The organism is Desulfomonile tiedjei (assembly GCA_016212925.1).
GTDB lineage: Bacteria > Desulfobacterota > Desulfomonilia > Desulfomonilales > Desulfomonilaceae > JACRDF01.
In genome coordinates, this window is record JACRDF010000014.1 from 1 (window position 1) to 115,343 (window position 115,343).

At 54.1% G+C, this 115,343-nt stretch carries 93 protein-coding genes and 1 pseudogene (1 of these 94 running past the window's edge); 58 read left to right on the forward strand and 36 right to left on the reverse strand.

From position 1 onward, the window contains the following. Window positions 1-509: 509 nt before the first annotated feature. From HY913_06880 to HY913_06895, 4 genes are all read right to left on the reverse strand, one after another. Window positions 510-2,396 (reverse strand): succinylglutamate desuccinylase/aspartoacylase family protein, encoded by a 1,887-nt coding sequence (locus HY913_06880; GenBank protein MBI4962980.1) that lies wholly within the window; start codon window positions 2,394-2,396, stop codon window positions 510-512. Window positions 2,397-2,616: 220 nt separating this feature from the next. After that, window positions 2,617-3,750 carry a hypothetical protein gene (locus HY913_06885; protein ID MBI4962981.1) on the reverse strand — a complete coding sequence of 378 codons (1,134 nt, stop codon included), beginning with the start codon at window positions 3,748-3,750 and terminating at the stop codon, window positions 2,617-2,619. Continuing rightward, window positions 3,665-5,500 carry a L,D-transpeptidase family protein gene (locus HY913_06890; GenBank protein MBI4962982.1) on the reverse strand — a complete coding sequence of 612 codons (1,836 nt, stop codon included), beginning with the start codon at window positions 5,498-5,500 and terminating at the stop codon, window positions 3,665-3,667. Before HY913_06890 ends, HY913_06885 begins: the two co-directional genes overlap by 86 nt. A 77-nt stretch (window positions 5,501-5,577) precedes the next feature. Then, a complete protein-coding gene (locus tag HY913_06895) occupies window positions 5,578-6,870 on the reverse strand; it encodes an adenylosuccinate lyase (protein ID MBI4962983.1) in 1,293 nt (430 codons plus the stop codon). A 529-nt stretch (window positions 6,871-7,399) separates the two neighbouring features. Here HY913_06895 and HY913_06900 point away from each other — a divergent pair. After that, on the forward strand, window positions 7,400-7,633 hold the full coding sequence (locus HY913_06900) for a hypothetical protein (GenBank protein MBI4962984.1): 234 nt from the start codon (window positions 7,400-7,402) through the stop codon (window positions 7,631-7,633). 201 nt (window positions 7,634-7,834) lie between these two features. On the opposite strand, the gene qmoC is transcribed toward HY913_06900, so the two are convergent. The 5 genes from qmoC to aprB form a co-directional block, all read right to left on the reverse strand. Further along, window positions 7,835-9,085, reverse strand: coding sequence for a quinone-interacting membrane-bound oxidoreductase complex subunit QmoC (qmoC, locus tag HY913_06905; GenBank protein ID MBI4962985.1), 1,251 nt, complete (start codon window positions 9,083-9,085; stop codon window positions 7,835-7,837). A gap of 12 nt (window positions 9,086-9,097) precedes the next feature. After that, window positions 9,098-11,389, reverse strand: coding sequence for an FAD-dependent oxidoreductase (locus HY913_06910; protein MBI4962986.1), 2,292 nt, complete (start codon window positions 11,387-11,389; stop codon window positions 9,098-9,100). A gap of 4 nt (window positions 11,390-11,393) precedes the next feature. Next, window positions 11,394-12,659, reverse strand: coding sequence for a CoB--CoM heterodisulfide reductase iron-sulfur subunit A family protein (locus tag HY913_06915; GenBank protein ID MBI4962987.1), 1,266 nt, complete (start codon window positions 12,657-12,659; stop codon window positions 11,394-11,396). A gap of 119 nt (window positions 12,660-12,778) precedes the next feature. Continuing rightward, window positions 12,779-14,656 carry an adenylyl-sulfate reductase subunit alpha gene (gene aprA / locus HY913_06920; GenBank protein MBI4962988.1) on the reverse strand — a complete coding sequence of 626 codons (1,878 nt, stop codon included), beginning with the start codon at window positions 14,654-14,656 and terminating at the stop codon, window positions 12,779-12,781. A gap of 20 nt (window positions 14,657-14,676) precedes the next feature. After that, window positions 14,677-15,120 carry an adenylyl-sulfate reductase subunit beta gene (gene aprB / locus HY913_06925; GenBank protein ID MBI4962989.1) on the reverse strand — a complete coding sequence of 148 codons (444 nt, stop codon included), beginning with the start codon at window positions 15,118-15,120 and terminating at the stop codon, window positions 14,677-14,679. Window positions 15,121-15,712: 592 nt separating this feature from the next. Between aprB and HY913_06930 the strand changes: the two genes are divergently transcribed. The 5 genes and pseudogenes from HY913_06930 (at window position 15,713) to HY913_06950 (ending at window position 18,837) form a co-directional block, all read left to right on the forward strand. Then, window positions 15,713-16,681 (forward strand): tetratricopeptide repeat protein, encoded by a 969-nt coding sequence (locus tag HY913_06930; protein MBI4962990.1) that lies wholly within the window; start codon window positions 15,713-15,715, stop codon window positions 16,679-16,681. 30 nt (window positions 16,682-16,711) lie between these two features. After that, window positions 16,712-17,509, forward strand: coding sequence for a YkgJ family cysteine cluster protein (locus tag HY913_06935; GenBank protein MBI4962991.1), 798 nt, complete (start codon window positions 16,712-16,714; stop codon window positions 17,507-17,509). Then, a complete protein-coding gene (locus tag HY913_06940; GenBank protein ID MBI4962992.1) occupies window positions 17,506-17,664 on the forward strand; it encodes a hypothetical protein in 159 nt (52 codons plus the stop codon). Before HY913_06935 ends, HY913_06940 begins: the two co-directional genes overlap by 4 nt. A 30-nt stretch (window positions 17,665-17,694) precedes the next feature. After that, window positions 17,695-17,868, forward strand: a pseudogene (locus HY913_06945) (HEAT repeat domain-containing protein). Further along, entirely contained in the window at window positions 17,848-18,837 is a 990-nt protein-coding gene (locus HY913_06950) for a HEAT repeat domain-containing protein (GenBank protein MBI4962993.1), read from the forward strand. The pseudogene HY913_06945 and the gene HY913_06950 overlap by 21 nt, the downstream one beginning before the upstream one ends. 245 nt (window positions 18,838-19,082) lie before the next feature. Here HY913_06950 and HY913_06955 read toward each other — a convergent pair whose 3' ends face one another. Together HY913_06955 and HY913_06960 are read right to left on the reverse strand one after the other, a co-directional pair. Continuing rightward, a complete protein-coding gene (locus HY913_06955) occupies window positions 19,083-20,987 on the reverse strand; it encodes a DNA gyrase subunit B (protein MBI4962994.1) in 1,905 nt (634 codons plus the stop codon). Continuing rightward, window positions 20,984-23,389 (reverse strand): DNA topoisomerase IV subunit A, encoded by a 2,406-nt coding sequence (locus HY913_06960; protein MBI4962995.1) that lies wholly within the window; start codon window positions 23,387-23,389, stop codon window positions 20,984-20,986. The genes HY913_06955 and HY913_06960 overlap by 4 nt, the downstream gene beginning before the upstream one ends. A 504-nt stretch (window positions 23,390-23,893) precedes the next feature. Between HY913_06960 and HY913_06965 the strand changes: the two genes are divergently transcribed. The 3 genes from HY913_06965 (at window position 23,894) to HY913_06975 (ending at window position 28,664) form a co-directional block, all read left to right on the forward strand. Next, entirely contained in the window at window positions 23,894-25,957 is a 2,064-nt protein-coding gene (locus tag HY913_06965) for a response regulator (GenBank protein MBI4962996.1), read from the forward strand. Window positions 25,958-26,258: 301 nt separating this feature from the next. Beyond that, window positions 26,259-27,659: a PQQ-binding-like beta-propeller repeat protein gene (locus HY913_06970; GenBank protein MBI4962997.1), complete on the forward strand. Its 1,401-nt coding sequence runs from the start codon at window positions 26,259-26,261 to the stop codon at window positions 27,657-27,659. A gap of 282 nt (window positions 27,660-27,941) precedes the next feature. After that, window positions 27,942-28,664, forward strand: a complete 723-nt coding sequence (locus tag HY913_06975) for a hypothetical protein (GenBank protein ID MBI4962998.1) — start codon at window positions 27,942-27,944, stop codon at window positions 28,662-28,664. Between the two features lie 367 nt (window positions 28,665-29,031). Here the strand turns inward: HY913_06975 and mltG are convergent, their stop codons facing one another. The 3 genes from mltG to HY913_06990 form a co-directional block, all read right to left on the reverse strand. Next, window positions 29,032-30,093 carry an endolytic transglycosylase MltG gene (gene mltG, locus HY913_06980; protein ID MBI4962999.1) on the reverse strand — a complete coding sequence of 354 codons (1,062 nt, stop codon included), beginning with the start codon at window positions 30,091-30,093 and terminating at the stop codon, window positions 29,032-29,034. Further along, entirely contained in the window at window positions 30,090-30,521 is a 432-nt protein-coding gene (gene ruvX / locus HY913_06985; protein MBI4963000.1) for a Holliday junction resolvase RuvX, read from the reverse strand. The genes mltG and ruvX overlap by 4 nt, the downstream gene beginning before the upstream one ends. A gap of 268 nt (window positions 30,522-30,789) precedes the next feature. Further along, window positions 30,790-31,437, reverse strand: a complete 648-nt coding sequence (locus tag HY913_06990) for a hypothetical protein (protein MBI4963001.1) — start codon at window positions 31,435-31,437, stop codon at window positions 30,790-30,792. Window positions 31,438-32,113: 676 nt separating this feature from the next. Here HY913_06990 and HY913_06995 point away from each other — a divergent pair. The 18 genes from HY913_06995 to HY913_07080 all read left to right on the forward strand — a co-directional run bounded on the left by HY913_06995 (window position 32,114) and on the right by HY913_07080 (window position 54,069). Next, window positions 32,114-33,919: a PAS domain-containing protein gene (locus HY913_06995; GenBank protein MBI4963002.1), complete on the forward strand. Its 1,806-nt coding sequence runs from the start codon at window positions 32,114-32,116 to the stop codon at window positions 33,917-33,919. 52 nt (window positions 33,920-33,971) lie between these two features. Next, entirely contained in the window at window positions 33,972-35,372 is a 1,401-nt protein-coding gene (locus HY913_07000; protein MBI4963003.1) for a sigma-54-dependent Fis family transcriptional regulator, read from the forward strand. Between the two features lie 126 nt (window positions 35,373-35,498). Next, a complete protein-coding gene (locus HY913_07005) occupies window positions 35,499-35,729 on the forward strand; it encodes a DUF3135 domain-containing protein (GenBank protein ID MBI4963004.1) in 231 nt (76 codons plus the stop codon). Between the two features lie 132 nt (window positions 35,730-35,861). Continuing rightward, window positions 35,862-36,437: a DUF1211 domain-containing protein gene (locus HY913_07010; protein MBI4963005.1), complete on the forward strand. Its 576-nt coding sequence runs from the start codon at window positions 35,862-35,864 to the stop codon at window positions 36,435-36,437. A 127-nt stretch (window positions 36,438-36,564) separates the two neighbouring features. Beyond that, window positions 36,565-37,122, forward strand: a complete 558-nt coding sequence (locus HY913_07015; GenBank protein ID MBI4963006.1) for an NAD(P)H-dependent oxidoreductase — start codon at window positions 36,565-36,567, stop codon at window positions 37,120-37,122. Between the two features lie 619 nt (window positions 37,123-37,741). Further along, the gene (locus tag HY913_07020) at window positions 37,742-38,359 is read left to right on the forward strand and encodes a TetR/AcrR family transcriptional regulator (protein MBI4963007.1); all 618 of its coding nucleotides are present in this window, start codon (window positions 37,742-37,744) and stop codon (window positions 38,357-38,359) included. Between the two features lie 45 nt (window positions 38,360-38,404). Continuing rightward, window positions 38,405-39,271: a branched-chain amino acid ABC transporter permease gene (locus HY913_07025; protein MBI4963008.1), complete on the forward strand. Its 867-nt coding sequence runs from the start codon at window positions 38,405-38,407 to the stop codon at window positions 39,269-39,271. Further along, window positions 39,268-40,245, forward strand: a complete 978-nt coding sequence (locus HY913_07030; GenBank protein ID MBI4963009.1) for a branched-chain amino acid ABC transporter permease — start codon at window positions 39,268-39,270, stop codon at window positions 40,243-40,245. The genes HY913_07025 and HY913_07030 overlap by 4 nt, the downstream gene beginning before the upstream one ends. 12 nt (window positions 40,246-40,257) lie before the next feature. Continuing rightward, complete coding sequence (locus HY913_07035) at window positions 40,258-41,004, forward strand: ABC transporter ATP-binding protein (protein ID MBI4963010.1); 747 nt, start codon at window positions 40,258-40,260, stop codon at window positions 41,002-41,004. A 3-nt stretch (window positions 41,005-41,007) separates the two neighbouring features. After that, complete coding sequence (locus HY913_07040; protein MBI4963011.1) at window positions 41,008-41,715, forward strand: ABC transporter ATP-binding protein; 708 nt, start codon at window positions 41,008-41,010, stop codon at window positions 41,713-41,715. 233 nt (window positions 41,716-41,948) lie between these two features. Further along, complete coding sequence (locus HY913_07045; protein MBI4963012.1) at window positions 41,949-43,190, forward strand: ABC transporter substrate-binding protein; 1,242 nt, start codon at window positions 41,949-41,951, stop codon at window positions 43,188-43,190. A 475-nt stretch (window positions 43,191-43,665) separates the two neighbouring features. After that, window positions 43,666-45,543, forward strand: coding sequence for an acyl-CoA synthetase (locus tag HY913_07050; protein ID MBI4963013.1), 1,878 nt, complete (start codon window positions 43,666-43,668; stop codon window positions 45,541-45,543). Window positions 45,544-45,604: 61 nt separating this feature from the next. Beyond that, entirely contained in the window at window positions 45,605-46,507 is a 903-nt protein-coding gene (locus HY913_07055; protein MBI4963014.1) for a hypothetical protein, read from the forward strand. Between the two features lie 35 nt (window positions 46,508-46,542). After that, window positions 46,543-47,463, forward strand: coding sequence for a 3-keto-5-aminohexanoate cleavage protein (locus HY913_07060; protein MBI4963015.1), 921 nt, complete (start codon window positions 46,543-46,545; stop codon window positions 47,461-47,463). Between the two features lie 89 nt (window positions 47,464-47,552). After that, window positions 47,553-48,509, forward strand: a complete 957-nt coding sequence (locus tag HY913_07065) for a 3-hydroxyacyl-CoA dehydrogenase family protein (protein MBI4963016.1) — start codon at window positions 47,553-47,555, stop codon at window positions 48,507-48,509. Window positions 48,510-48,982: 473 nt separating this feature from the next. Then, a complete protein-coding gene (locus HY913_07070; GenBank protein MBI4963017.1) occupies window positions 48,983-49,651 on the forward strand; it encodes a TetR/AcrR family transcriptional regulator in 669 nt (222 codons plus the stop codon). A gap of 111 nt (window positions 49,652-49,762) precedes the next feature. Further along, the gene (locus tag HY913_07075; GenBank protein ID MBI4963018.1) at window positions 49,763-50,908 is read left to right on the forward strand and encodes an efflux RND transporter periplasmic adaptor subunit; all 1,146 of its coding nucleotides are present in this window, start codon (window positions 49,763-49,765) and stop codon (window positions 50,906-50,908) included. Continuing rightward, entirely contained in the window at window positions 50,905-54,069 is a 3,165-nt protein-coding gene (locus tag HY913_07080) for an efflux RND transporter permease subunit (GenBank protein MBI4963019.1), read from the forward strand. The genes HY913_07075 and HY913_07080 overlap by 4 nt, the downstream gene beginning before the upstream one ends. 188 nt (window positions 54,070-54,257) lie before the next feature. Here HY913_07080 and eno read toward each other — a convergent pair whose 3' ends face one another. Continuing rightward, window positions 54,258-55,523 (reverse strand): phosphopyruvate hydratase, encoded by a 1,266-nt coding sequence (eno, locus tag HY913_07085; protein MBI4963020.1) that lies wholly within the window; start codon window positions 55,521-55,523, stop codon window positions 54,258-54,260. A 267-nt stretch (window positions 55,524-55,790) separates the two neighbouring features. On the opposite strand from eno, the gene galE reads away from it, so the two are divergent. Beyond that, window positions 55,791-56,804, forward strand: a complete 1,014-nt coding sequence (gene galE, locus HY913_07090; protein ID MBI4963021.1) for a UDP-glucose 4-epimerase GalE — start codon at window positions 55,791-55,793, stop codon at window positions 56,802-56,804. A 44-nt stretch (window positions 56,805-56,848) separates the two neighbouring features. Further along, window positions 56,849-57,844: an NAD-dependent epimerase/dehydratase family protein gene (locus HY913_07095; protein ID MBI4963022.1), complete on the forward strand. Its 996-nt coding sequence runs from the start codon at window positions 56,849-56,851 to the stop codon at window positions 57,842-57,844. Between the two features lie 98 nt (window positions 57,845-57,942). Here HY913_07095 and HY913_07100 read toward each other — a convergent pair whose 3' ends face one another. From HY913_07100 to HY913_07120, 5 genes are all read right to left on the reverse strand, one after another. After that, a complete protein-coding gene (locus tag HY913_07100; protein ID MBI4963023.1) occupies window positions 57,943-58,389 on the reverse strand; it encodes a hypothetical protein in 447 nt (148 codons plus the stop codon). A gap of 214 nt (window positions 58,390-58,603) precedes the next feature. After that, the gene (locus tag HY913_07105; protein ID MBI4963024.1) at window positions 58,604-59,227 is read right to left on the reverse strand and encodes a hypothetical protein; all 624 of its coding nucleotides are present in this window, start codon (window positions 59,225-59,227) and stop codon (window positions 58,604-58,606) included. Between the two features lie 636 nt (window positions 59,228-59,863). After that, on the reverse strand, window positions 59,864-60,922 hold the full coding sequence (locus HY913_07110; protein ID MBI4963025.1) for a phosphotransferase: 1,059 nt from the start codon (window positions 60,920-60,922) through the stop codon (window positions 59,864-59,866). Beyond that, window positions 60,909-61,880 carry an NDP-sugar synthase gene (locus HY913_07115; GenBank protein MBI4963026.1) on the reverse strand — a complete coding sequence of 324 codons (972 nt, stop codon included), beginning with the start codon at window positions 61,878-61,880 and terminating at the stop codon, window positions 60,909-60,911. Before HY913_07115 ends, HY913_07110 begins: the two co-directional genes overlap by 14 nt. Continuing rightward, window positions 61,877-62,980 (reverse strand): D-alanine--D-alanine ligase, encoded by a 1,104-nt coding sequence (locus HY913_07120; protein MBI4963027.1) that lies wholly within the window; start codon window positions 62,978-62,980, stop codon window positions 61,877-61,879. The genes HY913_07115 and HY913_07120 overlap by 4 nt, the downstream gene beginning before the upstream one ends. A 568-nt stretch (window positions 62,981-63,548) precedes the next feature. On the opposite strand from HY913_07120, the gene HY913_07125 reads away from it, so the two are divergent. Together HY913_07125 and fdhD are read left to right on the forward strand one after the other, a co-directional pair. Beyond that, window positions 63,549-63,932 carry a LysR family transcriptional regulator gene (locus tag HY913_07125; protein MBI4963028.1) on the forward strand — a complete coding sequence of 128 codons (384 nt, stop codon included), beginning with the start codon at window positions 63,549-63,551 and terminating at the stop codon, window positions 63,930-63,932. 111 nt (window positions 63,933-64,043) lie between these two features. Then, window positions 64,044-64,862, forward strand: a complete 819-nt coding sequence (gene fdhD, locus HY913_07130; GenBank protein ID MBI4963029.1) for a formate dehydrogenase accessory sulfurtransferase FdhD — start codon at window positions 64,044-64,046, stop codon at window positions 64,860-64,862. Between the two features lie 283 nt (window positions 64,863-65,145). Here fdhD and glk read toward each other — a convergent pair whose 3' ends face one another. The 4 genes from glk to queD form a co-directional block, all read right to left on the reverse strand. After that, on the reverse strand, window positions 65,146-66,156 hold the full coding sequence (gene glk / locus HY913_07135) for a glucokinase (GenBank protein ID MBI4963030.1): 1,011 nt from the start codon (window positions 66,154-66,156) through the stop codon (window positions 65,146-65,148). 360 nt (window positions 66,157-66,516) lie between these two features. Continuing rightward, the gene (locus HY913_07140) at window positions 66,517-67,761 is read right to left on the reverse strand and encodes a serine hydrolase (protein ID MBI4963031.1); all 1,245 of its coding nucleotides are present in this window, start codon (window positions 67,759-67,761) and stop codon (window positions 66,517-66,519) included. Between the two features lie 366 nt (window positions 67,762-68,127). Further along, window positions 68,128-68,952, reverse strand: a complete 825-nt coding sequence (locus tag HY913_07145; GenBank protein ID MBI4963032.1) for a GTP cyclohydrolase I FolE2 — start codon at window positions 68,950-68,952, stop codon at window positions 68,128-68,130. A gap of 326 nt (window positions 68,953-69,278) precedes the next feature. Continuing rightward, window positions 69,279-69,650 (reverse strand): 6-carboxytetrahydropterin synthase QueD, encoded by a 372-nt coding sequence (gene queD / locus HY913_07150; protein ID MBI4963033.1) that lies wholly within the window; start codon window positions 69,648-69,650, stop codon window positions 69,279-69,281. A gap of 197 nt (window positions 69,651-69,847) precedes the next feature. Between queD and HY913_07155 the strand changes: the two genes are divergently transcribed. The 6 genes from HY913_07155 to HY913_07180 all read left to right on the forward strand — a co-directional run bounded on the left by HY913_07155 (window position 69,848) and on the right by HY913_07180 (window position 76,964). Beyond that, window positions 69,848-70,861, forward strand: coding sequence for a trypsin-like peptidase domain-containing protein (locus HY913_07155; protein ID MBI4963034.1), 1,014 nt, complete (start codon window positions 69,848-69,850; stop codon window positions 70,859-70,861). A 30-nt stretch (window positions 70,862-70,891) separates the two neighbouring features. Next, window positions 70,892-72,310: an aminopeptidase gene (locus tag HY913_07160; protein ID MBI4963035.1), complete on the forward strand. Its 1,419-nt coding sequence runs from the start codon at window positions 70,892-70,894 to the stop codon at window positions 72,308-72,310. 684 nt (window positions 72,311-72,994) lie between these two features. After that, the gene (locus HY913_07165; GenBank protein MBI4963036.1) at window positions 72,995-74,170 is read left to right on the forward strand and encodes a thiolase family protein; all 1,176 of its coding nucleotides are present in this window, start codon (window positions 72,995-72,997) and stop codon (window positions 74,168-74,170) included. Continuing rightward, window positions 74,167-74,655, forward strand: coding sequence for a hypothetical protein (locus tag HY913_07170; protein MBI4963037.1), 489 nt, complete (start codon window positions 74,167-74,169; stop codon window positions 74,653-74,655). Before HY913_07165 ends, HY913_07170 begins: the two co-directional genes overlap by 4 nt. 164 nt (window positions 74,656-74,819) lie before the next feature. Continuing rightward, window positions 74,820-75,950, forward strand: a complete 1,131-nt coding sequence (oah, locus tag HY913_07175; protein ID MBI4963038.1) for a 6-oxocyclohex-1-ene-1-carbonyl-CoA hydratase — start codon at window positions 74,820-74,822, stop codon at window positions 75,948-75,950. 234 nt (window positions 75,951-76,184) lie between these two features. After that, a complete protein-coding gene (locus HY913_07180) occupies window positions 76,185-76,964 on the forward strand; it encodes an enoyl-CoA hydratase/isomerase family protein (GenBank protein MBI4963039.1) in 780 nt (259 codons plus the stop codon). 1,122 nt (window positions 76,965-78,086) lie between these two features. On the opposite strand, the gene fdhF is transcribed toward HY913_07180, so the two are convergent. After that, window positions 78,087-80,150, reverse strand: coding sequence for a formate dehydrogenase subunit alpha (gene fdhF, locus HY913_07185; protein ID MBI4963040.1), 2,064 nt, complete (start codon window positions 80,148-80,150; stop codon window positions 78,087-78,089). 407 nt (window positions 80,151-80,557) lie between these two features. Here fdhF and HY913_07190 point away from each other — a divergent pair, with 407 nt between their 5' ends. From HY913_07190 to HY913_07205, 4 genes are all read left to right on the forward strand, one after another. Further along, the gene (locus HY913_07190; GenBank protein MBI4963041.1) at window positions 80,558-81,499 is read left to right on the forward strand and encodes an IS1595 family transposase; all 942 of its coding nucleotides are present in this window, start codon (window positions 80,558-80,560) and stop codon (window positions 81,497-81,499) included. 92 nt (window positions 81,500-81,591) lie between these two features. Beyond that, window positions 81,592-82,353: a hypothetical protein gene (locus HY913_07195; protein ID MBI4963042.1), complete on the forward strand. Its 762-nt coding sequence runs from the start codon at window positions 81,592-81,594 to the stop codon at window positions 82,351-82,353. Further along, on the forward strand, window positions 82,350-82,928 hold the full coding sequence (locus tag HY913_07200; GenBank protein MBI4963043.1) for a PIN domain-containing protein: 579 nt from the start codon (window positions 82,350-82,352) through the stop codon (window positions 82,926-82,928). The genes HY913_07195 and HY913_07200 overlap by 4 nt, the downstream gene beginning before the upstream one ends. A gap of 17 nt (window positions 82,929-82,945) precedes the next feature. Then, window positions 82,946-83,137, forward strand: coding sequence for a hypothetical protein (locus tag HY913_07205; GenBank protein ID MBI4963044.1), 192 nt, complete (start codon window positions 82,946-82,948; stop codon window positions 83,135-83,137). Window positions 83,138-84,032: 895 nt separating this feature from the next. On the opposite strand, the gene carA is transcribed toward HY913_07205, so the two are convergent. Then, complete coding sequence (gene carA, locus HY913_07210; protein MBI4963045.1) at window positions 84,033-85,142, reverse strand: glutamine-hydrolyzing carbamoyl-phosphate synthase small subunit; 1,110 nt, start codon at window positions 85,140-85,142, stop codon at window positions 84,033-84,035. Then, window positions 85,139-86,320 carry an LL-diaminopimelate aminotransferase gene (locus HY913_07215; protein ID MBI4963046.1) on the reverse strand — a complete coding sequence of 394 codons (1,182 nt, stop codon included), beginning with the start codon at window positions 86,318-86,320 and terminating at the stop codon, window positions 85,139-85,141. Before HY913_07215 ends, carA begins: the two co-directional genes overlap by 4 nt. A gap of 517 nt (window positions 86,321-86,837) precedes the next feature. On the opposite strand from HY913_07215, the gene HY913_07220 reads away from it, so the two are divergent. The 6 genes from HY913_07220 to HY913_07245 all read left to right on the forward strand — a co-directional run bounded on the left by HY913_07220 (window position 86,838) and on the right by HY913_07245 (window position 90,972). Further along, window positions 86,838-87,443: a sigma-70 family RNA polymerase sigma factor gene (locus HY913_07220; protein ID MBI4963047.1), complete on the forward strand. Its 606-nt coding sequence runs from the start codon at window positions 86,838-86,840 to the stop codon at window positions 87,441-87,443. Then, a complete protein-coding gene (locus HY913_07225) occupies window positions 87,440-88,351 on the forward strand; it encodes a zf-HC2 domain-containing protein (GenBank protein ID MBI4963048.1) in 912 nt (303 codons plus the stop codon). Before HY913_07220 ends, HY913_07225 begins: the two co-directional genes overlap by 4 nt. A gap of 282 nt (window positions 88,352-88,633) precedes the next feature. Continuing rightward, window positions 88,634-89,710: a redox-regulated ATPase YchF gene (gene ychF, locus HY913_07230; protein MBI4963049.1), complete on the forward strand. Its 1,077-nt coding sequence runs from the start codon at window positions 88,634-88,636 to the stop codon at window positions 89,708-89,710. A 108-nt stretch (window positions 89,711-89,818) separates the two neighbouring features. Continuing rightward, window positions 89,819-90,157, forward strand: coding sequence for a hypothetical protein (locus HY913_07235; GenBank protein MBI4963050.1), 339 nt, complete (start codon window positions 89,819-89,821; stop codon window positions 90,155-90,157). A gap of 91 nt (window positions 90,158-90,248) precedes the next feature. Then, window positions 90,249-90,629, forward strand: coding sequence for a type II toxin-antitoxin system RelE/ParE family toxin (locus HY913_07240; GenBank protein ID MBI4963051.1), 381 nt, complete (start codon window positions 90,249-90,251; stop codon window positions 90,627-90,629). Continuing rightward, window positions 90,622-90,972 carry a hypothetical protein gene (locus HY913_07245; GenBank protein ID MBI4963052.1) on the forward strand — a complete coding sequence of 117 codons (351 nt, stop codon included), beginning with the start codon at window positions 90,622-90,624 and terminating at the stop codon, window positions 90,970-90,972. The genes HY913_07240 and HY913_07245 overlap by 8 nt, the downstream gene beginning before the upstream one ends. A gap of 355 nt (window positions 90,973-91,327) precedes the next feature. On the opposite strand, the gene HY913_07250 is transcribed toward HY913_07245, so the two are convergent. From HY913_07250 to HY913_07270, 5 genes are all read right to left on the reverse strand, one after another. Beyond that, the gene (locus HY913_07250; protein ID MBI4963053.1) at window positions 91,328-91,690 is read right to left on the reverse strand and encodes a hypothetical protein; all 363 of its coding nucleotides are present in this window, start codon (window positions 91,688-91,690) and stop codon (window positions 91,328-91,330) included. A gap of 565 nt (window positions 91,691-92,255) precedes the next feature. Further along, window positions 92,256-93,353 carry a hypothetical protein gene (locus HY913_07255; protein MBI4963054.1) on the reverse strand — a complete coding sequence of 366 codons (1,098 nt, stop codon included), beginning with the start codon at window positions 93,351-93,353 and terminating at the stop codon, window positions 92,256-92,258. A 347-nt stretch (window positions 93,354-93,700) separates the two neighbouring features. Further along, the gene (locus HY913_07260) at window positions 93,701-94,708 is read right to left on the reverse strand and encodes a hypothetical protein (GenBank protein ID MBI4963055.1); all 1,008 of its coding nucleotides are present in this window, start codon (window positions 94,706-94,708) and stop codon (window positions 93,701-93,703) included. 1 nt (window position 94,709) lies between these two features. Beyond that, window positions 94,710-95,117: a TerB family tellurite resistance protein gene (locus HY913_07265; GenBank protein MBI4963056.1), complete on the reverse strand. Its 408-nt coding sequence runs from the start codon at window positions 95,115-95,117 to the stop codon at window positions 94,710-94,712. A 63-nt stretch (window positions 95,118-95,180) separates the two neighbouring features. Beyond that, entirely contained in the window at window positions 95,181-95,468 is a 288-nt protein-coding gene (locus HY913_07270) for a helix-turn-helix domain-containing protein (GenBank protein ID MBI4963057.1), read from the reverse strand. A 272-nt stretch (window positions 95,469-95,740) separates the two neighbouring features. Here HY913_07270 and HY913_07275 point away from each other — a divergent pair, with 272 nt between their 5' ends. From HY913_07275 to HY913_07290, 4 genes are all read left to right on the forward strand, one after another. Continuing rightward, on the forward strand, window positions 95,741-97,030 hold the full coding sequence (locus HY913_07275) for an ATP-dependent 6-phosphofructokinase (GenBank protein ID MBI4963058.1): 1,290 nt from the start codon (window positions 95,741-95,743) through the stop codon (window positions 97,028-97,030). Between the two features lie 153 nt (window positions 97,031-97,183). Continuing rightward, on the forward strand, window positions 97,184-97,510 hold the full coding sequence (locus tag HY913_07280) for a hypothetical protein (GenBank protein ID MBI4963059.1): 327 nt from the start codon (window positions 97,184-97,186) through the stop codon (window positions 97,508-97,510). Between the two features lie 159 nt (window positions 97,511-97,669). Beyond that, window positions 97,670-99,085, forward strand: coding sequence for an ABC transporter substrate-binding protein (locus HY913_07285; protein MBI4963060.1), 1,416 nt, complete (start codon window positions 97,670-97,672; stop codon window positions 99,083-99,085). 154 nt (window positions 99,086-99,239) lie between these two features. Further along, window positions 99,240-99,824, forward strand: coding sequence for a hypothetical protein (locus HY913_07290; GenBank protein ID MBI4963061.1), 585 nt, complete (start codon window positions 99,240-99,242; stop codon window positions 99,822-99,824). Window positions 99,825-99,982: 158 nt separating this feature from the next. Here HY913_07290 and HY913_07295 read toward each other — a convergent pair whose 3' ends face one another. The 4 genes from HY913_07295 to HY913_07310 all read right to left on the reverse strand — a co-directional run bounded on the left by HY913_07295 (window position 99,983) and on the right by HY913_07310 (window position 104,961). Beyond that, a complete protein-coding gene (locus HY913_07295; protein MBI4963062.1) occupies window positions 99,983-100,774 on the reverse strand; it encodes a DnaJ domain-containing protein in 792 nt (263 codons plus the stop codon). A 307-nt stretch (window positions 100,775-101,081) separates the two neighbouring features. Next, entirely contained in the window at window positions 101,082-102,125 is a 1,044-nt protein-coding gene (locus HY913_07300) for a TonB-dependent receptor (GenBank protein MBI4963063.1), read from the reverse strand. A gap of 498 nt (window positions 102,126-102,623) precedes the next feature. Further along, entirely contained in the window at window positions 102,624-103,556 is a 933-nt protein-coding gene (locus tag HY913_07305) for a glycosyltransferase family 9 protein (GenBank protein MBI4963064.1), read from the reverse strand. A gap of 37 nt (window positions 103,557-103,593) precedes the next feature. Then, entirely contained in the window at window positions 103,594-104,961 is a 1,368-nt protein-coding gene (locus HY913_07310) for an MFS transporter (GenBank protein ID MBI4963065.1), read from the reverse strand. 229 nt (window positions 104,962-105,190) lie between these two features. Here HY913_07310 and HY913_07315 point away from each other — a divergent pair, with 229 nt between their 5' ends. The 7 genes from HY913_07315 to HY913_07345 form a co-directional block, all read left to right on the forward strand. Further along, window positions 105,191-106,540 (forward strand): molybdopterin molybdotransferase MoeA, encoded by a 1,350-nt coding sequence (locus HY913_07315; GenBank protein ID MBI4963066.1) that lies wholly within the window; start codon window positions 105,191-105,193, stop codon window positions 106,538-106,540. Continuing rightward, complete coding sequence (locus HY913_07320) at window positions 106,446-108,368, forward strand: molybdopterin biosynthesis protein (protein MBI4963067.1); 1,923 nt, start codon at window positions 106,446-106,448, stop codon at window positions 108,366-108,368. Before HY913_07315 ends, HY913_07320 begins: the two co-directional genes overlap by 95 nt. Window positions 108,369-108,757: 389 nt before the next feature. Continuing rightward, window positions 108,758-109,234 carry a transcription elongation factor GreA gene (gene greA, locus HY913_07325; GenBank protein ID MBI4963068.1) on the forward strand — a complete coding sequence of 159 codons (477 nt, stop codon included), beginning with the start codon at window positions 108,758-108,760 and terminating at the stop codon, window positions 109,232-109,234. Window positions 109,235-109,305: 71 nt separating this feature from the next. Next, entirely contained in the window at window positions 109,306-110,607 is a 1,302-nt protein-coding gene (locus HY913_07330; GenBank protein MBI4963069.1) for an HAD family hydrolase, read from the forward strand. 527 nt (window positions 110,608-111,134) lie between these two features. Then, on the forward strand, window positions 111,135-112,466 hold the full coding sequence (locus HY913_07335; GenBank protein ID MBI4963070.1) for a sigma 54-interacting transcriptional regulator: 1,332 nt from the start codon (window positions 111,135-111,137) through the stop codon (window positions 112,464-112,466). Between the two features lie 355 nt (window positions 112,467-112,821). After that, the gene (locus HY913_07340) at window positions 112,822-113,217 is read left to right on the forward strand and encodes a response regulator (GenBank protein MBI4963071.1); all 396 of its coding nucleotides are present in this window, start codon (window positions 112,822-112,824) and stop codon (window positions 113,215-113,217) included. Between the two features lie 58 nt (window positions 113,218-113,275). Further along, on the forward strand, window positions 113,276-115,343 hold the 5' portion of the coding sequence (locus tag HY913_07345; GenBank protein MBI4963072.1) for a PAS domain S-box protein. The gene runs 317 nt beyond the window's last position; the window shows 2,068 of its 2,385 coding nt (coding positions 1-2,068); its start codon is at window positions 113,276-113,278; its stop codon lies off the right edge, out of view.

Here is a 115,343-nt window from a genome sequence, read left to right on the forward strand (position 1 = left end):
ACGCTTCGGATACTTCGTTCGTTTGCCCTAAATTGCATCCTCCTAGTATCCGCAACACTCGATACGGGTGGCTGGTTGGGCCTTACCCGACAGGGACTCGCACCCTGCAAGAGATGCCAAGCTGCGCCTGGCGCACTACCAGTCCGCGTTCAACGAAGTGACATTAGGAATGGCCGGCAGGGACGCCGGCCGCTACCATAATGCGGTGGCGGTCCCGCGGGACGCGGGATGCCCGCCATCTTCACTTGGACGAAAGCGCATTGGTATAAGTCAATCCGTGATTACTTTCGAGCACTGCTATGGCGTCATTGCTTGCGCCATAGGCGCAAGCAATGACCAGCACAGGAGTTTTTGGGGAGGGGTCTGGGGAGGGGTCTGGGGAGGGCGTTTTTGCAAAAACGTCCTCCCCGGAATTTCTTCTCTCTTCTCTCTTCTCTCTTCTCTCTTCTCTCTTCTCTCTTCTCTCTTCTACCTTCTACCTTCTACCTTCCTACCTACCCTGCCCTTTCCTAATAACGCACTGGTAGGAGTGGGGTATGGGATCGGCGACCTCGGGAGGAGAGTCGGAATTCTTTTCCTTGTTTGAGCCAGATTCGGCCCAGGCTTTTTCCTGCACGGGTGATGTCCAGCGGCATTTCGTTGAGTTCCAGTTTTGAAGCATCAATACCCGCGGAGCCTGGCTGCCATCTCAGGGTTCGGCCTGCCATGGTAAGGGATAGGCGAGTGCTTTCCGGTATGTTAGTCTTCATGTCCACGATCTTGAGCAGCATATTGGCGGGCAATTCGAGCTTGTCGCCGGGGTAGGCCACAAAGTTCCCACCGCCTGACTCACCGAGCACAAGGTATTCCAAACGGGGTTCAGCGACTGCGATGTAGCTTTCGGCAAAGACCTTCTTATTCAGTTTCGCTTGCAAAGAGAAAATGCTCCGTGAGCCCCTGGTGCCGGCGTATTTTTGCTGAAGGTCCGTGGCGGTGTTAATCTGGTGGCCGCGATCTTCCTGAGGATAAGGCGATGAATCGGCCTGGAATCCTCGTAAATCTATGCGCACGCTTTTCAAGTCGTCTTCCGGCAGGTTTGTCACAGGGTCCAGGAGGACAATGGAGTCGCCTCGGAATACGGTCAGCTCTTCCCCGGGTTCGATCATAAAAGTCTTGTCGTTGACCCTGACGCAAAAATGGCGAACCTTTGGCTCAAAGTGCACCCCCGCGGCGGAGTGGTTTTTTGCCGCTATGATCTCTACGGGGAGCGTCCCCATCAGAAAACGGTCTTTGCGCACTTCAATAACGGTATTGTCGGTGATGTTGACCTCTTCGTTCAGGTCATTGAAGCTTGTGCCCACTCCTTTCACACGAGCAGTCAGCCCACGTGAATAGTTGGACTCGATGTGAACCAGCTTGAGGTTGTCACCGCGCTGAACTTTGAGCACGTCCTGGCCGTTCACCACGATGGGAGTGCGGCCGTTAACTGACACTATGAGGTACTTCAAGGTAGGGTTTTCAAGGTACATTCTAGGGTTATCGGGAATGATTCCGACCTCATCCAAGAAGGCGTTGATGACCATACTCTGATAGCGGACCCTGAGACGGTAGTCCGAGATGGTCTTTGAAGTCTCGCTCGCGAACGCGGGTATCCCCACCTTGGTCAATGCGTGAAAAGTCGCGGAGAGGCGCTGCTCCTTATGTAACGAATCGTTCTTCAAAGTTCGGTGATTGTTGAATTTAAACAGATGGTCCCTCACGGACATCTGAGAATTGACCTTTTCAATGACGTGGCGAGCTATCTGACCCAGTCGGAGCACTTTGCCGTCCGGCCTGGTGTATTCCTCCTCGTCAGCTATGATGGATTGGCCGAACTTCATCGGGTTGCGAAGCGGTGATTCCCATTTGGGCGAATAAAAGCCGGAACCGTCGTGCAGATTCAGGAAGAAATCACTCTTCTTCATCAGTTCTTTTACGATCTCGACCACGCGAATGTCCCGGTCGGCCTCCTTGAGCGGTCCCGCGAACTTCCGGTTCATGTCGCCTTCGACACCTCTGTTGTTTTCCACGATGGAAAGGAAATTGGCCCTGGGAACTACAATCAGGTTACCCTTTTTCAGGGTAAGGTCCGCGTACAGGTCCGCGGCGAGGTATCCTCCCGGTTCGTCGCCCTGAATGCCGCCGAGCAGCAAGAGCGTGGGACCGGGCGAGTTGCCGGTTATGGTATAGACGTGAAGTTCGGCCTCAGTGCCTTGGAAATGGATCCTGTGCGTTGTCTCTGAGTTAGCCGGATCGGCTGGAATCGCGAGACCCCATAACAGCACCCACAACAGTGCCAGCAACGGTCTTCTGGTACCAACCGGAATAAAACGACTCCTGCGCATTTCACCAACCGCATCGTAGAACTGCGAAATCAACGGGAGCCCCTTTTAATGACAAAGGTCTCCCGTCAGGTTCCTGTTAAGAAACACCAGTCACAATTTGTTTTCCAAGAGATTAACGGAGCCGGTGGTCGTTTTCCGCCCGGACCCGTTAACTCCCTGGAACGGCACAGCCGGCCTTCAGACCTAGGCGCCTCGTGCCCGCGGAATCAGTCCCTGTCGCGTTCACACAGTGTTTTCCGCGCAGAAAATCTTTCTACAGCGCGCGCCGCTTGTCGCCCGCTCGAGTTCGGGCCCCGTCCATCGCAGACCCTTTTGCGCCCGTTATCTTTACTTCCCCGCGATCAAAGCCTCTCTGAAAGACTATCTTGCCGTTTTCACCATAGAGGAGGATCGACACTCTTTCCAGATGTGCGCCCGGCCTTCCGCCGTAAGTCAGTTCCACCCTGGAATTGAATTTGAAGCTCAGGCTGTCCCCGTCCTTATAGTTTGTCGGCAAGTCGCCGTCTCCCATGCGAGTACGCTCAGGGTAAACCGTGATCTTGTTTTCCCCGCGCGGGCCGGTCATTTCCAAAATGACGAACAGGTACCCTGAAAACGGTATCTCCGGCTGATCTTTGACCAACTTAAAGCTCAGCGTTCCGTTGCTGTCACCCAGTGTCGTCGCTGTAACAGCCTGCGCGTTGAAGTTGATGGGAGGGAATTTGGCACTGTCAGCCGCAGGCGCTGTGAGAGTCGGCTCAGCAGATGAAAGAGCCTTGGATTGACCGGACTTGGGCTCCGCGGGCGCCGGGCTCTGCAAATCCTCAAACACCTCGTCGCCGGCCGAAGTCCCTGTGGACGCGTGAGCTTCCGTGTCATCCGACTCTTGGAGGGCCGTCAGAGGCCCCTGACCGGACGGCAATGCATCCTTTCCGGTTGCCGATCGTCTGGTTGAGGGAGCTTCTGTCGAGAGCCTGGAAGGTATGGTCGCCAGCGTAGGGGTTTCCTGCGCTTCTTTGAGGCGCTTCTCTTGAACCGCCAGTGCGAGTTCTTTTTTGTTCAGTTCTTCTTGGAGGCTCCTCACTTTTTCAACCAGAGCGTTGTCCTGCTTGATCTCGGCCTGATTGCCGGAGACAAGCCCTCGGGCTCCCAGGCCGGCTAAAACCGCTCCCACGCCCAGCGCTCCCACCAAGGCAACAACGCCTATTCTAAGTCGAAGAGGGGTCAGTTCGATCTGACGGGAGGTGCCTGCCTCGTTTATGATGACAATGGAATAGCGGGCTTTGGAACGGACTTTGGGTACCGGTATAGGAGGGATTTCCCTATAAGGGGGACCAGTCTTCAGAGAGGATTCGGAACCCTTTATCTTTGCTGCCAGCCAAGACCATGCGTTTCCAACCTTTGTCACTGTATTCATCTCCCCGGAAGGTCTGGACAAACCGTATGACTAGTTGGTCTTGAACCTTCCTGATTTCCACCCGGTCCATCTCAACTCGGATCTGGCGGTACTTTCGGAAGAAGCTCTTCTTCGTTTGCAGGAAAGTTTTATAGGTTGCCTTATCCTGCCCGAAATCCGCATGATACATTTTTACGTACCTGTCAAGATCCTTTTGCTCCCAGGCCAGCTTCCACTTGTTGAGAAAGCCGAAAACCGCTTCTTTTTCCGATACCTTGAGAGTTTGTGGATCCCCAGCCGAGGCTTCCATCCCAAAGGGCCGCGACGCAGCTTCTCCACTCTCCTTCGGGGCTGACGCCACCAGCGGGGTGGGCTCTGCGGTCGCTGGTTTGCCGTCCAACATCTGGCCGGGCTTAACCGTTAACGGGCCAGAGGCCTCCGGCTTTGGTTTCACCGGCTCCGCTGCCACAACCACCTGCCGGACATGCCTGCGGCGCTCAGGTACCGCCTCGGGAACAGGGCTGTACGCGGGCACCATGCTGGCGACTATTAGCCTTTCGGGAAATGAGCCATCCGCGGATTTCTCGTTTACTTCCAGAGGCGGAACTGACTCACCATTTGTGGTCGCCCCTGCCAACCTGTGCAATACTACCCCTTTTGACGGAGCAGACGGCCTCGGCGTCTCGTTCTCCTCGTAACTCCCGTTCTCCGGCTCATCGGTGGAAACCAAGCGGATGCGGAAATCTTGTCCCTCATCCGTTCCCAAGCCCGGCTGTCCGCCGGCTCTGGCGATAAGAGGCCCTGCCGGGAAAGGATCATCCACCGGCTGATGGTAATCCTCCACGTAGATCTCGTATTTCCCTTTGTGGGTCAAGTACAGCACTTTTATGCCCGAACTCGTGAAGCCGTCGGAACTGTAATTCTGAGTAAAGATCGCGGTTATCAGCCCGTTTTGCCTGTAAAGATACACCGCGCCGAGCCGAACACGAATCTTCGAGTAACGCTTGTTCAGCTTGCGTTTCTTTTCCTTCCATCCGTTGTAGTCCAACCAACAGCTTTGGAAATTAGTGGAATAGCGTGACATGTACCCGTCGAGATCTCGCGTCTCCCAGCTTTGTCGCCACCGTTCGACGAAATCCCTCACTTCCCGCTCCTGTTCGACGATGCGGGATCTGGGCGCCATCAGCATTTTTTCCACGACAATCAACGGGGTGCTCTGTAGCCTTACGAACCGCGAGATCTTGACCAGGTCCTGATTCTCGACCGCTATGCAACCATTGGAATCGGGCTTGGGGCCCAGGGGCTTATCGCGGCCGTGCAGCCAAATTCCATCACCGTTCTTGCCTCGACGACGGTCAACGAAATTCGGATAATCAGTGGTGAAAGCCCATAGACCGTACTTGGTAGGCAGCGTGCGCCCGTCAATGACAGAGCAAAAGAAATAGACCCCCTCCGGGGTTCTCATATCCCCCCTTACCCATTTGTCGCCATCGTTTTCGCCTGTTGAACATTTGTAGGATTCGACCATGGTGGGCTCACCGTCTTTAACCTTCCAGACGGTCAGCTTCTGCTGGGATTTGTCGACTATCAGAGCATGAAAAGACCCTTCCACCATCCAGTTCATCAGAGCGACAGGATAAAGAGGTTCTCCGCATTCGGCTGCGGGAGAGCCGAAAAGTGTCAGGCATACAGTCAGTGGCAGGAGTATTTTTGCCAGCAGCCCAGCCTGAGGGAGCGATTTTTGGGAATTGAGCAACAACATACGCTTTTCTTTACAAGTACTTGACCCAAAAGTCAAGAGATTTTACATTAACTTTTGAATTCAACATCTTGAAAGATTTAGTTAAAAACCCTATTAAAAATGGAGTCCACCCACCTCAACGCATGGTCAATGTCAAAAGCCGCTTCTATCTCCTTGATTGGCAGATGCTTCAGAATCTCCGCATCCTCCAGGAGGAGCCCCTTGAAATCCCGGTTCTCTTCCCACGCTTTCATTGCATTGCGCTGCACCAGGGCGTAAGCCTCTTCTCGCGTAAGGCCTCTGTCCACCAACCCGATCAGGATAGACTCGGAAAAGATTAGTCCTCGGCTTGAATGGAGGTTTTCCATCATCTTTTCCTTGTATATCAGCATGTTGCGTATCACCGACGTAAGCCGATGAAGCATGAAATCAGCCAAGATGGTGGCGTCCGGCGCGATGACCCTTTCCACGGAGGAATGCGAGATGTCCCGTTCGTGCCATAGCGGGACATTCTCCATGGCAGTCATCGCGTAGCCTCTAATGAGCCTGGCCAACCCGCTCAGGTTCTCCGTGAGCACGGGGTTCCGCTTGTGAGGCATGGCGGATGACCCCTTTTGCCCTTTGTGGAAGAACTCTTCCACCTCCGCGACCTCTGTTCGTTGGAGATGCCGTATTTCCACAGCGATCTTTTCCAGGCTCGAGGCCATCAGGGCCAGGGCCGTAAAGTACTGCGCATGGCGGTCCCGCTGAATGATCTGGCTCGATACGGAAGCAGGCTTAAGGCCCAGTTTGGCCAATACGGCTTCTTCCATCTGAGGGTCCAGATGAGCATAGGTTCCCACGGCCCCCGAGATCTTCCCCACAGAGATTGTCTCAAGGGCTTCATCCCATCGAATCAGATGCCGACCCATCTCACTGTAGAACAGGGCCAATTTCAGGCCGAAGGTGATCGGCTCCGCGTGGATACCGTGCGAGCGGCCTACCATCGGAGTGTGGCGATGCTCCAGGGCCCGCTCCTTGAGCGCATCCATGAGCGAAACAAGGCCTTCACGGATCAGCCGGCCGGCCTCTTGGAGAAGCAGGCACAGAGCCGTATCTACTACGTCATAGGATGTGAGGCCTCTGTGAATGAATCGAGAGTCCTCGCCCACGAATTCCGCCACAGACGTGGTAAAAGCAATCACGTCATGGCGAGTGGTTACTTCGATTTCGTCTATTCTCTTCGGATCGAAATCGGCTTTGGCCCTGATGCGTTCCATGCTCTCTCGAGGTATAACCCCTCGGTCGGCCCAAGCTTCACAGACGGCGAGTTCTATATCCAGCCACTTGCGGTAACGGTTGCTGGGTTCCCAGATTTTTCCCATTTCCGCACGAGTGTATCGTGGGACCAAGTGTAAATCCTTTCTCAGAGCCCCTACCGCGGAGCACGAGCGCCGACTCGGTGGCCAAAGTAATGCAAAGCCGTCCGACCGGCTCGATTTGCCGCTCTGCGGATTCACCGGCAGTGTTAGCGAACGGCAGCACGCACTTGCATTGCACAAGGCTCCCCGGATTCGCATTCTACTGTAATTTCTTGCACCTTATTGTATAAAACCAAATGTTCAGCCCACACAGATAACCACAGTCCACCATATCATGTCAGAACACGTCTTGCAAATCTAAAAGTTAGAGGCATATGAGCGTTCAGTTAAGCGAACAAATCGAGAGTGAAGGCCATAGAGCATCGTAAGACCCGTCTTCGAGGCAATTTGATGCTTCACCCTTCCCCGCGGAAGTGACAAGGTCTCAAAGGCACCACTTATTCCGGGGTCCTGCTTTTTTTGAAACCTTGTTCTTCATGAGAGCATCTAAATAGTTGACCAAGTTAGGTTGCCTGATAATTCTCAAAGGCTCTCCCGACAAGAAAAGGAGGGTGAACTAATGGCGAGAACTGAGAAAGCTGAAAACGTTGTAAGAGAGATGGAGCGAGTCACGCCATATATGTACGAAGGGTTGTACGGTAACTTCCTGCGCAATTTCATGGAATCCGACAAATCCAAATGGACCCACGACCTGTCTCGCTACTTGAGCAACGCGAACCAGGACTGGGCTGAGATCGGCGATGATATCGCAGAGGTACTCTGGGAAAGATTTGAGAGAAGGATTTCGTGCTAATGAATGGTGCGGAGGCAATGCCTATTTTGAGAGGTCGAGGGCTGTCGCGGCTCTATTACAGTAAGTGTTTCGCAAGATGGGCTGGAGCAAGGGCAGTGTAACAACGTTTTGTCGGAAACACATAGGTCCGGCGGAAAAGGAAAGGCCGCGATAACCATCAGTTTCGCGGCCTCATTGCTTCCTATGGACTACCTGTAGCCTTTACGCAGCGCCCTCGCTTTTGGATTCCGATGCCTCGGCCGGCGCTGGAGGAACATAATTCGGTGCCACAGGAATTGTCATGTTCCTGCCTGCTGATTTGCCCCAGGCAATAGCAACGGTTCTATAACCCAGATGGGCGAACTTCGAGAAAGGAAGATACAGCAGAAGGCCCAACACAAACATCAGGTGTACCGTGTACAGGCCGTAGGCCCCACCTATTGACCCTCCCCACCGGAACAGCTCGGTCAGCAGGCCAGTGACTCCGGTGCCGAAAATCGTAAAGAGGAAAAACCAGTCGAAGTACGAACTGTTTCCCGTCTGCTCAGGGGCCGTCAGCCTTCTAACCAGCATGATCCCCAGTCCGAGCACGAACGCTACAGCGCTCACATTGCCGAGAATCTTGATCGGAATGGCGTTGGGACCGTTCATAGACGGCGGTTTCATCAGTTCCTTCATTCCGAAGATTTCTCCCAGAATGTCCACCTGGAGAAACACCAAGCCGGTAGTGATAAACAGCCCTATCATCCCCCAGAAAACGAGAAGATGCGATGCATATCGAATGTTGTTGGCTTCGCAGTCTTTGAAGGTTGTGTGCGGCAGGATCTCTTTCAACGCGTCAATGAGACTGGGCACAAAAGGCTTGCGAGCGCCGCCTGCCTCGGACGAGGCGCTTTTCTCGAGAGCATTCCAATAACTCTTGAGGCTAAACACCAGCGACACTACGGCAAACAGCATAGCGAGGGAAAAGACCACCTGAATCGCCCGCACCCAAATGAAGCCGTCGCGGGGATCAAGATGATGCGCTGAATATTTTACAGGGCCTGCGGGAAACGTCCACCCGCTGATATAAACCAGGAACAAAACCACCACGACAGGAATGCCTACGGCAAGAACAAACAGCGACGGCTCGCCCACAAGCTTGCCCAGGAACGAGGGCCAGGAATTGTTCTGTATGTTCATCTTGCGCACGGCTTTAAGAACATCAGCGGGATATGCACCACGGGGACATTGGGTGGAGCAGTCATTGCACTGGTGACACAACCACACGTCGGGATCGTTGAGAAGCCGGTCTTTTAGCCCCCACTGGGCCCAAATCATCTCTTTTCGAGGGTAAGGGCGATTGTCCGGGGCTATACGGCAAGCAACCGAGCATGTGGCGCATTGATAGCACTTTTTCAGGTCGCCGGCTCCGGCTGCTATTAGATCCTTGGTGAACTGAAGATCAGGTTCGGCAACTATACCGTTTGCCATCGGTGAACCTCCTTAAAAGCCTTTGTACGGGTTGGGATCGAATCCGGAGAGCAATTCCATGAAGTCATCAATCATGGCCGGCAGCTGATTGAACTCGTCTATAGCCAATTGGAGCACACGGATGCGTTCCGGTTCCAGGACGAGACGTTGCAGAGTCTCGGCAATCTTTCCCATTCGATACTCGGCAAGCTCGCTCCCTTTCACGAAGTGGCACTGATAATCGTCGCCGTACTTGCATCCGATCAGCATGATGCCGTCGATGCCTTTGGAAAGCGCGTCCGCTATCCAGACCATGTTGATGTTTCCCAGGCACCTCAACGGAATGAACCTGACATGGGGACTGTATTGAATCCGGTTCATCCCCGCCATGTCGACGGCCGGAAAAGCATCGTTCTCGCAAATGAATATTACCACCCGCGGTTTCTCGGAATACTCGTCGGGAACGTCGATGGACTTGACCATGGAACCTATCATGTCCACCGAATGGTCCTTGAAGGAAATGATGCGCTCCGGGCAGGAACCCATACAAATGGCACAACGTCTACACCTGGTCGGATTCGGCAGAGGCGTCCCGTCCGGTTTCTCGTCGTATGCCCCGAATGGGCATTCCTCGGTGCAGCGCTTGCACTGAGTGCACCGCGTGGTAAAGATCTCGGGGAACGATTGGTCCCCTGCCCGCGGGTGAACGGCCTTGCCCTGGGCCACAAGCTCCGCGCACTGAATGGCTTTGAGAGCCGCTCCTGTCGCGTCCATTTCGCAACTCTGCAAGTCCATGGGATGCTTGACACACCCTGCGGTGTAGATTCCGGTTCTCTGAGTCTCATAGGGAAAACAGATGAAGTGAGAGTCATTGAATCCGAATGGATTCTCCGGGAGGAACGGCCCCTGGCGGTACTTCAGGTTCACCACGGCCGAATCCTGAGTCACGGGGACCATGCCGGCGTTCAGTACCACGAGGTCCACATTGACCCGCAGGTCTTCTCCCAAAAGCGTGTTCTTGAGTTCAACCGTGAGTCCCGAAGACCCGTTGGACACGCTGACAGGCGTTCCTTTTGAAAGGAACACGCCTGGTTCGTCTTGCATTGTCTGGTAGAATTTTTCGTACTGTCCGGGCGTCCTCATGTTTTCGTAGAAAATGTAAGCCTTGCTGTCCGGATTGGCTCTCCTCACGTACTGTGCCTGCTTGAGGGCAACCAGAGAGGCCACGGATGAGCAGTAAAGCAGCGGATGCTCGGATTCTTGATTGGGGCAATCTATGAACGCCACGCTGTTGACCTGTTTGCCATCGGAGGGCCTCGTGATCTTACCTTTAGCGGCAAGCTCCTCCATCTGAATGCTGGTTACGACGTCCGGGTACTGGCCATAGCCCATCTTTGCAAAGCCTTCGGCATCCTCCGGGCGCCATCCTGCGGCCATAACTACCGCTCCGACACGGACCACCTCATGAGGGAATTCCGCGGATTCAGGCACCGCTGCTTCTTCAGCCGCGGGCGCTTCTTCCTTGGCGGCTTGTGGTTTCTCAGGCTCTTTGTCTCCGACAGCCTCTTTGGCTTTCTTGGCAGCCAGCCATTCGTTCTGTTCTTTCACCAAGCTGTCTATCCACGGTCCGTCCGGTCTGATCATCACATCGAACATGCCGGGAGCGCCGGAGATATTAAACACCCTGTGTCCTGTAAAGACCTTGATTTTGTCGCTGGCGTTGACCGCTGTGATCTTCTCTTGGACAGGAGAGTCCACCAGTTCGTCGTACGGGGGCTTGCCGTTGAAGACCTTGTGGAACTTGTTGGCCCATCCGCCTAGTTGGGGTTCTTTCTCCACGAGGTAAACCTGGTACCCCGCGGCGGCGGACTCCAAGGCCGCGGTCAGTCCGGTGATCCCTCCGCCGATGACGAGGATGCCTTTGTCCACGGCCTCCATGAAAGGCGGTCGATCCTCGTACTTGCTCGTCTTGGTGATGCCCATGCGCATGTAGTCTTCGGCAAGCATCTGCGTATCTTCGTCGTTGGCAGGATGACACCAGACCACTTGTTCACGAAGGCTTATCCTCTCGGTTATCACGCCCGGAAAAGTGAACTCTTCCTGGAAGACTCTAGCAGACGGCCCGGCGATAATTACTGCGGTAAGTCCTTCGGTCGTTATATCGTTCCTTATGATAGCGAGCTTATCCGGATCGCTCCAATAAGGTTCGGCCTTGCAAACAGCCGCTTTGAACTCGCTTGTGGCTACTTTGGAAAGGGCCTCGATGTCGAGGGCTTCACCTATACCGTAACCAGTATCAATATAGACTCCGATCTTGTGATCCATGAACTTACCTCCGCACCGTATCCTGAAGGGCTTTCAAAGCAACTCCGGTTGCATCCTGCATACAGGTGCCCACATCCATAGGTCGCCTGGCCACACCGGTTGCGTGAATACCTTCGTCCGAGATCAGGAAACCGAACTCGTCATAGACCGCTCCCGGAGCCGGGACCTTCTCCACCATTGTGTTCGGCTGCATGCCAGTGGCGAGGACCGCCATATCGAATGTACGGCGAATTCTGTTTCCGGAGAGGATGTCTTCCCCTTCCAATATTACGTCTTTAGTTGAGGGATCCTCGGTTATATTGACTATCTTTCCTTTGGTCAGGAGGATCTTCTCGTCTTTTCTTACTCTGTCGTAGAAAAACTCGAAGCGCCCGTACGCCCGCAGATCGATATAGAATATGTGGGCCTGCGCATCGGGATTATAGTCTCTCAAATAGGTGGCCTGCTTCAGAGAGGCCAGGCAGCATATTGAAGAGCAGTAGGGCAAGTGATTTCTGTCGCGTGAACCCGCGCATTGAACGAACGCGACATTGTTCACTTTCTTACCGTCTGAGGGACGGACTATGGCCCCTTTTGTCGGTCCGTTTACAGAAGCCAGCCTTTCCATCATCACGTTGGTGATGACATTGGAGCATTTGCCGAAACCCAGCTTGTCCAGCTTCGTGGCGTCGTATGGCTGCCAGCCGGTAGCCCAGACTACCGAGTTGACTTGCACCTCGAAGGTTTCGGGCTTGGCATCCAGATCGATGCGAATTCCTTTGGCGTTGCACGATTCGACGAATGCCTTGTATTCCGCGGTTCCCGCAGCTTTCTTCAGGGCCTCGCCGTCAGCCACCAGGCTCATGGGGTAGGCCATTTCGTACGGCAGGCAAACTGCCTTAACCTTGTCCATGCCGTAATTGAATTGATTGGTAATTTCTACAGGGCAGTCATCGACGCATTTGCTTGTAGCGGTGTGGTCTTCCACGTAACGCGGGGAGACCTTGATGGTCGCTGTATAGGACCCCGGACCGCCGCTGATCTGCTCGACGTTCGCAAGGGTATAGACTCTAATGTCGGGGTTCTTTCGAATGCGTTTGAAGTTTATTTCCAGGCCGCAAGTGGGAGGACACAGCTTCGGGAAGTATTTATTCAATTGGGCTACTCGACCGCCAAGATACGGCAGCCTCTCCACCAGAACTACCTTGCAGCCGGCTTCCGCTGCCTCCACCGCAGCCGTGATTCCGCTAATGCCGCCTCCGACGACCAATACGGTCTTTTCTCCAGCCATGCTTCCTCCCTAAAAGGGATATGAGGGGACAAACTGTCCCCTCAACCCGTTTCCTCATCCTTTGAAGAAAACTCCGGGCCCCTACCAGAGCGCCCGGAGTTCAGTTGTCGGATAATTGATTAGTCGATTATGGAAAGGACAGGCCTCTTCATGAACTGCCATTCACCGTTCTTGTAGGTGCAGTTCGCGAAGACCTTCCAGTTGGCGTCGTCCAGCTTCGGGAAGTCATTGCGGAAATAGTAGCCGGGCCAACGGGTCTCTTCACGGAAGAGTATGGTCCGGGCGTGAACTTCCGCCTGGTACATTCTCTGGATGTTCTCATGGCATCTCATGAGTTCGTGCAGGTTCTCGGCAGCCAGCTTCTCCGAGTCTTCCTTCAGCCAAACCAACAGTTCCAGACACCTTTCCAGCTTCGCCTTGTTGGTCTTGAACCCTGCGGTCACACCCGCCGCGTACTCGTCCATGATCTTCTGCAGGCGGAACATGAACATCTTCGGCTTCATGAACTCGGGGTTGATGTCAGGATCGCTGGACTTGGCGGCAAACTCGGTGAAGATATCGAGCGGTAGCAAAATCTTCTTCTTGAGTTCTTCAACCTTGGCTGCATCCACATTGGGCTGGGTGTTGTTATCGAGCACGAAACGGACCATCGACTTGCCGGCAGCACGACCCTCGGCGTGGGAACCCGAGGAGAACTTGTGGCTGGAAGCGCCGGACGCGTCACCTGCGCAGAACAAGCCCTTAACAGTGGACATGTACTCGTAGCCCCAGAAGTACTCGGGCGGAGCAAGGTCTTTCGGGCCGCTGACCCAGGCGCCGGACGCGCCGGAGTGCGAGCCGATGAAGTAAGGCTCGGCAGCCGCGATTTCAGAAGACTTCTCTTCGGGCTGGACATTGGTGCCGGCCCAGAGAATGGCCTGGGAGATGGTCATATCGAGGAAGTCTTCCCAAGCTTCGGTCTCGAGTTCCTTCATCTTCTTCTTGAACTCTTTCGGGTCGTCCTTGTACTTCTCGGCGATTTTTTGGATGGCCTCTTCCGTTCTCATGTAGATCGGGCCTTTGCCTTCGAACTCGTCGAGCATGCCGAGGTAGTTACGCAGGTTGGCAGGGATCGGCTTCGCCAGGCCGTAAGGCGCCCAGTTCTTCAACTCGTCCGCGCGCTCCACCATGTACTCGCCGCCGAATGCGTTAGTCGCACGGGACTTGAACAGGAGGAACCATGCGCCGACCGGGCCGTATCCGTCCTTAAAACGAACCGGGATGAAACGCACTTCCTGGCAGGTCTGCTCCGCGCCTGCAATCAGCGTGAAGTAAAGGCTGGAGCCGGAGTTCCAGGGCGGATACCATGCACGGCCTAGACCTTCACCGGTGCTTCTGGGCTTGAACACGTGAACCGCGCCGCCCATTGACGCCAATACGGCTTTGGCTTTGAACACATAGAATTTATCTTCGCGGGTGCTGAATCCAACCGCGCCGGCAATCCGATCACCATCCATAATGGGGGTGGTGATGAAAACACGCTCGAAATACTCTCCACCCTGTTTGGTAAGAGCGTTCTTCGCGGCTTCGGCCACGATGACCTTGTAGGATTCGCCGTTGATCATGAGCTGCCAGCGGCCCTCATGGACGTAATTTCCGGCCTCGTCCTTCCAGATGGGGAGGCCCCACTTTTCGAACAGGTGAACGGAAGAATCCACGTGACGAGCGATGTCATACACCAGGTCTTCACGGGCGATGCCCATGAGGTCGGTGCGGACGTACTTGACGTAGTCTTCGCAGGTGTTGTTTCCGCTGTTGATATCTACGTACTGGTTGATGGCCGAAAGGCCCATAGCAACGGCGCCTGAACGATCCATGGCGGCCTTGTCAACCAGGGTCACCTTCAGACCGTTTTTGTTGGCCCAATAAGAAGCCTCAACAGCAGCGCCGCATGCAGACATACCGCCGCCACATAACAGAATGTCGGTGGTTACTTCGACAGTCTCGAAATTCGCCATATCTATTTCCTCCTAAAGGATTACTTCTTGACCGTGGGCAGCTCTTTGAGCCTCAAAGCTGCGGGCTCATTATACAGGCACTGGCTTGCAAGGTCGGTGGTCACTTCGCCGAAGCCGCCATCGGGAACCGCGGAACCTTCAGCCGTGGTCCGGATGGGGAACTTAAACCTTTTGACCATGCCGCTGCGGAACTTGACGGTCCACATGATGTCTTCGGAACCTCTCAGCGGCACAACCGAGGCGCCCATTGGGACGAAGTCCGCGTAGCCCCGGACATCTATCGCCTGCTGCGGGCAAATTTTCACGCAGTTATAGCACTCCCAGCACATTTCGGGAGCCCTATTCCAGGCTTTCATTTTCTCCTTGTCCAGAACCATCAGGTCGTTGGGGCAGATGTACATGCAAGCGGTCTTGTCTTGACCCTTGCATCCATCGCATTTCTCCATGATTACATAACTTGGCATGAACGAACCTCCTAGTTAGTTTGAGCTTTTTGTTGAGTTATTAAACTCTGTCGTCACGCTGCGTCTTCGGACGATAGTGTTTTGGGCTCCTCCTTTCTAAGTATATGCTAGCTTCAGCCCCAAAGCCGTTTGAGGCCGGCATGAAATAGAAACAGCATTACACGCGACGGCTCCTTGCACAAATTCCGTTCCCCGATGTCGAAACGATTCCCGGATCTTAACGGGTCCCGGACAAAGGCCGCGATCGTATACGCCTTCCAACAGATCCTTGACCATCCCTAACCCATGATGGCGGTTTTTCTTATGAATTCTGAAATTATAAAGCGGATTACCGGCTCGGCCTCCAGGTGGCCAAGGCAACAATAAGAATACCAGATTCAATCAAATGTTTCAGGCATTGTCAAGTTTTTTTTTGGTGATACTTCAGCAAAGTTTCCTACGAAATGAGTGACCAATGCACTTGTGCTCCACATAGCTGTGTGGTAGTTTAGATTTTTCGGCAGGGTGAAGCCGGCGGTCGCTTCTCTCGACTAGAATGGCCGACATTGAACATCACCACCCGTCAATCGTTACGGAAGGAGTTTTTCGCATAATGCCTATGGGACGAAACGATCCCTGCCCATGCGGCAGCGGTATCAAATATAAGAAATGTTGTCTTGCCAAGGACCTGAATTCTCGTAAAGAACCCGACGAGATACAGAGTGTCCGCGTAAAGGCTTTCAAGGCCATGTCCGGGGAGAATTGGGAGGAAGCCATAGGCCTGTTCAAGCAAATCGTGGACGCAACCCCTGACAGGGACGCAATTCTGGAAACCCTTGGAGCGTGCTACGACGGTTTGGAAGATTACTTGATGGCCGCAGAGTACTACGAGAAGGCCCTGGCTCTGTGCCCGGAAGCTCGTAAATTTGATATCAACTATCGCCTTGGAGTTTCCAGAGGCTGCGCCGGCCGCACAGAAAAGGCCACGACTGCCTTCGAGGCCTGTCTGGAGTTGGCGGACGACGAGGCCAAGCGTAAGCCGATTATGGCAATATTGGAAATGCTCAAAGAGATAAGCCAGGGTAAGCAACGCCCCGAGTTCTTCCGCATACAGGTCCAGCTTCAGAGGGCCTTTACAGACATGGACGAGGAGCGCTATGAATCCGCCGCAGCCCGCCTTGGGGCTCTAGTGTCGGTAGATCCCGAAAACCCGGCAATATCGTATAATTTGGGAGTCGCGCTTACTTTCTTGAAGAAAGAAGACGAAGCCATTGAACTCTTTCAAAGATGCGTTGAACTCGAACCCGCGTACGCACAAGCTTGGTACAATATGGGACAAATCTCCATGATCGTGAAGAAAGATTTCTCTAAGGCGCTCCATTGCTATGAAATGGCCGCCACGGCTCGTCCCGATTACATCGGCGCTTATCACCAGAGGGGCATTGCATTTGAGTTGCTCGGCGACAAAGAAAGGGCCCTGGAATGCTGGGAACAAACATTGAAACTGGACCCGGAGAACAAGCAGGCCAGAGATAACATCGCCAGGCTGGCCCACTCCCAGGCTCCTACAAGTACTGTTTAGCCCTATCGAGAGAAACATAGAGGAATATATATGAAAGTCAAAGATCAGGACAGCCAACAAAAACGTTTAATGACCTGGGACGACACATTTCAGTTCCGGTGCCACCCAGGGATCGATTGCTTCAACTCTTGTTGCCGAAACGTAACTATTTTCCTGAGCCCTCTGGATGTAATCAGGCTCCGCAAAACGTTAGGGATGTCCTCCACGGACTTTCTCGAACAACACACACACAAAGTTATTTCCAGGACAAGCGGGCTGCCGGCGATAATACTGAAAATGAAACAGGATGAAACCAAAGCGTGTCCGTTTGTGTCTGAACAAGGGTGCACCGTGTATTCGGCCAGGCCTTATTCCTGCCGATTATACCCATTGGACACGGAGCAGGGAGTCGAATACAAGTTTATTGTCGATAAAGAGCGGTGCCACGGACTAAGCGAACCCCATGAATGGACGGTTGAATCATGGAGGAAGGAACAGGGACTCCGCGATTACGACGATCTGGACCACAACCTGAAGGATGTCATGCATGCCGATCAGGTGTGGGAAGACAAGATCGCGGACCCTCGAATGCAGGACATGTTTCTCATGGTGCTTTATGATCCTGACAGGTTCCGGGAGTTCGTTTTCGAGAGCAGCTTTCTGAAGAAGTTCAAGGTGGACGACGACATCCTGGAGAAGATTCGGGAAGACGATGTCTCTCTTCTCTATTTTGGAAGCCAGTGGCTCCGATTCGTCTTTTTCGGACAAAAGGGCTTCCTGAAGATTGACCGGGATTATCTGGAGCAAAAGAAGCGGGAAGTCCTGGGTCAGAAGGGTCGAAAAACATGAAACGTTACTGGTATCAAGCCGCGGTCATTTTGACGTGCTGTTTCATGGGGATTGCCTTGGCCGGCGCCGGGTCGGTGGACCAATACATAAACGACCTGAAGAGCGACAATCCCGAGGTCAGGGCCAAGGCTGCTTACGAACTGGGATGCGGCTGAAACAAACCGGCGAGGGCGGTTCCGCCTCTCATTGAAGCGCTGAAGGACCCGGAGTCGAAGGTTCGCAGCACCGCGGCCGATTCGCTGGGCCGTTTCTCGGGCGAGGCAAAACAGTCGGTCCCGGCCCTGCTCGAATCCCTTGGCGACAAAAGCGTAGAGGTTCGGCGAGCAACCATCCTGTCCTTGGGCAAGGTCGGCAAAGGCTTTCAGGGTGTTGAAGAAGCCATCGGCAAATTTGCGAACGACCCCGACCAACTTACCAAGATCGACGTCGCGGTATCTCTGGCAAGCCTTGGGAAAGTTGATGACTCGGTTATTCCCGCGATGCTGGAAGCCCTGGGAAGCAAGGAAGAAGAGACGGCAAAGGGCGCAGCACGGATACTTGCAGACATAGGAGCGGCCAATCCGGACAAGGTGCTGCCAGGTCTTATGGCTGCTGTGGACAAGGGAGAAGACCCCCTGTCTCGGAATTCGGTCCGGGTCCTGCGTCAAATGAAAACCCAGGCCATGCCAGCTCTTCCTCGGATAGCCGGATTGTACGACAAGGTGGATCAAAGCACACGTGTGGAAATCACTGAAGCCCTGCGAGCCATTGACGCAAAAGGGGATTACGCGATTCCTGTGATGATCAAAGCTCTCGGCTCTTCTGACTCCAAGGATCGCCACGAGGCCCTCATGGGGTTATATCGTTTCCGCACCAAGGTGGAGCTTGTTATCGATCCTTTAATCGGGGCGCTTAAGGACCCGGACACGGAGAATCAATTCTTGGCGGTGAGGATTTTAAGAGGGATCGGGCCTCAGGCCATGAAGGCTGTCCCAAGTCTGGTCCAAATGACTGAGAGTTCCAATTCCAACCTGCGGATTAGAAACGCTGCAATCGAAGCTCTTAGTTCTTTTACTCCGCCCACTCGGGAAGTGCTGGATGCGCTGGATAAGGCCGTCAAGGACGGAGACATGGATGTGAGGCTCCATGCCGTAGGCTCTCTGCGGCGGATCGGCTACCTCTATCCCGACCAGGTGACGCCTCTTTTGAAGAGCGGGCTTGAGGTTGCGTCGGACGAACGGACCAAGAACGCAATCAATTCCGCGCTGGAAAGACTGAAGAGTGGAACCGGCAAGGCTTCCACCGGGGAGCCCAGCAAAAGAGAAGGCAAACAGCTGCCCTCGGGATGATTCGCCCCCGATAGCACATAGAATCAATTATCATTCCTGGGAGATTGCAGAGATCAGGGCACGGTTTTGAGGCTGTCTTAATCCGCAGCAACCGGCACCATGGGTTGTAGGGGCGGTTCGTGAACCGCCCGAATTAAGGGCGCTTCGCGAAGCGCCCCTACCCGGGTATCTGTCCATCTCAAGTTTTGAGACACCCTCTCCCGGCCGGCTCCCGTTAATGGTGCCTGTTTGATCCCTCATGGGCATCAAATATCCAGATTCTGAACCTCCCGAGCATGCTCCTTGATAAAGGAAAAGCGTTTTCTGACGTCTTTTCCCATCAGAGTGTCGAAGACGGCGTCCGTTCTAGCTTCATCCTCTATTCCGATTCTGAGAATGCCACGTGTGGACGGGTCCATAGTGGTGCTCTTGAGAATGGCTGCGTCCATTTCTCCGAGTCCCTTGAACCTCTGGATTTCAACCTCTTTTCCGTTCTGCTGTTTTAGCAGCTTCTCTTTCTCCTTGTCCGAAAAAACATAGCGAATAGCGGTTTTCTTGCCTGATCCTATCCGCAGCCGGTACAGAGGAGGCATGGCCAGATAAATGTGTCCTCGCCGCACCAATTCCGGCAGATAGCGGTAGAAGAACGTCAGCAACAGGGTTGCAATATGGTGTCCGTCCACGTCCGCGTCAGTGTTAATAATGATCTTGCCGTACCTGAGCTTTGAGTAGTCGAATGTCTTGCCGATGCCCGTTCCGATGCTCAGTACCAGATTCTGGATTTCCCTATTTGCCTTGAGCTTGTCGTCCGAGGCTTGTTCTACGTTGAGGATCTTTCCTCTTATAGGCAGGATCGCCTGGAACTTTCTGTCCCTAGCCTGTTTCGACGAGCCTCCGGCGCTGTCTCCCTCAACAATGAACAGTTCCGTGTCATCCAGCGAAGTTGAAGAGCAGTCGGCCAATTTGCCGGGGAGCGTGAGTCTGCGGGTTGCGGCCTTGCGTGTGACCTCGTCACGCGCGGCCCGGGAAGCGGTGCGGGCCTGCGCCGCTAGAACAATCCTGTTGCTCACGGCCGCTGCTTGAGTTGGATTCTGATGCAACCAGGTTTCCAGAGCGTTTTTCACCAGCGGCTCCACTTGTTGCGCGGAGCTGCTGTTGAGGCGCTCTTTGGTCTGTCCTTGAAACTCCAGGTGTCCGTTCAGGTATACTGAAATGACGGCCAGTAGGCCTTCTCGGACGTCTTCCGCGTTTATGGCCTTCACACCTTTCGGGAGGCCGTTTCGTTTCTCAATGTAGTTTCGGAGCGCACGCGTGACGCCGTTGCGAAAACCGGCTTCATGAGTGCCTCCAGCGGGAGTGGGTATGGTGTTTACGAACGATAGTATCCGGTTGGTGGTTTCGGAAGTCCACGCCATGGCCATTTCCAAGCGAAGGCCGTTGTCATATCTGAAATGGAACGGCTGTGCGTCGATCAACGGCCGATCCCGGCCCAGTTTCCGGAGAAAGTCTTTTATGCCCTCCGGATAGATGAAGTTTTCGACCGTTCCTTCCGCTTCATCCCTGACTCGAATTCTAAGGCCCGCCATCAGGAAGGCCTTGGTTTCCAGCCGGTCCCTTATAAGCTCCTTGGAGAAGGTCCTATCAGGAAAGATCTCCGGATCAGGCCAAAAGGTCGCCTTGGTCCCACCACCCGTGGCGTGTTCAACTTTGCGAAGAGGCGAATACGGCTTGCCTCGGCGAAATTCCTGCACGTGGCGGAACCCGTCGCGCTTCACCTCCACGATCATTCTTTCGCTGAGCGCATTCACCACCGAGGCTCCCACCCCATGAAGCCCGCCGGCAACCTTGTATGCGTCATCGTCAAACTTCCCGCCTGCGTGCAAATTACAGAAAATCGTCTCCACGGTATTCTTTCCGGTGGTCGGGTGTACCTCCACAGGAATGCCTCGGCCCCGATCTTCTACGGCAATGCCGCCGTCGGAAAGGAGAGTCACCTCGATCATGTCGGAATGGCCGTTGAGGGCTTCGTCCACGCTATTGTCCACGAGTTCCCATACCAACTGGTGAAGGCCGTCTCGGCCGGTGCCCCCTATATACATTCCAGGCCGCTTGCGAACAGCTTCGAGGCCTTTTAGCACCTTTATGTCTTTTACCGTGTAAGAAGCGGTCATCTGGTCTGCCCTTCCGGGGCGCTCACTCTTTCCATAGCAAGTATCCCTGAGTAATAAGTTTTACCCTGTGTAGCCCTGTTTGCCGTCGGGATCTCCCCGACAACGAGTGTCGCCTCTTTCCCCTTTTTCGGCTGGATGCGTAACTCATCCTGTCGGTTGACCACTTCCAACGCGACTACTTCCGACCCCGCGGGCAATTTGATAAACCGCACGCCCTGCCCCACACCCGTCAGAAGGGGGACTTGTTCGACCGGAAATACTAGTATTTTTCCGGTATTTGAAGCCGCTGCGATGAATTCGCCGTCCTCAGGCCTTACAGTTAGGATTTGATCATCGCCTTTGAGGTTGACCAGCTTCCTTCCGATCCGTTTGGATGTCTCCCGAAGAATGTCATAGTCGAATCGGAACCCTTGACCTTTGCGGGTAACCAGGATTCCTCCGGAAGCAACCGACAAGACGTCCTTTCCCGCGTCGGAAGCCTCGGGCGAGGCTACCTCAAAGATTGTGTATTGGGGATCCCGTACCATGTTAATGGCTTCGGTCTGATCCGGCAATTCCTCTGTTTCGGTTTTTGGCTCGGTCCCTTCCGCAGGGTCCGGTGCAATGAACCCGACCATGAATTCGCCGTCCGCGAGGTTGAGGAGGCTCCCTATCGGCTCCCCAAAACCGGTAGTCGCCGGGACGTCAAGGGCCCTCATCACGTAGACTTTGCCAAGATTCGAGAAGAACGCCACCGTATTCCCGGTATTAACTCTGACCCAGCCGAACAAGCCGTCACCCTCTCGAAATTTCAGAGAGGCGTCGTCTCCGACCTCGCTTTTTATGCGACGCACCCAACCATGTTTCGACAAGATCACCGTTGTATCTTCATGCTCAACAAAATGGTCCGGGTCGTACTCGATTGCCGAGGCATCCTTTTCCGCAACAATCCGCGTGCGGCGAGGATCGCCGAACTTGGACGCAATCTCGGCGAGTTCGTCGTCGATGATCTTCCACACGCGTGCGGGGTCGGCCAGGTCTGTGGAAATGTCGCGAGCCTCTTTTTTCTTGGCAGCCAATTCATCGAGGACTTTGCCGATCTCCATGCCGACAAGTTTGTACAAGCGCATTTCGAGTATGGCTTCCACTTGTTGATCGGACAACTCGAACCTGGCTATAAGGCCCTGTTCCGCTTCCTTCCTGCTTCTGGCCGAACGAATTATCTTGAGCGCCGCGTCGAGGTCCTGGAACAGCTTGCCGAAGCCTTCAAGCACGTGGATCCTCTGTTGCAGAATGTCCAATCTATGCTGAAGCCTGAGAGTGGTCTTCTCGAACCTGAAGTCCAGGAAGTATCTGATGATTTTTTCCAGACTCAGCCGATCCGGCACGCCCTGCGGGGTGATTGCAATGAAATTCATCGGGAAATTGATCTGCAACTCCGTATGCTTGTACAGAAACGCCATCACGGAATCCGGGACTACATCGCCTGCCCTGAGTTCCAGCACTATTCTGACATCACTCGTGCTTTCATCGCGCACATCCTGGACGTGTATGAGCCTCTTGTCTTTGATTAGACCCGCTATTCGTTCGATGAGCCTCGACTTGTTGACCGAATAAGGTATCGAAGTGACAATCAGATTCGTCCGCCCTCGACCCGCGGTTTCCACCTCGAACGTCCCGCGGACCCTCACCGTGCCGTGGCCTGAAGCATATATCTCGGCCAGGTGGTCCGGAGAGTCCAGGATCTCTGCTCCTGTGGGGAAATCAGGCCCTTTGATGTACTTGAGCAGGCCTTTGGTCTGGAGGCCCTCGTCGCGGATTGCCGCCCGGCATGCAGCGATCACTTCCCCCAGGTTGTGGGGCGCAAACGAACAACTCATCCCCACGGCTATTCCTGAAGAGCCGTTCAGGAGCAGGTTGGGGACTGATGCCGGCAGAATTGCCGGTTCTTCGCCGATCCCGTCGTAGGTTGGATGAAACTCCGTAGTACCTTGTTCTATTTCCCGGAGCAGCAGGCCGGCAAAGGTGCTAAGCCGAGTCTCGGTGTAACGCATGGCTGCCGGCGAGTCCCCGTCTACCGAACCGAAATTACCTGAGCCATCTATGAGCGGGTAACGCAGGCTGAAATCCTGTGCCATTCTGACCAGTGCGTCATAAGCAGCCTGATCCCCATGGGGATGATATTTACCGATGACCTCTCCGACTACGGCCGCTGATTTTCTCATTTTGGCCGCGTCGCCGAGCCGCATCCCGTGCATGGCATATAGAATCCGTCGATGGACGGGTTTCAGGCCGTCCCTCACGTCGGGCAAGGCTCGGGACACAATTGTGGACAGAGCATATGCCAGGTACCTTTTTTGCACCTCGTCATGTATGTGAGAGTGGATTTCTCCACCCGTCTTGTCGGCTCTTGAACCTTCCACTTTGATAAAGCCTTCCAGCAGGTCAATTTCAGGCCCCGCAAACCGACCGGGGCTTTTTTGGGCACCACAACATAGCGCGGCTGGAGCGAATATCAAGCACAAAATTTACAGCGTTGCAAGGGGCGCCCCTCGTGATTTCGCCGCAGAGACAACGAGAGCGCGGAGTAAGCGCACCCCGCGTGGTCGCGGGACCCTGGCAGTGCACCTCGAAGTTCTCTTGCAGCCTCAATGGCGAAATCGTATTCTGGAACCTCCCCGGCCTCACGAAGTAACTAAATGCTTAATTTGAAATTGGATTACGCGTTGACAGAGAATGAGCAAACCGGCTACCATATGGGTGGATTTTGCACCATCGGATATATATGCAACCAGGGGGCGCACAACGGCCCGAGGGGAGCGAGCTTGGACCCGGCCTCTAATTGTGACGCCTGTTCCCGGAGATTGATGTCCTGACCTCAAAGGCTGTAGCAACCCAAGACTGAGGACCGCGCCCGGCAGGGGCACATGGATGTAAAAGATCTACCCACTTTTGTCGAAATGGCCGAGGAAGAAGAGGACCTACCCGGCCTCTCAGAGGCCGAGGTTTCAACTGAAACTATTGATCTTGGCAACCTTTTCGGACCCGAGCCCTCCCTATCGACCAGCTTTGACCTGCAATGGATCAACCAGGCGTCGTTCGGCAGACTTTTGCAGGCAATTCCCATTCCTACTTTATTCGTGGACAAATCCGGGAAAATAGTATTCTGCAACAGGTCTACCGAAAAAATCACACCGGACTATCATCAACTGAAGGAAAGTCATTTCTCCTCTCTATTCCTTGACGGCCGCGAAATGAAGGCGGCCGAATTGCTGTTGGAACAGCTTTTCCTGGACCGGAAGCCAAAGATGGTGGACGGGCTCTTCCGGTTTTGCAAGGCCAGGATTTGGGGCCGAATGCACCTGCGTTCGATCAGCGTTACCGAACAAAGGCTGGTAATCGCTCTGGTTGAAAATCTGACGGCCGAAAAAAAACGACTAATTGAAAATGAAAAATATAAAAAATTGATCAGCCTGGTGCCTATGGGTGTGGCGGAGTTTTCGTTGACCCAAACCGTCTCAGCCGACCATGAGGCGGCCCAAATAATTGAGGCTGTCCAACGGGCCATACTGGTGGGCGGCAATGATCAATTTGCCAAGATTCAAGGCTTTGACAGTATAAGCAAGCTCTTGCACCAGCGCTTCGACCAGTTGACCCCATTTGACGATCAACACCGAGGTCTATTCACATCGTGGATCAGGAGTGGGTTTCATATCAGCTCCGCAGAGGCGAGGCAGTACCTGCCCTCCGGTAGTCTTGGCTACGTCGAGACCACTCTGATCGGCATGATCAGACAACAGCGGCTTCACGCCATCTGGATGCTCAAGCGTGACATCACCGAACAACAGCGGATGCGTGAAGATGCTATAAGGGTGCAAAAACTTGAATCACTGGGCCTGCTGGCCGGTGGAATTGCGCACGACTTCAACAACATTCTCATGGCTGTCCTGGGGAATATCAACCTCGCCAAGATGTATAGCACTCCCGGAGACAAGATCTATGAACGCCTGCTGGAGGCGGAACGTGGAACGCGGCGAGCTGAGAGCTTGACTCAACAGTTGCTTACTTTTTCCAAAGGCGGCGCGCCGGTGAAAAAGGTAGGCCCAATAGTGTCACTGCTCAAGGAGTGTGCGGGCTTCTCTCTCCCAGGGTCCAATGTTCGTTTGGAATTTGCAGTCCCTGAGGACCTGTGGCCGGTAGAAGTTGATGAAGGACAGATAGCCCAGGTAATGAACAACCTGGTCATTAACGCAGACCAGGCCATGCCGGATGGCGGACTGGTCCGCATTTCGGCTGAAAACATAGTGGTCGGTCCGCAGCATGGGCTCGCGTTGTCTGATGGTAAGCACGTCAAGATATCGATAGCGGACATCGGCATGGGGATTCCTCCGGAGCACATACACCGCATTTTCGACCCATATTTCACTACCAAGCAGAAAGGTAGCGGATTGGGCCTGGCCGTATCATATTCGATTGTGCAGGCCCACGGCGGATTGATCACTGTGGAATCCAAGTTGTCGGCCGGTACGACGTTTCATGTCTTTCTTCCGGCCAAGGAACAGAAAACCGCAGAGCAGCAGCGCGTGGAGCCAATCAAATTCGAAGCCAGGGGCAGAGTGTTGATCGTAGACGACGAAGACATGGTCAGAACGGTTGCGCAGGAGATGCTCCAACACATTGGTTACGAAGTGGAAGGCGCTCGCGACGGCCGGGAAGCGATAATCTTGTACAGGAAGTCGATAGAAGACAGTAAGCCCTTCTCCGCTGTGGTAATGGATTTGACCATTCCTGGAGGGATGGGGGGAAAAGAGACAATCAAGGAATTGATAAAGATTGATCCCGCAGTGAAAGCAATTGTATCCAGCGGTTACGCAAATGATCCCATAATGGGACAATTTCAAAGCTATGGTTTTCAAGGAGTGGTGTGCAAACCGTATGACGTGGATGATCTGGCTGCCGTTTTGGGGAGAGTCATAAACCTGGGAGCATGATACGAGATCGGGCGGCATTCCAGTGATTGCCAAGAATAATGTCCGATGCAGGGATAAATCGGCACGGCGCGGCCTCTGAGAACGTCCCAAAATTCAAAGCCGCGGAAATCTTGTGGCGCTCAGGACTCAGATCTGTTTTGTTACTTTCGCGCCGGTCCCACTAGTCACGGGCATTGGCACGATTCGGCGTGCCCATCCGCAGCTGAATCACCACTACCGGAGCGGCGATTTGGTTGACATGGTTATTTGAATATGTTGTAGTTAAATGCCGGCCAATGCATTCGCAGTCAGCGGAGCAAAAATGGCAAAAGTGAAAATAGATGCTAGGCAGACAATCATCGACATCCGTGCCGGTCTGAGCGATTTCGCACTGATGCAGAAGTACGGGGTGTCGGCCAAGGGGCTCCAAAGCCTGTTCAGGAAATTGGTAGAGGCCGGGCTGATAGGGCAATCGGAAATTGATGCAAGAATGCCCTTGATGGAGAAAACCGTTGACCTCGCGGTGTTTAGATGCCCGAAATGCAGCATGCCCCAATTCACGGAATTTAATGAATGCCCCCAATGCGGTGTCATAGTCTCCAAGTACCGAGAAAAGCGCCCCGCCCCTGCTCCTGCGCCGACACCAACGGATATCAAGGTAGACACTAAGGTGCAGCAGGCGGTCGCAAGACCCGTGCTGGAAGGACGGATGTTTCGAGGAAATCTGCAGCGAACCGGTTTGTACGAAGAAAAGAGCGTCGATCGTTTCACGGAATTACGGTGGAAGTTCAAGACAGGGGGCTGGGTATCCACTTCCCCGGTGGCTAGTGAAATTGGTGTTTTCATTGGTAGCCTGGACGGCATGTTTTATTTAGTGGACCATTCCACCGGGAACGAAAAGTGGCGATTCAAGACAGGTGGTCCAATATATTCCTCCTGCGCTCTGGTGGATGCCATGGCTTTCGTCGGCAGCTCGGACGGTCAACTCTATGCTGTGGATGCCGTGACCGGGGAGTTGCGTTCGAAGTTCGGCACAGCAAGTCCAATCTATTCATCGCCCGCGGTGGACGGGGACAGGGTCTATTTCGGGAGCCTTGACGGACATCTTTACGCCTTGGGCGGGGCCTCCCAGATCATAAAATGGAGATTCAAAACGGGCGGGCCTGTTTATTCCTCCCCTGCCATAAAGGGGGAGGCCATATACTTCGGGAGCATGGACGGGCATCTTTACGCTGTAGACCTTAATTGGGGCAAGGAGCTTTGGAGATTCAAAACACGCGGGCCCGTCACTACAGCTCCGGCAGTGGCCAAATACCTGGTGTTCGTCGGAAGTGGCGATTCCAACTTCTATTCGGTGGATGTCTGGACCGGCAACGAGAGATGGTGTTTCAAGACCGGTGACAAGGTCACGTCCTCCCCTGCCGTTGCAGGCGACACCGTATATTTTGGGAGCGCCGACCGCCGCCTCTACGCGGTAGACCTTATGTCCGGAGCGGAAAAGTGGAATTTCAAGACCGGCGGGGCAATACACTCGTCCCCTGCCGTGGCCGGCACCAAGATCTATTTTGGCAGCGCGGATCATCACCTTTATGCTTTGGATCTCTCCGACGGAAGAGAAGTCTGGAAATTCAAGACAGACGGACCTGTCTACTCGGCGCCGGTGGTCTCGGGCGGCGCAGTCTATTTCGGAAGTGACGACGGCCACGTTTACGCCATCGGTTGATTCGAACCTTCCTTCCCTGACTCAACAACCGGCATCAGCGGACCAGCCACGGCTACGGGCCATGAATTACTGAGTAAAAAATTCAGGGCCTGATATCACGCAACCAATTTTAAAGTACACGGGGGTTATCGCCACGATACCGGTGTTTGCTGTATACTGGTTGCGTACTCGTGTGAGTTCGGCAAGCGAGCTTACCGGGTAGACTTTTTACCGCGGGCAATTCGCCCCCATAACCGCTGTGAACAAAGGCATTAGCACAAATGTCCGCGGGAGGGAGATTGCATGGCCAAGCGCAAGATAACAGGACGGGACGTTCTGAAAGACATTAAGGCCGGGATGGACGATCCGGCCCTGATGGATAAGTACAAGCTCTCTTCTCAGGGACTGCAAAGCGTCTTTAGCAAACTCGTCAATGCAGGGGTGCTGACCGAAGCTGAATTGGACTCCAGGGTCCCCATTTCTGAACGGACTGTAGATCTGGGTCTGTATATTTGCCCCGCGTGCGGAAACATTCAGGCCAGGGAATTTACCGAGTGCTCCCGATGCGGTTTTGTCTCTCCCGCCTATATCAAGCAACAAAAGGAGAAAGAGGCCCAAGAGAAGGCAAGAAAGCAGCCTCCTGGCAGAAAACTGTTTTCCCGGGCACGGAGCAAGGAACGTGCACAGCCGGGGTCCGCTCTCCCCGAGGAACAAGATAGTCACAATCTCGAACAAAAAACGGTCGGGCCTCGATCGAATTTGGCTCGCATTATCCGTTACTGCAACGGGCTGGCTGTTGCAGCCCTGGCGGTTTATTTCCTTGTAATAGTGGGACTGTTCGCCATCATACAAACCTCACCGGCAGCGGAGTTATTTACGGCGGTTCAATTGCTCCTCGCAGCGCTGGTACTTGGGCTGCCCGCATTGATCATGGCATTGATCGTTTTCCTGGCAATGAGAGCTTTGACCGAGTCGATAAGGGTGTTTGTCGGCATGGCCGACCAGATTTCGGGGGCTCAGCAGTAATAAATCGCCGTATGTAGCCTCATGCTCCGATTGCCACACACAATGTCCGTTTGGTCGCGAAATAATCAGTCTGGTTTTCAAGCCGTATCGACTGGGCTTCCTTTGCCGGGGCGTCATAACGCCCGTCGTTCCCGCGAAAGCGGGAACCCAGGAAATCCCGCGTGCCGCGGGACTGGATTCCTGCTTCCGCAGGAATGACGGCTCGGGGTGCCTGCAAATCGGACAAGAATTATGGCAACCGCTATAAGTAGGCCTGGAAGGTGGCACGCCAGCCAACTTGGAAAACCAGCAGGACCGGCACCTCCATTGTCCCGTGGTAACGGAATGCCTGTCAACGCACAGCCAACCGGTAACTGGCCGAAGCGCCTTACTGAGTCCCCGTCTTCGGGTTGCGCTGGTAAAGATTCACCCAGCGATTGTGTTCCTGGAGGCTGCTGGAGAACTGGTGACTGCCGTCATTCTTGGCGACGAAATAGAGATAGTCCACGGCCTCAGGTTTGACTGCGGCGATCAAAGAAGCCTTGCCGGGACAGGCTATAGGGCCCGGCGGCAATCCGTAATTCTGATATGTGTTGTAAGGGTGTTTCCTATTGAGATCTTCGCGTGTAATTTTGGCCCCCATTGCCTTGATGCCGTAAATTACCGTAGGGTCCGATTGCAGGCGAATTTTCTGGCGTAACCTGTTGTGAAAGACCGCAGAGACCAGCGCATGCTCCGATTCACGGGCCTCCTTTTCGATCAGCGACGCGAGAGTCACTACTTCGCCGGTGTTCCAACCCTGCTCCTCGGCAGTAGGCCTTACGTGCTTGTCGTAAACTTCGTAGAACCTTTGCACCATCTTGCGAACTACAAGCCTTCCGTCAGTCTTTTCCGAAGGCCGCAGGAAATAGGTATCCGGGAACAGATAGCCCTCCAGAGATGTCCCATCCACCTTCAGTTCCTTTAGGAAGGCGGGGTCCTTGGCCCACGTAAGGAATTCCTGCCGTGATACTATCCCTGACTGCTCGAACACTTCGGCTATTTGATAAAGGTTGTACCCTTCAGGAACCGTGAGCGAAAATATTATGGTCTTACCCGAAATCAATTGATCGAGCACTTCTCCGGCATCACTGCCCGTCTTGAGAGCGTAGTCTCCAGCCTTTATATTCCGCTGTTCCCCGCGGATCAGAGCAACGAGCCTGAAAACGAGCCTGTTCGAAATAACTCCCTTCTCTTGAAGGACGGTCCCGATTTGAGATAGCGTGGCTCCCTTGGGGACCGTGACGATTACCTCCTGGCCCGCGGGCACCGACTCAGACACCGCTACCGGCGCAGCCTTCTCGAGAAGGGCCGGAACATGGCGATATACAAGGTAACCGGCCGTTCCCACCGCTACCAGAATCACCGAGATAAAAATGAATTTCACCACTGAAAGAATTGAAGATCTCATGTCAAAGACGAATCCTTGTGCCGTTGGCTGTCCAGATAGGTTTGGAGGATTATCACCGCTGCAAGCTTGTCAATGACCTTGCGGCGCTTTGCGCGGCTCATGTCGGCCTCCAGTAGGGTCCTTTCGGCTGCCACGGTCGAGAGCCGTTCATCCCATTCTCGGACAGGGATTTCTACTTCCCGGCCAATCCTTTCTATCAGGGACCTCACTTTCTTGGCCTGAGGACCTTCGGTGCCATCCATATTGAACGGGACGCCCACCACGATTTCCAATGCTTGATACTGTCTTGCCAGTTTCACTATGTGAGCAACATCCGCTTCCGGACCTTTGGACACTAGGGTTTCTATTCCTTGAGCCGTAAACCCGAGTTCGTCGCTTACAGCTATTCCGATCCTCTTCGATCCGATGTCTAGCCCTAAAATACGCACGTAATGTTGTTCCTTGCCATTCAAACGCCCTGCCGGCGGCAGGTTCGTTACGTTTAATTAATTCCGCGGTCACTGTCAAGGCTTTGGCCTTGGAGGCAGCAAGGAGAACGAGCGAATTTCCGCTTCGTCCCCTCACTTTTTCGGACAACGGATGCTTGAAGGCGTTCGACGCCCGTTGGCAACCCCCCATGCCGATTGCCCCGGCCGGCCTTTGCTATGGTCAGTCAATCAATTGCGGGTAATTAGAAATTTCTCTCCAAGCCGGACCTCATTCCGCCTGTGCCGGCTCCGCTGTTCCCTGTCCGCTATTGGAGTTGCTTTGTTTGGTTGCCTGGACAGCGCTCAAATTGGCGGCAACCTCCAGGATAAACTCTAAATCGCCCTGGTCCGCGAAAGGTATGCACCTGTCAGTATCGAACGGCAGCTGCAGATCTGTTAAATGCTGAGGCAACTTGGAGATTTTGGTCGCCTTTGCCAGGTGACCCGGCAGGCTCTCCAGCGCCTCTCTCGAAATGAGCACTACGTTTTCGTCGTCCGAAACCAGAGTGAGGCCGAGAGAAACCTGGCGCTTCCCCAGACGCTCTTTGAGCCCCTTTTTTACGGACGGCGTGAGCGAACGCAAACGCGATCTGATTTCGCCCACATTGGTGAGGCCGTCCAACGCCTGACGTCTCTGTACGTCCGTGCCCATCACAAGTGCCTCTTCGAAACAATCAAGAGCCTCATGAAGGTGCTTCCGGGAAAGATGGGCACGAGCCTCGATCAGCATGGTCCGTGCCTCGGTTTCGTCCAGCGTATCAGGGTCAAATACCTTCTCGTAGCATTCCAAAGCAGAGGCCACGTCCCCATGCTCCAGAAGGTTTCTCCCTTTCGCAACCCAAGAGGTTTCCGCGGTCTGCGTGTTTGTTTCGATCATCGATCACCTATCCGGACGGTTGAGGTTAAATATGGCGTCCCATTTCGTGATCCCGACCCCAGGACGGCTGGAAGCCACGCTCGCAGGGTTCTGTCACATTTCTTGTGTAGAATTAGGCTTAGGTTTTAATACCTTCGCCTCATTTAATAATGTGATGCTTAACATATTTGACCCCGGTTTTCAATCGGTTTCATAAAAAAACCGTATCCATTAGTTTACCAGCGGCGAAAACCTGTCATTGCGAGCGCAGCGAAGCAATCTCAGCGCTCAAAGGCAGAGACTGCTTTCCCGCGGAACGCGGGATTTCACTCTTCGCAATGACAGAGAACGGCAAAATCCCCCGAGTAACTGAATGATTACAAAAAGCCTGTTCCCGTCGAACGCCATTTGCCCAAAACCGGGACTCTCCCCTAAACCTGTTGGAGTCCTCATTCTCAAAAAGAGTTTGCCGATTCACATGAGGTTTTTTTGCCTGGCGCCTTGTCCGCGCCGCGCCTGAAGCATTTTCTCGGTCTGGAAATCGCTGGAGCGTGAGTTGAGCTTCGAAATAAGGTAATATGGATTCCGGGTTGAAGGCGGACCGGGAAGATGGTAGGAGTGCAACAGGCGTTTTGCCGGCCGATCTGAAACGCACCGTGCTCTGCCAGACGGCGGATTCGATCTTTTTGAGAATGAAATGAGCATCAAGAGCTTATTAAAATACCTTCCTGTATTGTCCATAGTGCTGGTAGCAGGAACTCTTCTCGTCATCGTAATCCTGTTTACGCTGCGGAATATAAGTTCCCAAAACGAGCACATGGAGGAATCCACGAGTCGTCAAGGCATTTCGGTCATACGAACCTTGGAGGCAGGAACGCGCACGGGATTCATGGAAGGAGACTGGGGTATAGAACACCTCCAGATGCTCATTGAGCAGGCTGCCAAGGACCCGGACGTGGAGTGGGTCGGCCTGATCAGCAGCGACGGCGTCATCATAGCGCACAGCGAGCCGGCAAAAATCGGGCTTCGCCTGCTGATGGGCAAGGAAATGAATACCGTGAAGACGGTCATCCGAACGGAAGAGCCTCTTTCCTTTAAGCGTGAATTGCCGGACGGCCGTACCATTCTGGAGATTTGGAAGCCTTTTACTCCGTTTCCCGAGCAAATGGCCCAGTCGGAGATTGTGGCGCGTCACACTCGAATAGGAAAAGAACTCCTTGACGTCTTTGACCGCGAGCACAAACAGGTCCTGTTTCTAGGGCTGAAAATGGATCGATTCAGGGAGATCCGGCATCAGGACATTGTCTACGCGGTACTGATGGGCACGGTTATATTCGTCGTAGGATCTGCCAGCGTTTACTTCATTTTCGTGCTGCAAAACGCTTATCTGGTGCGCAGAACGCTGGACGAAATGCGGACCTACACCAGAAACGTGCTTGAGAGCATGGCCAACGGTCTGATAACCGTCGATCGCTCCTTGAGGGTGGCTACCTTCAATCCGAATGCTCTGGAAATACTGCGCAAACCAAAAGAAGATGTGGACGGGCGCCCCATTTCCGAGTTGTTGCCTCTTGAAGAGGAGATCAAACGGGTACTGGCGGATTCAGAGTTGATCCTCGAAAAGGAGGTCAAGATCTCCAATGAAGGGAAAGGCAAGTTCCTGGCCCTGTCCGTCTCACCGTTGAAGGAACCGGAGTCTCACATCAGCCGCGGCGCAGTGGTGATAGTGCGCGACCTGACCATGATCAGAGAGCTGGAACAAAAGGTTATCGTAAGCGAGAAGTTCGCAGCCCTTGGTAGGCTGTCTGCGGGCGTGGCTCACGAGATACGCAACCCGCTGAATTCCATTCGCGGGTTTATACAATACTTTCAGAAGAAACTGGCATTGAATGAAGAGGATTATCGTTACACGGACTTGATGCTTACCGAGGTTGACCGGCTCAACAGGGTTATTTCAAAGCTCCTGGCCTACTCGAAGCCGCGCGAGCCCAGATTGAGCATTCGATCCGCGGATGAAGTTCTCGACCATTGCATAAGGGTTGTGGAGCGGGAAGCAGCGGAAGCCGGCGTCGAAATCATAAGGGAGCCGGGCGGCGATGACACGCCGCTGGTTCTTATGGACACGGACCAGATGACACAGGTTTTCCTCAACATCCTGATCAACGCTATCGAAGCCACGCCGAGGAACGGCAAGGTTGTTGTCGGCTATCACACCGACGTACAGGATCGAGTCATGATACACGTGGCGGACACCGGGGAGGGCATTCCGAGAGAAAACCTGGATAAACTCTTCGATCCCTTCTTCTCCACAAAGAAAAAAGGAACCGGTTTAGGACTCGCCATTGTCAAAAGTATAATCGAGGGACATGAGGGCGAGATAGAGGTGGAATCCGAACCCGGCAAGGGGACTCGCTTTACCGTGACGTTAAGAATCTATCAACCTCCCGGTGAAGAGTCGGCAGACAAACCACTTCCCAGGGTGGCGGCCGCCACTTCCGGCTGAACTCGCTGCAATCACTCCTTCGATCAATAATATCCTTTGGACAGGAAGTTAAATGAACGCTCCCAAGGCAAAAATTCTCGTCGTGGACGATGAACCTTCCCAACGAAAGATGCTTCACGCCAATCTTTCTCTTGACGGATACCAGGTGTTCGAGGCCGATGATGGAACCAGTGCCATTAGCAGGGTTTCCGAGGAATTCTTCGATCTTATACTTATGGACAACCGCATGTCCCAGATGGACGGCATAGATGCCCTCAAAGAGATCAAGAAAATCTCTCCCGGAATCCCGGTAATCATTATTACGGCTTACGCTTCGGTGGAGACAGCGGTCCAAGCCCTTCAAGCAGGCGCGCACGACTACTTGACCAAACCATTGGACATCGACGAGTTGAGATTCAAGGTGCAACAGTCACTCGAATTCTGGCGACTGAAAGAAGACAACATACTGCAAAGAAGGCGGATCGAGAATCTGTTTGACGCATCACGAATCGTGGGCCGCTCCCAAAAGATGAAAGATGTCCTCGAAACCGTCGCAATGGTGGCTCCGACCGAGGCATCCGTCCTGATCTTGGGGGAATCGGGCACCGGCAAGGAACTGATCGCGAATGCCTTGCATCAGGGATCGACCAGGGCCGATAAGAGGTTCATAAAGGTCAACTGTGCCGCGTTGCCGGAAACTCTCCTTGAAAGCGAACTTTTCGGCCATGAAAAGGGAGCGTTTACAGGGGCTATCGGGCGTCGACCCGGACGATTTGAACTTGCCGATGGTGGGACAATATTCCTGGACGAGATAGGCGAAATGAGCCTGTCCACCCAGGCCAAATTGCTGCGGGTGCTTCAGGAGAGGGAGTTCGAACCCCTCGGTTCGACCAAGACCGTAAAGGTTGACATACGGATAATAGCCGCATCCAACAAGATACTGGGCGAAGAGGTGAAGAGGGGAACTTTCCGCGAAGACCTGTTCTATAGGCTCAACGTGGTGCCGATTTTACTGCCGCCTCTGCGAGATAGAAAGGAAGACGTCCCTCTTTTGATCGAACATTTCCTGAGCATCTACAACGAAAAAAACGGCCGCATGCTTCACGGCTTTCATCCCAGGGCTTTGGACGCGCTGATGAGGTACGCTTGGCCCGGCAACATCAGAGAGTTGGAAAACGTCGTCGAAAGGGCCGTGATCCTCACGCGTGACGACTATGTCCCTTTCTCGGAACTGCCCGAAGCTATTCGCGGAACCGACGGAGATCCACTGTCCGATCAGTTTCGCGAAGGCATCCGCCCGGGAATGACCATAAGAGAGATGGAAAAGGAATTGATTATCAAGACACTGGAAGACAACGATGGTAACCGAACTCGAACCTCGCGGGTGCTCGGAATAACCCGCCGGACGTTGCAACACAAGCTCAAGGAATATGGTCTTGACAAGCACGCGATGGATGCCTCCGGGGAGGAATAATCCCGGAAGGGGACCGGCCAAACAGGCATGGGAAGCTTGATCGGACGTGGCAGCCCTTGAATCAAACGCGGCGGTGTGCATTGTATTGATAACCTCGAATAATTGTTACAGCGGAGTAGGTGTATTATGGCTCACCTATCAATAATCAAGACCGAACAGCACGCGAAAGCTTTGAATGCCCGGGACCGCTTTCTGAAGTCTCATCCCGGACTAAGACCCTTCCAGCGAAAAATAGATGAAAGACTCAAGAAAGCCGGATCCGATCACAATAGATTGGTAGTTATCCATAATTGGATGATGGATTCGTTTTTCGAATTGAATAGACAGCTTCACCGTCTAGCAGGCGAACAAGGCTGATCGGCTTTCGGACTCAAAATAGATCGCCATCTATTCTGCCAGGAAGCGGAACCCGCGGGCGTGTGTACGCAGTTGCGGAGCGTTTGATCTAGAAACTATTGGACGGGATCGTGGAAGTCTAAGGGACCCGAAATGAGTAAGGGAAGGCTGGAAGCATTCAGCGATGCGGTGATTGCCATCCTCATCACCATCATGGTGCTGGAATTGAAAGTGCCCATAGCGACCGATTGGGCAGCACTGATTCCACTTGTCCCTGTGTTTCTGAGCTATGTGTTGAGTTTCGCCTTTCTCGGCATCTACTGGAATAACCACCATCATCTCCTCCAGGCTATCAAGCATGTGGATGGTCGTGTACTGTGGGCCAATTTGCATCTGCTCTTCTGGCTATCGCTCGTCCCCTTTGCCACCGGCTGGATGGGTGAGACTAAGTTTGCCGCCCGACCTGTCGCCCTGTACGGGGCGGTGTTGTTGTTGGCTGGAGTGGCTTACTATATCTTGACTCGCTCCCTCCTTTCTCTACATGGCCGGGATTCAGTGCTGGCAAGCGCCCTGGGTCGTGATTTCAAAGGCAAGGTATCGGTGGTGATTTACGCCGTGGCGATTCCACTGGCCTTTGTGAACTCCTGGTTGGCCTGTGCGCTATACGTACTGGTGGCGATCACGTGGTTGATCCCCGACCGTCGGATTGAGAAGACGTTGGAACACTGAGGGGCGTGACACATTGGGCTTTGACATTTGAATGGCAGGAAAAAAGCGTTATCCTTGTCAATCTTGGATCAAACGTCGGCGAGGCTGGTTGCCAAGCTCTCGGAAAAATTGAAAGAGGAAGGCAAAAATGAATGACGTTGTGAAAATTCTGGGTTTCGCAGGAAGCTTGCGTAAGAGTTCCTTCAATAGATCTCTCATGCGAGCGGCTCAGGAACTTGTTCCAAAAGATGCCACACTCGAAGTTTTCGATCTCGACGGGATGCCCCTCTTTAATCAAGACTTGGAAGACCAACCCACGGAAAAGGTTAAAGAGTTCAAAGCGAGAATCAGGGCTGCCGACGCCATTCTCATCGCTACGCCGGAATATAACTACTCGATCCCAGGGGTGCTGAAGAATGCCATAGACTGCGCCTCCCGTCCTTACGGAGACAATGCGTTCGAACATAAGCCGGTCGCCATCATGGGAGCCTCGATCGGTATGGCAGGAACTGTCAGAGCCCAGCACCACTTGCGGCAATCCTTTGTCTTTTTGACCTGTTTTGCGCTTAACCAGCCAGAGGTCATGGTTCCCTTTGCACAGGATAAGATTGACAAAGACGGCAACGTAACTGATTTGAAAACGCGAGAGAAAATTAGGGAACTTTTGGAGAATCTGGTGGCCTGGACCCGCAGACTGAAAGGGTAGCTCCAAAATCCAAACCACCTTGTAAATGACCGGCTTCAAACACATTGATACGGTTTCGCGTTTAAATAAGGGATTCGGGCCACCACTGACCTGGTTCCCGGGTCAGCGGCACCCAATAATTTTAGTGTGGCCTTGGTGTTGGGTGCCGCGAACCTGTCTGCGCAGGTCCGTGCTCCCTTGCCGCCATGCTCTACGTTCGATTGCGATTATGACGGTCCGGAGAAAGCTTGAATTTCCCCACGTAAGCGGTTCCGTCGGTCCCGGTATTCCTTTAGCCGCGCTGAGGAATTGCCTGTTCTTGGGCATTGCGAGGCGTGATATTCCGGAGTCCGCGGGAAAGCCATCTCAGCGTTGAAATGCGAAAATTGCTTCCCGCTTCCCAGGGCGGGTCGCAATGAAATTCTTTCTCCTCCCGTAACTGAGTATTTACCGTACTCGCGTAAAAAAAGCTTGACTAGAGGTATTTGGCGGGGGTAAGGTGAACAACTGTTCGTTAGTACTGCCCTTAAGCCCGACTCCGGGCATTTTTCCTGAAACAGCGACCTGAGAAGCAAATGCACGATTTCGATCTTGAAACCTAGACTCTCTCGGTACAAAACCGGAAAGCGTGATTTGGGCTATGCCGAAGCAAGACGACACAAGGCAAGGTGACGGGCTTAGCAAGAAGAAGATACTAGCCCTGGCAAGCCGTCTGTTCAGGCAAAAAGGATATTACTCGGTCAGTATGCGAGATCTGGCCCTGGCATGCGGATGTAAGCCGGCCAGTCTGTACAACTATTTTAAAACCAAGGAGTCCATCCTTTTCGAAGTGCTCTTGAGCGAAATGGAGGACATAATCCGACCCATTTCCCACCTGGAAGAACAAGACGGCGACCCGGCGGAACAACTGCGATTGGTGATCCACAGCCATCTCAAAGTCGCCTTGAGTCATCGCAGGTCCCCGAGAATGTTGCATGATGCGGCCCTGGCAAGCCTCGCGCCGGCCAACCGCAAAGTCATAGTGGCCCTGCGCGATGCGCACGATCGCATCCTTCGCAGTGTGATCGAAAGAGGTCAAAGGAAGGGGCTATTCCTTCCTCTCGATGCGAAACTTGTCAGTTTCATGATCGACTCCATGATTTCTCGCACCAGGCTTTGGTTTCTCCCTAATAAGGGGCTAACACTCAATGAACTAAGCGATTTCATATTCGGATTTGCCCTGAGAAGCATTCAGGCCAAGAAGGGCCTGGCAAAGTAGCTTATACCGTACCGAACCGCTAGCTGAGAGCTAAGGACCCTATTCATGGAAACTTCCACGCTAATTATACAGGCGCTTCATGGCCTCGTGTATGGGATGCTGCTTTTCCTGGTGGCATCGGGCATGACCCTGGTCTTTGGGATGATGGACATACTCAACATAGCCCACGCGGCGTTCTACATGCTCGGCGCGTACGTGGGCTACACGGTGCTGATGGCCACCGGAAACTTCTGGTTGGCCCTGTTTGTGGCCCCTGTGGTAGTGGGCTTCCTCGGGGCGCTGGTGGAGCGGTTTTTTTTGAGAAAAGTGCACAAGTATGGCCATGCCTTCGAATTGCTTATCACCTTCGGCGTGTTCTTTGTGATTACTGAAGCGGTAAAGTGGATTTGGGGCGACTTCCCTCGGCCTATGGAGGTCCCTCCCGCTCTCTCGGGGTCGATACATCTGCTCGGGTTTCAGTATCCGGTTTATCGTTTCTTCATCCTGATAATATCATTCATCGTCCTAGCCGGGCTGCTCTATGTATTCTTGAAAACGCGCCTGGGCATCAGAATCCGGGCCGCTGTCTCGGACGCTCAGATGGTAGACGCCCTCGGTGTCAACGTCCCCAGGCTCTTTCTGGGTGTCTTTTCAGGAGGGTCGGCCTTGGCGGGCTTGGCCGGTGTCGTGGCAGGTCCCTTCCTGAGCACCTATCCGGCGATGGGCCTCGACATGTTGGTGGACACCTTCGTTGTGGTGGTAGTGGGAGGATTCGGAAGCCTCCCAGGGGCCCTGGTCGCCTCCCTCATGATCGGGGAGCTGCAATCCTTTGGGATTCTCTTCATTCCTCGACTGGCCTTGGTGTTTCAGTTTCTGCTCATGGCCGTCGTGCTCATTATCAGGCCCGCGGGTCTCTTTGGAGAGAAGGTATGAGGCGTTTTACCGTCCTGCAAGTTGCTTTGGCCATTTTGCTTGCCGCAGTTCTGCTGGCGGCTCCTCGGATCCTGACCATCGTGCAGACCAGGATGCTTACCGAGATCATTTACTTCTCGCTGTTCGCCGTAAGCTTCAACCTCCTCTTCGCTAACGCGGGTTTGCTCTCCTTCGGCCATGCCGCCTATTTCGGACTTGGCGCTTATGTTACGGCCATTTCTTTGAAGCATGTGGCCGGCATGCCTTTTTTCGCGGCCATTTTGTTAGGGGCGCTCGCAGGGACGGTTGGTGGAATTGTCATCGGATTTTTTTGCGTTCGGCGCAAGGGTTCGTACTTTGCACTGCTCACTCTGGCGTTCAATCAGTTTCTCTGGGCGATCGCGTGGAAATGGCGGGAAGTGACGGGAGGCGACGACGGCATAGGCGGCATCGTCCCGAAGAAACCCGTAGATTTGGGCATTGTGAGCGTCGATTTTAACAACGTCACGAACAAATACTATCTAATACTCATCATTGTGGTCCTTTGCCTGGCCGTGGGCTGGTACCTGATGAGAACGCCCTTCGGCAACACGGTCATGGCGGTGAAAGGCAATGACGAACGGGCCTCCTTCCTCGGATACAACGTTAACCGGTCCAAGCTCCTGATCTTTTCTCTTGCCGCGTGCTTTGCGGGCATCGCGGGCAGCCTCTTCGCCCTGTTCCAGGACTTTGTGGCTCCAAGCGCCATCTCTATGGCGATGTCCACAGAGGTGCTGTTTATGGCCTTCCTCGGGGGCACGGGCTCGTTTTTTGGGCCCATCCTGGGCGCAGCAATTTTCGTTTATTTCACGGACTGGATCAGCAGCATTACCGACCGCTGGGAATTCATTTTGGGGCTGCTATTCATAGCCCTTGTCCTATATTTCCATCAGGGGTTCATCGGATTGATACCGTCCAGATTGAAGTCTCTCTTCGCCATCGGAGAAAACCGTTAAAGGAAACTGTCCATGCCGCTTTTGGAAGTAAACGGTCTTTTTAAGGATTTCAGCGGACTAAAAGTGCTCTTCGGGATCGACCTGAAATTGGAGCAGGGTGACAGGCACGCAATCATAGGGCCCAACGGCGCGGGGAAGTCCACGCTCTTCAATGTGATAACGGGCAAGTACGCCCCGAGTCGGGGAAAGATTACCTTTAAGGGCCATGACATAAGCGGTCTTCCACCTCACAAAATAGCTCGCCTGGGCCTCGCCCGATCCTTTCAGGTGACGAACATCTTTCGAGCCATGACGGTCTTCGAAAACGTCAGGAACGCTGTCCTGTCACAGAACGGGAAGCGCTACAGCATATTTCCCACCCTGGCCAAGATGAGGGCGATTACGGAAAAAACCGAGCAGATCCTGGACCTGATAGGACTGCTGGATCGCAAGGATGAGCTGGCCGGTGAATTGGCCCACGGACACCAGCGCGCACTGGAAATCGGTATGACCATCGCCATGGACCCTGTGTTGATCTTGCTGGATGAACCCACAGCCGGAATGTCCTCCAAGGAGAGCCGAGAAACCGTGGGGCTTATCGAGAAGGTCACGGAGGGGAAGACGCTGCTCATAGTGGAGCACGACATGGACGTGGTCTTCAGCATCGCCAATGGGATCACAGTGATTTACTACGGCCAGGTCCTTGCCTCAGGGTCGCCTGAAACGATTCGGAACGATCAGAAGGTCAAGGACGCATATCTCGGTGAAGAGAGAGAGTAGACCATGCTTCTCGAGATCAAAGATCTTAACAGCTTCTATGAAGAAAGCCACGTCCTACGGGGGATTTCCTTGGACGTGGACCAGGGAGAGATTGTCTCGTTGCTCGGTCGAAACGGGGTGGGCAAGAGCACCACGCTGAAATCCGTTATCGGCATACTGGCTCCCCGTTCGGGGCAGGTCCTTTTCAAGGGCCGGGAACTCTCGGGCATGCCTCCCCACAAGATTGCGAACCTGGGCGTGGGTTACGTACCGGAGGACAGGAGGATCTTTCCCCGGCTGACCGTTCGCGAGAACCTCCTGATGGGGATTAAGCCGGGCCAAAAGGAGTCCGCGAACGGGTGGTCCGTGGATAAGGTGTACGAATACTTTCCGTCGCTTAAGGCTAGAGACAAACAGAGAGGGGCCTACCTTTCAGGGGGTGAGCAACAGATGCTCACTATTGGTCGGGCCCTTATGGGAGAGCCTGAGGTGCTTCTCCTGGACGAGCCGACGGAAGGGCTGGCCCCAATGATCGTGGAGACCTTGGAGCAGGTCGTAACCGACGTCAACAATCACGGCGTGGCAATTCTCCTGGTGGAGCAGAACATGCGGGTAGTGCTCCGGTTGGCCAAGAGAATCTACGTTATCAGCAAGGGCAAGATTGTTTTTCAAGGGAGCGGCCAGGAACTAAAAGAGGCCCGGGAAATCCGAGAAAAATACCTTGAGGTGTGAGAAGGGTTTTTTAGTGGCGGAAAGTCCAATGACCCCTGGCGTAATGTCCCCAAAAATGACTTTAAAAGGGACGCACTGTCATTGCGAGGGCGGAAGCCCGAAGAAATCTCGAAAATGCCAGGATGGGAGTGCTTCTTCGCGTCACTCCTCGCAATGACATGGTGAGATCTTTGTAGACACGTGTCTGGGACACTATACCAGGGGTCCATTCAAACCAGTAAGGAGGTAGTCAAATGCTGAGAGGGAACCGCTGTGTTAAGTTGGGGACGATTTTCATCCTTTTGGCTCTTGCGTTGTGCCTGGGAGCCGCGCCGACCTGTGCCGCCGAGGGGCAGATAGTGTTGGGAGTGTGCGAGCCTCTGTCAGGTCCTATGAAGGACGTGGGGGATCGATATGTCGAGGCGGTGAAGTTCGCGGTAGAGAAGATTAACGCCAAAGGCGGAGTCCTGGGAAAGAAGCTGGTGATAGTGGCGGAGGACAGCCAACTTAAGGCGGATGTGGCGACCCGCAAGGCTACCAAGCTTATCCTCGAAGACAAGGCTGACTTCATCATGACCGGGACGGGCTCTCATATTTGCAAAGCCATGATGAAAGTGGCCGAGCAGCACAAGAAAATCTGCCTCACCTACGGGACTGAGGGGGCGAGCACCACGGGGGCTGACTTTAATCCGTACACTTTCCGAGTCTGTTTGAACACGGACCAGCACTCCGCGGCGGTAATCGAGTATTTCGCCAAGCACACCAACTACAAGAAGTTCTACATAGTCTGCCAGGACTATGTTTTTGGCCGTGAAGCCGCGGAGGGGTTCAAGAAGAAGCTCAACACCATCCCCGGCGCGCAACTCCTTGGAGAGGAGTTCCATCCCATCGGGCTGAAGGACTTCGCTCCTTACATCAGCAAGGTCATGGCGTCTGGTGCAGAAGTAGTGCTGACCGGCAACTTTGGAGTGGATCTGGACAACCTCATCAAGACCGGGGCCTCTTTGGGTTGGAAGTGCATCACCGGCAATTACTTCCTCAACGATCCGCTTCGCTTGCAGGTGGTCAAAGACGCGGCCATCGGTCACGTGACGGCAGACAGCTACATGATCACCATTGACACACCCGAAAACAAGGCGTTTGTCAAAGAGTGGTATGACGCGCACAAAAACATGACTATCGGGTTCTGGTATCCGGACCTTTCCATGGGGCGCTGCTACTACGGCATACAGTGGCTGGCGGACGTGATCAAGAAGGCGGGCAGCACAGACGCGGAGAAGATCATCCCCGCGTGGGAAGGAATGGAGTACACTTTGCCGTGGGCCAAAGTCAACATGCGGAAGTGCGATCACCAGATGATCACCCCTGGAGTGGCGGCTGTCGTCGTTGCTAAGAGCGAGTTCTTCGACTTCCCTTATATCGGGAAGCCGGTCATCATTCCTGCCGAGTCCATCACGGTTCCCCCTGCAGACACAGGAAACCCCAGATGTAAGTGAGAGGTGATCGAGAATGCAATACCACAGGGGGGACGGTGGGTCGTCGAATCCGCCCTCCCTTTCTTGTCATCCGACAGGAGTGATACCAAGTCGCTTTCAAACGTGGAATATGGGAACACAGAATCACGGACCTGCGCAAGCGGGTCCGTGGCACCCAAACCTGTGGAAAACCGACTGGCCTTTGCTGCATTTTGATTTAGGGCGGGCCGATGCGACTGTCTCAAAAATGGCAAATCTCCTGCATTCGGCATCACATGTGGTAGGGGCGGTTCGTGAACCGCCCGAAATCAGGGCGCTTCTCGAAGCGCCCCTACACGACAAATTCCGCCAGCAATAGATTTGCGAGAGTTTTCGAGGGCCTGCCGCTACGTGGAAAAAGACCTTTGTATAAAGCTTCGGGCAGCTGCCATAACTTGCCAGTGCAAGCGCCTTCTTGGCCGTTGAGACGGCAAACAAATCCTTTCGAGGTAAGAAAATGGGCACAGAAAAGATCCAGGTGGGAACTGCGGCGGACTTGGAAGCCATAGAGAAAACCCCCATTAAGGAAAGGCTGCCGTTTTTCAACACATTTGATTTGATCAAACACGGTGCGGCTATAGATCCTGATGCCATTGCCCTCAGCTTCCTCATGTCCGGCGAGCAATATGCCAATCCGATGCAGGTGACCTATTCCGAGTTTCTGGCACAGGTAACTCGGACGGCCAATCTGTTCCATGATCTGGGGATAGGGCCTAATGACGTGATTTCTTATCTTTTGCCCAACCTGCCCCACTCCCACTATGTACTTTGGGGAGGAGAGGCCGCCGGCATAGTCAACCCCATCAACCCCCTCTTAGAACCCTCGACCATCAGCGAAATCTGCAAATCCGCCAACACCAAGGTTCTCGTTGCCCTGGGGGAGTGGCCTGGTTCGAACATTTGGGAGAAGGCCTTGACGGTGCGCAAAGAGCTGCCGAACCTGAAGGCCGTCGTAAGGATCATGGGGCCCAGCGCAGAAAGCGAGGGGATCTACGGGTATGATGAAGTCATCGGGCGGTACAATAGCAGCGGTCTTGACTCACGTCGGAACATAGCACCCGAGGACATGGCTTCGATGTTCCACACCGGCGGCACCACCGGCACCCCAAAGCTTGCGCCGCACACCCACTTTAACGAAGTGGCCATGGCTATGATGATTGCGTTGCACAGTGAACTTCGGCAGGGTGAGGTTACTCTCTCAGGCCTGCCTCTCTTTCACGTGAACGCGACAACTGTGACCGGTTCGTACCCCTTCTCGATCGGCGCTCACGTGGTCCTGCTTTCTCCGCAAGGCTATCGAGATCCTTCTGTTATTAAGAATTTCTACAAAATCGTGGAACACTACAAGGCAGTAAGTTTCTCTCTGGTTCCGACGGTGCTTGCTATGCTGCTGCAAGTTCCGGCTGAGGGCGCTGACATCTCCTCACTCAGGTACGGGGTCTGCGGGGCCGCGCCCTTGTCCGTAGAGCTTTTTCAGAAATTTGAAGCCCACTCGGGGATGAAAATCCTGGAAGGGTACGGACTGACCGAAGGGACATGCGCTTCTGCGGTCAACCCCTATTATGGCGAACGCAAAATAGGGTCCGTAGGTTTGCATCTCCCGTATCAAGAAATGAAAATCTTCATCGTAGACGACGAAGGTAAGTTCACCAGGGAGGCGGAAACCGACGAGATCGGCTGCGTATGCATCAAAGGACCGAACGTATTCAATGGCTACCTGGACGAGCGACATAACAAAGGCATTTCGCCCGCGGAGGGCTGGCTGAATTCAGGTGATCTGGGACGCCAGGACAAAGACGGATACTTCTGGCTTACGGGCCGCAAGAAGGAACTTATCATACGTGGCGGGCACAACATCGACCCGGCCGCCATTGAAGAGCCTCTCTATGCCATCCCCGGTGTTCAAATCGCGGCGGCTGTCGGCGGACCGGACCCCCACTCCGGGGAAGTTCCGGTGGCTTATGTGCAATTACAGGAAGGCGCAAATCTCTCCCAGGAAGAGATTCTCACTCGTCTGAAGCAATCAATCGGCGAACGTGCAGCCGTCCCTCGCCAGGTCTTTGTTATCGACCAGATGCCGCTTACACCAGTGGGAAAGATCTTCAAACCGGCTCTGCGCTGGGACGCGATCAAACGGACTTATGAAGAGGCACTCCAAAAGCTGGGCCCACTCGCGGATGCCATAGAACTGAAAGTGGGAGAAGACAAGGTTCACGGCTCGTCGGTAGCCATTAAGGTGAAAGCCGCAGCGGGCGCGTCGAAAGAGGACATCGCAAACAAGGTGGCGGAAGCGCTGGCCCTCTACACCGTTAAGTACTACCTGGAAGTTACCTAGAGCCTTTCGCGAGCCGGATTGCACTGAGTTGACCCCGTAATGAAGGACACGAGGAGGCCGCATGAAACCATTTGAAAGGGTTGCATTAGTAGGCTCGGGTATCTTGGGCACCCAGATAGCCATGCTTGCCGCCCATGCAGGGTACAGCGTCAAGGTATACGATCCGAAAAAAGATGCGTTTATTGAAACCTACAACAAAATTGAAAAAGACTTGAAGGCCAAAGGGGTCAATCCGTTCATTCCGTGGGAAGATTGGGAAAAATGCAAACAAGCGATACAGGAAACGATAGACCTCGATGAGGCGGTGAAAGATGCGGACCTCGTCATCGAAGCAGTCCCCGAAATTGTGGAACTAAAAAACGTTGTATTTAAGCAACTCGGTGAGAAGGCGCCTCCAAAAGCCATTCTGGCCACAAACAGCTCGTCCATGCCCGTCTCAAAAATGGAAGCCAGCAGCGGAAGACCGGAACTGTGCCTGAACATGCATTTCTATGGTGCCCTGCAAGGTACGAACATGGTGGATGTCATGGGAGGGACTAAGACGCTCCCTGAGGTGCTGCAAACCGGGATTCGTTGGGTCGAGTCCCTTGGTTGCATTCCACTTACAGTGAAAAAGGAAATACTTGGGTTCTGCTTCAACCGTATCTGGAGGGCCATAAAGAGAGAGGCCTTATATATGTGGGCAAACGGTTTTGTGGACTTTCGAGACACAGATCGGGCCTGGATGATTTTTTCAAAAATGAAAGAGGGACCGTTTGCGATTATGGACATGGTGGGCCTCGACGTGGTTTACGACATCGAAATGGTCTACTACAACGAGTCGAAAGACCCCAAAGACAAGCCCCCCGATGCGCTCCTGGAAATGATCCAACGCGGGGACTTGGGCCTGAAGAGCGGAAAGGGCTTCTATACCTATCCGGACCCTGAGTTCCTTCGTCCAGACTTTTTGCGCCCTAAACGATAGATTTTTGCCAGTTTTCTGAGGAGAAGAAAGAAATCATGGATAAAAGAATTATCACCGCTGCTATCACAGGAAGCATTCATACACCGACAATGTCTCCGCACTTGCCGGTAACTCCGGATCAAATCGTCGAAGAAGTAGTGCGGGCCTACAACGCGGGAGCGGCCGTGGCTCACATACACGCTCGCGATCCTCAAACCGGCAAGCCTTCGGCCGACGTGAGCCTGTATCAAGAGATAGCGTCTCGAGTAAAGGGCAGGTGCAACATAATTCTCTGCGTCACCACCGGTGGCGGCCAGGGGATGACCGTGGAACAAAGAGTAAGGACCCTTCCGTTGCTGAAGCCCGAGTTGGCCTCCTGCAATTTTGGTTCGGTCAACTTCGCGTTGTTTCCGGTGCTGGATGTATATGACAAGTTTGAATTTCCGTGGGAGCCGGAATTCCTGGCCGCGTCGGAAGATAACATCTTCTCCAACACGTTCAAAATGTTGAGAGAAACCCTTCCGGTCTTCCAGGAAAGTGGTACTCGGCCGGAATTGGAAGTGTACGATGTGGGCATGATCAATAACGTGGCCTTCATGCTTAACAGAGGGCAACTGCAAAGACCGGTGTATTTGCAATTCGTGATGGGAATACTCGGCGGCATTCAACCGACGGCCGAGAACCTGCTGTTCATGTACAAATCCGCGAGAGACCTCATCGGCGACTTTACCTGGTCGGTTTGCGCCGCAGGAAAACAGCAATTCCCCATGTGCACTCTGTCTTTGATTCTGGGAGGCAACGCTCGAGTCGGCCTCGAAGACAACCTGTACCTGGAAAGAGGGGTTAAAGCCAAGAGCAACGCCGAGCAAGTTGAGAAAATAATACGAATAGGCCGCGAACTGGGGGTCGAGCCCGCTACTCCGGACGAAGCCCGAGAAATCCTCGCCCTGAAGGGATTGGATAAAGTGGCATTTTAGGCGCTGGAAATGGGTTTGGCGAACCTGGAGATCACTCGCCTGTGTTGAGCGCACTTGTATGACAATTTACAAAGGATGTGGACTTGGCCATGAAACCTGAAGAAATAAAAACCATTGGAATACTTGGCACGGGAACGGTGGGATGGAGCTGGGCTACTTTTTTCGCGGCTAAAGGAATGTCCGTCAGGATGTTCGACGCGGACAAGTGCATACAGGAGAACGGTGTTCGAAAAGCCAAGGAAAGCCTCGAAGCCCTGGTAGAGTATGGCGCGTTGGACAAGTCACAGCTCGACAGCGCACTAGGGAATATCTCGACAGTAAATGATCTGGCGCAAATGGCCGAAGGAGCCGACTATATTCAGGAATCGGTCTATGAGAGCTATGAGGTCAAGAAGACGGTGTTCCATGAGTTGGATTCTCTGGCCTCACCGAAAACGATATTGGCAAGCAGCACTTCCGGCCTCCTTATTTCAAAAATTCAGGAAGCCGCTAAAATACCTGGCCGTTGTCTGGTAGTACACCCCTTCAACCCTCCGCACCTGGTCCCCCTGGTTGAACTCGTCCCGGGGCCGCAGACAGATCTTCAACTGGTTGAAGACGTAAAATGTTTCTTTGAAGGACTGGGCAAAATTCCCGTTATCCTGAAAAAGGAAGCACCGGGCCATATTGCGAATCGTCTGGCGGCGGCACTGTGGCGGGAGTCCGTTAACATCGTCGCCAAAGGCATCGCAAGCGTAGAAGACGTGGACAAGGCTCTCTATGCCGGCCCAGGGATTCGGTGGGCCTTGATGGGACAACACATGATTTACCATCTGGGCGGCGGCGAAGGTGGCTACAGATATTTGATAGATCATTTGGGCACGATAGCCAGCGCCCAATGGAAAGACCTTGCATCGTGGACCGAAATCCCGGAAGAGTCCAAGGACATGCTTGTGGAAGGCGTGAACAAATCTATGGGTGACAGGACCCTGGCAGAGGTCGCACGGTGGAGGGACAGGAAAATAGTAGAGTTGATCAAGGTCATATATGATAAGCCGCTGAAATAAGAGAATTCCGGTAAACCGTTAAGTCTTGAACGGGAAACATCTGGCGCGAAACGTGTCATTGCGAGCGCAGCGAAGCAGTCTCTTACCTTGAGCACTGATATTGCTTTGCCGCGGAACGCGGGATTTCACTCCCCGCAATGACGAAGGAGCGCGTCTACCATAGCACCTGCCATAGGCCAATTGGACAATACCTTCGCAAAAGCTATCAGCGCCAAGTTCAACCATCTCTGCTGACAAGCGCTGGCGGGCACAGCCCGCCCTACAGCAGCCGTGTCGCCCAATCGTGGGGCGGGCTGTGCCCGCCGATTGTATGCGTCAACGATAGACTTGACTGAACCAACTCCTTGGGAGAGGAGCGACCACATGAAGACCGTTCTCTCGCGATGAATTAAATTTTTTTCGCCCGGTCCTTGCCCTCAACCGGTAGGTGACTTATAGTCAATTTAGACTGAGAGTCGAAGCGGGAGCCGCCTATGAACAGTTCCAGTAATCTAATTCATTCTCAGCCTTCTGAGCGGTGCGAAAAACCTCCCGACAGGCGTGAGCGGCGTCGGGCAGAAACACGCGACCGAATCATCCGCGCTGCGTTATGCCTCTTTTCCGAACGCGGGGTCGCCACGACCACCGTGGAAGACATTACCAACGAGGCGGATGTGGGCAAAGGGACCTTCTTCAACTATTTTCCCAGCAAAGAGCACATCCTCGCCAACCTTTGCCAGTTGCAAATGGGCAAAATTCGAGAATTGGTTTCTCGATCCATTCGTTCGAAGGAGTCACTTGACCGTGTCCTGAACGAATTGGCTTTGATCCTTATTGAGCAATTCAGTCAATCGCCGGCGTTGGTACGGAGCATTCTTACCGCCCTGTTTTCAAGCGAATCCGCGCGTCAGATGATGCTTGATGATTTCGAAAAGGACCGCCTGGTGCTGGCAGAGTTAATGTCCGCCAGGCAAAAACGCGGAGAGATTCGAGACGATTTCGCACCGACAGAGTTAGCACTCCAGTTCCATCGGGCACTTTTCGGCACAACCGTGTTGTGGTCGCTCGATCCTTCGAGACCGCTGTCTGATTGTATGAAAGACATGGTGAGCACTCTATGGTCGGGCATTCGAATTCAGGAAACGTGCGGGAAAAAGCACTAACGCGCGGGAGGAACGCTCAGCGTGTAATTGACCGAAAGAAAGCTGGAACGAAAAAACCGAAAACCCGCCTTCCCGGAGGGCTTGGATCAGTAGTCGACGGAGAATCTGGACATGAAAATAAGGTCAGTTGAGGCGCTTGCTTTAGTCTTTATCTTGACTCTCGTATTCACCGGCTGCGGCAGCACGGGTCCTCAATTTCCCGAAAGGCCGCCGGCTCCTGTTGCGGTGGCCGCGGCGGTCAAACAGGATGTGCCCATCTATCTGGACAGCATCGGCAAGACCGTAGCGAGAGAAGTGGTCTCCATCCAGCCCCAGGTTTCCGGCCGTATTACCGAGATCCATTTCGCCGACGGAGCGGACCTGAAGACAGGAGATCCGCTCTTCACCATCGACCCTCGACCGTACGAGGCTCAACTCGCATCGGCCGAGGCAACCCTTGCTGAGAAAAAGGCAGCCTTGGATCTTGCCAAAACCCAGTTCGCGCGCTACGCCGAGCTTCTGCAAACGAATTCAGTTTCCCAGCAGGAATACGACCAGAGGAAGAACACCCAGGACATGGCCGAGGCGCAAGTCCAGCAGAGCCAGGCCGCGGTCGAGACCGCACGGCTCAACCTCGATTACTGCTCCATCCGCTCACCTATCGACGGTAGGGCCGGACAGCGGCTGGTGGACATCGGGAACGTGGTGGCCGCGAACACAGGCTCGCTTTTGGTGATTCAACGCTTGAACCCCATCTACGCGGACTTCACCGTTACTGAGAGCGAACTTACGGCCGTACAACGGAATATGAACCGCGGCGCGCTCAAGGTAGAGGTGCGTCTGCCCGAAGAGCCCGACAAATCGAGAGAGGGGGAACTCTCATTCCTGGACAACGCTGTTCAAGAAAGCACCGGTACGGTCAAGCTCCGCGCCACGATCCCTAACAAGGATCATTACTTCTGGCCGGGTAGGTTCGTAAAGGTTCGCCTGGTCTTGAATACGCTCCACGGTGCCGTGCTCGTCCCCGCCGCCGCTCCTCAGATGTCCGCAAAAGGGCAGTTCGTTTACGTCGTGAAAGAGGATTCCACAGCCGAACTGCGGCCCGTGAAGCTCGGACAGCGTCAAGATGATCTGGTTGTTGTCGACGAAGGGCTGCAATCCGGTGAGCGAGTGGTGGTCACCGGACAGCTCGCTGTCATGCCCGGCGGTAAGGTCCGGATGGAAGAACCTCCTTCAGTGGTTGGTTCGTCCACGGCGGGTCAGGAGGACCAGTCATGAATCTCTCGGAGCCATTTATTCGCCGACCGGTGATGACCGCAGTTTTGACGGTCTCTGTGATCCTTTTCGGCGCGCTCAGCTACTTGCGGCTCCCGGTGAACGACCTTCCGGTGGTGGATTACCCGGTAATCCAGGTAGAGGTGGATTATCCGGGGGCTAGCCCCGACACGATGGCCAACAACATCGCAACCCCTCTTGAGCGGCAGTTTATGCAAATCCCCGGACTGGAGTTGGTGACCTCCAAGAGCACCCAGGGGCACACCAGTCTTACGCTACAATTTGTCCTGGAGAAGAGCATCGACGCGGCCGCTACCGACGTACAGACTGCAATCACCCAGGCCACAGGCAGCCTCCCCGTTGATCTTCCTTCACCACCGACCTTTTCCAAGACCAATCCCAATGATCAACCAATCCTATACATCGCTCTCACCAGCGACTCTGTCACGCGCGGTCAACTGTATGACTATGCAAGGACCCAGGTTGGTCAGCGTATCAGCATTCTGCCCGGTGTGAGCCGAGCAATTGTGTACGGGACCAAGTCCGCGGTCCGTATCAAGGCCGACCCGTCCAAGATGTGGGCTCGCGGCATATCCGCAGATGACTTAACCGCTGCGATCAGGAACGGCACCAGCTACACCGGCGCGGGTCAATTTGACAGCTCCGCTGGCACGGCGTTGCTCCGTCCCCGGGGGCAACTGGAAGAGGCCCCGGCGTACGGCGACCTGATCGTGAACACTCGGAACGGCGCGCCGGTGTACGTTCGCGACGTAGCTCAGGTTGTAGACTCGGTCCAGGACGAGCGGATAAACATGCGGTTCTGGGCACGAGGTTATCCGGTCCCATCAGCCACCGTGGTCGTTGCGGTCTTCCGCCAAGCCGGGTCCAACGCGGTGGAGGTGGCAAAGAGCATCCGGGACTTGCTGCCCTCGATCGGAGCGGAACTCCCCGGATCGGTGCGCATCACACCGATTTACGACCGTTCGCGGACAATTGTTAACTCCGTCCGAGAGGTGCAGGAAACTCTAGTGATAGCCTTTGTCCTGGTGGTGATAGTAATCTTTCTATTTCTCGGACGTGCCAAGGACACCCTGATCCCCGTAGTTGCTCTCCCGTTGTCGCTTTTGCTCACTTTCATTTCGATGGGACTGCTTGGTTACAGCCTCGATAACTTGTCGCTCATGGCGCTCACACTGGCTATCGGCTTCCTCGTCGACGACGCGATCGTGTTTCTGGAAAACACTGTGCGACGGATGGAACATGGCGAAATGGCGTTGGAGGCGTCCATCAACAGCGCGAAGGAGATCAGCTTCACCATTCTGTCCATGACCATTTCCCTCGCGGCTGTGTTCATCCCGCTTGTTTTCATGTCCGGACTGATGGGCCGAATCTTTCGAGAATTCGCCATTACCATCGTGGTCGCAATTTTCGCTTCCGGCATTGTGTCGCTGACGCTAACTCCGCTTATGTGCGCGAGGATGCTCAGGGACCGCGGGCCCGGCGCCAAACGAACGTGGGTGGAACGGGTGATCGGTGACGCTGAAAAGAGGGTCCTCGCCGCCTACGGCGCGTCGCTCTGGTGGTTCCTGCGCAGGCGGTGGGTCTCCGCATTCATCTGGGTCGTCTGCTTAGTCGGCACGGTCGGGCTCTTCATGGCCATCCCGAAGACCTTCCTCCCCGCGGGCGACAGCAGTTTCATCTGGGGCGTGATGATTGCCCGTGAAGGTTCATCTCCTGAGCAGATGCGGGTCCTACAGGACCGGGCTGACGAAGTAATCCGGCAGGACCCTAGTGTCAATGCCACCTTCACCATGACGGGAAACAGCCAATTCCTATCGTCCAATCAAGGGTTGCTGCTCGCGTTCCTCAAGCAGCCGGACGAGCGCGCGCCCATCCAGGCAGTCGCGGGTGGATTGATGGGTCAGTTGGGGGCCATTCCCGGCGTCTTTCCATTCTTGAGGCCATTCCCTGTGCTGGAGATCAGCACCGGAGCGACGAGCCGAAATCAGGGGCAGTACGCCTTCTCCGTGTCCGGAGTAAACCGAGATCAGGTCTACGAAGTGGCCACACGGCTCATGGGGAAGCTAAGGGAATATCCTGGTTTCTTGACAGTTGGTTCGGACTACTTCAACAACACCCCAAGCCTCGACATCGACATCCGCCGAGATCAGGCGAGGACGTACGGGGTCTCCGAGACGCGGATTCTGAACCTCCTGCGGAATGCGTACTCGCAAAACTATCTCTACCTGATCAAGAAACCGGAGGACCAGTATCAGGTCATTCTCGAAGTAGCAGATGCGGAACGCTCAAAACCCGACGACCTCTCGCTCCTGTACATCAAGTCCGATGACGGGAGGAACCTTGTGCCGCTCGGCGCTCTGGTCGACTGGAAGAGTACGCTTGGCCTCCAGGCCGTGAATCATATCAATCAGTTTCCGAGCGTCACCTTCTTCTTCAACCTCAAGCCCGGAGTTGCTATGGGCGAAGCCACCGATTTCATCAACAAGGTAGCCTCGGAGACCGTGCCAACGACCATGCGTGCGGGTCTACAGGGCGAGGCTCTTACCTTCCTTAACACCGTAAGTGACTTGACTATCCTGATGGCATTGGCAGTGTTCGTCATGTACGTAATTCTGGCCATCCTTTATGAAAGCTATGTGCACCCCCTCACGGTGCTTTCCACCCTTCCTACCGCACTAATAGGCGGATTGCTGACCCTGTTTCTGTTCGGGGAGCAGGCGTCGCTCTATGCGTTCGTGGGCATGTTCATGCTAATGGGTATCGTCAAAAAGAACGGGATCATGATCGTTGACTTTGCTCGCCAGCGAGTGGACGCGGGCGAGTCTCCGGAAAAAGCCATTCACGAAGCAAGTATGGACCGGTTCCGTCCTATCATCATGACAACCCTCGCCGCGGTCATCGGGGCGATTCCCATAGCGATCGGATTCGGAGCCGACGCGGCCTCTCGCCGGCCCCTCGGGCTTGTCGTTGTGGGTGGACTGGTGGTGTCCCAGTTTATCACCCTGTACATAACGCCGGTCATCTACTTGTACCTCGAAGAGTTTCAGGAGAAGGTGCTGGATCGCACTTCCTTCTTCCGCTCGGGACGGTCGCAGATCCCAGCCATGGAAGGCGCCGCAAGCTCTCATACGAAGCTGCGTTGAGGTCAGTTGAAGATCTCAAACGGGCACGGCACGCCGTGCCCCTGCGAAATGCGGCGCTGGAGCCACTTGTAGGGGCCCGGCGTGCCGTGCCCAAGGAAGACCACTCGTTCAGAGAATGATCTCATGCTACCGCAAGTGCCAATGCGTAGCACTTGTATATGGTCTATCACAGTATCGCGAGCCGACCGCTACAGAGAGCCAAAAATTGCGTTGCCCGCAAGTTCCTCCTCAATCCGGAGCAGTTGATTGTACTTGGCGATACGATCCGTACGAGACGCGGACCCGGTCTTTATCTGGCCTGTGCCAAGCGCCACGACCAGGTCCGATATGGTAGTGTCTTCGGTCTCGCCGCTCCGGTGCGAAACGACGGAGGTGTAAGCTGCCGACGTGGCAAGGTTCACAGCGGCTATGGTCTCGGTCAAGGTGCCGATCTGGTTGAGCTTTATGAGAATGGAATTCGCGACACCCGTCTCGATGCCCTTCCTGAGCAATTCGATGTTTGTGACGAAGATGTCATCGCCGACAATTTGAATGCGAGGCCCCAGCTTCTGTGTCAGGAGCTTCCACCCTTCCCAGTCGTTCTCGTCGAGGCCGTCTTCCAACGAGACGATCGGATAGCGGTCCACAAGGTCTGCATAGAAATCAACCATCTGTTCCGAGGTCTTTTGAGCCCCTTCCGCGGCAAGATTGTAAAGCCCGTCCTGGTAAAAGGAGCTGGCCGCGGCATCCAGGGCAATCGACACGTTTTCGCCCGGGACATAACCCGCCTCTTGTATGGCCTGCACAATCACTTGCAGGGCCTCTTCGTTGGACTGGAGATTCGGAGCGAATCCCCCTTCATCACCTACAGCGGTGTTCATGCCGTAACCTTTTAGGACCTTCTTCAAGGTGTGGAAAATCTCCGCGCCCATGCGGAGTCCTTCCTTGAAGCTTGGGGCCCCCAGCGGCATGACCATGAACTCTTGAATATCTACATTGTTGTCAGCGTGCGCGCCGCCGTTGAGGATGTTCATCATGGGCACGGGCAATCGCCGCGCGCCTACCCCTCCCAGGTATCGGTACAGAGGCACGCCCACTTCCATAGCGCAGGCCTTGGCCGCGGCCAGACTAACTCCCAGGATGGCGTTGGCGCCCAGGTTGCCCTTGTTGTTGGTGCCGTCAAGGCCGATAAGCGTATAATCCAGAGTCGTTTGATCAAACGCGTCCATTCCCAAAATTGCCGGACGAATCTCCTGAATGACATTCTCAACGGCCTTGGACACGCCTTTGCCGAGGTACCGAGCGGGATCGCCATCCCTCAATTCAACGGCTTCTTTCTCTCCCGTGGACGCGCCTGACGGAATCGCGGCCCTGCCTGACGCGCCGTCGTCCAGTATCACGTCAACCTCTATCGTGGGGTTGCCTCTCGAATCCAAAATTTCTCGGGCATGGACATCAGCAATGTCGAATCTCATTCTCCACCTCCTCTGTAATGTTTGTCGCGTAATAAAATTTTGCACGCCGCCAACCTGAACACACATTTCAGCTTGGTGTCATTTGCCGAATTCCGGGCCATCAGATGAATACGAAACAATCTTACACCAAATGAATCCAGCCGCGCACGAAATTTGGCGCACCTATTTCTGCGATGCCACGGGTGACGCGTGAATGTCCTGATTCCCTCCCAACGGAAGCATTTGCCTGGACATTCCAGTGATGTTACTATTCGCCTTTGATTCTCGATGGCAAGGGAGGCTCGAAGCGTGGGGAAATTAAGAATCCTGGTTATCGGAGGTGCGGGCTACGTCGGGTCGCATTTCACTCGATACGCGGTTAACGCAGGATTCAGGGCTACTGTTGTGGATAACCTCTCCACTGGCCACCTTTCCGCCATTGGCAGCCATGACTTCCTTCGAATGGACCTCAAAGATCAGCGAGCCCTGAAGGAGCATCTTGAAGAGAATCAGTACCGGGCCATCTTTCATTTTGCGGCCAGTTGTCTCGTGGGCGAATCCATCGTAGATCCCGCGCAGTATTATCAGAACAATGTCGTGGCAGCATTCAACATGCTGGAAGCCATGCGCGCGACCGGCCATGATCGGGTGGTCTTTTCCTCTTCGTGCTCGGTTTACGGCATACCGCAGAGCCTCCCGCTGCGAGAGGATCACCCGAAGAACCCGATTTCGCCCTACGGTCGCACTAAGCTTGCCATAGAATGGATGCTGGAAGACTACCATGCGGCTTATGGCATACGATCCGCAAGCCTGAGGTACTTCAATGCCGCGGGCGGCGAGCCGCAGGCAGGCCTTGGAGAGGACCATCGGCCGGAATCTCACCTGATCCCCAACGTAGTGCGATATGCCCTTGGACTTGCGGGAGAATTGGTCATCTTCGGGGACGATTACCCTACTCCGGACGGGTCCTGCATAAGGGACTACGTTCACGTGACGGATCTGGCCGAAGCCCATTTATCGGCCCTTGATAAGCTCGAGGACATGCCTGTGATCAAGCTGAATCTGGGCACGGGCAGAGGCTTCTCTAATCTCCAGGTGGTCGAAGCTGTCAGCAGAATCTCAGGCGTCAAACTGGGACCCAAGATAGGTCCCAGGAGGCCCGGAGATCCCCCCGAATTGGTGGCTGACCCGGGTGAGGCGTTTCGACTGCTCCAATGGGAGCCGTCGAGGTCAGACCTTGATCCGATGGTTTCCGAAGTGTTGCAGTGGTTTTCGGATCATCCGGACGGGTATGCGGATTGACTTTTTTGCAGTCTGACCGGTAAAACATGCGCTAGAGGCGTACAATGACAACCTTTCTGGTGACCGGCAGCGCCGGGTTCATTGGTTTCTACATATCAAAAGCACTCCTTGCGGCCGGAGAAACGGTTGTCGGCCTGGATAATTTCAACTCTTATTATGCGCCGGCATTGAAAAGGGCCCGTACCGAGATTCTAGCCGCTGACAAGAACTTCCATCCTTTGGAAATAGATCTCATCGATCGGGAAGCCATCAATAGATGCTACGACGAATATTCTCCCGACATCGTCTGCCACATGGCTGCTCAGGCGGGAGTGAGACATTCTCTGAGAAATCCTTACGCCTACCAGGAGTCCAACCTCGAAGGCTTTGTCAATCTAATCGAAAAGGCGCGGCGCAAAGGCGTAAAACGCTTTGTGTACGCGTCCAGCTCCAGTGTTTACGGCGGTAACACCAAGATGCCCTACTCCGAGGCCGACCCCGTGAATACGCCTGTAAGCCTGTATGCGGCGACCAAGCGAGCTAACGAACTCATTGCACATACATATACCCACCTGTGGGGATTGCAGACCATAGCGCTTCGTTTCTTTACGGTGTACGGCCCTTGGGGCAGACCTGATATGGCGTACTGGTCTTTCTTGGAAGCGATCCTGAATGGAGAGCCCATCAAGGTATTCAATTACGGTAAGAACCGGCGAGACTTCACTTACATTGACGACATAATCCAGGGTGTAATCGCATCATTGACCGCGCCGGCACTTGATTCGTACGAAATCATCAACCTGGGCAATCACCGTCCCGTGGACGTGATGGATTTCATCAAAACCCTCGAGGATTTCACGGGAAAAACCGCTGTCAAGGAGATGGTCCCGGCCCAACCGGGAGATGTAGTGGCCACGTACGCGGACATAGCTAAGGCGGAGGCGAAACTGGGCTTCAGGCCGAGGACCGCGTTGCGTGATGGTTTGGAAGTATTCGTGAAATGGTACGAGGAAAACGGGGCTCTTGTCGACGCGGTGCGCCGGCATCGACTCACCGAATGAGAGTACGCTGGGCCTCTAGGAGATGATGAAAGCCGCGGTGGGAGATGCTTCAGGGAAAGGCGCCAAGATGGGTTTCTCGGCAGGGATGCAGGCGACAATCATTCCCGTGGGTTCAGTCCGCTTGAAACACAGCGGTTGCCAACAGGCGAACGTTCCCCTTTGTCAAAGATGCGGCGGCCTCTGCGGTATAGGCAAGTCTTGTAGAGAGCCTTATCGCGACTGAGTCTGACAACGAGTCGCTGATTCGGACAGCGACCTCTGTTTTCCAGCTCGCAGTTCCGGCCCTTGCCCTTGTCCGGGCAGGGCTCCAAGACTTCAATGACTCGCCACATTTCCCCGGGCTCGCAGAACCTGTCCAACAGATCGTGGCCGGCTCCGAGAAATCTCAAGCCCGTTAAATTGGTCACGACAGCCCCGACGCTGACGCTCTTGAAGATGTTTATCCGCGCCGCGCATTCAGGGCATATGACGTATGACCGGCCAACCGGGACCCTTGCGTCTGCCAGCCTGGAGGACGTTCGGCATGTAGAGCATTTTACCAGCATGCTATATCACCCATTCCAGCATAATATACGCGCTGGAAAGGCGCAATCGTTTTTCCCTGCTCTCACGCATTAATGTTGGCATGCCTGTTGTTTAAGCGGATCGCCTCGCCGAACTGTCCACATAAATTCCGCATCAAGATCGGTAAGTTGGCTGCCCGTTCACAAAATCACATCAATTGTTGGTTACCTGACCGGCAACCGCTTGCATGTACGGTCAGCCGCCGCCTGACGGTGTCGTCGAAACGGTAGGAGTCGTAGGCTGAACGGTCTCGGTTGTACCCGTCGAAACCGTCGGGGTTGTGGGCTGAACACTCTCGGGCTGCGCCGGAACCGGTGCGGTAACCACCGGCGGAGAAGGAGGCGTGGTAATAGTCAGCGGTCCTATCGAAATGTCCGAAGCTACTCCCTCGTCCGGATCAAAGCTCTGCCTCAGCGCTTCCATTTGCCTAATCAGATCGTTTGTCTGGCCAAGCTGGCTTTCGATGCTGGCGACTGCGCTTCCCAGGCGCTGAGACCAATCATTCTTGAGTTGCTCCAAAGCCTGATCCGAACGCGCGCCCTGCTCGGAGAGCTGTTCCCGAAACCTCGCCAGTGCCTCGACTTGAATCTCCAAGTTTTCCTGGGATCGGCGGAGTTCCTCCGCCACGCGGATTCTGGCCAGACTCATTGTTGTCCCGGCTTGTTCCCTCGCAAACTTGAGACGCTCGATCTGGTTTTCCAGGCTGCTTTGAAGTTGCTTTATCTTTGTGTCCATGCTCACACTGTCAAACGCGTCCGCATTCGCATTCGTGCAAACGGCGACGGATATAACCACAATCAGCGCCAGCAAATTTCTCATTTTTCCAACTCCCGGAGAGGCTGGTGAAGATGCGCCTCTACCGGAGGAGTCTATATCAGAAATAACAATATGTTACAATAATTAAATGATGCAATATGTTGCTATTGACTTGGACTGGTGCGTTTACACGCATGAAAGCAGGATATTTGTCGTACGGGGAACTTGAGAAACAGGGCGTAGGGGCACGGCATGCCGTCTGTCTCACATCTGACGATTTCACTGCGCCATCGGTAGGGGCGGTTCGGGAACCGCCCGGAATCTGGGCGCTTCTCGAAGCGCCCCTACAGAGGAACCCATCCATTTTTGGGGTTTTGATAGCAATGCGTGTTCAACGAAGTGACATTAGGAATGGCCGGCAGGGACGCCGGCCGCTACCATAATGCGGTGGCGGCGGGCCTCCGTGCCCGCCATCTTCACTTGTACGAAAGCGCATTCCTATGAAAACGCCCATAGCTGAAAGGAGGCATGGGGTCGCTGTTTCATGGTGCCACGGATGTGCGTAGCTCATCCGTGCACGGACACGGACGAGCCTAGCTGCACGTCCGTGGCACCAATACAGAACGAAGGCATTTTCATCCTTCGTTGTGGCGCTCACCGCCATGGTAGTTGGTATGAGCCAGTTTCCATGCCGTGCCCCTACGCCTCCGCGTTCCCTGCGTTCTCTGCGGGGGAATAGTGTCCGGCAAAGGATAGAGCAGGCCCGGTGATGAGGTCCGCCACGACCGACCTGAAGCGCGCGAACTCAGGGTAACGCTTGATGTTACGGTCGATGTACCTCGCTGTGCGGGGAATTGACGAAATGTACCTGGTAGATCGTTTTGCGTGCGACTGGTAACCGAAAGTGCCCAACGCTTTGATATTTCGTTGAAGGGACATCAAGTCGAAGACGTAATTGAATAGCTCCCGCGAGCCGCTCGCCTCCTCACCCACGCCTTTCACATAACCGTCAATCAACTCTTCGATGAAATCTTCCGGCAGAGTCACGTAGGAATCGCGAAGCAGGGACGCCAGATCGTATTGAGCAGGGCCCATCCTGGCGTCCTGGAAGTCTATCATGACCAAACGGTCTTCATGAACGAGGAGGTTGCGCGCATGGTAGTCTCGATGAGTAAATATCCGAGGTTCCGCGGCCAACCGGCCGCAAATCATCGTAAAGAACTCCTGAAGGCTTTCGGAGGCTTCTTCGGTGGGGTCAATCGCGGCCAGACCTCGTACAAAATGCGTGAGGAAGAAATCCATCTCCTGCATCAGCTTGGCTTCGTCAAAGGCCAGGTCGAACGCCCCGCATGTAGAAGTGCCACTGTCTACTGCGTGGCGCATCCTGACAAGAAGGTCCACCGCTTGAAAGTAGAGAGCACGAACCCGATCCTCATTTGCGCTTTCAACCACCGTTTCAAGAAGTTCGTCTCCAAGGTCTTCGAGCACGATCAGGCCTTCACCGGGGTGATGGGCATAGACACGCGGGACCGGCAAGCCCAGGTCCTCGAGAAAGCGCTGCACGTCCAGGAATGACGCTTCCTCGTTCTGTCCGGGATGGGCCTGGAACATCAAAACCCTGGTTTCCCCGCCGGGATAACAGGCCCGAAAATATGAGCGCGTCGAAGCGTCCCCCGCGAGACGAACAATAGTCGCCGGAAATGTCCCCTGTTTCAATCGAAGAAGACGGCTCTCGATGTCCGCGTTACTGCCAGGCAAGCTCCCGCTCTCCATTGCGTGTGACAATGCTGTTGACCTTCTCCCCTTCCACAATCATATCCGAACCTATGATGCAATTGGTCACCGATGCACCAGGCCTTAACGTCACGTTCTCCCAAAGCACGGCATTCGATGCTTGGGACCCTTCCTCAAGGGTGCAGCCTGCCTCGACCGAGACGAATGGTCCGACACTCGCTTTGTCAGACGCGTCCGCTTCAGGCGATATAAAGACAGGAGGGATGACGCGGCTACGTGTCAGAAGGGACCTCTGGGCCTCGAGATAGCGAACCGGATCTCCCAGATCGTTCCAGTATCCCTGGACCGGAAAGCCGCAGACCTTTCCCCCTTTTCGGATCACCTCGGGATAGACCAGATCGTTGATCTCGTAGAATATTCCGGAGGGGATGAAATTGAATATTTCCGGTTCCAGGATGTGAACTCCGGTGAACAGATACGGCTCCGGCCTTGGATCACCTCGTTTACCGGTTTCCTTGAAGTCCCACAACGATCCCTCACGGTCTATTCGAACCGGAACGTAGGTGTAAGGGGGAGGCTGAGGTAGTAACACCAGCGTGGCAAGCGCTGCACGCTCTTTGTGAAATGCTATGGCTTCAGCCAAAGGAAATTCGAGCACAATGTCGCCGTTGACCATGAGAAAGGTCCCCTGATCGAAAAAAGGCTCGTTGGCTTTCAGCCCTCCGGCGGTCCCAAGAATCTGCGATTCATGCGAGAATGACACCGAGAGGTTTTCCCGTGCAGGATTATCGAATATTTGTTCGATGGTATGCGGAAGGTGGTGAAGGTTTATTCGGAATTCCGTCGCACCGTCTTCGATGAGCCTTTCAATCAGGCGTATCAGAATCGGCTTTCCCAAGAGGGGGATAGCGGGCTTAGCGCGTTCGAAGGTCAAGGGCCTCAGGCGCGTCCCCAGACCCGCGGCAAGGATCATGGCCTTCATGGCTGTGTTCTGTCCGTGCAGATGGCCTGCTTGTCCCGGTGGCGCTCCAACGCCAGGTCCACGAGATCGTCGATAAGCCTGGCATAGCTTATTCCGGTTGCTTCCCACAGTTTCGGGTACATGCTTATGGAGGTAAAACCCGGCAATGTATTGATCTCGTTGACAATGATTCGATCATCCGGTGTCAGGAACATGTCAACCCGTGCCAGCCCCGAGCCGTCCACGGCCCTGAATGCGGCTATAGCTGCGGAGCGGGCACGTTCCTGAGCTTCGGGCTTCAAGTCCGCGGGGACGACCAATTCCGCTGTGTCATTCAAATACTTCTCTTCATAGTCGTAGAAATCTGCATGGGAGATTACTTCTCCGGGCACACTTGCCGCAGCAAGGTCATTGCCGAGCACACTGACTTCCAGTTCCCGCCCGACGATGGCATCTTCAATCAGTATCTTTCGATCGTACGAAGCGGCCAGTTCCACTGCGGCCGCAAAACGTGCCGGCTCTTCGACCTTGGTGATGCCCACGGAAGACCCCAGATTGGCGGGTTTGACAAAGAGCGGGCATCCTCTCTCCCGCATTTTCTCCAGGATCGCCGACTCTCGCTCACGCCACTCACGGCGGAGGAACCAGAAGAACGGTCCCACTTCGAGGCCGTTGTCCCTGAACGCACCTTTCATGATCACTTTGTCCATGCCCACGGCCGATGCGAGTACGCCGCATCCCACATAGGGCACGTTCGCCAGTTCCAACAAACCCTGGAGGGTGCCATCTTCTCCGTAAGTCCCATGAAGCACAGGAAAAACCACGTCCACGGCCATGTGCTCCGTTTGGCCGCGGTCACTGATGTTCAAGAAACCCTTATGCGCGGGATCCGGCGACAACAGCAACCGGTCGTTTCCAGAAAGATCGGTTTGTGACTGAAAGGAGCCAATCTTGGCGGGTCTTCGGTACCAAGCCCCATGCTGTGTGATCAGAACCGGAATTACGTGATATTTCTCTTTGTCCATCGCCTGAAACACAGATGCCGCGGATCGAAGAGAAACTTCGTGTTCCGCCGAGCGCCCGCCAAAGATTAGAGCAACTACGAGCCTACCCGATCGCATGGCACCTCCTGGACGCATTTTTCGCTCTCCGGTCCATAGCACAATGGTTCGACCATGTTCAAGGGCGATGTCTCGGCTAAAGGTGAACTCTCACTCTTTCCGGGGGTGGCCTGTTTTTGTGGAGCAAGCTTTCCAGCCTGCCTGTCCTAAAATGCCAAGGATGGCAGGCTGGAAAGCCTGCCCCACGAAAGCATTCAGAATTTCTCCGACCGTAACTGAATGCTTAATACTAGTTCCCTTTCAAACAGTGAAAGACAGGTGGAAGCAAAATCCGCACTGACCTGGTGGCCCACAGGTCAGTGGCACCCAAGATCGCATCACTTTCGCGCTGTGGGTGCCACGGACCTGAGCTTGGTCAGGTCCGTGCATGTTTGGGGCGAATGTCAATTGTTTGCACACGCAATGTTATAACACCCAGCCGCGATTGGCGTTGAAATGGTCGGCGCATTACGACTATAATGACATTATCCGCGGTCCGTATTGTTCGATGTCCGTATTCGCGTCTATTCGCGACCCTGCCCCGGCATCCGCGGACAGTGCAACCTCGAACCGGTGAGGATAGCTTCCCATGTCGCTCCGAGTCCGTTCCAAAATCTGGGTGGAAAATGACCAGGGCAAACTGGTCATTGGCACGGGCCGACTCCGCATACTCGAAGCCATCATGGAGGCAGGTTCAATTAACAAGGCCGCTCGAAAATTGAAACAGCCTTTTCGAGCCGTATGGGGCAAAATCAGGGCCACCGAGGAACGCTGCGGTTTCAAAATAGTGGAGACCACCAGCGAAGGCTCCAGACTCACCAAAGAGGGCCTCGAGTTGTTGTGGACATATACAAGGTTACGAAGCCGTTGCGAAAAGTACGCGGACGCGCAATTCGGAGAGCTGTTCAACGAAGACGGCAGGTTAGGAAAAACCTCCGTGAAAACCGGTTCCAATGTGCCGCCTGCCAGGTAGCTCGGGCCGGCGCGGCCCGGTCTGCCTGGCGTTCTCAAGAAGCCTGCCTGGAAGCTCCCCGTCAGCGGGCTGTTAATCACAGCAAATTTTCCGGTAGCGGAAAGGACGAAATTGTTGGTTCAGTTCCCCAAAGACCCCACCCACCCGCTCACGACAGAATTTGCGGCTCAACGCTATAACAAAGGAGTTTTGGAGAGCGCGACCATTTCTCTGGCCAAAGAAGTTCCGTTCACTCTGTTTGTAAACGACAACGAAATATTGTCAATCTCGACTCTGCCGACCCACCTGAAAGAGCTTTTTGTTGGCTTCCTTGTTTCCGAGGGTGTGATTCTTTCGCGAGAGGAACTCCTGGAATGCTCGGTCGACTATGACAATAAATTGGCGCTTGTGGAACTGAATGTCCCGACCGAACGCGTCGAAAAGTTGGAGCAGAAGGGGATGCTCACGTCCGGCTGCGCGGGTGGGCTGGTCTTCTCGTTGGAGGCTGCTTCAGTTCCTTCAGGACCAAAGGTTGCACTTCCGGCCTTGCCCTGTTCCGTGATCCTGCAAAGAATGCGCGAGTTAGACACGTTTCCGGGGCTTTACAGTGTTACGCGGGGCGTCCATGCGGCCTCGGTTGCTGACTGGACCCGGAACCTGGCAATTCTCGAGGACATCGGCCGTCACAATGCCGTAGATAAAATCGTGGGCCATTGCTTTCTGAATCAAATCGAAACCAACAACAAGCTGCTTCTTACCACAGGGAGGATCACTTCCGAGGTGCTGGTCAAAGCGGCCAGGAGCCGGTTTCCCATAATAGTCTCCCGTTCGAGCGCCAGCGCCCTGGCGATTTCTATGGCAAAACAATCAGGAATTGATGTGGTTACTTACGTGAGGGCAGGACGCTTCAATTACTTTTCCCACGGAGGCGTGGAACTGGTTCAGGATTAGAGAAGCCGAGGTTTTGTGGGGGAAGCGTTTCTCAAATCGGAATTATGCACTTGGCAAAGAACAGACTGCTTAGCCTGGCATCGTCCGGACCTGCATCTCCTGATCCTGTAGGGGCGCATGGCGTGCGCCCGCATTATGGCGACCTCCGGTCGCGCCGTGCAGGAGCCAGGGGATGAGAACAAGAGCGGACATCCTGTGACCAGCGTGATGATCTCCACGGAAGTGGGGCATTCTTTGTAAAGTGAACAATTCCGTCTCAAATTACAGGTCTCCTCGCGGTTTCTTAGTCCTCGCTCAAATTCTGCAACGCGCACCAGGCGGCTCCCAGTAGGGCGGCCTTATCGTTCAAAATCACTCGGACCGGCATTTGAGAAAGAAGCTCTTTGAATCTGCCCTTTGCTGTGAAGGCTTTCATGAAGGCGCCTTCCTTGAGTTTCGGTAAAATCTTCGGCGAAATGCCGCCCCCGAGGTAAATCCCTCCGGTGGTCATTCCTGTGAGGGCCAGGTTGCCGGCGTAAGCCCCGAGAATTGAAACAAAAATCTCTAGCGCCTTGATGCACAGCGGCTCTTTTTGGTCCAGCGCCGCGTCTGAAATCACCATAGGAGGATCTTCAGACTTCAGCCTTTCCGCAAGCCAGTCAGGTTCGTCATAGTCTCCGCGATCTCTCAGCCAGGAATAAATGTCGGCCAAGCCGGGCCCTGAAATGACGCGTTCCACGCTCACGTGGTCGAATTTATTCCTGAGGTACTTCAAAAGATCTGCTTGATCGCCATCAGTGGGGGCAAAATCCGCGTGGCCTCCTTCAGAAGGCACGGGATGCAATTTCTTACCGACTGTCACGATCAGAGCGACGCCCAGGCCGGTTCCCGGTGCAACAATTCCCATGTTGCCCTTGGCGTTTTCGGCAACGGGGTTCAATTCAAAGATCTCGTCGTTTCTCAGCAGTGGGACTGCGTGGGCCGTGGCTGTCAAGTCATTGATAAGGCGGACCTTCTTCCATCCGAAGTCGTCCTTGATAACCTGTTCGGACACTTTCCAAGGCAGATTCGTTGTCTTGCTGGAACCTTCGATAACGGGACCGGGTATGCCGAAGCAGGCAGAAGCGATAGGCTCGGATTTGTCAGCTATGAATGCGGCGATCAGGTCCGACAGCGTCACTGCGGCTTTGCTTGTAAAAGACTCCATGGTGACAAGTTCCGGCCGCGCGGCTCCCGGCACGAACAGTCCCAGATTCGTCTTGGTTCCGCCCACGTCCCCCGCCAGTACGGTCGTCCGATCAATAGCGCCGCTCATCGGTCACCTCTTGGACCATTTTCGGTGCAAAGTGAAAACGATCAACTACTACAAGGGCATAGACGGCTACACAAGAAAAATCTCTTATATACGTGAATTATTCCGTTATAAGTAATGGATTGTTTCCTTTGCTCAGCAGATTTTGCAGAGGCCGTGAACACATGGCTCCTGGACCTTACTTCAGGCTGCCGCGTGAAATTGTCATTGCGAGGAGTGAAACGACGAAGCAATCTCATTTTCAGTGGGACGGCCCCGCGTGGAACAAGGGATTGCCCGTCACCGCAAATAGACAGGCGCGCTGACGGCCTACCTTGCCCGCTGCCAGCGGTCCTAATTTTCGCTGCGTAAGTAAATGGTTACTCAGAAGGTCTTGCAGACCCAGCGGTAGATTCTTTCGGCGGCCTTGAAATGATGGGGGGTGTTGAGGACCACCACAAGGTAATCCCTCTTCTCGTTCTTGAACTGGGCCACAATGCACCTGCCGGCCATGTTGGTGAAACCGGTTTTGGCCCCTGCCACCGGCAAGTCTCTGTGTAACAGTTTGTCATTGGACGCGAGAGGATAGTCTCGCGCCGGCTGGTTACGTGTCCGCATGGTGTAGGTCTTCATGCCGGAGATTTCGCGAATAAGCGGGTACTTGAAGGCCTCACGGGCGATGATGGCAACTTCCTCCGCTGTCGCAAGGTTCGGCTTGCGTGTCATCAGGTTGCGATGATCTTTACGGCCAAGCATGAATTTCATGTCCAGCCCGCTGGGAGTGAAGATGTTCGTCCGGGAAGCCCCGAGGAGCGCGGCGCGACGATTCATTGCCGTGATGAAGGCGGTTCTTCCTCCCTTGGGATAGGAGCGAGCCAGCACCTCCGCACAATCGTTTCCCGATTCGATCAGCATCCCGTGAAGCAGGTCTTTGACACTCAATAGATCTCCAGGTCGAATGCCGACTGTGTGGCGTTCCACCTCTTTTATGTCATCCGGTACCGTCAGGACATTGTCGAGGTTCATCTCATCAATGACGATCATGGCTGTAAGCAGCTTCGTGATGCTCGCAATGGGAAGAGGTTCCGAAATATTTTCAGCCAGCATCGGTCTATTGGAAGAGCAGTCCAAGCAGTACAAAGCCCTGGCCTTTACGGCGGGCTTCGGCCCGGTTGCCACGGTCTTAGGAGCGGACAAAAGAGAAGGAGCGGAAGGGTCGGGCCTCATTGGCTGACTTGCGGGTATCAGCTCAGCTTTTGTCACCGGGCGTAGGGTGGGATGAGCTGCATCAACCGCTTTACGCGTATCCGAGGGAACGGCCTTCGGTCGAGGCGGCGAGCCCAGAGCGGCGCGGCTCCCGTTCGGATTTGCCAGATGAGCCACAGGAGCAGCCTGAACCGGGCCGCTGGGAGGCCGTGCCACAACCGGTGCGGCCTGGGGCCTTGGCCGGTCCGCCACAGCGGCCGGAGCCTTCGGCGGTGTGATGAAGACGGCTTGGCCGTTCCCTGTTCTGGTGACCAGTGCCTCGATGTTTGTCTGGGCCGGGACAGGTTCAAGGCAGAAGCCCGGTCCGCAACTTATCAAGGTCACAGCGGTGGCCACCAAAAGAAGCCGAACAGACAAACCCACTCCACCTCCACCTTCCTTACAGGGGGGCGTCCCTACGGATTTGTTAGCTGAAAAGATCTTATAATCCAAGGAAATTAACCATACCACTTGAGCAAATCGCCGAAGATTGTATCAACCTATTAAAAATAAACACCAAAGTCACTTCTGTCAAGCCAATAATTGCTTCGGTGGCAACTGTTACCCTATCCGGGGACGCTTCACCCATCCAAGGAAGAGATCTACCACCGCAGAGGCCGCGGAGAGTACGGCGCGCACGGCCGTGCGCGCCGTACTCTTCTCTGCGCGCTCTGCGTTCTCTGCGGTGAAATGGTTTTCTGCAACCTCCTCGCGTAACTGAATGGTTGCCTTCGGCAGCTTTCGAGACTCTCAGATGCTCCCGTTAAACCGGGTAGCCACGGCCCCTCGAAATCTCTGAGGCTCGGGTAAAAAGTCCTTTTCGATCATCGCGTACGCGCTATGGTTGTGAATGGACTCGAAGTTCTCCGCTTCAATACGATACCACGGGAAGTTGTCTTTTTCGCGAAGCATGGAAACGGCTGATCGAACCACATCTTCCACAAACATCGGGTTTTCAAATGCCCTTTCTGTAACATATTTTTCATCGGGCCTCTTGAGAAGCGAATAGATCTCTGAACTGACCGAGGATTCCACCACCTCAATGATATCTTCTATCCAGAAGAACTTCTTGAATTTGAGTTGGACGCGTACCAGACCGCGTTGATTGTGAGCACCGTGGTCCGAAATTTCTTTTGAGCATGGGCAAACAGTCGTGACCGGAACTTCCACACCCACGATAAGGTCAAAGCGCTCCCCCAGAGCGCCGCTCATAAAACAGGTGTATGCCATCAAGCCCGGCGTCGCGGTGACAGGGGCCATCTTTTCAATGAAGTATGGGAACTCGACATTCATGTGAGCGCTTTGTGCGTGGAGCTTGTTTTTTATCTTTTCGAGGATTTCCTGGAACTTCTCCATCGAGACTTCCCCGCGGAATTCGTTGAGAACTTCTATAAATCGGCTCATGTGAGTTCCCTTGAAATCATGGGGCAGATTCACGAAAAGATCAAAAAGACCAACTGTGTGCTGCCACCCTTTTCTCCTATCTTTTACCGCGATAGGATAGCGCAAGCCTTTTACCCCCACCTTGTCGATGGGGATCTTACGGCCGTCGGGCTGGCTCTGAATGTCAGGCATTGCCCAAGAATTCATGGACATTCTCCTGAGTTACCGGCGGACCGGTAAGGATTTAATGAGTCCTGCTCAAGAGCGGATTTCATCCGGCTCGTGGCTCCCCCTGACTGTTCTTTGCCGACCACAGGGGACCCTCCAGGACCTGTTGCGAAAAACTCCCTGTGGAGTATAATCGCGCTGATGAACATTCTTGTCGACGTACGGGCGGCTTACTTGATGTGACTTGAATTCAGGCCGTTTCGGCCTTCGGCGCAGGCAACGCCTCGCAACATTGTTTTTTTGGGCCGACCCTCGCGGAAATTGCCAGCTTTTCAGAAACCTTTCGAGGCCTAGTCCCGGATAAAGGTAGCCCTCGATGTATCCGATTCGTAGACCGAGACGCTGTAGAGAATCTCGCCGCGATCTTTCAGCCCCTGAGCTATTTCCTTGTACAAATATGCTGCGATATTCTCCGCGGACGGCTCAATCTCATCGAATGGTTTAACATCATTCAGGTAGGTGTGGTCAAGCCTTTCGACGACTCTGTTGGCAGCATGCTTCAGGTCACCAAAGTCTATGACCATTCCGCCCGGACCAGGGGACGAGGCCCTCGCTGTAACATGGACTCGGTAGTTGTGACCGTGCAAGCGCTCACACTTTCCTTTGTAATCTCTCAAGCGGTGGGCGCCGCAAAAGCCGACAATGATTTCAAGTTCATACATATATAAATCTCTCACAAAGTACAGGGGTGTTAATCAAAAACATTAGAAAATAAACGAAACATACTGATTGTGTCAAGGAAAATCCAAAAAAATAGGTTGACAAGCCGGTTCGTCTGGGGCTATATGCAAGCCCATCTCCCGGAAAACCGCGCCTATCCAGCGGTTTGCCTCCGAAAACCGTTTGAAGGAGTCTTTGGATGACGGCTTTCCGATTTGCACTCTGTATTACAATATCATATTTTGCCTCGGCTATGTTGTTTCCCCCGTCGCTCGCGCAGGCAGAAGACATTCTCCTTCGACGCGCGGCTACTCCGTCATCTTCCGGCAGCATCCAGGGTCCCAATGCCGCCCGACCGGAGGATCCCCGGGCCGGGAGTAAAAAGACCACTATCGGGCTTTCGCCGGTCCCGTACAAACCCGAAACACCGCAGGAGCCTGTCAAGGAGCCTGTTGTTCGGCAAGGCGGATATCCGGACATAAAGGGCCTCATCAGGAAAGTTAACCAGTCCGTGGTGTCGATCCGCATGCTCGATTCAAATTCCTCCTGGTCGCTGGGCAATCTGGGCTTCTCGGGCGATTCCAATGGAAAGGCCACAGGATATGGGTCGGGGTTCATAGTTTCCAGTACCGGCCATATTCTCACCAACGAACACGTGCTGCGCAATGGTACGCAAATCGAAGTGGAACTGCTCGACGGTCGGAAGTTCCTCGGAAAAGCCCTGTTCAAGGACAGCAAGAACGATCTTGCAGTCTTGAAAATATCTGCCAACAATCTGCACCCGGTAACGATGGGGGACTCCGACTCGGTTGAGTTAGGCGAGTGGGTAGTAGGAATAGGGAACCCCTACGGAATCGGCCAGTCCGCCATGATAGGAATTGTAAGCGCCCAGAAAAGGACCATTCCGGGTGCGGGCTATCCACCGTTAATTCAAATTGACGCGGCCATGAACTTGGGGAATTCCGGTGGCCCGCTTTTCAATCTGGACGGCAAAGTCGTAGGCATCAACACAATTTTGCTTTGGAAGAGCCAGGGCATAGGCTTTGCCACCCCGATTAATGTAGCCAAGGATTTTATGGAAAAGAAAAGCCATCCCCCTGTGAAGGCCGCTTCCGCCACGTCGTTAGGGCCTTTGGGCCCCGCGGCCGACCAGCCGCGCTCGCTGCCGGAACCGTTCAACCCGCTGGACCCGCCCTGGAAATTTCGACGATAAACGAACGACCCATCTGGCACAGGACCTGATATGCCCGCTGAAAAAGGATCAAAGAAGACCCGCGATCTGAAGGAGAAACTGGTCAGGCAGTCGAAACGTGCGTGGGACAAGCTTTCCGCTGCGGACAAGAAACTCGTTTTCGACTATGCCCAAGGTTATCTCGATTTCCTTAACCACGCTCGCACCGAAAGAAGAGCTGTTCGGCATATCTTGGAACGGGCCGAGAAAGAGGGCTTTCGAGAGCTGGATTCAGCCCGGGAAAAGGCTTCGCGCGTATTTCACGCATTGCGGGGCAAAACCCTGGCAATTGCGGTCGTGGGAAAAAAGCCCATAACCGAAGGGGTGAGGCTGGTGACGTCCCACGTGGACTGTCCGCGGCTGGATTTGAAGCCGAATCCCCTGTACGAGGACACAGGCCTTGCCCTTCTCAAGACCCACTACTACGGCGGAATCAAGAAATACCATTGGGTGGCCCGCTCGCTGGCCTTGTGCGGGACCGTGATCCGCGCCGACGGCAAGCAGGTTGACATCGAAATAGGATTGAATCCGGAGGACCCGGTCTTCACTATCACCGATCTGTTGCCGCATCTGGCCCGCAAGCAAATGGACCAAAAGGCCTCGGAATTCATACCCGGCGAGAACTTGAATCTCATCCTGGGCGGCTTGCCACACCAAGACGAAAAAGCGGAAGAGCGCGTCAAGCTCGCTGTGCTGGAATACCTCAACAAGAAATACAAGATCACCGAGGAAGACTTTACCAGCGCAGAGATCCAGGTCGTTCCTGCGGAACCGGCCCGCGACTTGGGTTTGGACCGAAGCCTGATCGCCGGGTACGGGCAGGACGACAGGATTTGTGCTTATGCTTGTTTTACCGCCGCATTACAAACACGCAACCCCGACCATGCTGCTATAGCCATCTTTTACGACAAAGAAGAAATCGGTAGCGAAGGCAATACCAGTGCTCAATCCCGCTTCCTGGAAATGTTCCTGATGAAACTGATGCAGAAAACGGGTATTGAACCAACTTACAGGAATCTTCACCAGGTATTTTTCAACAGCAAGGCCTTGTCCGCGGACGTGACCTCTTCAGTCGATCCCACTTACCCGGAGGTCCATGACAAGCGCAATTGCGCCAGGCTCGGCCACGGCATCAATATCACGAAGTACACCGGGCACGGCGGCAAGTATATGGCTTCGGAGGCGAATGCAGAGTACGTGGCCTGGGTCCGCAAATTGTTCAATGACAGCGGCATACTCTGGCAAGCGGCTGACGGCGGCAAGGTGGACGAGGGCGGGGGCGGGACCGTGGCCAAGTACCTGGCCAAAACCGGGATGGATATTATTGATTGCGGTCCGCCTTTGCTGGGGATGCACTCTCCACTGGAAGTTAGCTCAAAGGAAGATCTCTGGATGTGCCACCGAGCTTTCAAAGCTTTCTTTGCCAGTTGATTCTTGACGTAAACCGAATCGCCTCGAAATCTGTGGCCCGGTGGGGCCTTGACGCTATAACAGTCCCCACAAAAAGTTCTTAACGGTTGTGGTCCTGCCGGGACAGCGTTCAGGGGGTGCGCATGTTTCAGCTCCCACGAGCATCGTTCGACCGTAATATTAATTCATCATAATGAAAACAATAAAAAAGCACAGGAAGCGAAAAATAGGAAACGCTTCCATAACCTCAAGAAATTAATGCACCGCATCAGTTCTATATATTGGCGTGATTGAGCGTCGTACTGATTTGTGAAGTTACGCCCGAAAAAAGTGGTTGCCTTGAGAAGGCAAAAGACTGTAAACTGAAAAACGGTCCGACATGGTTCCCCGGAGTCGGCGAGGCAGCACCTCGCTACAGTCGAATTTTGCATATTCGAGCCGTGCTGTCATCCCGGGACGCTTGATGGGTCGTCGGCGGGTGTGTCAAATTGCCATGACGTCGCGGACTCGTCCCGCAAAAGAGGGTCCGGTGAGTTTTCTGATAGATCTCCTTCAACTTGGGTATCAGATCCACAATTCAAAATGCAGGTTCAGAGAAAGCCGGAACCTGAGCGCTTGTTCGACGCAAAGCAGCGCGGCGCCGTGCCGCTGAAGGTGTGGTCCAAAAACAGCCTTGCCTCAATATTAGACCGGAGGTAGTCACTTATGGAACGTAATGTGTGCGTAATCGCCGGGGGAATGTCAAAGTGGGGGGTCAGAGACGGCAGCCAGAGGGACTTTTTCCAGGAAGCAGCCAAAGCCTGCTATGACGACAGCCCACAACTGAACCCGAAAGACATTGACGGCTTGCTTGTAGCCTCCGCATACACGGAGCGCACCTCCTATCAGACCCATTTGGCCCCGCTGGTGGCCGAATACGTGGGTATCAAACCAAAGAACATCTGCGCGCGAGTGGAATTGCTTTGCGCAAGCGGAAGCTCCGCCATCATCCTGGCCTTCGCTCTCATAAAATCCGGCCAGGCCGATGTGGTGATGGTTGCAGGCGGCGAAAAGCTTTACACGCCGCAGAAATGGGAAGTCTTCTACAGTGAATTGGCCTCGGTGGACCACGATTGGGACGGCGGCCAGGGCTTGGGGCTTCCTCCCCCCGTGTTCGCGATGGTGGCTAAACAGCACATGAGACAATACGGGACCAAAAAGGAGCACCTGGGCCAGATCTCCGTAAAGAATCGCCGAAATGCGGCCAAAAACCCAAAGGCCCAGTTTCAGACGCCTGTGACCATGGAAGAAGTCATGAACGGCCGCATGATTGTTTCTCCATTGACCCTTTACGATTGCTGCCCGATCACCGACGGAGCGGCTGCGGTTGTCTTGGCGGTCGAAGAAAGAGCCGAAGCCATGACCGACAAACCATTGGTTTACATTCGCGGGACAGGCCAGGCGTCGCTGAACAACATGTCTGCCAACATGCCCGACTGGACAACCTGGGAAGCACTCAAGATCGCGGCAAACCAGGCATACATGAAGGCCAAGGTCGACCCGAAAGACATCGATGTGGCCCAAACCCACGATTGCTTCACCATTTCCGAAATCATCGAAATGGAAGATCTGGGATTCTGCAAGAAAGGTGAGGGAGGCTCGTTTGTCGGAGACGGGCAGAACGATTTGGGCGGTAAAATCCCCACCAACACTGACGGCGGTCTCATCGGGTGCGGCCACCCCTTTGGAGGCACCGGCATACGCCAGGCGATTGAGGTGACCCGTCAACTGCGTGGAGATGCGGTTCAGCAGGTCCCTGGGGCCAGCATCGGACTGACCCACAACCTCAGCGGGTTCATAGCCGCTCACACGGTTCTTGTTTATGGAAGGGAGGTCGCATGAGCACCCCGGGAATCCCCGTTCTGGACGGCAAGTATATGATCACCATGGACCTGTTTCCGCAGGAATCCAAGGAGTTTAATCAAATCTATCCATTTTACGAGCACCTGAACGAAGGCCGCTTCACGACTAGAAAGTGCAAGGCATGTGGAGCCGAGCCGTTTCCTCCGAGGGTGCTTTGCCCCGAATGCTACTGCACCGATATGGAGTGGGTAGACTGGCCGACTACAGGCACGGTCATAGACGTGACGGAAGAAGTGGTGGGGGTCCCACTCGGGTTCGGCAAGGCCCCGCTCATCCACGCGTTGGTGGATTTACAGGGCAAAAGGACTTTTTTCGTGCGAATCATCAATTGCAAAGAGGGTGAACTGAAGCCGGGAGATACTGTCAAGCTTGCGGTCTTCGACGTAGACCCTGTGCCGCAGGAAGTGGGCCGGGAGGTCGTGGAAATCCCGCGGGTCTTTTACGCTTTCGAACCGGCCAAGTGAGCCCAGGCATATAGCGCAAGGGTAGGCCTCCGTGCCTGCCCGAAAGATGTTTCAGCACACATCAGGATAAAGCACGATCACTGCCGGCCGGGGGAGTGCCACGAGCGTAAAGGTGAAACCCCGCAGGGCCGCTCTAAACTTGAAGTCCAAACAGGAGGTTAATAATGTCACTGGAATGGTTGCCTAGAGACAACGGCGCAAAGGATCATATTCTTATGGGTCCCGAGCACTGGGGGACCGAAGCTCCTTGCACGGTCTATGAGAAGAAACCCTTGACCTCGCCCGACGGCAAAAAGTGCGACGGCCTTTATGTGGCCTGGATTCGCCTGAACAACCCCAAGCAGTACAATTCCTACACCACCGAGATGGTCAAGGGAGTAATTGCCGGGTTCAGTTCAGCCAGCCAGGACCGGTCAGTAGTGGCCGTAGTTTTTACCGGAACGGGAGATATGGCTTTCTGCACCGGTGGAAATACCAAGGAATACGCCGAATACTACTCCATGCGCCCGCACGAATACGGCGAGTACATGGATCTCTTTAACGGCATGGTCGATGCCATCCTGAACTGCAAAAAGCCGGTGATCTGCCGAGTAAACGGAATGCGAGTAGCAGGCGGCCAGGAAATAGGCATGGCCTGCGACCTGGCCATTTCCAGCGACCTGGCGATTTTCGGTCAGGCGGGCGCTCGACACGGTTCCAGCCCCGACGGTGGGTCCACGGACTTCCTGCCCTGGTTCCTGTCCATGGAAGACGCGATGTGGAACTGCGTCAGTTGCGAGATGTGGAGCGCCTACAAGATGCGGGCGAAAAACCTGATCTCCAAGGCCATTCCCGTGTTGAAGCAGGGTGAAAAGTTCATCCGCAATCCGCTCGTAATCACCGATAGTTACGTGAAGGACGGGGAAATCGTCTACGGGGAATTCAAGACCGGCTCCGAGGGCAAAGAAGCCAAAGAGATGATGAAAGACCTTCCCAAAGACTTCGAGCTGCTCGACAAGGAAGTGAACAAAGTCATCTGGACCTTCGCGAACCTCTTCCCCGGCTGCTTGATCAAGGCGGTGGACGGCATCCGCGCGAAGAAGAAATTCTTCTGGGATCAGACCAAGCTCGCCAACCGTCACTGGTTGATGGCGAACATGGGCTATGAGGCCTACCTCGGGTTCAACGCGTTCAACTCCAAGAAGATCACAGGCAAGGATGTCATCGACTTCATCAAGTGGCGACAGCTAATTGCCGAAGGCGCTCCGGCCACACCCGAAACCTTCGCAGAGGTGATGGGAAAGCCCCAGGGGTAGAAGAAGAAATCAAGATAGGAACATTCGGGGGAAACTTTTTTCTGCAAAAAAGCTTTCCCCCGAACCCCCTTCAAAAAACTCCATATCTTGCTCGTTGGGCGGGTTCCGCCGTTGGAGGAACCCGCCCAACGAACGAGACATAGAAGTTTTTGGGGAGGGGTGCGGGGAGGCCCTTTTTACAAAAAGGGCCTCCCCGCAATTCCCTGCCTGAAAAATTCAATAGGAGGGAGGCATATGGAGCCACAATTAATCAAAGTTGAGAAGCACTTTGATGGTGCGGTCGCAAAGATCATTCTCAATTCTCCTAAAGCCAATATTCTCGAAGCAGCCATGCTCAGCGAAATCTTGTGCACCCTGGCGGGAATGTCCGACAACAAAGACCTGAAAGCCATAGTATTTGAGGGTGCAGGCAAGCATTTTTCTTTTGGCGCGAGCGTTCAGGAACACACCAAAGAAAACGCGGCCATGATGCTCCACTCCTTTCACGGGATGTTTCACCAATTGGTCAGGCTCGCGGTGCCGACCGTGGCTGTTGTCCGCGGGCAATGCCTCGGCGGTGGTATGGAACTGGCCCTGTTCTGCAATTTCATATTCGCGGACAGGACTGCCATGTTCGGCCAGCCGGAGATCGTGCTTGGCGTATTTCCGCCTCCCGCGTCGGTGATGCTTCCCCGCAAGGTGGGGCAGGCCTATGCGGACGATCTTTGCCTCACCGGCCGCTCCATCGACGCTGTTGAGGCTCACCGCATCGGTATGGTCAACATCCTCCTAGATGAAGGCCAGGACGCTTGGGAAGCTGCCTCTGCCTGGATCGATAAATACCTAATCCCCAAAAGCGCGGAATGCCTCCGCATCGCAAACCAGGCCGTCCGGAAGGATTTTTTCCGCCGAATCTGGGAAGACTTCCCCCGCATGGAAGGACTCTACCTCGCTGACCTCATGGAAACTCACGACGCGAACGAAGGCATCAACGCATTCCTCGAAAAACGAAAGCCTGAATGGAAGAATAAGTAGGGGGAGGAGAGGAAAGAAGAGAAGAGAGGAAGAGGAAAGGAAAGAATGCGGGGGGAACTTTTTTCTGTAAAAAAGTTCCCCCCGCACCCCCTTCAAAAAACTCTATATGATTTTTGCCTTGGCAGTCCCGCTGTGAGCGGGACTGCCAAGGCAAAAATGACATAGAAGCTTTCGGAAAAGCGTTCGGCGAAACCCTCTTCACGAGAAAGTCCTTCCCAACAAATTCCGTTATTCGGTCCACGTTCGTCAGTTGGGTGCCACCGACCTGGGAACCAGGCCAGGGCGGTTCTTGCTTCGAACTGATCTTCATGCTTTGGGAGTGAACTGGTATCAGCTGCAAAGGGAAGGACCGGTTCCTGTTGGGGCGGACCCCCGAGTCCACCCGCATTCCGGCGTATCGTTGGGCCTAGGGCAGGCGCGGGGGCCTGCCCCTACATCGACGAACTGCATTGGGACAAAACTTCTGGGAATCGCTTCAGCGTCGGTGGACGCGCGAGCGGGGTGGCCCGGAGGCCACTGCCTCCGGGTTCCGAAGGAACAAGAGGGGCTGTTCCGAGGACGCTACCTTATCCAACGACTGGCAGGGCAGTTCACGGGCCGTAAATCACCTCCTGTCGCTTCGCGACCCGGACGCGGTGTCGTCCGGGCCACCCGCGGTAAGATGCAATGATCGCCAAAAACTGCATGATTCGGCTTCTTTTCGCGAGCGATGCGGTTCGCTTCGTTCACCACATCCTACAGCGGCTGATCGGTTAAAGAAAAAAAGGCGGGGTTCAAACTGTCATTACGAGGGCGCGGGAGCGAAGCCGTCTCCACGTTGAAAAGCAGAGAGTGCTTCCCCCGCTTTCCAAGCAGGGTTGGAACGGCAGGGCAGACGCGCAGGTCTGCCCCTACTTGGCAAACGTTATCTCACAGTTTCAAAGCGAATCTGTATCAGACCAAAACGCGGCGACGGCTAAATATCACTCGCTGGGTTGCTTCCGCCGATGGCGGAAGCCTCTCAGCGAGCATGATACGAAAGTTTTTGGGGAGGGGTGCGGGGAGGCCCTTTTTTCAAAAAGGGCCTCCCCGCATTTCTTTCTTCCATCTTCCATCTTCCTTTTTCCCTCTTCGCTCTCTCCCCTACTCCCCTGCCGCTGCTGCCTGCTCTCCAGCGAGCGCCTCGACGCGCACAGCGCAGACTTTGTATTCAGGGATTTTGCAGATGGGGTCCAGAGCGGGATTGGTCAGGACGTTTGCATTGGCTTCCATGAAGTGGAAGCTCATGAAGATGGTTCCCGGCTCGACCTGGTCGGTGAGGAGGACTTTGGAGACGACTTCCCCGCGACGGGAGACGATGCGGGCCTCGTCGCGGTTTTTGAGGCCGAGCGCGGCAGCGTCTTGCGGGTTGATCTCGACGTGGCCTTCAGGCATCTCACGGTGCAGGGTCGGAGAGTTTCGGGTCATAGTTCCGGTATGGTAGTGAGGGAAGTACCTTCCGGTGGTGAGTTGGATCGGAAATTCGTCGTCGGTCAATTCTTCAGGCGCGCGATATTCTATCGCGTGGAAGAGCCCTTTGCCTCGTGTGAAACGCTCTTTGTGCAGGATCGGCGTTCCGGGATGATCTTGGGATGGGCAAGGCCACGGTATGCCGCCTTTTTCGAGGCGCTCGTAGTTGAGGCCCGCGTAGCTGGGCGCGACCTTGGCGATCTCGTCAAAGATCTCGCTTGGCGATTCATAGCTCATGGGCAGTCCAAAGCGAGTGGATATGTCGCAGATGATCTGCCAATCCGGGCGTGATTCACCCACCGGTTCGACTGCTTTGCGGACCCGCAGGACGTTCCGGTCGGTGTTGCTGAATGTGCCGTCTTTCTCGGCATAAGACGCGCCGGGGAGGACTACGTGAGCCAGCTTGGCCGTGTCGGTGAGGAATATGTCTATCACCGCGAGGAACTCCGCGGATTCCAGGGCATGCTTTACGTGGTTGGCGTCAGGATCGCTGCCGACGGGGTTTTCGCCGAGCACTACCAGGCCCTTGACCGATCCGTCTTCCAGGCCGTGCATCATCTCCATTATGGTGTAGCCCACACGATTGGAGAGTTGCGCCTGCCAGGCATCCTCGAACTTCTTCTTGTTGTTGTCGTCGGTGACGACTTGATATGCGGGATAGACGTTGGGCAATCCGCCCATATCGCACGCGCCCTGGACATTGTTCTGACCGCGCAGGGGATTCACGCCCGCGCCGTATTTGCCTATGTTGCCGGTCAGCATCGCGAGGTTAGCCAGCGACTTAACGTTGTCAACGCCGTGGGTGTGCTGAGTGATGCCCATCGCGTAAAGGATCGAGCCCCGCTCGGCAGAACCGTACATCTCCGCGATCTTGATAATGTCTTCAACGGAGACACCGCTGATTTCAGATGCTTTCTCAGGAGGATAGTTCTTCAGCACTTCGGCCAGTTGGTCGAAGCCTTCGGTGCGTTCCTCGACGAATGCCTTGTCGTGGAGGCCTTTGGCAACGATGACGTTCATTATTCCGTTCAAAAGCGCAACGTCGGAGCCAAGATTTTGGCTGATGTGAACATCCGCGATAGAAGTCAGATGAATCTTTCGAGGGTCCGCGACAATGATTTTGGCTCCCTTGGCCTTGGCCCGGTAAACCCTGTATGCGACCAGAGGATGCGCGACGGTCGTGTTTGACCCTATGATGAATATGCAATCGGAGTCTTCGATCTCGGCGATTGAGTTTGTCATGGCCCCACTCCCGAAAGCGGCGGCAAGACCTGCCACCGTAGAGGAGTGTCAGAGACGGGCACAGTGGTCTATGTTGTTCGTCCCGAACCCGACCCGGCAGAACTTTTGGAGGAGGTAATTCTCTTCATTGGTGCATTTGGCCGAGGTCAGAAAAGCCACACCCTCCCCGCCGTCCTTCTCTTTGATTTCTTTCAGACGCGACGCGGTAAAATCGAGCGCTTCGTCCCAAGAGACCTCTTGCAACTCGCCGTTCTTGCGGATCAAGGGTTTGGTCAGTCTGTTCGGGCTTTGCACGAATTCGTGCATATTCCATCCCTTGATGCACAGTTTGCCTTTATTCATGGGGTTTGTTTTGGACGGGATTGTCCCTAGCAGCTTTCCGTCCAGGACCTCCAAAAGCGACTCGCATCCACATCCGCAGTAAGGGCAGGTGGTTCGAACGAAACTTAAATCCATTGCCGTCTCCTCGCCTCGGAAAGAGCATCGGTCTCTTTCCGGTGGGCATATTCTTAACCTGTGACCGCCTATCAGGCCGTATGATGATCCTTAATTACGATGGGGATTTCGGAGGTGGGGTCGGTAAACGTTTGGCTCGATCGCGACAACGAACTTGGCCGCCGCGCGAACGAAACCTCAAAGGAAAAGCCCTTCACAAAAAGGACATTTCGCGAATCTACCTCTAGCCCGCTCTCGCGAATAGATACAGCTTGCTTAATCTACCATTCGCGCCCAAGAGAATCAAGATCCTAGGGATGATTAGGAAATTGCGGGGAGACCCTTTTTGAAAACGGAACTTTATACTTGACAAACACAGTTCCCCGTACTATAATCCCCCCTAGATGATACACGCTTTGGGGGCTGCCATGAAACACGAAATTAATCTTGCTACCTTGTCGCCGCTTTTTGCTGATGAAGAAAAAGCCCGTAAGTTCCTAGAAGAGAAGCGCTGGCCGAATGGTCCTATTTGCCCTCACTGCGGACATGACAAGGTCTACGCGATAAAGGCCAAGCCAGAATCTAAGAGACCGGTACGCGCCGGTGTTTATACCTGTGCGGCTTGCCGTAAGCAATTTACCGTCCGTATTGGCACAGTCTTTGAGGATTCTCATATCCCCCTTAATAAATGGCTTATGGCGTTACATCTTATGACGAGCAGCAAGAAAGGCATTTCCTCGCTGCAATTGAGCCGGGAGTTAGGGGTTACGATCAAGACAGCTTGGTTCCTGAGCCATAGAATACGAGAGGCTATGATCGAAAGCCCTGGGAGTTGTCTGCTAAAAGGCACTGTTGAAGTAGATGAATGTTATGTTGGCGGCAAAACCAGACAAGGCAAGCGTGGCCGCGGCTCTGAGAGAAAAACGCCTGTTGTTGCTCTGGTTGAGAGAAATGGCCGCGTCCGCTCTAAACGAATTGAGCGCGTTGATACCAAAACCTTGAAAACTGCCATCAGAGAAAACGTTGACTATGAATCCCGTATTATGACCGATGAATGGTCGCCTTACCAGGGCATAGGAGCTGAATTCGTCGGTGGCCATGAGATCGTGAATCATGGTCATAAAGAATACGTTCGGGGGGATGCCTATACAAATACCGTTGAGTCTTTCTTCGCTCTATTGAAACGCGGTCATTACGGCATCTTTCATAGCCTTTCCAAACAGCATCTTCAACGCTATGCTAACGAGTTTTCTTTTCGGTGGAACTATCGGAAGGTAACGGATGGAGAGCGGATGGTCGCGGCGATTGAAGGGGCTGAAGGGAAGAGACTCATGTATCGAGAGAGCCAAGGCGGGATATCACGCAACTGAAGGAAGGGACCAAATTTCTTGTAGGAACCAGAAAGAAAGATCGCTCTGACAAAAAGTCTGTGTTAAATTATGATCGGTTAGAGGTGATTGCCATGCCCACAGAGACAACCAAAAAACTCCGGTCACTCACCTTAGAGATTGATGGCCCTAAAATCACCGCTGACAAATTTCGCAAAGCCTTTAATGCTTTTTTAGACCTAATTAATGAAGTCGCGAGAGATTTTTCAGGCTCCAAGCAAACCGTGAGGTGGATCGTATCGGTAAGTTCTGGAAGTGCCAACATACACTTCCAACCAGAGTCGATCAGTCCTCACTTTCCCCCCGATCAGCTTCCCGCGTTGTTAAGCTGTATTGAATCTGGCGTGGACACCATTGAGACAAGTTCTGAGAGGCCGCGCCATTTCAGCAACTTTGCTCTAAAGAAAGCCAGAGATGTAGCCGAGGTAATAGGGAGTGATGGAGAAAGGCTGGATTCGATTAAGATTCGGACCGAAAGCAAGATACATCGCGTAACCACTAAAACCTTGGCCAATGTAGATTCTATTTTTGAAACAGTAAGTAAGGATTGGGGGTCTATCGAAGGCCGAATCTCTGAAGTATCCGAAAGAGGTGCAGATCACGTCTATATAAAAGACCGGTTGCTGAACAGGCACATCAGATGTCATGTTTCCCAGGACATGCTGAACGACATGGCTCCATTTTGGGGAAGGCGGGCGAATGTGACTGGATTCATTCGTTATGATCGCGATGGAGAAATTAAGGACATTGAAGTACAGGAATTCGAGGTTTTTCCTGAAGCGCATACCCTTCCGCGCTTTGAAGAAGTGTACGGGTTGTTTAGGGAAGCAGATTGAAACGTGAAGTAAGATACTGGGATTCAGCATGTTTTCTCGGCTGGCTTAAGGGTGAACCTGAGAACGAAGAAGCTTGCCGACAAACATTAAGAGCAGCAGAGGAAGGTGAGATTCTATTGGTCACTTCTGCCTTGACCCTTGCGGAAGTAGTTAAGCTAAAACACGCAACCGCAATCCCAGTCGAGGATGTCAATAAAGTCAAAGCTTTTTTCAAGCAACCGTACATCGAAGTAAGAGATGTTAATAGGTATGTTGCAGAAGAAGCCAGACAACTGGTCTGGGATTACCCTCCCCTAAAACCCAAGGATGCCATTCATGTGGCTACTGCAATGAGGCATCACATCACGATTCTTGATACATTTGATGACGAGTTAATAAAACTGAACGGAAGAGTAGGAAATCCCCCCTTGAAAATCGGGAAGCCAGATGTTGTTTATCCGGCACAAGATGAGCTGTTTTCGGTAGAGGAAGTCAACCGACGGGAGATCTTGTTCCGAAAATTTGGCCCGATATTACATGATCCGAGCATCGTATTCCGCAACACGATATACCGAAAGTTTGAACCACCCTCCTAACGCAAGGAGAATATCTCATGAACCCAGAAGCCGAATCTAAAAAGAAGCGCCCTGGCCCCGACGCCGAATTGATTTCAATTCACCCAATCTGCTTCGATGAGGCAGTAGACACCCTCTTGAGTACGAAACCCAAAAAGAAGTCAAAAAACAAGAACAAACTTCAACTGTTAGATGAAACTTCTCCGGTAAACCGCCACCCTGCCAAGTAACCTAACTTGCCTCAGTAATTAAGCATGGTTATAGATCAACCCTGAGAATACACTCTAAGTAGTAACTGTAAGACCCAAATCTCTAATAATATCGTACGGTTGCGCGCAAAAAAGGTTTGACTCGGGCAGTGATTTCTGATAGGAAAAATGTTGTATGGGGGAGCAAAGGCGAACCTTGTTCCTGGAAGCCTTGTCCCCCTATTTAATCAGGCTGCCCCCGAAAACCCATTGCGTCTAGGAGGAGCGCTTTGGGCCTAAAGGGGCGTGAAAGGAGGAGCGTGACGATGCTCTTAATTAGCGTCACCCCTCAATTTGTCCGGCTAGTAGAAGTTATCCTTAACTGGATAGCGCAAAACCCAGACTTAGTTCGTGATTTGCTCAAGCTAGTCTGGCGCCCTTGGTAACGTGTGATCTTCTTTTGGTTTAGCGGTTATTTTGCGCCCCCCCGATAGTGTCAGGCTATCGGGGGAATTTCTTTTGGGACACCTAAGTACTCTTTAATAAATGACTCGTGGCCCTTTGTCAACCAGTGACTATCGCATTTTATTTGTCAAGGACTTTTTGTGTTTGTGAAGTATAAACTTCCGTTTGAAAAAAGCTGCTGCGCGCAGGGCGACATCGCGGTTTTAAGCTCGCTCGACCGCTGTGGTGGCCGGGGCGACTCGAAGGAAGACATGGCCGCCCGCCGAGGGCACCCGCACCCCTCTCCAAAAACTTCTGCATCCTGTCTGCTGGCCGGCTTCCGCCTCCCGCGGAACCTTTCCAGCAGGCAAGACACGCGGTTTCCAAGGGAGCGAAGAGGTCCGCGTTTCGGGGGATGCCGTAAAACCCTTTCCCCAACGCAGACCGGCAAGATGCGCCGATGCTGATTGATCTTGTCCTCAAACGAGGGGCGTCAGGACTTTTCGATCATTTTCTTGAATCTTTCGAAAAGGTACCGGGAGTCATGCGGTCCCGGCGAAGCCTCTGGATGATACTGTATCGAAAAAACAGGGTATTTCCTGTGCGCCATCCCTTCCACGGTCTGATCGTTGAGGTTGATGTGGGTGATGTCACACTCTGAACGGACACTTTCAGGGTCTACAGCGAAGTTATGATTCTGGGACGTGATTTCCACCTGGCCGGTATCGAACCTCCTGACCGGGTGATTGGCACCATGGTGGCCGAAAGTAAGCTTGAAGGTCCTCCCGCCGAGAGCCAGGCCCAAGATCTGATGCCCCAGGCAAATGCCGAAGATGGGCTTCTTACCAATGAGATTGCGGACATTCTGAATCAGGTAGGGCACTGATTCGGGGTCACCCGGACCATTGGACAGGAAGACTCCGTCAGGGTCGTACTCGAGGATCTCGTCACTGGTGGCGAACGCGGGAAATACTCTGACCTTGGCGCCCGAGTCCACCAAGAGCCTGAGGATATTCTGCTTTATGCCGGAATCGTAAGCAGCCACGCGGAATTGTCCTGTATTCCTTTTTGGCTCCGCGTTCCATTGCCAGGTCCCTTCATCCCAGTCGTACGGCTCGGAGCATGTGACTTCCCGCACCAAATCCAGCCCTTCGATGTCGGGGTAGGCTCGAACCTTTTTCAGCAGGCTTTCTGAATCGTGATCCTCCGTGGACACTATGCCTTTTTTTGCCCCGGTTTCCCTCAGGTTCCTGGTGAGTTTTCTGGTATCGATACCGTCGATAGCCATTATCCCGTATTTGATCAAGAAGTCGTGGAGATCCTGGTTCTTGCGCCAGTTGCTCGGGTGAGGGCAGTATTCCTTGACGACAAATCCCGACAAGAAAGGTCTGACGGCCTCGTTATCTTCGAAATTTACCCCGGTATTGCCTATATGGGGATAGGTCATTGTTACTATCTGCCCTCGATACGACGGGTCCGTCAGTATCTCCTGGTAACCGGTGATCGCCGTATTAAAAACCACTTCTCCGACTCTTTCCCCTGGAGCGCCGAAAGACGTTCCCCGAAAGACTGTACCGTCGGCCAGCATTAAAGTCGCTTTCATCTTAGTCCCTTCATAAAATGTCCCAGTCTTGCCATACCCTGTCCGATCTTTTCATCCGGGGAGGTCATGGAGACCCTGAAAAAGCTCTCTCCACTGGGTCCGTACCCCACGCCGGGTGTCACCACCAGCCCTTGCTTCTCGAGCAGGTCCGCGCAAAACTCCACGGAAGAAGTGTAAGGTTCGGGAACGTGCACCCAAAAATAGTAGCTTGCCCGCGGGAGTTGAAACTTGAGCCCAAGGTCGTCCAAACTTTTGGCTATGCGGTCGCGGCGCTTCTTGAAAAGCGTGGTCCTCGCTTTGTTGAAGCCTTCGGCGTCCGGATGCCCCAACGCCCGTGCCGCCGTCCTCTGGATGGCCATGAAAACGCCCGAATCAAAATTCGACTTCAGGGTCAGAAAGGCGTCTATCAGTTGCTTGCTTCCAGTGACAAAGCCTATTCTCCATCCTGTCATGTTAAACGTTTTTGAAAAAGTGTGAATCTCTATGGCGGTTTCTTTGGCTCCGGGAATCTCCATAATACTTATGGGCCGGTCTTCCTCCTCGAAGTAGACCTCGGAATAGGCGTTATCAGCCAGGATCACTATGCCGTGCTTTCTTGCGAACTCCACGAGTTTCTCGAAAAAGGTTTGGTCAGCCACAGCCGAGGTCGGGTTGTTCGGATAGTTGACGAACATTATTTTTGATTTGTCCGCTACGCGCGGGTCTATTGCATCCAGGTCAGGGAGGAATCCGCTTTCTTCCTGAAGCGGCACTCGGGCGACCTTTCCGCCCGCGAACCCTATTGCCACCTCATAGACAGGGTAGCCGGGATCGGTGACGATCGCTGTGTCCCCCGGGTCCAGGAACACAAACGGCAGGTGGGAGATCGCATCCTTTGACCCGATTACCGCCATGATTTCGCTGCGAGGGTCCAGTTCAACCCCGAAACGCCGGCCAAACCAGTGAGCCACAGCCTCACAGAAATCCGCTTCACCTTTGTAACTCGGGTAGACGTGATTGCGAGGGTCCCGCATTTCTTCGGCCATGAGATCGAGGACGAAGCCTGGGGTTGGTTGATCAGGGTCGCCAATTGCAAGAGAAATCACGTCAATGCCCTTTTCCTGGACAGCCTTGCGTTTCTCATCAATCAGATGAAATAAATAAGGCGGGGTATCAAGAACCCTCCTCGAAAACCTCATGGATCTCCTCCCGTTACAACAAGAATAAATCCTCGTGCACTCCCGTGCAAAAGCCCGGCTTTCCACTCGCTGCGAGTCTCTATCAGCAATTGATAAGAGTTCGATTTCCCGCGGTGAAGATTCGCCGGGTGAGGCAAGTCCGATTTCGGCACGAGCCCATCATCACGAACGCCACTCACGAGCATGGCCGGACTTCGCTCCGGAGGCCCATTCGAACGCATCTAACCTTCTTCATGGCTTGAAAGTGAACGCGTATGATCCATACGCGTACCGATTAAACATTTTTTTGCGAATGATTTCAAGAGCCGTTCACGCCCGCCGGTCAATGCGCGCTACCACGACCGGGGCCGCGGGGCCTTTTGGAACGTGCTGTTCACCCAAGCTTTCAAGGGGTTCGTCCTTGACTTCCCGGCCTTTTTTCCTTATTTTCGGTGAGATTGCCTGATGGAGAAAAATTAATAAAGTGTTTCCTTCCTTTGAAACAATTCTGGGATGTCTGTGTCTGAATGGGGTAAGTATGCTCCTGATCTCGGTTTTCAACGCAGAAACTGACGAAGATCGAGATGTTGTGCGGAGATGCCTACAGGGTGAGCGAGAGGCGTTCGATATCCTTGTTGAAAAGTATTACAAGAAGATCTATAACCTCTCCTACAGATTTGTGGGAGACTCAGAGGAAGCAAACGACTTAGCACAAGAGATTTTCACGGCGGCCTATCAGAATCTGAAGAAGTTCAGGGGTGATGCAAAATTCTCGACGTGGCTGTTTCAAATCGCCACAAACAGAGGAAAGAACAGGTTCAAGTACCTAAAGCGCCGCGGGTACTTCGCCAATCGAGGACAATCGGACGGCGACGATGATCGGGATGCGCTGAAAAAGGCCATACCTGATTTGTCTACCAATCCCGAGACCTTGTTGGCGGGAAAACAGATTCAGAAGATTGTTCAGGATGCAATCAACGAACTCGACCCTGATCACAAAGAGATAGTGATTCTCAGGGACATCGAAGGGTTCTCATACGATGAAATAGCCAAGATGCTTGATCTTCCGGAAGGAACCACCAAATCTCGCCTGCATAGGGCGCGGATGGTTGTAAAAGAAAAATTGAAGAAGGTCCTGTCATGAGTGATTGTGATCGAATCAGCGCTTTATTCGGGGATGTCTATGACGAGCAAATGGACGGGGAGAGCAAGAAGGTTTTTGACCAACATCTTCACCACTGTCCTGGCTGTCGAGAAGACATGAAATGGTACGGAATTACGGTGCGAGCACTGACCAACCTCGAGCAGGTCTCCCCGCCACCGAATTTCGTAGCCCAAGTCAACGCGAGACTCCAATCATCACCCGCCTCCTCCTCATTTCTGGATTTTTTCAAGAACTTCTTTTCTTCCACGCCCTATTTGCCATTACCAGCGGGAGTAGCAGCTCTCGCGTTCGTGGCTGTCATCGGAATTGTTGTGTATAATCAGCAATATATGGAGATAGTGCCTTCCGTGGCATATAGTGGTCCCACTCAAACCGCGGCAGTCAGGTCCACGGCGGAGGCCAGGAGCGCGGTTGGAGGCACAGCGACCCTTCCGGCGAACCAGATGCAGGTTTCAGGCGTCCTCACCCAGGCGTCCGAGACCTCGCCTTCGAGTCCCGCCGGAACCCTTCCCCTTTATTCAATGGCACCCCCCAGTTCATTTCAAAGCAACCTAGGAATCAGAGGCGAGAGTCTTGCCACTATCGCGGACAGGATGGGTGCGGATAACCTGACAGTCGAAAGCCCGAGTATTGACATCGCCCTGGAATCGCTGAAGAAAATATTACCCAATATTCAAGGTCAGCTTGTTGACCAAAGGACCCCCGGCAACGGAGGCGTTGTAGTGGGTGTTCTTATTCCCCCCAGCGCGTACGGTCGCCTTACCACCGAACTGATCAACCACGGCGCGGTCGAAACCGGTGCGGGCTCGGAAGCCCAGCCTGTGGCCCCTCTGAAGAAGGAAGGCAACAACGTCCTGCTCTACATTCGATTCGTTCGTACCCCCTAGACAGATTTATCCTTAATCTTCGTCCCAATTGATGTTTTGTTCGCGAGCAGACGAGGCCGCAGAGCGGCGGTCTGCCGCGCGAAGACATCCCCTCCCCTGGTTGACATCCCGATCGTTTCACTCCAAGATCCGTGCGTGACTGCTTTGGACGTTCGTGGCTGTTGCGAGCAACACAGCGGTTTTCCGGTTCGGCAATCATTTTGGATGCGGTCGCGGGCTGAATTGATAGGCCTTTCACCGGACCGAATAGTGCGTAAGTAAAAAAAGGGAGGACAAAGTCCGTTGAAACTGGGAATCATAGGCCTGCCGGGCAGCGGGAAAACCACGGTGTTCCGGGCACTCACAGGGGGTATTGAATCCGCGGATCGCAGGGGAGGACCGGATCAGCCTGCGCTCGGGGTGGTGATGGTTAATGATCCTCGCATGGATTTTCTCGCGGACCACCATAGGCCCAAAAAGGTCACTCCCGTCCATGTGGAATATCTGGATATCGCAGGGATAACCGGTGAAGGCAAACCGGGGCGGTCAATCGGCGACAAAGTTCTCGCACACATCCGCCCGTTGGATGCTTTGGTTCATTGCGTAAGGTTCTTCGACTCGTCGTCGCTCGGCTCCCCTCGTCCTCTGGAGGACTTCAAGGCTGCAGAAGAAGAGATGATTCTGACCGACCTGGCCGTGGTGGAAAAACGCGTGGAACGGGTTTCCAAGGACGTGCAAAGAGGACGCAAAGACCTTGCAGAAGAGCTGAATCTGCTTGAACAGGCCAGGTCCATGTTGGATGACGGAAAACCCTTGAGGCTTTTTCCGCCCGCCATGGAATCGGAAAAGCTCCGAGGATTCGCTTTCCTGTCGTGCAAACCACAATTGGTGTTGGTGAACGCGGGCGAGAATAAATCGCCTTCCGAGATTGAGACCGCGCTGAACCACATCAGAGAACATTTGGCGGACCATCCCGACGTTGCCCTGGATTATCTTTACGCGGACGCGGAAGCTGAAATAGCCCGACTGAGCCCCGAGGACGCTCAGGAATTCCTAAACGAGATGGCGCTGGAAGAGGGGGCGAAAGACAGGATCATAAAGAAGTCGTTCGAACTTCTGAGCCTTATAGTCTTTTTCACCGCGGGGGAGCCTGAGGTCAGGGCCTGGCAACTCGAAAAAGGAAAAACAGCGCTGAAGGCTGCCGGGACGGTTCACTCCGACATGGAAAGGGGTTTTATCCGGGCCGAGGTTGTGGCATTCGAGGATTTCAAGGCCGCGGGCTCCCTGGCGGCAGCCCACAAAGCAGGAAAAGTGCGGCTGGAGGGAAGAGATTACCCGGTCCGCGACGGCGACATAATTCTGTTCCGGTTCAACATCTGATCCTTGGGGGGGATCGGCTCCTCCGGCGGACGGAATCTTTGCCGGAATCCGGAAGCTGAAAAAAGCATCAATATTTACTGATTACAAATTTTGATGGGGAGCGGAATTTTGAATGTGGGAACGCGCCTGGGAAATCTGATTTGTACGGTGGCAGCAGCAATTTTTTGGATCGCGTTGGAATGCGAGACCGCGTCGACTTTCATTGTATATTCCGGCGCGGTTCAACATGCCGGGTCTGGGATGCAAATCACCACGCAGCAACCAGGCACCCCGAAAACCATGGCGGCCAATCCCAAAGATCCCAGCAGCCCCACCACCCCACTGCCCATAGGTGTCAACAGCCTCGTAGCGTGCTACAGCGGCTGCGTCACCCTCTGCAATCCAGGCTATGAACGACAGGAACAGCAGTGTCAGCAGCGTTGCGCAGCTCACTGCTGGAAGGAATAGAGGCCTGCGCGGCCGGATGCATGTGTGAGAAACCTTTGAAAGTTGACGTTTTCTCAGAAATTGGTGATAAGAAAGGACGGAGGCTGAACCATTGCCACCGGTGCGAGTCGTATTCTATCAGGAGGGAGATAAAGTCCCGGTTCAAGACTGGGTCGACAAGCGCTCTGTTGACGAGCAGGACGCATGTTACGAACGGATCGAGGAGTTAAGGGACTACGGCTATGAGCTTGGATTCCCCGCGGCAGAACATCTTGAAGATGGAATCTGGCAATTGAGAGTGCGCGTCAAGAAAGTCCGACTGCGTATGTTATACTTCTTTTACGAAAGGAAGACCGCGGCAGTGACTCACGGATTTCACAAGGACACCAAGAAGGTTCCTCCGATTGAGATCCAGAAAGCGAAAGACAAAAGGGCGAGGCATCGAACGGGCCCGGAATCTCACACCCTTCACTGGGAGCGGGACGATGAATGAAAAGAAACTCAGTACTGATGCTGTTGAATGGGCGTATAACCGATATATCAAGGACGACCCTGAAAGAGTCGCTCATTTGGAACTCGTACGAAAGCAAGCCGCTCTCGCTCAGCAAGTCTACGACGTCCGCAACAAACTCCGCATGACAAGAGAGGATCTGGCCGAATTCTCAGGGCTGACCGCTGAGGCCATCGAAGACATCGAAGAGTCGGATTACGATGGTGACTGGGATGAGGCGATAGAAAGGATCAACGGGGCTTTCCGCCTCTGGGTTACAGACGTGATTCTTCCCGTGGCCCAGATGACCCCAGATGACTACTCGGTGAAGGCGGCAAATGCCTGAGGGCCGCGTAGCGTTTCTTCATCGCTCTTTTGTTCTGAACCCCTCGCTATTTCCTGTCGAGTCGAATCAGAGTCGATGGGTACAGGGGGACGAGGTAAGGCGCCGACGGGTTCCTTGCAGATCTTGTTGACTGAGCCCTCACCAAACAGCGTCTTTGAGGGGACAAAATTGAGCCCACCGGGGTTCGGCCAACCAAGTAGTCCCTAATGATATCGGCAAGTTGACCCTGCCGAAAAGTACCCCCATTTGTTGTAATTCGATGCGCGAAATGGGGGGTCTGAGGTCCCTCCCCCGTGAGGCAAGGGACTAGTTCTGACAACATCACGCAATTCCTCGAATAGTGTGAGGCAGCGGCTTATAGTAAGTATTCCGAAGTCGACGCTAATCGTTGGGCATGTGCCTTGCCCTTTTCTGTCAGCTTGTTTTGTAGCAGACGAATGCCTTTGTCATGACGCAGGGCTTCGTAATCAGGACTGGATAAGTGCCCTACTAGCCCGTGTGATTCTAGTCCTTTGATGGCACTTTGAATCCTTACCTGAGACATGTCTGGCAACAGCGTTTTCAAGACTTGGGATATTGATTTGTAAAATGGCGTGGCGTGGCCGACTAGGCTCCCAGTAGACCTGTCATAGGCAACTGGATCGATGAAGATTTCGAAAAGAAGTGATTCATCTTCGCTCAATTCTCCCTGAAGCTTGTTGAAATCTTCGTTTGCCATAACAAACCTCCTCGTTGGAAACTTCTTACAGAATCTTGAGGCAAACAACCCGAGGTAATCACTGAGGAGTCCTTCCGCACCGATCCCCGCGCCGCGTCACTTGCCATCAGGCTCCCTGCCGCCCCTAAATCGAGTGTTCGCGCTCATTCGTCGCCGGGGGTACCTACTTGCCCGCGTCCAACCTCGCCCTCATAACCCTGTCCAACCGGAGTCGCGTCATTATACATGCCGGGCTGAACCCAAAGTAATGACGAACATTCCTCTCCATCTTGGCCACTCGGCTCCCTGAGCCACCTTTCCGTCCATTATTATTCCCGCTCGGCATAAGTGGACAAGATCAAAAAAAGCATCAGAAATACTTTCAGGAAAACCCTTAAGGAGTTCTGGGGAAAAGGCGAATCCAGTTGGACTACTAATGACGAGGGAAAGAGCGGCTTTGAAGGCTAGTTCTGCCTCCTCTCTTGTTGCTACAAGAATTACTCCGTCGGACTTACGATGACACGCCAATCTCCTGTCACAATGGGGACATATCCCTTCCCAGACCTTCTGAGCTACGGCTTCCACCTCACACGATGAGCGGAGCATCCGTCGTCACCATAAATTCATCAAATGCCTCGAACGTCAAATACCTCAACTCCCGTCCCATCAGTGCTGCGAAATCTGCAAGGGCCAGGGTCGTGACTTCTGGGGATTCCGAAGACAACCCCAGATCTATTGCAGCCAAACAACTTATGAACTGCTCCTGGCGGGACTGAAGATTCTTTTGAATGAAGATCTCGAATTCTCTTCTCTGCGCCTCCATTTCCCGACACGCTTCATCGCAAAGAGCCACTATTCTAGCCGATTGTTCCGCTGCCAACTGGGCTTGTTTGAGAATAGACAGGCATGAATTATAAGCATGTGATGCCAATAAATAACCTGAGACACTCCCAACTACTGCTCCGACCGGACCAAAAACCAGACCAGCTACGGCTCCTGCATAGATGCTCGACATGGTACTAGCACCTGTCTGCCCCATCATTTCCATCGCTTGACAAGCGGTAATTTCACCTCTGGCGTAGGAGAAAATGGTTACTCCTACCTCAATAGTCCCCGCAGCAACATCCGTAGCCACGTTAGATTTTGTTAGAGTATCAATTCCCATCTTGGTGGCTCCATGACGGATAATCGTTCCCCCCATTCCTGTCGCCCCACCACGAGTTCCGGCACTGGCCGCATCTTTCATTGTCTCAATTACAGCATCCTTACCAGTCATCTCGCCTTTAAGCACGGCCATAGCATTTTTCATTCCCGAAATGGCTCCTTTAACAATGAACCCCGATGCAGCCGCATATCCAGCCGCAGTTCCTCCTTCTTTTGCCACATATTTGAATTCCTGTTTGGCTGCATACCAATTCGGGCTTTGCGCCGCTTCCATGTTCTCCTGGTAAGTTGTACCCGAAGACCTTACCGCTCTGGCTTTCAGCTCCCCCGTTACTCTGCGTGCAGTGTCTTTATAATCCTCCGCATAGATATTTTCTCTCTGTGCGCCCTTTTCAGATATTCTCCGAACCTCGTTTTCTTGTCCTTTGGGGACAAGTTTTCCCATCCCTCGGTATTTGGGCTGGCTCAACTTCACGGTGGCGACTTTAGGATTGCTCATGGACTTGGCTTGAACTTCCATTATGACCTTCTTGCCATCTGTAATTTCGATGTCCACCGGTGCATGAGGAGAACCCTGAGCCTCGGTAACGTGCGCTCGCAAAGATGAACCTTTTAGGGCTGCATCTGCGTTAAATTTAGCAGCCTCTATGTACTCAAACAGATTACCCTGCTTTTTGTCGATCAGCCTTCCAGCCGCCTTTCGCGCTCCCTCGCGCAATGAGTCCATCCCTTCCCGCATGGCATCGCTTTCATCAGCACGAGGGCTGGAGAAAAAAGCCCCGCTTTGAGAGCCTCCAAATGACACTGGGGAATCCACCGAGTCCTTTTTTGATTTTTTCCCTGGCATCTCTTTCCCCTAACAGAGATTCACTGACCTGCCGATTCCAGAAGTTTGCGGCCAACCGTAATGGCTTTGACGTGGTCAGGATCGACTCCTCCCTGTTTGGTCAGTAGCGGGGTTTCAATGAGAAGTTTCATGACTTGAGCAAACTGAACCGCTACGTGGACTCGTTTTCTTTCCGAAAGGCTGTACTGGGAGTAGTCGGTCCCTGATGTTGAAATGACATCCTCAAGGTCATCTAGCACTCTGACCATTCGGGTATGGACCTGATGGATTATGGTACGAAACGCCGTCGCGACGGAGTAAATACCATTCAAGATACTGGTGGCGTTTTTCATTTCTCCGGCAGCCCTCCCGGCTTCAGCAAGGTTAGTCCGAGATTTGGCTAGGTTTTCTCGTGCCTTGGCAGCAAGCACCAGTCCCCCTACTGCAAGCACCGGTCCTGCTACCAAGCCGCCAAGAACTGCCATTCCGCCAGCCATGCCAAGACCACCGGCTGCCAGGGAGCCTCCCCCAAACCATGCTAAGGTCGCATTAGTTGCTGCAACCCCAGACAAGGTGCTGATCGCGGTTCCTGTTGATGCGGCGGCGAACATCATCGCCCCACCGTAGCTACCTACCCCGACAAGCGCCCCTGTTCCCAAGGCGGCGAACCCTCCGATAACTACCTCGTGGGCTTTCAAGGACAAGTCTTTCATTGCAACCAATTGCTCTTTGGTGATGACCCCACTATGCAGTCCCTCCACAACAGGTTGTCCTTCAAGTTCGACATTTCTGATCCTTTCAAACAGACCTATGAAACGGGACATCGGCTGGTCCCAAATCGTGAGCTTGGTCTTACCCAGGTCCGCTAGGATATTTGCCGTTTTGTCACGAGAGTTCGTCAATTCCTCTCTGGCATCATCGAAGACCCGTTGGGCCTGACGATTGATGTCTGAGGCTTCTTGATTGTCACAGTACGCGTCGTACCCTTTCTTGGCCCCAAAAAGGGCTGTACCCGCGGCGATTCCTATGAGGATTAGAGGCAGCGGCATTTTAGTTCCCCTCCTTCTCGGAAAAAAATTGGGTGGCCTCGTAGGCCAGAGCTAGTTGACGCAGTGCCCAGTTTTCCATTGCCAAGACTTCTTCCTTGGAGGTTTCAAACCCGGCGGCAATCTCCTCTATCAGATGCTTCTCTTCCTTACCGTAGTCTCCATCGGAATGTGCGAGGCCCAGGAGTTCGAGCAAAACAGCAACTCTTGCCTTTCGGGAATCGAACTCGTGAAGCACTTCTGTGATCTCTCTGGGCTGAATATCACGTTCACGAGGGAACCCCATCTCTCTGTTCATGAGTTCCATCAGATTCTGTCCCTCCAGGGACAAGTGCGTGTCTGACTCAATGAGCCGTTTGGCGAGGGCAAGAAAAGCCACCTTCTGCTTTTCAGTCAATAAAGTCAGGAACATGAGATCCATCCCCTCCGTGTTTCATGAAATTCAAAAACATCCCTCTTGGCACTCATGAGAGTTCTATTTGGTTTCCTTCTCTTCACCCTCAAAACGCTCCTTCAGTAGACGATAGATGGCATAGCCGCTCCCGACTAGACCCACGCCCAACATGCCCCCTACACTTGCACCTCCGATCAGAGCGGCCAATATAGCTGCCGCCGGGCCAGTGGGTTCTTTAGTCCCGTTTTCCCATCGAGAAAGCGAGGCTACGCCTACGTTGAGCATCGAGGCGAGTTGCTGTTGAGAAAGCCTCTTATCCTCTCGGAATTTTTTTATCGCTTCCGGTGTAATCTTCGCTTCTTGCGTCATGTTATATGACTTATCATATGATGAGTCACGCTGTCAACAAAATTCTTTGCGTGAACGGAAACCATTAGGTTGTTCGAGGGAATTGAAGCATCAGCCGGGGCAATCGCTGGAAATTCTTCTCTTTCCGTACGCATACCTACAGAGTTGGATGCTAATGGGCTTTCTTTATTGATTTTTTACTGATTCTGAGCTATGGTGAATCGTCCTAAGTACATAGGAGCATTACCAAACAATGGACTGAGCACACCAGTTCATTTGGAGCATTGGAAGGTATGGACACGACTATCGAATCCCTTGGCCCCCCACGGATCGACTCTCCGTTGAATACCGGCCAGTTCGTGGAAGATCACGAGCGGGTCCTGCTGGATATCTCCGCGGAGAGGGTGGAGGACTGCATCAAGGGAGGACAGAAGCCCGCTGCATTCATGAAGGCAGGCCCCCGAAAAAAAATCTACTTTGATCCCAGCAAGCTCAAGTGCGCAATTGTAACGTGCGGGGGGTTGTGTCCCGGGCTTAACAATGTGATTCGCTCATTGGTGCTCACTCTTTATCATACATACGGTGTCAGAAACATCCTGGGAATACGATATGGTCTACAGGGATTCATTCCCAAGTACGGGCATTCCGTCATGGAACTTACCCCCGATCTGGTTGCAGGCATTCATGAAAGGGGCGGGACAATTCTGTCTTCCTCCAGAGGTCCTCAAGACCTTCAGCAGATAGTGGACGCGCTGGAACGACTGAACATAGGGATACTGTTCATGCTCGGCGGAGACGGCACTTTCAGGGCCGCGGAAAGAATTGTGGACGAGATTCGCAATCGGGGCGACAAGATCGGTGTCATAGGAATCCCAAAGACCATTGACAACGACATCCACTTGCTTTCGAGGTCCTTCGGATTCGCCACGGCTGTAAGCAAAGCCGCGGATGCCATCGGGTCGGCCCATGTCGAGGCGACCGGCGCGCCCAACGGAATAGGGCTTGTCAAATTGATGGGCCGCCACTCCGGTTTCATAGCGGCCAGCGCCGCCTTGGTAAACCGGGACGCCAATTTTGTACTTATCCCTGAAGCCGAATTTGACATCGATGGCCCGCACGGATTTCTTGCAGAGCTGGAAAAGCGGATCGCGGCCAGGCAGCACGCAGTAATTGTCGTGGCTGAAGGCGCGGGCCAGTGTTATTGCGGGGCCGAAGGAGCGGATGAATCCGGCAATCCTCGCCTCGGCGACATCGGATTGTATCTCAAGCAGAGGATAGCCGATCATTTCAAGTCAAGAGGCATAGAGCTAAACCTCAAGTACATCGACCCCAGTTACCTTATTCGCTCGGTCCCGGCAACTGCAGGCGATTCAGTGTTCTGCGGCTTTTTGGGACAAAACGGGGTTCACGCGGGTATGGCGGGAAGCACCAACCTCGTGGTCGGCAACTGTAACGATGACTTTGTTCACATCCCTATGGGGCTGGTGGTGGCAAAGCGCAAGCACGTCGATCTCAACGGCCGGCTGTGGCGCAGCGTTCTTGAAGCCACAGGCCAACCGACTTTCAAACCGGAAACGGGGTGAGACAGGTCATCGCAATTTCAACGGTATGGAGAGCCTAATGAGGGCTCCTTGGGGCAAAAAAGCGTTTGGAAACACGGCTTTTTGCTCGGTGGATTTAAAAGTCTGGACTGTACAGGAGATATAACTTATCATTACGCCCAACGGAGGTATGAGATGAACAGGAAGGTAATGGTTGTTGTCGCTGGCGTGCTTTTTGTGCTGATGATAGCAGCAGCGAGCCACGCCGCAGTCTTCGTAGCAACAGCAAAAAACATCCGGGGAGCGCTATACCAGGGTGTGGGCCCGACACCGGCCCATGCTTCTGAGATGGCCATCGTCAAGTGTTCCCAGGACTCGTTTATACCGCCCAGCTGCAAGGTGGTCGGGGTCCGTATGGATTGCCCGCCCCCTGTTTGCGCCCCGCCTTTGCGCAAACCCATTAGCAAGGCCAGGATCAGCAAGACCTATCCGGCTGGGTATTGGGGCCGGCCAATGCCCTGAGCATTGAGCCTAAACCAAGGCCTATAGAAAGCGCCCCTCGCGGTTGTTACACCACGGGGGGCTTTTTTTCGCTCATACGGCGGGTATGTCATCGATCTGCGTTACTTTACAGAGCACCAAGTTTAGGATAGGATGCCCGGCAAAAATGGGGATTTCTCAATGAAATTGCTTTCGCGATACGAAAGGTCCAGTGCGGACTCTCGTTCGAGCAACGCGCCGGAACAAGGCGACAACCATTCCCGGCGTGTGCCCTCGGTCCGGGCCGGCGGACCGGAGACGGAAGCGTACGAGCGGCCCTGCAGCCGCATGGCCTCCGGAGGACGCATCGGGATTTCCCGGCGCGAGTTTCTTGTAGCGTCAGCCGGGATTGGGACTCTGCTGGTGTGCGGTTTGTCGTCAGCTGTCGCAGAAGAAGATCGCCCCGTCAGAATTGGATTCATACTTCCCGAAACAGGGCCGCTCGCCGCGGAGGCCGCGTCTCTGATGGCGGGATTCGAGTATTTTATGGCTGAAAAAGGGGTCGACGCGCCTCCCCTGGATATCGTCAAGAGGGACTCGGGTCCCAAAGACGAAAAGACCCTGGAAGCGTTGGCCGAGCTGGTAATGAACAAGGAGGTCCAGTTCCTGGTCGGACCGCCTTCTCTTGGTGGCTCGGAAAAGGCTGTTCATGCGGTTGCCGGTTCCAACGTCATATTGTTTGTCACTAACCGGTCGGTCCGCCTGGTAGGAGGCGAGTTGTGTCTCACCGGCAGTTTCCGCCTGTGCGGGAACAACTACCAATCGTCGCAGCCACTGGCCCCCTGGGCGGTTAAGAACCTTGGCCGCAAGGTGTTCATAACGGGCGATGATGACACCCAGGGAAACGAGGAGGCCGACTACTTTGCATACGGATTCGAGAAGGCCGGTGGGACCTTCGGAGATCGACTGATGGTCGGCGCAGACACCGGGAAAATGGACGATCTTCTGGAAGCCATACGCAAGACCGCTCCGGATTTCATATTCGCCTCGTTCAGGGAAGGCCCTGCTGTAGGATTCCTCAAGGCCGTTCGGGACGCTTCTCCGGCACTAACCCAACCTGTGGTCGGTCCTGAGTCCCTGACCGCTTTTCCACATACCCTTGCTCTTTGCGGGAAGAACGCAGAGGGAGTGAGGACTTTGACGACCCTGGAGGACCCCGTTGAATTCGTTGGCCGCATCAAACAGAAAACAGGGCGAGACGTGGCTTCTGCCATACGGGCGGCGGAGGGATGCGATTTAGCGGCGGTGATTTTACATGCGCTTCGGGAGGCCGGTTTAAGGGATGCGGACGTTACCAGGACGATAAAGGCCATTGAAAACACAGAGATTTCCGGACCGAGAGGCAGAATTCAATTCGACAAGAATCATGAGCCCATACTGGAAGTAATGGTACAGCAGTGGGAGACTGTCGGTGGTAATCCAACGCGCAAGATAGTCGAAAAACTGGGTGCCTCACGCACCCTGGATTTCGGGTGCGGCCGTATGGGGTTCCCCAAACGACCTGAGAGTGAAAAAAAGGACGACACAGAGATTATATGGGAGGAGAAGGACGAATAGGGGCCTTACTGTACCGGTTGCCGATGATTTCTTGGTTGACATAGGCGCTTTTCTTTTGGTAGTCTGCACTTTACTAATACGTTTTTTGGATTATTCGGGGGCAGGCGCGAGTCCAGATCGTGTCTGCGAGCCCTTTTCGTTCCAAGGAGGTCTAATGAGCAAGCCAACTCTGCTTAGGGCCCTCGCTCTAGCCGCAATTCTGATCACAATGGGGGTCGCTCAGGCCGTTGCCGGCGGCCCGGTATGCCCGCCCATGAAGTGCCCGCCACCCATGTGCGCACCACCTCCGCCTTGCCCGCCGCCGATGTGTGGTCCTCAGCCCATGTGCGGTCCACCGCCGTGCCCCCCTCCGCAGTGTAGGCCTGGGGCGCTCGCGAAAATCTGCGGTGGCGCGTGGAACCTGGTTACCGGCGTGATCGCGCTTCCCTTCGACGCGATTGATTGTCTGTTAGAGAAGTGCGTCCGACGATGCGGACCTCCGCCCATGTGTGGACCTATGGCGAAATGCCCGCCGCCTTGCCCACCGCCTGTCTGCATGCCTCCGGGATGCATGCCTCCGCCCTGCGGACCGGCAATGTGCCCACCGGGAATGCTGGGATATGGAATCGGGCCGGGACGACCTGTCGGCGCAGGATACGGCGCACCGCGCAGAATGATGAGGCCTTTCGCAAACAAGAAGTCCAACCCTGTCAAAATTTTGGCAGAGCAGAATCATGGGGTTTTCGGGGCTTACTGGTAATTTCTTATACCAGCATCACAGATGAAAAAAGAGAAGGAGACGGGAAACCGTCTCCTTCTCTTTTTGGGCTTGTTCATTTGGGCCGGGGTGAAATGTGATCGTTGCCAAAGATTTTTGCTGGACAGCTTCTGGCAAACTTCATGTTACGGCGGGCACGGTCAGTCCCATCTCTTGATTCGAAAGATCTTCTCTTTTGCGAGGTTGATAGCCTTCATTCTCTCCTCGTCGCCCCCCGCGGCGTCCGGATGGAATCGCCGGGCCAGCCTTCTCCAGGCTTTTAGGACCTCTTCTTTTGTGGCCTGCTCCGGAATCTCAAGGACCACGTAATGCTTCTTTAGGCTGTACTCGTAAGTGTTTCCGGACGAACGCCAATGACGTTCCTCGAATTCCGGAGGAATCCACCTGTCTTGAGCGCGACGGCGCCGCATTTCGTCTCGCCACTTCAGATGCGCTCTCGCGGCCAGGATGGCCGCCGCGAGCCTGCGCTTTGTGTCTTGGTCCCGCCGCGATTTTGGAGAGATCCTCTCCAGGGTATGCAGAAGATCTTCGACTTGTGCAAGAGCAAGCTGACTCAGCGTGCGCGCGCTGGGCTCGGCTGGACCGGCCAGATAGGCTAGAAGCCTTTTGAACGCCACCATTTCGGGATTCTCATGCTGTGTGTGCTCGTAACAACGTTGGTCGGAAAACGCGATTTCTCCCCGGCATTGCACATATCCTCGCTCCCGCGACCCGGACCATAACATGGCGTGACATATTGACGGATCCAGATCCACGATCCAAACCCCGTTCCCGTCATGACGAACAAGGATCTGATCGTGCAGGTCCCTTTCTATGTGCCGAAATACTCGGTTGAGTCTATAAGCGGTGAGGTCAAACAGCCGCGAGAAAGCCTCCGAGCGCGTGCCGGGCCGTTCCAATATAATCCTTAGAATTTGTTGCTGAAGAGTCATAGCCGCGTTGCTAACGCCATTCCGTGGGAGTCGATCGGGGGACACCTTTGCTGGTAAAGAGCTTTTCCGCCATGCCCTCCGTCCAGTGTTACCGTAGCTTATGTTATCCCTTTCAGTGCGAGAAGCAAGCTTGCCGTGCTTCTTCAACGTACAAAAAAAAAGCCCGACCGGGCTATTGAAGAGCTGGGAGGGAAACGGCCTGAGGAGCGGTCGGGCGTCAAAAACATCTTCTCCCTGTGACCATCGACAAGAAAGCGGTGAAGGGGCCGGATCATCCCTCCGTGCAATTCCGGCCCCTTTTGATCCTTTAGAAGATGACACCTACTGCGAGAAAGCCGCCTTCCATCGCTGTGTCTATACTCTTGACATCGCTGTACTTTTTCTTAAATGTTACGTACCGATATCCACCTCTGACGAAGCCCCATCGTCCGTTGTTCATGGCTATGCTGTACTTGAGGCCCGTGGATAAGTCAGTTCCGAAGGCTTCGTCACCGAAGGCTACGCCCGCTTTACACTCCAAAGACAGAGTGTTGCACTGACGCCCGGTCCGTAAACATTGTTCAAACTCCACTCCGGCCATACCCATGTTAAGGTCATTGTCCAGAGTGTCGCCGCAGCAGCCGACTTGGAAAACGTTCAGCTTTTCATTGAGCCGGACGTAATCACCGAACACGCTTACTCTGGATGAGTAGGTCCTGATCGGATCGTAGACCATCCCGACCCGCTGATAAAGGCGTTCCCACTTTGTGCGGACACTTTGTGCGAAGCCGGCCTGGTTGATATTGCCCCAGGTGAAGCCCCTGCCCGGTTGCCCGGAACCCTCGATTGCGGTGGGCATGATCGAGTACCGGACTGACCATTGAGGTTTAAACCTGTACCGGACCGAGAAAGTGCCCACAAAGTTGTGGTCGGGCACCTGCATATCCGAGTTGAAGTCCACATCATCAGTGCCGAATGTGGCAAACCCGAAAGTTCCTCGGAGTAATCTCGCTTTGCCCTTGGTTCGGGCAAACATACCCTCCGCGTCCAGTTCCCAACCCTGCGGCCGGGTAATGGGAAGCACACAGTTGGACATGAATCCGAAAGGCGCTCCCATCGGATGGGTGACAGCCGATACCGGAGGCCGGCACTTCACGATTTCCGCAGACGGCTTCACTTTTCTGATCGGCTTGGACTGGGCTGCGGTCATTGTGCCCATAGGTGGAGCAGTTGGTGGACTAGCAAGGTCCTCTTGGCGGTCACCCAATGCGGCCTGTCTGAAATCCCAGACTTGTGCTTGGGCATCCGCGACGGCAGTAGTTAGCAAAAACGCTAGACATACCAGTAGTGTTTTGGGTTTTCTTAGGAACATACCCTCCCTCCCAGAGACAACGTTCTGTTAGGACACACCTTTACCGGTCGTTACTTATTTGTCAAGAAAAAAATCACACATAATTGGAGATTTATCTTAATAACCTAGAATTAATATTAAATCTTGGCCTTCAGTATCAGAGAAATTACTTGATGTGATTGTTATATTATCCGAATTTCACTGATCTTTATAGCCTCACTAGATTGCCGTCCGCTCCCTCGCGTTGCCAAAAACCCGCCTCTTTTCACGCTTTCTCGGACGGACGGAGGCCATAGCGCGCGTCTGCAATCGGCTCCTTCGGCTTCTACAGGCAGTCTCAAAATACCCAGGCCTGATGTCACATCACACGTTTCACACAGGAGTTCCGGTCTATGTGGGCGGGCTGTGCCCACCTTTCCTTTGATTCGGCATCCTTAATTCACCCCCATGGCTGCAAAGCGATCGCGCAGCACTTTCAGGAGGGCCTTTAAGCGCGGGAATGACAAGGAAGACGCTGGCCTATTCTGTGGGACCGAGCGTGGTATTGGCTATGAACTTGTTCAGCCGCGCGGAAAGTTGCTCAGGCGGGGGTAGCGACTCACGAAGATCCAAAACGAGCAGATTCTCCGGTGGCGCCCACGGCATCCATTGCAGCGGATCGGTGGCCACAAACAAGACAATTGAGGGGACTCCCAGTCCCGCGGCCAAATGGCTGATGCCGGAATCGTTGCCGATGAACAAGCGCGCGGCGCCGAGCTTCCTGCAAATCTCGGCCAGGGGCCTGTTTTCAAGCAAGGTGATTCGTGGGTGATCTATTAATTCGCTCCAGCCCGGAAGATTCTTAAGGAATGCGTCTTGTTCGCTAATTGTTATGGCCAGGTCCAGGCCGATGGAGTTCGCGAGGGTTCGGGCCATTGCGGAAAGGAATTCCAAGGGCGCGCATTTCTTGGGACCTCCGCTCCCCGGATGAATCCAGATCAGATTTTCTGCTTTCCCCGGCGCCAGATGCGCCAGTGCAGGTTTTCTCTGAGGCATGGGCAGGCCCAGGCCTTGATGGAGATGTTCCACCACATGCTTCATTGGTGCCGGCCTGGACGAAGTCCAGCGCACTGAATGGGTCCCTGTCCTCTTGAGATTGGATACCACGTCATCCGCGCGATTGAGTATTACGTAGGCTTGGTCGAATACAGGTTCGCGGGCCGAGGACCGGGATGAATCGCTGTTGAAGAGCCATAGCCAATCAGGGCTGTCAATGGACCGGACCGCGATATGGGGAGGGACCAGTTCCAGATACGATCGGTTGCCGAGAAACGTGAGAGCCGCGTCGGGAAACTGTGCGGTAATGGATTCCAGGAGCGGCAGGGTCAGGATGGTGTCCCCGAGAGCACCCGAGCGCACGACCAGCACTGCTTTTGTCAACTTGGAGGCTGTTCTTCCAAGGGCATGATCCATTAGGTGGCTTCCAGCCCGGATCTTCGCACTTCGCGATTTAATACCGGCTGCCGACCGAACCGGGGAAGGTTTCTTTCATCACGAGGCTTGCAACCAGACCTAGGACGGATGACGCCAGCAGGACGATCAGCAGTGCCTTGTACCCTCCTATGGGATAGATGCCTGCAGGATCTTTTCCGTATGCGTCCAAGATCCACCCGAGGACAGGCTGAAAGATGGCACCACCCAGGAATGGGAACAGATTTACAGTACCCACTGATGTCCCCGCAATCTCAACGGGAAAGAGTTCCTTGGCCGTCGTGAAGCCTACAACTATTGTTGCGGCCGAACAGATCGAGAACAGAAACATGAAGAGGTAGAGCATCGGATGGGAAAATCCCTCTGGGAACGCGTTGAGCAGGAGAATGAGGCACACCACCAAGGAAGACGCCATCACCAACACTTTCTTCCGGCTGCGTAGCACTCTGTCTGAAAGAATGCTCGCCAACGGGCTGCCAACGATCAACCCCACGGCGATCATGGTGAGCACGTTACCGGCTTCGGCGCGGCTCATGCCGTACACATGCATGAAATAAGGTCCGGCCCAAAGGCCGCCGAAACCAAAGAACACCCCTGCAGAAAAGAAAAACCAGGCTGCAACGGGCCAGAAATAACGTTCCCTGACAACGCGCAACGCCCCTTCCCAAACCGGGATTACCAAAGGCGGAGCGGATGTTCCGGGTCCGATACTGTCGATTTCCGACACAGAAGGCCATCCCATGTCTTGAGGGCGGTTGCGGACGAAGGTCCATACCAGTAGGGCCATGACCAGGGTCGCAACTCCTATGATCTCGAAGGAGACGCGCCAGCCGAACCATTCGGTCATTAAAGCCAGGGGAGTCGTGGCAGTCAAAGCGCCGACGCCTCCCATAGCCGCGAGGATGGCCGTCATGGAAGCGAATTCACGTACGCGGAACCATTGCGACAGAATCTTCATAGCCGGTATGAAAACCATCGATGCGCCCAAGCCCACAATGATCCTGGCAGCGAGCGCCACCTCCATGCTTGGGGCCAGGCCGAACATCAGACTGCCGGCTCCCGCGATCACCAGAAAGAAAGCCGCGGTCTTTCGCGGTCCCAGGGTATCCGACAAAAGGCCGGCTGGGAATTGCATGATGGCATACGGATAAAAGTAGGCCGATGCCAAAAGTCCCATAAAGCCGGCGGATGCCTGGAAAGCATTCTGTAGATCTACAGCGACAACTGCCGGGCAGAGCCGATGGAAATAAACGAAGACGTAAGAGACGGCCATGATCCAGAAGATCAGCCATCGGTATTTGAACAACTTTCCTGTCGGAGGTTCCTGCATGTGCCTCTCTGTGTGTGGCGAGGGGGCCGTGCCAACAAAGGTGATATCCGACACCATAACAAATCAAACGAACTCGTTCCCGCAAATTCCACCCAAACAGAGTAACCGTCGAGTCACGCTGGAATCCGTTAGCCGCCAACCAGCGCCGAAAAACGGGGCGTTCTTCGCAAGGAAATGCTGTTACACAACTTCCTTGACCTCGGGGTTCAGCCATTTTTGACATAGGCCTGCCATGCTGCTATGCTTTGTCCCGTTAAGCTCCCTATTTGACCTGAAGAGAATACACATGCTCAAGCCTTTTCTTAAGGCGGCCGGTGCGGACGAGGCGAGGGGTCTCCTGAGACGCTTCACGGCTCTGGACACGGAGGTGATTTCCGTCGACAAGGCCCTCTTCCGCGTCGTGGCTGAACCTGTGAAGGCCAGCGAGGACTGGCCGAGCTTTGATCGCTCCACAATGGACGGATTTGCCGTCCGATCGATGGACACGTTTGGGGCGACGGAAACCATGCCGGCCTTGTTCACGGTTGTCGGCGAGGTGGCGATGGGTGAAATCCACGGCGTCATGCTGAAGCGGGGCCAGACGGTGCGCATCTGGACAGGTGGGGCGCTCCCTTCCAACGCGGACGCGGTGGTAATGGTCGAGCACGTGGAAGAACTGGACTCGAACACCGTTGAAATTCTCAAGGCAGTTGCCCCATTCGACAATGTTGTTCGCAAAGGGGAGGATTTCAAGCGGGGGGAAGCTCTTCTCGGAGGCGGTCATCGGCTGCGTTCACAAGATATAGGACTCCTGGCAGCGATGGGCCGATCGACGATCAAAGTTTATCGCAGGCCTGGCGTCGCGGTCATAAGTTCAGGGGATGAAATAGTTCCGGTCGAAGAAGAGCCGCCACCCGGATGCGTAAGAGACGTGAATCGCCATACATTGAGCGCGGCCGTACGAGTAGCCCATGCGCATCCCGTTTGGATCGGTATTGCTCCGGACAAACTGCGGGAGCTGTCTTTGTTAATCGAGCAAGGCGTTCGGAGTGCGGACATTGTTCTCATCTCCGGCGGCAGTTCTATGGGAAGCCGGGATTTGGTAATCGAGGCCATTGAATCCTATGACGATGCGGAGATCCTGCTTCACGGGGTAGCGGTATCTCCGGGAAAACCTTTGATTCTAGCCAGGATAGGCCATCGGCCGGTCGTCGGGCTGCCTGGTCATCCTGTGTCCGCGATGGTTTGTTTTGAACAGTTCGTTGTACCTCTAATTCGGCGCCTTGAAGGCGAAGATGTGGTCAGTCCGTTCTTGCACCCTACCGTTCAAGCGATCCTGAGCCGCAATGTTCCTTCCAAGGAAGGGAGGCTGGATTTCATAAGAGTACGGCTGCAAGAACAAAGGGATGGCATAGTTGCCGTTCCCGTTCCCGGCAAGTCGGGGGTGATCTCGGCCATGGTTCGTGCGCACGGCTATGTGAGGATCGAACCGGATTGCGAAGGCTTGTACAAAGGCGATGAGGTCACCGTAAGCCTGTTTGCCGATTGGATCGAGGAGAGCCTTGAGAAGAAACATTTACCTGGACATGAAGCCTCCCGAAGAAGGCCTGGCGATATTTTTGGCCCATCTCGACAGGAGAAACTTTCCACGGTCTGAAAGGGTGCCGGTGGCTGAGGCCAGAGGCAGGGTCACAGCCGGCCCGGTTTATGCCCGACTCTCGTCCCCGCATTTTCACACCGCGGCCATGGATGGGTTCGCACTGATTGCTGAAAGCACCTTCGGCGCTGGGCCTGACAACCCCATGAAATTGCGAATAGGCAGTGACGCCTGGCCGGTGAACACCGGTCGGTCGCTCCCCCCGCACGTCGACGCCGTGGTCATGATAGAAAACGTCCACTTCCTGGATGATGAGACTTTCGAGATCGACCAGGCGCTGGTGCCCTGGGAGAATGTCCGCAGGGTCGGCGAGGACTTTGTTGCATCGGAAATGATCATGCCGGGACGCCATTGCATAACCGCGTACGAGCTAGGTGCCCTGCTGGCAGGCGGCATAGCTGCAGTAGAAGTCATAGAGAAACCTCGCGTGGTGCTGATCCCCACGGGGTCCGAGCTTGTTGAAGCGGACACACTCAGCGAGAGGGACCCCGCGCCGGGGAAAAGTCTGGAGTTCAATACGGTTGTCCTAGCCGGGCTTGTTGAGCAGGCTGGTGGCATTGCCAGAAGGACCCCGATAGTAGCGGACACTTTTGCTGAGGTCAAATCAGCGATAATGGAAGGCGTTCGCTCCGACGCGCATCTCGTGGTGATGAACGCGGGGTCTTCCGCGGGGAGTGAGGACTACACGGCCGCGGCCATAGGGGAGTTGGGCCAAGTTCTTGTCCATGGCGTGGCCATGATGCCGGGCAAGCCGACAATACTCGGCATCGTGGACGGCAAGCCCGTCATCGGCAACCCAGGATATCCGGTTTCAGCGGTCCTGTCGTTCGAGGTCTTTGCTCTTCCGGTCCTCCACACCATGCTGGGGCTGCCTCACCATCACAGACCCACAATTCCGGCCGTAACGGCCAGAAAAATACCCTCCAAACTCGGTCGGGAGGAATTCTTCCGTGTCAAGCTGGGTAAAGTCGGTGGAAGGGTGATCGCCGCACCCCTGCCCCGCGGCGCGGGCTCCATCACAACGCTGACGCGCGCGGACGGCATCCTTCGTATTCCTGCACGAAGTGAAGGGATAGACCAGTCAGCCGCGGTTGAAGTGGAGCTGTTGAGGCCCGTCGCGGAGATAGAGCGAACCGTGGTTTGCATAGGTAGCCACGACCTCACTCTTGACCTGATCGCTGACGAGTTGATCCCCCACAACGTTTACCTCTCATCCAGCCACGTGGGAAGCCTCGGTGGCTTGCTGGCACTCAAGAGCCGCAGCGCTCACATGGCCACGTCACATTTGCTGGATCTTGAGACGGGTATTTACAACTGGCCGTACATAAAAAGGCATATTCCCGACGTGCCGGTAAAAGTCTTCCACTGCGTGATGAGGGAACAAGGCTTCATGGTCCTTAAGGGCAATCCGAAAAACATTCGTGGCATCGAAGACCTGCTTCGAGAGGAAGTAACGTTTATTAATCGTCAAGCCGGCGCGGGGACCAGGGTGTTGTTGGACTATTGCCTGGACAAGGCCGGTTTAGACCCTGACGGAATCACGGGCTATCAAATGGAGGAGTACACTCATACCTCAGTTGCGGTGGCGGTATTGTCAGGAGTCGCGGACGTCGGCATGGGGGTTCTGGCCGCCGCGAAAGCCTTGGGACTTGACTTCATCCCCGTGGCAACCGAGCAATACGATATTGTAATCCCAATGGAAAACGTCGAGGACGAGAAAATCAAAATCCTACTGGAGGTGCTTCGAGGCCCGTCGTTCAAGAAAAGAGTCCTCGAACTTGGCGGATACGGTGTCGAACGCAGCGGTGAAGAAATAACGGAACCGTGATGCGATTTGCGTGCAGGCCTTTGCCGATATCGCCAGCTTAATAGCGAATTAGTATCAGTCTTTCGGGGAACCCTCTGTTTTTTGTGGGGCAGTCCCGCCACTCGCGGGATTCCAGCCTGCCTTTCCTAAAGGGCCAATAATGACAGGCTGGAAAGCCTGTCCCACACTAAGAGATCAAATGCACCGGCTAAAATTGCCGGCCTGCCAGCAAATCAACCATATTCTTGACCAGAATCCCCGGCTGTTGACCGCGGGAGGCGACTCTGTTACAAAAGGAAGAGGGCAGCAGTTGCGAAGGGACGTTCTTGTTCTCGATTGCTGCGAACCTCGACAGCCGACCGCGTCAGAATCCGCGGTCGAATTTGATTGTAGTGCAAAAGGAATAGACGATGGGTGCGAAAAGACGTCCTATTACCCCGGAAGGGCACAAAAAGTTAAAGGAAGAGATCGACCGGCTCATTCGTGTAGAAAGACCTAGTGTTATCAAAGAGATTGAAATAGCGATCGGTCACGGGGATTTGTCGGAAAATGCCGAGTACACTTACGCCAAGGAAAAGCAGGCCCTTATTGAAACTCGTGTGAGAGACCTCCAGGCAAGGCTTTCGGCATGTGAGGTGATTGATCTGGCGGCCCTGCCTCAAACCGATCGAATCGTTTTCGGAACCTCCGTCACCATCGAAGACGTGGACACCAGTGAACAGAAAGTTTACAAGCTCCTTGGGCAGGACGAGGCGGACATCTCCAAGGGAATCATTTCAATAGACTCGCCTCTTGGAAAGGCCCTGATCGGAAAAGAAGTTAATGACGTGGTTGAAGTCAAGACCCCGAACGGGCTCCGCGAATATGAAGTATTGGAGATCTCCTGAGCTGAATTGTACTGTTTACTATAAAGCGTTGTTTTTTGGCCCACCCACCGCGAGTTTGGAAGCACAGTTCCATGCCTGAGACAAAAAAGACCCCCCGCATCCTTATATTGTGCGATTTTGACGGCACCGTGTCCACAAAGGACACTGTGAACCGCCTGGTCAGGGATCATCTGACAGACCCGGAATGGCGGTTTCAGGTAAAAAGGTACTTTCGGGGCGAGATAGGCTCCTTGGCCGTTTATCGCGCGATAGCCCCGATGATGAGGATGACGCAGGAGGACCTTGAAAAATTCGTCCTGAGCCACGCGTCCCTTGATCCGCACTTTCCGCACTTCCTCCAGTGGGCATCGGAGAACGGCATCGACGTAAAGATCGTTTCCGATGGCTTCGATGCCACCATCAAGGCGCTTTTCAACAACCACAATATCCGAGGCTTGGAGATCTTTGCCAACGAGATGAGGTTTGGACCGGACGCCTCGGTGTCGATGGCAAGCCCCCACTACAACCCTGCTTGCGGCACATGCGGGACCTGCAAGTTGAACGTGGTGCGACGGTTTCGGCCGGATTACGACAGGATCGTACTAATCGGGGACGGGGAATCGGACAGACATGCCGCGGGAGAGGCCGATGTGGTCCTGGCTCTGCATGATTTGTTCGTGTACTGTGCTCGTACCGGCATCCCCGCAGTGCGCATAGAAGGCTTCCGGGATGTACCTCGGCTCCTCACCAGACGCGTAGCAGCGGTAACCTTCGACATGGACGGCACCCTGGTAGACTCCATCGGAACCATAACCGCCGCATTTAATCATATGTTCTCGACGCTCGGTTACCCGCTGATGACCGAGCAAGAGGTGGCTCGGGTCACAAGCATTTCTTTGAAAGACTTTGTTCGGTCCTACCTGAAGCCCGAGGAAGCCGAATTTGGCGTCAAGGTATTTCGAGATTACTACGACCGGATCTTTCTCAAGCAGGCTTCCATGATGCCCGGCGCACTGGACGCCCTGCAAACCCTGAATGGAAATATCGTGCAAGGCATAATCACCAATAAGCGCGGCGAATACGCCAGGAGAATGGCCGAGCACTTTGGCTTTTCGAAGAATATGGCCCGCATCATAGGAGCGGAGGACGGTTTCAAGGCCAAACCGGCGGGTGAGATGTTCGAGGAATTCATGAGGTCGGTTGGCGCCAGTGCAGACGGCACGGTGTATGTCGGGGACTCGCCCATTGATGTCAAGGCCGCTGCCAACGCGGGGATGGATGCGTTTGCCGTGGCGGGACGGATTTTCTCCGCTGAAGAGCTCGCGCAAACTGCTCCACGCAGGGTGCTTAACAGCATTTCCGAACTTCCTGCCGCGCTTCAGCCATTAATTTGAACTTTGATGTGCAAGAAACCTCGGTGGCCTGCCCGCGCTTGCTTTCCAGGCCTCTATGGGGTTTCCCAAGGGCTTCTTGCTTCTTTTGTTCCTTTTCTTTGGAACAGCCACACCTGGTTGGTGTCTGATAGTTGTAATACCTACCTACTGCAATAGTGATTGAGAGGCCCCTTTGTTCCTACCATGCATGAGGGCCTTTCGTTTTTCGAATGCTTTTGAAAATCTTGCAGGCCGCCTAAATTCACGGTTGTTAAATTATTGCTCCGCCGCCACGAGATCGCCTTGTCAATACGTCGTTGCTTGGTCCGTATTTTGCAACTATACTTGAACATAGACGGACCTGAAGTGGGTCCGGTATCCCATTATAATGCCGAGAACGAGACAGAAGACCTTCTGCCATCCGATCTATCAGGTTCGGTGGCGGAGGTCGGTAAAACTGATCTTCTCGCTTGGCTTTCCCGATCGACGAGGCCAAAGTTCCACGCTCTCCATGCCCATGGTGCCACGAAAACAAGGGGGTAGAGAAGATGGAAAACCAGCAGTTGTTTCAAGCGATCCTTAACAGCATTTCCGAAGGCGTGCTGACACTGGACAAAGACTGGAAAATAGGCTCGTGGAATCGGGCTGCCGAAAGAATAACGGGTTTTCACAAAGAGGAAGTGGTCGGCCAAGAGTGCATGAAGATTTTTCGGACTTCTCTTTGTCGAGAGCATTGTCCGGTTGATAGAGCGCTCTCCTGCGGCCATCCATATCGGGATGTCGAAGTTGCCATCAGGAACAAACGCAACGAAGTGGTCCACATCATGGTCAACGCGGCCCCCCTGTACGATGCGGAAGGCCACATCATAGGGGGCCTGGAGACTTTTCGCGATGTCACCCAGACTCATTGGATGCAGGAGGAATTGCAGCGGCACTACGGGTACACGAAGATAGTAGGCCGGAGCGATGCCATGAAGAAGGTTTTCGAGATCATGGGGTCGCTGATAAACACTGATACCACGGTTCTTGTTGAGGGAGAGTCGGGCACCGGAAAAGAACTTATTGCTCGGGCGCTTCATTTCTACGGCCCGCGGAAAGCCAAATCGTTTGTGGCAGTAAATTGCTCCGCCCTGCCCGAAGGGGTCCTGGAATCGGAGCTTTTCGGACATGCCAAAGGCGCCTTCACCGGCGCGATCAGGGATCATGTAGGAAAATTCGAGCTGGCCAACGGCGGGACGTTGTTCCTGGATGAAATCGCAGAAGTGAGCCCTTCGATTCAGGTCAAGCTCCTCAGGGTCCTTGAGGAAAGGGAGTTTCAACGGGTCGGTGACAACCGCAGTATCAAGGTGAACATCAGACTGATAACGGCCACAAACAAGGACCTTTACCAGAAGGTCCTGGACGGGTCGTTTCGCGACGACCTCTATTACCGTTTGAGCGTTTTCCCTCTGCACCTTCCGCCGTTACGCGAGCGCGTTGAGGACCTGCCTCTTCTCGTGGGGCACTTCATCAGGAAGTTCAACAAGCAGATGGGAAGGAACATCCAGGGAATCGCAGACCAGGTATTGGAAGTCCTTGAAAACTATTCGTGGCCCGGCAACGTAAGGGAATTGGCCAACGCCATAGAGCACGCTTTTGTTCATTGCAGAGGATTGCTGCTCCACGACGCGGACCTTCCTCATCATATTGCCAACGCTGCACCCCCAGTTCCACCGAAAAAGTCCAGAGGAACGCAGAAGCAACTTGATCTGGTGGAAAGGGAACTGATCGTCAAGGAACTGGAAGCTGCTGACTGGAAGAAGCACATTGCGGCGCGGCGTCTCGGCATGAGCCGGGCTACGCTATGGAGGAAAATGGAAAAGTTTGGGATCGACAGATAGTTGCATCTTCCGTGAACGTTTCATCCGTGAGACGTGAAGCAATCGTCGCTATGTCAGCAACTTACCTTAAACCTCGGTTTTGGCGTCGCAGGCTTGAAACGTTTAGTTGTGCGACCCTTCTCCCCTACCCTTTATTCACCCGCCCGATATTTTCCTAATCGTCAAGGCCTTGTCTCCATAATAACCATCTATTTCAGTACGTTAACTATTCACGGTGATCTTAACGTGAACCCTTGAGCGTGATGGCACGGCAGTTGCTCTAACTCGCAGTGGATCAACGTGGCGGCACGCGAAATAGGCATCCCCATCGCAGGGATGGCTGCCGCCGGAGGCACCCAAGAAGGAGGGACCGGCCATGCCTAAAAAGATCCTCGTCGTAGACGATGAACCGGACATCCTCACATTCCTCGGCACACTGCTGAGAAAGAACGGCTACGTGGTCTGCGAGGCGTGCGACGGCGTAGAGGGGATGAAAAAGGTTATGGAAGAAAAGCCGGACCTTGTCTGTCTCGATCTGCTGATGCCTGAGAAGACCGGCATCAAAATGTATCGAGAAATGAGGAAAGACGAGCAACTCAAGCTATTGCCCGTCATCATGGTGACGGGCATTGAGGCTGTGGAGCCATGGGAGTTCAAAGGCTTCAAAGAATTCGTGGGGGAACGCTCCATAGCTCCCCCTCAGGGGTACATCGAGAAGCCGATCGACAAGGAACAGTTCCTGAAAGCGGTAAAAGAGGTACTAGGCGAATAGGCCCCAGACCTTTCTATCCGCAGGAAGAAGCTGCGGTCGCCGGAAAGTGGGGGTCAACGTGGGTTGGGTCAAGCAGAAGTGGACTTCCGTCTCCCGAAGTCTGGGAGCCAGGATAGCCCTCAGCGTAGCCGGGATACTGCTCTGTTCGTACGTTATTTTCGTTTACCTCGTCCTCGACATTCAGCAGGACTTCTATTTTGAACAGGTGATCCGGGAGGCGGAAAGATTCAGCGCCGCGGTAATCAACGCTACGAACCACAGTATGCTCCAGGATGACAGAGAAGCTACCCGAAGCATTATCGGTAATATCGGCAGTCAGAAAGAGATCTCGGATATCAGGATCTATGACCACGAAGGCGCCATCAAGTTCTCCAGCCAACCGGTAGAAGTGGGGACAAAGGTGGATAAGAAAGCGGAGGCCTGTTTTGTGTGTCATTCGGAGGACAAGCCCTTCAGCGAGGTCGTCACGGACAGCAGGACGCGAGTCCACTATCACGGGAACGATCGGGTGCTGGGGATGATAACCCCCATATACAACGAGAAGAGCTGTTACACCGCTGCGTGCCATGTGCATCCCAAGGACCACAAGGTCCTCGGGGTGCTCGATATGGGGATGTCACTTAAGGGCTTTGATTATCATGTGCGGTCTCTGGTGTTCAGCATTGTCCTTCTCGGTGCAGGCACCTTCGCTGCGGTTCTCGGGACGATAGTCGTCTACATTGCTGCCAAAGTGCACAAACCTGTCAGTCGGCTGCGCGACGCCACCAAGAAAATAGCGGCAGGGGATTTCACGTACAAAGTGCCCGTGGACTCCGAGGATCAGCTCGGGGAACTCGCTCAGGCGTTCAATGTAATGCGAGATCAGATCAGAAGACGAACCGTGGAACTGGTTCGCAGCCGCTGGGAATACAAGAATCTTTTCGAACAAGTGCCTTGCTTCATATGCGTTATCGACAAGAACTTCGATATCGTGCGCCAAAACTCCTACATGCGTGACCTCTTCAAGGGCACCATAGGAATGAAGTGTTACGAAGTATTCAAGCAACGCAGGGCCAAATGCGAAGACTGCCACGTGGGAATCACGTTTGAAGAGGGCAAAGTATCCGGAAGGGAGCATTGTGGGCTGAAGGTTACGGGTGAAGAAACCAATTACTTGAGCTACACCACCCCAATTGTGGATGACAGCGGCCGGGTGCTCTATGCGATGATAATCGCCGTGGATATCGGCGACAGGGTCAGGCTTCAACGGGCCTTGGAGGCCTCTCGGGATTTTCAAACCAACCTGATCGAAAACTCCATTCATGGGATCATCGCGACGGACGATCGAGGCCGTGTGACCATCTACAATGTCGCAGCAGAGCATCTTTTTGGGTATCCAGCCTCGGATGTGGTCGGGGATGCTCAAATCGACAAATACTTTCCCAAACAATTTCTCGACATGATCATCGGTTCACACGTGGGGCGTGAAATTCGCGATCCCCGGCTGATTGCCCACGAGACTGTGGTGAATTCCACAGACGGCGAGTCAATACCTGTTCGCTTTTCCGGGGTCATTCTTTTCGAAGGCGGCAAAACAGCAGGCGCTGTCGGCTTCTTCCAGGACCTTCGAACTTTCAAGAAACTGGAGCGTGAAAAACAGGCCTCTGATCGACTGGCGGTGGTTGGCCAGACTGTGGCCGGTCTGGCTCACGGCATCAAGAACATAGTTACGGGTCTGGAAGGCGGCGTCTTTGTGGTGGAGACGGCTTTCGAGGACCAGGACAATGCGTTGCTTCAGCGCGGCTGGAAAATGATCCACAACAACATTGGTCGCGTATCGGTCCTGGTCAAGGACCTGCTGAGTTATTCCAAAGAAAGGGCCCCGGAATATCAGGAGACCGACCCCAACCTGCTTGCCGAAGAAGTGTGTGCCCTGTTCGAGGCAAGAGCACAAGAGAACTCGATTGTCATCGAGCGAGACTTCGATCCACAGGTTGGTCAAGTGTTTAAGGTCTTTCTCGACCAGCGCGGCATCCACACCTGCCTGTCAAACCTTATCGCCAATGCCATTGACGCATGCGAGAGCGACACCGAGAAAGTTGAGCATCGCATCATCGTAAGAACGAAGCAGGATTCTGACGGAGACC

Bases quoted from the DNA above. Each gene is read 5' to 3' on its own strand.
- oah (MBI4963038.1), top strand. From the start codon at position 74,820: ATGTCACTGGAATGGTTGCCTAGAGACAACGGCGCAAAGGATCATATT.
- HY913_07245 (MBI4963052.1), top strand. From the start codon at position 90,622: ATGAATGAAAAGAAACTCAGTACTGATGCTGTTGAATGGGCGTATAAC.
- HY913_07000 (MBI4963003.1), top strand. From the start codon at position 33,972: ATGAACGCTCCCAAGGCAAAAATTCTCGTCGTGGACGATGAACCTTCC.
- HY913_06915 (MBI4962987.1), bottom strand. From the start codon at position 12,659: ATGGCTGGAGAAAAGACCGTATTGGTCGTCGGAGGCGGCATTAGCGGA.
- HY913_07290 (MBI4963061.1), top strand. From the start codon at position 99,240: ATGAGCAAGCCAACTCTGCTTAGGGCCCTCGCTCTAGCCGCAATTCTG.
- HY913_07295 (MBI4963062.1), bottom strand. From the start codon at position 100,774: ATGACTCTTCAGCAACAAATTCTAAGGATTATATTGGAACGGCCCGGC.
- HY913_06990 (MBI4963001.1), bottom strand. From the start codon at position 31,437: ATGATCGAAACAAACACGCAGACCGCGGAAACCTCTTGGGTTGCGAAA.
- HY913_07125 (MBI4963028.1), top strand. From the start codon at position 63,549: ATGTCGCTCCGAGTCCGTTCCAAAATCTGGGTGGAAAATGACCAGGGC.
- HY913_06910 (MBI4962986.1), bottom strand. From the start codon at position 11,389: ATGGATCACAAGATCGGAGTCTATATTGATACTGGTTACGGTATAGGT.
- HY913_07310 (MBI4963065.1), bottom strand. From the start codon at position 104,961: ATGGTGTCGGATATCACCTTTGTTGGCACGGCCCCCTCGCCACACACA.
- HY913_07190 (MBI4963041.1), top strand. From the start codon at position 80,558: ATGAAACACGAAATTAATCTTGCTACCTTGTCGCCGCTTTTTGCTGAT.
- HY913_07170 (MBI4963037.1), top strand. From the start codon at position 74,167: ATGAGCACCCCGGGAATCCCCGTTCTGGACGGCAAGTATATGATCACC.
- HY913_06930 (MBI4962990.1), top strand. From the start codon at position 15,713: ATGCCTATGGGACGAAACGATCCCTGCCCATGCGGCAGCGGTATCAAA.
- HY913_06890 (MBI4962982.1), bottom strand. From the start codon at position 5,500: ATGTTGTTGCTCAATTCCCAAAAATCGCTCCCTCAGGCTGGGCTGCTG.
- HY913_07225 (MBI4963048.1), top strand. From the start codon at position 87,440: ATGAGTGATTGTGATCGAATCAGCGCTTTATTCGGGGATGTCTATGAC.
- HY913_07025 (MBI4963008.1), top strand. From the start codon at position 38,405: ATGGAAACTTCCACGCTAATTATACAGGCGCTTCATGGCCTCGTGTAT.
- HY913_07220 (MBI4963047.1), top strand. From the start codon at position 86,838: ATGCTCCTGATCTCGGTTTTCAACGCAGAAACTGACGAAGATCGAGAT.
- HY913_07250 (MBI4963053.1), bottom strand. From the start codon at position 91,690: ATGGCAAACGAAGATTTCAACAAGCTTCAGGGAGAATTGAGCGAAGAT.
- HY913_07280 (MBI4963059.1), top strand. From the start codon at position 97,184: ATGAACAGGAAGGTAATGGTTGTTGTCGCTGGCGTGCTTTTTGTGCTG.
- HY913_07100 (MBI4963023.1), bottom strand. From the start codon at position 58,389: ATGCTGGTAAAATGCTCTACATGCCGAACGTCCTCCAGGCTGGCAGAC.
- glk (MBI4963030.1), bottom strand. From the start codon at position 66,156: ATGAGCGGCGCTATTGATCGGACGACCGTACTGGCGGGGGACGTGGGC.
- HY913_07265 (MBI4963056.1), bottom strand. From the start codon at position 95,117: ATGTTCCTGACTTTATTGACTGAAAAGCAGAAGGTGGCTTTTCTTGCC.
- HY913_07180 (MBI4963039.1), top strand. From the start codon at position 76,185: ATGGAGCCACAATTAATCAAAGTTGAGAAGCACTTTGATGGTGCGGTC.
- HY913_06900 (MBI4962984.1), top strand. From the start codon at position 7,400: ATGGCGAGAACTGAGAAAGCTGAAAACGTTGTAAGAGAGATGGAGCGA.
- HY913_07120 (MBI4963027.1), bottom strand. From the start codon at position 62,980: ATGCGATCGGGTAGGCTCGTAGTTGCTCTAATCTTTGGCGGGCGCTCG.
- HY913_07020 (MBI4963007.1), top strand. From the start codon at position 37,742: ATGCCGAAGCAAGACGACACAAGGCAAGGTGACGGGCTTAGCAAGAAG.
- HY913_06940 (MBI4962992.1), top strand. From the start codon at position 17,506: ATGAAACGTTACTGGTATCAAGCCGCGGTCATTTTGACGTGCTGTTTC.
- mltG (MBI4962999.1), bottom strand. From the start codon at position 30,093: ATGAGATCTTCAATTCTTTCAGTGGTGAAATTCATTTTTATCTCGGTG.
- HY913_07070 (MBI4963017.1), top strand. From the start codon at position 48,983: ATGAACAGTTCCAGTAATCTAATTCATTCTCAGCCTTCTGAGCGGTGC.
- eno (MBI4963020.1), bottom strand. From the start codon at position 55,523: ATGAGATTCGACATTGCTGATGTCCATGCCCGAGAAATTTTGGATTCG.
- HY913_07040 (MBI4963011.1), top strand. From the start codon at position 41,008: ATGCTTCTCGAGATCAAAGATCTTAACAGCTTCTATGAAGAAAGCCAC.
- HY913_07300 (MBI4963063.1), bottom strand. From the start codon at position 102,125: ATGTTCCTAAGAAAACCCAAAACACTACTGGTATGTCTAGCGTTTTTG.
- HY913_06955 (MBI4962994.1), bottom strand. From the start codon at position 20,987: ATGACCGCTTCTTACACGGTAAAAGACATAAAGGTGCTAAAAGGCCTC.
- HY913_07030 (MBI4963009.1), top strand. From the start codon at position 39,268: ATGAGGCGTTTTACCGTCCTGCAAGTTGCTTTGGCCATTTTGCTTGCC.
- HY913_06970 (MBI4962997.1), top strand. From the start codon at position 26,259: ATGGCAAAAGTGAAAATAGATGCTAGGCAGACAATCATCGACATCCGT.
- galE (MBI4963021.1), top strand. From the start codon at position 55,791: ATGGCAAGGGAGGCTCGAAGCGTGGGGAAATTAAGAATCCTGGTTATC.
- HY913_07215 (MBI4963046.1), bottom strand. From the start codon at position 86,320: ATGAGGTTTTCGAGGAGGGTTCTTGATACCCCGCCTTATTTATTTCAT.
- HY913_07065 (MBI4963016.1), top strand. From the start codon at position 47,553: ATGAAACCTGAAGAAATAAAAACCATTGGAATACTTGGCACGGGAACG.
- HY913_07145 (MBI4963032.1), bottom strand. From the start codon at position 68,952: ATGCCTGACATTCAGAGCCAGCCCGACGGCCGTAAGATCCCCATCGAC.
- carA (MBI4963045.1), bottom strand. From the start codon at position 85,142: ATGAAAGCGACTTTAATGCTGGCCGACGGTACAGTCTTTCGGGGAACG.
- HY913_06935 (MBI4962991.1), top strand. From the start codon at position 16,712: ATGAAAGTCAAAGATCAGGACAGCCAACAAAAACGTTTAATGACCTGG.
- HY913_07330 (MBI4963069.1), top strand. From the start codon at position 109,306: ATGCCTGAGACAAAAAAGACCCCCCGCATCCTTATATTGTGCGATTTT.
- HY913_07260 (MBI4963055.1), bottom strand. From the start codon at position 94,708: ATGCCGCTGCCTCTAATCCTCATAGGAATCGCCGCGGGTACAGCCCTT.
- HY913_07315 (MBI4963066.1), top strand. From the start codon at position 105,191: ATGCTCAAGCCTTTTCTTAAGGCGGCCGGTGCGGACGAGGCGAGGGGT.
- aprB (MBI4962989.1), bottom strand. From the start codon at position 15,120: ATGCCAAGTTATGTAATCATGGAGAAATGCGATGGATGCAAGGGTCAA.
- HY913_07165 (MBI4963036.1), top strand. From the start codon at position 72,995: ATGGAACGTAATGTGTGCGTAATCGCCGGGGGAATGTCAAAGTGGGGG.
- HY913_07340 (MBI4963071.1), top strand. From the start codon at position 112,822: ATGCCTAAAAAGATCCTCGTCGTAGACGATGAACCGGACATCCTCACA.
- HY913_07010 (MBI4963005.1), top strand. From the start codon at position 35,862: ATGAGTAAGGGAAGGCTGGAAGCATTCAGCGATGCGGTGATTGCCATC.
- HY913_07005 (MBI4963004.1), top strand. From the start codon at position 35,499: ATGGCTCACCTATCAATAATCAAGACCGAACAGCACGCGAAAGCTTTG.
- HY913_07105 (MBI4963024.1), bottom strand. From the start codon at position 59,227: ATGAGAAATTTGCTGGCGCTGATTGTGGTTATATCCGTCGCCGTTTGC.
- HY913_06975 (MBI4962998.1), top strand. From the start codon at position 27,942: ATGGCCAAGCGCAAGATAACAGGACGGGACGTTCTGAAAGACATTAAG.
- HY913_07095 (MBI4963022.1), top strand. From the start codon at position 56,849: ATGACAACCTTTCTGGTGACCGGCAGCGCCGGGTTCATTGGTTTCTAC.
- HY913_07335 (MBI4963070.1), top strand. From the start codon at position 111,135: ATGGAAAACCAGCAGTTGTTTCAAGCGATCCTTAACAGCATTTCCGAA.
- HY913_07275 (MBI4963058.1), top strand. From the start codon at position 95,741: ATGGACACGACTATCGAATCCCTTGGCCCCCCACGGATCGACTCTCCG.
- HY913_06995 (MBI4963002.1), top strand. From the start codon at position 32,114: ATGAGCATCAAGAGCTTATTAAAATACCTTCCTGTATTGTCCATAGTG.
- HY913_07285 (MBI4963060.1), top strand. From the start codon at position 97,670: ATGAAATTGCTTTCGCGATACGAAAGGTCCAGTGCGGACTCTCGTTCG.
- aprA (MBI4962988.1), bottom strand. From the start codon at position 14,656: ATGGCGAATTTCGAGACTGTCGAAGTAACCACCGACATTCTGTTATGT.
- HY913_07205 (MBI4963044.1), top strand. From the start codon at position 82,946: ATGAACCCAGAAGCCGAATCTAAAAAGAAGCGCCCTGGCCCCGACGCC.
- HY913_07080 (MBI4963019.1), top strand. From the start codon at position 50,905: ATGAATCTCTCGGAGCCATTTATTCGCCGACCGGTGATGACCGCAGTT.
- HY913_07055 (MBI4963014.1), top strand. From the start codon at position 45,605: ATGAAACCATTTGAAAGGGTTGCATTAGTAGGCTCGGGTATCTTGGGC.
- HY913_07115 (MBI4963026.1), bottom strand. From the start codon at position 61,880: ATGAAGGCCATGATCCTTGCCGCGGGTCTGGGGACGCGCCTGAGGCCC.
- HY913_07060 (MBI4963015.1), top strand. From the start codon at position 46,543: ATGGATAAAAGAATTATCACCGCTGCTATCACAGGAAGCATTCATACA.
- HY913_07255 (MBI4963054.1), bottom strand. From the start codon at position 93,353: ATGGAAGTTCAAGCCAAGTCCATGAGCAATCCTAAAGTCGCCACCGTG.
- HY913_07155 (MBI4963034.1), top strand. From the start codon at position 69,848: ATGACGGCTTTCCGATTTGCACTCTGTATTACAATATCATATTTTGCC.
- HY913_07270 (MBI4963057.1), bottom strand. From the start codon at position 95,468: ATGACGCAAGAAGCGAAGATTACACCGGAAGCGATAAAAAAATTCCGA.
- HY913_07195 (MBI4963042.1), top strand. From the start codon at position 81,592: ATGCCCACAGAGACAACCAAAAAACTCCGGTCACTCACCTTAGAGATT.
- qmoC (MBI4962985.1), bottom strand. From the start codon at position 9,085: ATGGCAAACGGTATAGTTGCCGAACCTGATCTTCAGTTCACCAAGGAT.
- greA (MBI4963068.1), top strand. From the start codon at position 108,758: ATGGGTGCGAAAAGACGTCCTATTACCCCGGAAGGGCACAAAAAGTTA.
- HY913_07160 (MBI4963035.1), top strand. From the start codon at position 70,892: ATGCCCGCTGAAAAAGGATCAAAGAAGACCCGCGATCTGAAGGAGAAA.
- HY913_07305 (MBI4963064.1), bottom strand. From the start codon at position 103,556: ATGGATCATGCCCTTGGAAGAACAGCCTCCAAGTTGACAAAAGCAGTG.
- queD (MBI4963033.1), bottom strand. From the start codon at position 69,650: ATGTATGAACTTGAAATCATTGTCGGCTTTTGCGGCGCCCACCGCTTG.
- HY913_07045 (MBI4963012.1), top strand. From the start codon at position 41,949: ATGCTGAGAGGGAACCGCTGTGTTAAGTTGGGGACGATTTTCATCCTT.
- HY913_07035 (MBI4963010.1), top strand. From the start codon at position 40,258: ATGCCGCTTTTGGAAGTAAACGGTCTTTTTAAGGATTTCAGCGGACTA.
- HY913_07015 (MBI4963006.1), top strand. From the start codon at position 36,565: ATGAATGACGTTGTGAAAATTCTGGGTTTCGCAGGAAGCTTGCGTAAG.
- HY913_06965 (MBI4962996.1), top strand. From the start codon at position 23,894: ATGGATGTAAAAGATCTACCCACTTTTGTCGAAATGGCCGAGGAAGAA.
- HY913_07050 (MBI4963013.1), top strand. From the start codon at position 43,666: ATGGGCACAGAAAAGATCCAGGTGGGAACTGCGGCGGACTTGGAAGCC.
- HY913_07075 (MBI4963018.1), top strand. From the start codon at position 49,763: ATGAAAATAAGGTCAGTTGAGGCGCTTGCTTTAGTCTTTATCTTGACT.